Consider the following 111449-nt stretch of genomic DNA (forward strand, 5'->3'; position numbering starts at 1 on the left):
TAAGTTAACAAAATGGCCGTCCGCTTCAAATCCACAACCGGAACGATAACTGCGGAAAAATACCAAAGGCGCGCAAGCTAATCACGGAGTGTTACAATTTTGTGTCGCTCGCGGCGCAATCCACAAAAGCGACCTCCCCAGATATGGTGAGGGCGCGCATGTTCGGACGCAGCTGCCACTATATCTAGTGGCCCTCTATTTTGCCACGCACAGGCATTTTTCGAGGACTCGGAGGGTGTGATTCCGAGTTTCGTGGTCTGGTCCGATCACGCTAGGCTTAAACGGCACCCGATAGCTGCAGGAGAAAACCGCGATGTCCGCCCCCGATCACGACCTTGTAACCGCGCTCCGCGGATGGGATGGGCGCTCAGCGGATGACATCACCGCCCTCTACACGCAATTTCATCAGAACCCCGGCTTTGTCGAAGGGCTTGTCCTGTCTTGCCGCGCGCCTGAGACGGAACGCGCCGCGACATGGCTGATCAAACATCATCTGGAGCAAGGCGCGGCGCAGTTCTCCAAAGAAACACGGCAACAGTATTATCAAGCGACCCGGCACCTCACCCATTGGGAGGCCAGGTTGCATGTCCTGCAGTGCATGGACCATATCGCCATTCCCCCGGACACCGTCGAGGCCGTATGGTCGTTTGCCCAGGCCGCGGCCAAATCCGACAGAAAGCTCGTGCAGGCCTGGGGGCTTTACGGGCTGGCACGGCTCGCACATCAATTTCCCGACTATCAGCCCGCCGCACGTGAGGTTTTGGCAAAAGCAGCAGAACAGAGCTCCAAGGGCGCGGTGGCCGTGCGTCTTCGCAAGGCGCGCGCCTTGTTGGCATAGGCCCAACAGCAGGCGGATTGGATCATGCTGAGAAAGTGGTCGGAGCGAGAGGATTCGAACCTCCGACCCCCTGTACCCAAAACAGGTGCGCTACCAGGCTGCGCCACGCTCCGACGAAGCACTCTTTAGACGGGGGCAAGCGGTTTGAAAACCCCTAACAGGGCCATTCGGTGTCAGGATTTGAAAATGTTGGGTGGCGCAGCACCGTTCCGGGGGCAATTCCCATGGCTTTTGCCAAGCCACCATTGATTTCGAGCACATGGGTCAGATCATCACCACCGAAAATCGGCGTTTCGTCCAAAGGCTGCGCGGAATGATGAATGTGACGCACGGTGCCCGTCGCGTCGATGAAGAGCATGTCCAGCTCGATCAGCGTATTGCGCATCCAGAACGACAGGGTTTGGGGACGTTCATAGACAAACAACATGCCCGCCGACGTTGGCATGCTTTCGCGGTGCATCAGCCCCTGGGCCCGTTCTTCCACATCATCGGCAATCTCAACGGCGAATCGCGCCTGCCCCCACTCCCCTTTCAGAAAGACGGTGTCATCGCGGCACTCCTGCGCCCCGGCGGCCTGCCCCAGAAACGCCAGACACAACGCCAGGCGGATCTTCATGTGTCGGAGGAATCCAGCGCCGCTTCCCAGGCGAAGACCTCGGCCGCCATATGGCCCCGCTTGCCTTCGATCACGCGCAGGGCCAGCGCCTCGCCGGGTGCCAGATCAGACAGGCCCGACCGGCGCAGCACTTCCATATGCAGAAAGATATCGTCACGACGCCCAAAGACATTGGCAAAGCCAAAGCCCTTGCCTTTATCGAACCATTTCACCCGTGCTGGCTCCAATGGCGCGGCGGCAACGATGGCCGGATCAAGGGCCGCGATATCAGAGAGGCCCACCGCCTCACCGGTTTGCGGCGGTTGCAGCGCAATCACCTGGGTTGCCTGCACCCCACGATCCGTACGCTGGACTTCGAGCTCGACCCGCGCGCCATCGGCGACGGAACTTTGTCCGAAATTCCGCAGCACATTCACATGCAAAAGAATATCAGGCCCACCGGCGTCAGAGACGACGAAGCCAAACCCCTTTACCGGATCAAACCATTTAACCAACCCAGAAACGGGGGACGATATGTCTTCGGTCTCGCTCACACGTAATCTTTCAATCGTCGCAGGGTCTTCTAGCATAGTATTTGCTGAAGTAACTTTCATGTTTGCAATTGAAACAAAATAAATTCCACCTAAAAACCCGCCTACAGAGCAATAATGCGATACACAAGTATCACGCGTCCGTGAAAATCTCAGGTTTTCCCGTCATGATTGAAAATCATGATGTAATCGTCTGATAAACCACTTCCCTTGCGATCTTTGCACATAATGCTGTGCGCTTACAAACACAGTTTTTAGGCGACTGAGAAGCGCGTCGCACCCCTAGGGGTTGAGACGGGTGATTGACCACTCCTCCTGCAGCGCCACACGGCGCCATTGAAACCGGTCATGCAGGCGAAATTCACCGTCTGCCCAGAACTCGATTTCCAGCGGTCTGATCCGAAAACCACCCCAAAAGGGGGGCCGTTTCGGGTTGGTGCCATGGGTCGCGGTGATCTTGGCAACCTCTGCCATCAAAGCTCCGCGGCTCGACAACGGGCGCGATTGTTTCGAGGCCCAGGCCCCCAGCCTGCTTTTCAGCGAGCGCGAGGCAAAATAATCATCTGCGGCAGGACCATCTTCGCGTTCCACCACACCCCGCACGCGGATCTGGCGGCGCAAGGTCTTCCAATGCATGACAAAGGCAGCCTTGCCTGATGCGTCCAACTCGCCCGCCTTGGCGCTCTCGTAGTTGGTGTAGAAGACAAAGGCGTCCGGCTCGATGTCTTTCAACAGCACCATACGCGCGTTAGGCAGGCCGTCGGCATCCACCGTGCTCAATGCGATGGCGTTTGGATCGTTGGGCTCTGCCTGTTCGGCCTCGGCCAGCCAGGCTTTTGCGATCTCGAACGGATCCTCGCCTGCGAATTTTCCACTTCTGCGTTCCATGGCACCCTCATTTGCTTACGCCACAGCAAGTGGCGGAAGTCGCGCAAAGGTCAAGGGGCAGCGGCGCAGGAACCGACCAGCCTTGATGGCCCCTGCGCAATCGCCTAAAGGTCTGACAGGATAAAAACACCACATATCAACCGAGGAACCTTCATGGGAAATGAGCTTCTGGCAGGCAAACGCGGCCTGATCATGGGTCTGGCCAACGACAAATCCATTGCCTGGGGGATCGCCAAAGCCTGCGCGGATGCTGGCGCGGAGCTTGCCTTCTCGTATCAGGGCGATGCGCTGAAAAAACGGGTGGACCCTTTGGCCGGACAGTTAGGCAGTGACATCGTATTGCCCTGCGACGTCGGCGATGAGGCGTCACTCGATGCGCTTTTCGACGCCCTCAAAGAGCGTTGGGGCACCTTGGATTTTGTGGTGCATGCCATCGGCTTTTCCGACAAAAATGAGCTGCGCGGCCGCTACGTCGACACCAGCCGCGGCAATTTTGCGATGTCGATGGATATTTCCGTCTATTCCTTCACGGCCGTGGTGCAGCGCGCCGAGAAGATGATGAACGCAGGCGGGTCCTGCCTGACGCTCACCTATTACGGCGCGGAAAAGGTGATGCCGCATTACAACGTGATGGGTGTGGCCAAGGCAGCACTGGAAGCCTCCGTGCAATATCTGGCCGAAGATCTGGGCAAGGATGGCATCCGCGTGAACGCCATTTCCGCCGGGCCGATCAAGACGCTGGCGGCCTCCGGCATTGGTGATTTCCGCTACATCATGAAGTGGAACGAATACAACTCGCCGCTGCGCCGCAATGTGACCACCGAAGACGTCGGCAAGGCGGCACTCTTCCTGCTCTCGGACCTGGGCTCCGGCACCACCGGCGAAAACCTGCATGTGGACGCGGGCTATCATGTGGTCGGGATGAAGGCGGTGGACGCACCGGACATGAGCAAGGACTAACCGGTGAGTGTCGAAAGCCTGATCGCGTTCAATCTGGTGCTGATGGCGGCCATCGCCAGCCCGGGTGCGGCGCTGCTTTATTTTATCAAGACCTGCGTGGCGTCAGGCCGTACCGCGGGGCTGGCCACAGGTGTTGGGCTGGGGGTTGCCGCCGCCTGTTGGACCCTGGGCGCACTGCTGGGTCTGGAGAGCCTGTTTCGCTTCTTTCCCTGGACCTACACAACGCTGAAAATCGGCGGCGCGCTGTATCTGATCTGGATCGCCGTGCAGACGTGGCGCCACGCGCACAAGCCCTTGAACGACACCAACCGCCCCAAGGGGCGCGCCTTCCTCTTCGGCCTGCTCGTGAACATCGGCAATCCCAAATCCATGCTCTTTGCCGCGGCGGTAATTTTGGTGGTGTTCCCGCAGGGGCTGACCGGGGCGGAAATCGGATTGATCGTCGCAAATCATCTGGTGCTGGAAATCAGCTTCTACAGCCTCTTTGCGTTTTTACTGTCGAGCCCGCCGGCGCGGCGCGGATATCTGAGCGCAAAACCCATTCTTGATCGCATCGCCGCAACCCTTCTGGGGGCGTTGGGGCTGCGTCTGCTTGTCGAAAGGACCTGACATGAGCAAAGATCCAAGCCGCCTGCCCCATGAGAAGGGTTTTCACATCAGTTGGGACCAGATGCATCGCGACAGCCGCGCTCTGGCGTGGCGGTTGGACGGGCAAGGTCCTGACGAAGGGGCCTGGCGCGCGGTTGTGGCCATCACCCGGGGCGGCATGGCCCCCGCAATGATCGTTGCGCGCGAGCTTGATATTCGCAAGGTCGATACAATCTCGGTTATGTCGTATCATTCCGGCGGCGGCAAAGCCGATCAGCGCCGCGATGCCCAAGTGCTCAAAGCGCCCAATGCAGAGGTGATGGGAGATGGCACGGGCATCCTGATCATCGATGATCTGGTGGACAGCGGCAAAACCCTCGAACTGGTGCGCACGCAATATCCCAAGGCGCATTTCGCCACCGTTTATGCAAAGCCGCAGGGCGAGCCACAGGTCGACACCTTCATCACCGGCGTCAGTCAGGATACCTGGATCTTCTTTCCCTGGGATATGGCGCTGCAATATGTCGAGCCCTATCGCGGCACCGACTGAGCCAAAGAGTTTAATGCCTCCGGCGGGGATATTTCCGGCCAGAAGAAACCGGTGTTGTTTCTGCAAAGGGACAGGCAGACGAAAGGGACGCAGATGATTTTGTCGCGAACGGCCACGACTTTTGCCCCGCCGGTGATGGAGGCGCGGCGCTGGCTGGAGGGCGTATGTTTTCCGGGTGATCGCCCGCTGATTAATGTCAGCCAGGCCGCACCGGTTGATCCGCCCCCCGACGCGCTGCGTCAGGTCATGGCCGATGTGGCCTTGGGGCGCGATGACGCGCATCTATATGGTCCGGTTTTGGGGTTGCCGGAGTTGCGCGAGGAACTCGCCGCACAGACCTCGCGGATATATCGTGGGGTGATCACCAGTGGCCATGTGGGGATTACCTCGGGATGTAATCAGGCCTTTGCCGCAGCCATCGCCTCGCTCTGCGCGGAAGAAGATGAAGTTATCCTGCCAACACCATGGTATTTCAACCATAAAATGTGGCTGGACATGTCCGGCGTCAAAGCAGTGCCGCTGAAAACCAACGCAGCGCTTTTGCCCGAACCTGAGGCCGCAGAGCGGTTGATCACGCCCCGCACGCGGGCCATCGCCCTGGTGTCGCCGAACAATCCGGCTGGCGTCGAATACCCTGCCGCGTTGATCCGCGCCTTCTTTGATCTGGCGCGGCGTCACGGCATTGCCCTGATCCTGGATGAGACCTACCGCGATTTTCATGGGCGGAGCGGCGCGCCTCACGGGCTGTTTGAAGATCCCGATTGGGACGACACGCTGATCCATCTCTACTCCTTCTCCAAAGCCTACCGGCTGACCGGTCACCGCGTCGGCGCGCTGGTCACGTCGCCATCGCGCCTGGCCGAGGTTGAGAAGTTTCTCGACACCGTTGCCATCTGCCCCGGGCAGATTGGCCAGCACGCGGCACTCTGGGGCATGCAGAACCTGGGCCAGTGGCTGGCCGGTGAGCGTGATGAAATCCTGGCCCGGCGCGCGGCGATTGAAACCGGGTTTCCAAAGCTCGCGGCACGTGGCTGGACGCTCTTGGGATCAGGCGCCTATTTCGCTTATATGGCGCATCCGTTGCCCATCAGTTCCGCAGAGCTGGCGCCGCGTCTGGTGCGTGATCAGAGCATTCTCAGCCTGCCGGGCACGATGTTTTGCCCCGATACGGACAGCGATGGCGCGCGACAGCTGCGCATTGCCTTTGCCAATCTGGATACGGCCGGCATTGGCGTGCTTTTTGACCGTCTGGCGGCGGTGGACACGGGCGTGTGACACCCCTTGCCCCTTAGGCCCGCTACGCATAGACAGAACGTCAAATCGTGACAAGCGCACAGGGTGATCATGGCCAAGGGCTCATCAAGCATTTCGAAAACCGCCGTCTGGATTCTGTTGGGTCTGCTGATCCTCGGATTGGGTGGCTTTGGCGCAACCAGCCTGTCGGGAAACATCCGCACCATCGGCAATGTCGGGGACATGCCGGTTTCGGTTGACAGCTATGCCCGCCAGCTGCAGCAGGAAATCCAGGCTGTTCAGCAACAGACCGGTCAGGTTCTGCCCTTTGCGCAGGCTCAGCAGATCGGGCTGGATCGCGCGGTGCTGCAACGCCTGATTGCCACCCGCGCGCTGGACCACGAAGCCGCACAAATCGGTCTGTCGATTGGCGATTCCAACCTGCGGGACCGTATTCTGGAAATCCCGGCCTTCCGCGGCGTTGATGGTGAATTTGACCGTGAGGGATACCGTTTTGCGCTGGAACAGAATGGCGTCACCGAGGCACAGTTTGAAACGCAACTGCGCGAAGAGGTTTCACGCACGCTGATCCAGGGCGCGATCCTCAGCGGTGTAATCATGCCGGATGCCTATGTGGATACACTGGTGAACTATGTCGGCGAGCAGCGCAGTTTTACCTGGACCCGTTTGGATGAGGTCAATCTGGACACGCCCATTTCCGCGCCGGATGACGCCACATTGCAAGCGCATTATGACGCCAATATCGATGCTTTCACGCTGCCCGAGACCAAGCAGATTACCTATGCGGTGCTCACCCCGGATGCCCTGATTGATGAGGTCGAGATTGCGGAGGCCGATCTGCGCGAAGCTTACGACCTGCGCGACAGCGAGTTCAATCAGCCGGAGCGGCGGTTGGTCGAACGCCTTGTCTATCTTGATGAAGACGCCGCCAATCAGGCAAAAGCGGCCCTGGAGGCTGGCAGCAGTTTCGAAGAACTGGTGGAGGACCGCGGTCTGGCGCTGGCGGATATCGACCTTGGCGATGTGACCGAAGCGGAGCTTGGCGCGGCGGGTGCAGAGGTTTTCAGCGCAAATGTCGGCGATGTTGTGGGCCCGTTGCCCAGCAGCCTCGGACCAGCGCTCTTTCGCATGAACGCCGTGTTGCCCGCGCAATTCGTCCCCTTTGAGGAAGCCCAGGCGATCCTGCGCCCGGAACTGGCTGCAGACCGTGCGCGGCGTCTGGTTGAGGCACAAGCCGAGAGCCTTGATGACATGCTGGCGGGCGGTGCCACGCTGGAAGAGCTCGACACCGACAGCGACATGGAGCTGGGTCAGATCGACTGGACCGCGCAAAGCACTGACGATATCGCGGCCTATGAGGCCTTCCGCAGTGCCGCGTCGGCGGTGACCATCGATGATTTCCCCGAGATCGAACAGCTTGACGATGGGGGCCTTGTTGCGCTGCGTCTCGATGCGGTGCTGCCGCCACGCCCGGCCCCGTTTGAGGAGGCGCGCGAAGATGTCCTGGCGCATTGGCAGGCCGCTGAGGTGGAGGCGCGCCTGACCGCACAGGTGGAAGCGCAATTGCCGCAGCTGCGCGAAGGCAGTGATTTTGCGGCCCTCGGCCTTGATGCGGTGCGCGAGGAAAACCTGCTGCGCAGCGATTTTGTGGGCGGTACCCCTCCGGGCTTCATGTCCGACGTGTTTGATATGGCGGAGGGCGATGTGGCGGTGCACCCGGATGAGGGTGCGATTGTGATCGTGCGTCTGGACGCCGTCGCCGCGCCCGAGGAGAACGAAGATACCGCCGCCCTGCGCACGCAACTATCGCAACAGGCGGGTCAGGCGCTGGCGCAGGATGTCTATGATATCTTCAACTCCGACGTCACGCTGCGCGCCAATCCACAGATCAACCCGCAGGCGCTGCAGGCCGTGCACGTCAATTTCCCCTGACCCATGGCCCTGACCCCCGACTTCAACGCCTTTGAGGCCGCCTATGCCGCCGGTCGCAATCAGATCGTCTATACCCGGTTGGCGGCGGATCTCGACACGCCGGTTTCGCTGATGCTCAAACTCACCGGGGCGCAGAAAGACGCATTTGTGCTGGAATCCGTGACCGGTGGCGAGGTGCGCGGGCGCTATTCGATCATCGGCATGAAGCCCGATCTGATCTGGCGCTGCCGGGGTGAGACCAGCGAGATTAACCGCGCGGCACGCTATGACGCCGATGCCTTCACGGCGCAACCGGGCAACCCACTCGACAGTTTCCGCGCGCTGCTGGACGAAAGCAAGATCGACCTGCCCGATGATCTGCCGCAGGCCGCGGCGGGCCTTTTTGGCTATCTGGGCTATGATATGGTGCGGCTGGTCGAGCATCTGCCGGACATCAACCCCGATCCGCTGGGCCTGCCGGATGCGGTGATGCTGCGCCCCTCGGTGGTCGCGGTGCTGGACGGGGTCAAGGGCGAGGTCACCGTGGTCTCCCCCGCCTGGGTGTCGGACGGGCAATCGGCGCGCGCCGCCTATGCGCAGGCCGCCGAACGGGTGATGGACGCGGTGCGCGATCTGGAACGGGCCATGCCCATGGCCACCCGCGATCTGGGCGAGGCCGAGGCCCCCGGCGCGCCGGTCAGCAATTTCACCCATGAGGGCTACAAGGCCGCCGTTGAGAAGGCCCGCGACTACATCCGCGCCGGCGACATCTTTCAGGTGGTGCCCGCGCAGCGCTGGTCCCAGGATTTCAAACAGGATCCGTTTGCGCTCTACCGCTCCTTGCGCCGCACCAATCCGTCCCCCTTCATGTTCTATTTCAACTTTGGTGGCTTTCAGGTCATTGGCGCCAGCCCGGAAATCCTGGTGCGAGTCTTTGGCGACGAGGTCACCATCCGCCCCATAGCAGGGACACGCCCACGCGGCGCCACGCCTGAGGAAGACAAAGCGCTGGAAGCAGACCTGCTCGCCGATCAGAAGGAACTGGCCGAACACCTGATGCTGCTCGATCTGGGCCGCAACGACGTGGGTCGTGTGGCCAAGATCGGCACCGTGCGCCCCACCGAGGAATTCATCGTCGAGCGCTACAGCCACGTGATGCATATCGTCTCCAACGTCGTGGGCGAGTTGCACGCGGGCAAGGACGCGCTGGACGCGTTTTTCGCGGGCATGCCCGCAGGCACGGTCTCCGGCGCGCCCAAGGTCCGCGCGATGGAAATCATTGACGAGCTGGAGCCGGAAAAACGCGGTGTTTACGGCGGCGGTGTCGGCTATTTCAGCGCAGGGGGTGACATGGATATGTGCATCGCCCTGCGCACCGCCGTGGTGCAGGATCAAAAGCTCTATATCCAGGCCGGTGGCGGCGTTGTCTACGACAGCGATCCAGAGGCTGAATACCAGGAAACCGTGCATAAATCCAACGCCATCCGGCGCGCGGCGGCGGATGCGGCACGCTTCTCGGGGCAAGGGAACAGCTGAGCCCATGCCGCGCCAGCCCTTTGATATTGCTGGGAAACGCATTGCGCCGGGCAGCAGCGAAACGGTGCATCTGCCGGTCTCCACCCTGCCCGATCACACGCCCGTCAATCTGTCGGTGCAGGTGCACCATGGCAAACGCGCGGGGCCCACGCTTTTTGTCTCCGCCGCCGTGCATGGGGATGAGGTGATCGGGGTTGAGATCGTTCGCCGCCTGTTGCGCGCGCCGCAGTTAAAAACCTTGCGGGGGACCTTGCTGGTGGTGCCGGTGGTCAATGCCTTCGGCTTTCTCAACCGCTCGCGATATCTGCCGGACCGGCGTGACCTCAACCGCTGCTTTCCCGGGCATCCTTCGGGATCGCTCGGATCACGTCTGGCGCATATATTTCTGAACGACGTGGTGCTGCGCTGCGATGTCGGGATCGACCTGCACTCAGCGGCGATTCACCGCACGAACCTGCCACAGATCAGGGTTTCACCGCGGGATGAGACAACCCGCAGCATGGCCGCGGCCTTTGGCGCGCCAGTGGTATTGACCTCCGCGCTGCGGGACGGCTCGCTGCGCGCCGAAGCCGCCGAACGCGGCACGCCGGTGCTGCTTTATGAAGCAGGTGAAGGGCTGCGCTTTGACGAAATGGCCGTGCGCGCGGGCGTCGCCGGCATTCTGCGGGTGATGCGCAGCCTGGATATGGTGGCCGCCAAAGGCATCGCCAAAGCCAAGGCGGCCCCCTATTTCTGCAAATCCTCCACCTGGCTGCGGGCGCCTGCGGGCGGGCTGTTGCGGACTTTCCGCGCCGAAGGCGAAACCGTCGAGGCAGGCGACGTCCTGGCGACGGTCTCGGACCCGTTCGGCGGCGTTGAGACGGATATGCTGGCCCCCTCTGACGGCATCCTGATCGGGCGCGCCATCCTGCCGGTGGTCAATGAGGGCGATGCGGTTTTCCACCTCGCGGCCCTGAGCCCGCGCGTGTCAGAAGCCACGGTCGAAGACCTGGCGACCCAGTTGGAAACCGATCCGCTCTTTGACGAAGACGAAATCATTTAGAGCGGCTGGCCGGGATCACAGCGCGCCGGACTATTGGGCCTTCAGGGCCGCCGAGACCGGCACCAGCGCCACACGCTCCGCCCGGTCCTGCAGCCCCCAGATCAGCAAGGCCGAGATCGTGTCTTCGCGCAACCGGCCCAACATGATCACACCGCCCTCATTGCCCGCCCGGAACGCGGCTTGGTCCAGAAATCGGCGGATCACGGTGGGGGATTGCTGTGAGCTGTCGAAATCGCGGAATACCACAGCCGAGGGCACACCCGCCTTAGCCGCGAGTTTCTGCACGGTGTTGAGGCCCTTGTTCTGGGTCACAAACCCATGGCCGGTTTCTGCAAGGATCTCAGTGACCTGCTGGGCCGCGTCCCGGCTGGACTGCACGCCCTCACCGATCCCTTCCAGCACGCCCACGGCTTCGGGCACCGCTTCCAGCGCCACGGCCAGTGAAACCTCAGCGTCCCGCGCCTTTGCCCCTTGTGGCAGATCGATGGTGGCCAGAACTTCAAACCCTTCGGCGCGGTAGGCCGCCATCCGCGCCTGTGCGTCCGGAAGGCTTGTGTCCACGGCAAAGCTGATCGGATAGGGAAAGCTGCGCAGCGCCGGTAACCCAATGGTATCGCGTGATAAATCAACGCCCTCATCCATCAACACGATCGCCATCACCGGCTTGTTGTCGACATTTTCAAAGGGCTGCGCATAGCGTTCCACTGGGCGCAGGTCTCCGGGTTCGGGGAGCGCGAGGTCCTCTTCGGCCTCCGGCAATTGCGTGATCGTTTCAGCATCAGGCTCGGTCTGACCTCCCAGCGTGGGCAGGCGATTGATTTGAACCTCCGGGGCCAAATTGCCCACCGTTCCGGCTGGGGTGCCAGGATTGGACAAAACTTCGTCAGCATCCGGCGTCTGTGCTGTCTGAACATCCGGCTCAGGTGTCGGTGTGGCCTCGGCGGGTGTTTCTTCGGGCGCGGGCACCGGATCCGGGGTCGCAACAGCATCAGGCGTGGCATCACCCTCTGGCACGGCATCCGCCTGCGCAATCTCATCATCCTGAGGGGTCGCTTCCGGCGCTTGCGAGGGCTGAACAGGCAGCGCTTCCGACGGGGCTTCAGGCACCTCCGGTGTCTCAAAGGCCTGCGTCTCTGTCGGAACATCCGGCAGCGGCGGCTGATCCGGATCGACAGAAATGGATGTCGACACCTCGGGCGCGGAGGCAGGTTCTTCGACACCTGTGGAAAGTCCTGACGAAGGCTGCGCGCTGCCAGGGGCCGTGGGTTGCACCGGATCTTCTGTCAACGCGAGCTCTTCTGTGACCTTTGGCGCGACGGGTTCTGCCGGGTCGGTCGAGACCGAAAGGGACGGCTCGGCTGAAGGCGCCTCAAGACCCGCAGAGGACGCGCCGGGCACCACCGGTGTCGTATTCTGGCGTGTCCCGATGCCCGGCTGGGATGCATCTACCGCCGGATCGCTCAGCGCGGAGGCCTCACCGGTTTCCGGTTGTGCCGCAGAGGCGGTTGCCTCTTTGGGAACCGCGGCCAGCGTATCGGGTTTCGGCGCGGGGGCTTTTGGGGCCTGCTGGCCGGTCACCGGCACCCGGTCGCCCTGCGATTGATTGGTATCTGACGCCACCGGGCGCGGCGCCTGGTTCGTCGCAGGCGCATTCGCCTTTACAGCTGGGGCCACCGGCCCCTCGGCAAAGGTCGACAACAGACCCAACGCGCAAATGCTTGCAGCGCTGCCCCAAAGAGCTCCGTTCAGAAAACCTCGTGCCACTCTCTGCTCACCTCGTTTCGCCCCCGACACGCGACCCGCGCGCGCATCAATGAACCGTCTACCCTGGTCATATTCCGACCTTTTGCTCTTATTTGCGCCCCTTGACGCGGCCTTGCAAGCCTGAACATGTATCCGTGATGTATATCGCGCTTGGGGCTTGCGCCTCCAGCCCCGAATTCGAAGTTTTGGACATGTTGCTGCTGATCGACAACTACGACAGTTTTACCTACAACCTTTTGCATTATCTGGGCAGCCTGGGGGCGGATGTTGTGGTGCACCGCAATGACGCGCTGGATGTGCAGCAGGCGATGGCGATGAACCCGGCGGGTATTTTGCTGTCCCCGGGCCCCTGCGACCCCGATCAGGCAGGAATTTGCCTTAGCCTGACGCTCGCAGCAGCGGAAACCCGCACACCGCTGATGGGTGTCTGCCTCGGACACCAGACCATCGGTCAGGCCTTTGGCGGCAAAGTCGTTCAGGCCAAGGACATCGTACACGGCAAAATGGGGCATATCCGCCATCATGGCAGCGGTCTTTTTGCGGGTCTGCCCTCGCCTTTTGCCGCCACGCGCTATCACTCGCTGACAGTGGACCGCGATACGGTGCCGGATGTGCTGGAGATCACCGCCGACCTGGAGGATGGCACGATCATGGGGCTGCAGCACCGCGAATTGCCGATCCAAGGGGTGCAGTTCCATCCGGAATCGATCCGGTCAGAGCACGGGCACGCATTGCTGCAGAATTTCCTGAACGAGATGAAAGTCCCGGCATGAGCGAGGCGCTGAAACCGCTGATCGGGGCCGCCGCAACGGGCCCGTTGACCAAAGATGAGGCGGAAACCGCCTTTGGCATTCTCTTTGACGGGGAAGCCACGCCCAGCCAGATCGGCGGCTTCCTGATGGCCCTGCGCACCCGCGGCGAAACCGTGGATGAATACGCCGCCGCCGCTGCCGTGATGCGGGCGAAATGCAATGCCGTGCAGGCGCCTGAGGGGGCGATGGACATCGTTGGTACGGGCGGCGACGGTAAGGGTACGCTGAACATCTCCACCGCCACCGCCTTTGTGGTGGCAGGCGCGGGCGTGGTCGTCGCCAAACACGGCAATCGCAACCTCAGCTCAAAATCCGGCGCGGCGGATGCGCTGACGCAGATGGGGCTGAACGTGATGGTCGGGCCTGCGGTCGTTGAAAAGGCGCTCAGCGAGGCTGGAATCGGCTTCATGATGGCGCCGATGCACCACCCCGCGATTGCTCATGTGATGCCCACGCGCGCCGAGCTTGGCACCCGCACCATCTTCAACATTCTCGGGCCGCTGACCAATCCGGCGGGGGTGAAACGGCAACTCACGGGCGCGTTTTCCCGCGACCTGATCCGCCCGATGGCGGAGACGCTGGGCGCGCTGGGGTCGGAAAAAGCCTGGCTGGTGCATGGCTCGGACGGGACTGACGAACTGACCATTACCGGCGTCTCCTGGGTCAGTGCCCTGGAAGTGGATGGCACGGTTTCCGAGGTCGAACTGCACCCGGAGGAGGCGGGGCTGCCGGTCCATCCCTTTGAGGCCATCATCGGCGGCACGCCTGAAGAAAATGCACGTGATTTCAAGGCGCTGCTGGACGGCGCGCCCTCCGCCTACCGCGACGCGGTGCTGCTGAATTCCGCCGCGGCCCTGCTGGTCGCCGATGCCGTGTCGGATCTGAAAGAAGGCGTGGAAAAAGCCGCCGCCGCCATCGACAGCGGGGCTGCGCGCGACAAGATCACCGCCGTGGCCAGGATCACCCAGGCCGCGTGAGCACTCATCGCCTGAACCACTTGGGCGCCTGGCCCGACCTGCCGTTTTTTACCACCGATTGGCCACGGATTGAGGCCGCCCTGCACGCCGAGCAGCGCCAGATCCTGCCCCCCGCCCCGCTGATTTTTCGCGCGTTGGAGCAGGTGCAGCCCGATGCGGTGCGCGTTGTCATTCTGGGCCAGGACCCCTACCCAACCCCCGGTCACGCGCATGGGCTCGCCTTTTCTGCTGAGGCCGATGTGTGCCCCCTGCCCAGATCGTTAGGCAATATTTTCAAGGAAATGCAGGGGGATATCGGGGGCTGCCCGCCCAACGCAGATCTGAGCTTCTGGGCAGATCAGGGGGTCTTGCTGCTCAACACCGTGCTGACTGTGCCCGCGGGTGAGGCCAAAGGCCATGACAAGCTGGGCTGGCAGATCCTGACGCGGCAAATCCTGGACCGGCTGGCGGACCAGCCCCGCGCCTATCTGCTCTGGGGGGCGGGCGCGCATAAGACCGCGCAAGGCGTCGATGCCAGCGCAAACCTGAAAATCGAAACGGCGCACCCCTCGCCGCTGTCCGCCCGGCGCGGGTTTTTCGGCTCCCGACCGTTCAGCCGCGTCAATGGGTGGTTGCAGGCGCGCGGCGCGCGGGCCATAAACTGGGCCAACCCGCCGGAGACATCATGACCGAAACGATCCTCGACAAGATCAAGGCCTACAAGCTCGAAGAAGTGGCCGCTGACATGGCGGAAAAACCACTCGCCGACGTGGAAGCCGAAGCCCGCGATGCCCCCCCTGTCCGCCCTTTTGCCGACGCGTTGCACCGGGCGACGCTTGATGGCTACGGGCTGATTGCCGAAATCAAGAAAGCGAGCCCTTCCAAAGGGTTGATCCGCGAAGATTTTGACCCCGCGACTCTGGCTGAGGCCTATGCCGATGGCGGCGCCACCTGCCTGTCGGTGCTGACCGATACGCCAAGCTTTCAGGGGGCCAAGGAATTTCTGGTGCAGGCGCGGGCCGCCTGCGACCTTCCGGTGCTGCGCAAGGATTTCATGTACGATCCCTATCAGGTGGCAGAGGCGCGCGCGCTGGGGGCCGATTGTATTCTGATCATCATGGCCTCGGTCAGTGACGATCAGGCCGAGGAGCTCGAAGAGGCCGCCGCCGCATGGGGGATGGATGCGCTCATCGAAGTGCATGATGCCGAAGAGCTGCAGCGCGCGAGCTATTTGAAAAGCCGCCTGATCGGCATCAACAACCGCAACCTGAAGACTTTTGAGACCTCGCTCGACACGACGCGCACCTTCTCGGGCGATGTACCCGCAGACCGGCTGATCGTTTCCGAATCCGGTCTGAGCACGCCTGCGGACCTCGCGGATATGGCCCGCTACGGCGCTCGGATTTTCCTGATCGGGGAAAGCCTGATGCGTCAGCAGGACGTCGAAAAGGCCACGCGCGATCTTCTGGTCAACCCGATGATTGCGACGGGAATGTAGCATGGCGGGAAAGCTGACCCATTTTGACAGCAAGGGCGACGCCCATATGGTCGACGTTGGCGACAAGCCGGTTACAGACCGCATCGCCGTGGCGCACTGCAACATTAAGATGCAGCCAGAAACCTTTGATATCATTTCAGAAGGCCGCGCGAAAAAGGGTGATGTTCTGGGCGTGGCCCGGCTGGCGGGGATCATGGCGGCCAAACGCACCTCCGATCTGATCCCCTTGTGCCATCCCCTGCCGATCACCAAGGTCGCGGTGGAATTCACACCCGATCAGACCCTGCCTGGGTTTCAGATCGAGGCGACGGTGAAGACAACCGGCCAGACCGGGGTCGAGATGGAAGCGCTGACCGCAGCCTCTGTGGCAGCGCTCACGGTCTATGACATGTCAAAAGCCGTTGATAAGGCGATGCAGATCAATGACCTGCGCGTGGTTTTGAAAGACGGCGGCAAATCCGGACGGTTCGAAGCGCAATGATCTCTGTCGCCGAAGCGCTGGATCAGCTGTTTGCGCTCGTGGCGCCGATGGACATCGAAACCATCCCGCTGCGGCAGGCGGCGGGCCGGGTGCTGGCCCGTGACGTCACCGCGGCCCGCACGCAACCGCCATTTGACGCCTCCTCCATGGATGGCTACGCGCTGCGCCGCGCGGAGGTCGAACCGGACGCGATGTTCAAGGTGGTGGGCGAAGCCGCCGCCGGGCACAGCTATCAGGGCCGTATCGGCGCCGGGCAATGCGTGCGCATTTTCACCGGCGCGCCGATGCCCCAAGAGGCTGATTTTGTTGTGATTCAGGAGGATGTCACGCGCCGTGGCGATGTCATCACCGTGAACCGGGACATGGACAGCAAGGACAATGTGCGCCCCGCAGGCGGCGATTTCAAAGCCGGGGACCGGATCGAAGCGCCGCGACGTCTGGGACCGCCCGATGTGGCCCTACTGGCGGCGATGAACATCGCCGAAGCGCCCGTCACGCGCCGCCCGGTGGTGGCGATCCTCGCCACGGGCGATGAATTGGTCATGCCGGGCGAGACCCCCGGGCCGGATCAGATCATCGCCTCCAACAGCTTTGGCCTGGCAGCGCAATTGCAGGCCGAAGGCGCCGAGGCGCGGATGCTGCCCATCGCGCGGGATACGGCGGCCTCGCTAAAAACCGCGTTCGAACTGGCGGCCTCCGCCGATCTGATCGTCACCATCGGCGGCGCGTCGGTTGGTGACTACGATCTGGTGGCCCCCGTCGCCGCAGAGCTCGGCATGGAACAATCCTTTTACAAAGTGGCCATGCGCCCGGGCAAACCGCTGATGGCGGGACGGCTGGACGGGGTGCCGATGATCGGGCTGCCCGGCAACCCAGTCTCGGCATTGGTTTGCGGCACCGTCTTCGTGGCCCCCATCGTGCGCGCTATGCTGGGATTGGGGATCGCCCCCGCGGCGCGTCTGCAAACAACGCTTGCCGCCGCGCTGCCGCCCAACGGGCCGCGCGAGCACTATATGCGCGCCACGGTGACGCCCGAAGGGTTGCGCGCCTTTGACCGGCAGGACAGCTCTCTGCTGACCGTTCTGGCGCAGGCCAACGCGCTTTTGGTGCGCCCGCCCCATGATCCTGCGCGCGCTATCGGGGAGCCCGTCGCCTACCTGCCGTTGTGACACCCCGCACCGAAAGCATTGACACAAAACGGGAACATCACTAGAACAAACGCAAATTCAGGCGTCGGAGGACCAAAAGATGCTCACCAAGAAGCAGTTGGATTTGTTGGAGTTCATTCACACCCGCGTGCAGCGCGACGGTGTGCCCCCCAGTTTTGACGAGATGAAAGAAGCGCTGGACTTGCGCTCCAAGTCCGGGATCCACCGATTGATCACCGCGCTGGAAGAACGCGGCTTTATCCGCCGCCTTGCCCATCGCGCCCGCGCCATCGAAATCGTGAAACTGCCCGAAAGCCTTGGCGGCGCCTCCACCTCCGGCTTCACCCCCCGGGTGATCGATGGCGACAAGCCCGATGCGCCCAAGCCCGCGAGCGCCCAGCCTGTGAGCACCAGCGCTGCAACCGAATTGCCCCTGATGGGACGCATTGCCGCCGGTGTGCCCATTGAGGCCATCAACCAGCAATCCCACAATGTCGCCGTGCCCAGCCAGATGCTGTCAGGCTCGGGCGAGCACTATGCGCTTGAAGTGCGCGGGGATTCGATGATCGAGGCCGGGATCAATGATGGCGACGTGGTGGTGATCAAGGAAACCAGCGTGGCCGACAATGGCGACATCGTCGTGGCGCTGGTCGAAGATCATGAGGCGACCCTGAAACGCTTTATGCGCAAAGGTCATGCCATTGCGCTGGAAGCCGCGAACCCCGCCTATGAAACCCGGATTTTCAACGAAGATCAGGTGAAGGTTCAGGGCAAGCTGGTGGGCCTCATCCGCACCTACTGACGCCATCTTTCGCTCTGGCTGCTGGCCCGATACCAGGGCGTCCAGAGCCGGTCACCAGTGACATCGCGCACCGATCTGAGGTGCACCCCGCTCTTTGTTTCGGTGATGGCCACAGCCCCCATATCCTCAAGCCGCTTTGGGTCCAGCAGCACGCAGCCGGACGCGTTTTTGGGCAGGTTCAGGTTGGCGACAATGATCTGGCCCTCGGCGCAGCCTGCGAACGTGGCCACCGCTTTCTTGCCCGCCAGATGGGTGACCTCGATACCGCCAGGCAGGGCCGCGACACGCGTTTCGGGCCAGCGTTCCGCCGCTGTCAGCTGATCCGTGGCCTCGCCATCGTTTTCCAGCCAGTTCTGCGCGACAAACCCGGCCCCTTTGGCTTTGCTCAGCGCGCGGCCTTCTGCCGTCATCACGCCGACCAGCGCGCCGTTCTCCGCAATCAATCCGATGGGTCGATCTGCATTGGCCCACAGCCAAAACGCCGCGAGCACCGGGAGGACGCCTACCAACCGGCTGCGCCCCTGCCATAAACATAGCCACAAAAACCCCAGGGCAATCATCGGCAACACCGCCATCCCTGGCCCGTGCACAAAAGATCGCGCGCCATCGAGACCAGCCACGAAACTGCCAACCTCCAAGATCCAGCGCAGCCCCCAGCCCATGATCCACAGGCCAATCCAGTCGAGACCGAAGGGCGCGAGCACCAGCGCCAGGACGGCCGCGGGAATGACAACCGTGCCCATCATCGGCACCGAGGTCAGGTTGGCGAAAAGACCGTAGTGTGAAATCGCGTTGAAATGCGCCGCCCCGATGGGGGCCGTGGCCAGACCGGCCACACCCGATGAAATCAATACCGCGACCACCGGCTTTGCCCAATTCGGGCCCATGGAAATCTGGTGATCCCGCATGTAGCCAAAAACCGCGACCAGCGCGGTTGTCGCGGCGAAAGACATCTGGAACCCGGGGCCCAACAGGGCTTCTGGCCGCAAGAAGAGGACAATCGTCGCCGCAATCGCCACGGCGCGCAGACTGATCGCCCGTCGGTTTAGCATCAGCGCGGTCAAGGCGACGGCCACCATGATGAAAGCACGCTCAGTCGCCACATTCCCGCCGGAGAGCGCGAGATACCCCGACGCCACAATCAGCGCTCCGCCCGCCGCCAGTTTGCGCGCGGGCACCCGCAGGGCCAGCGGCGGGATCAGCGCAAAAACGATCCGCAGAAGCGCAAAGACAAACCCGGTCAGCAGCCCCATGTGCAGCCCGGAAATGGCCAGCAAATGCGCGAGATTACTGGCGCGCAGGTCATCCAGCGCCTCCTGACTGATGGCGCTGCGCGCGCCCGTGGTAACCGCAACGGCAAAACCACCCACATCGCCGGGCAGGATGTCGAGCATTCGCGCGGCGACGGCCATGCGCACCTGAAAAATCACCAGCTCCCACTGGCCTTTTTCCGGCGGGGCGATCGCCAGCAAGGGCACGCGGGAATAGCCGACGCCGCCAAGCTGGCCGAACCAGGCATGACGCTGGAAATCAAAGCCCCCGGGCTCCACCGGACCACCGGGCGGCGAGATATGCGCCGTGGTGATCACCCGCAGGCCGGGCGTCGGCGCCACGCTGAGGCTTTGATCGCCGTGCAGGGAAATCCGCACTCTTTCGGGGGTGCGCTGCGGGCTGGTGCGCTCCAACACCACCTGATCGAGGGTCAGACGCAGCGCGTCCGAACTGCTGCGATCCATGTTGATGATGCGCCCCTCAACCGGGCCGTAATAACGCCACCCCATCTTGGGGCTGGCCACGTCATGCGCCCGGTGCGCGGCCAGAATGAACCCGGTGGCCACCAGAACAACCGCGATCAGGAGCGGGCTGAGGGCTTCGCCCATCCACCGCGTCGCTGCCAAGAGCAGCACAGCACCCGCGGCAACCGCGATCAGGAAAGACGTCGACGGTTCAAAGCGCAGCAAAAAGTAGCAGCCGATGCCGATGGCAAGGCACACAGGGATCCACTCAAAAAGCGACCCGCGCTGGTTGAGCAGGATGGCTCGGATCTGTGTCACGCAGCACCTCCTTGCCCCCGTTCACTGCACTGGATAGACAGACTTTCTAGGTTTACGCCCATCATGGTTACTGAAAGGTAAACGCCAGCATGTCAGCGCCCGTTGTTACCCGTTTTGCCCCCTCCCCAACGGGGTTTCTGCACATTGGAGGCGCGCGCACGGCGCTCTTCAACTGGCTCTACGCGCGAGGGCGCGGCGGCAAGTTCCTGTTACGGATCGAAGATACGGACCGTGCACGGTCCACACCGGAGGCGACGGCAGCCATCTTGCAGGGTATGGCCTGGCTGGGGCTGGATCACGATGGCGAGATCGTCAGCCAGTTTGAGAACGCAGACCGCCATGCAGCGGTTGCCCATGAATTGCTGTCGGCGGGCAAGGCCTACAAGTGTTTCGCGACGCAGGAAGAGATCACCGCGTTTCGCGAACAGGCACGGGCGCAGGGCACCAACACGCTTTACCGCTCGCCCTGGCGCGACGCGGACCCGGCGACACACCCCGATGCGCCCTTCGTGATCCGCATCAAAGCGCCGCAATCGGGCGAAACCGTGATCCGCGACCGGGTGCAGGGCGATGTCACCATCCGCAATGAGCAGTTAGATGACATGGTTCTGTTACGTTCCGATGGCACGCCCGTCTATATGTTGGCCGTTGTTGTAGATGACCATGACATGGGCGTGACCCATGTGATCCGCGGGGACGATCACCTGAACAATGCCGCGCGTCAGATGATGATTTATGAGGCGATGGGCTGGGATGTACCGGTCTGGGCGCATATCCCGCTGATCCACGGGCCGGATGGCAAGAAGCTCAGCAAACGCCACGGGGCCCTGGGCGCGCAGGAATATCAGATCATGGGCTTTCCGGCCGCAGGCATGCGCAACTATCTGGCGCGGCTGGGCTGGAGCCACGGCGATGACGAATTTTTTACCGACGCGCAGGCGCGCGACTGGTTCGATCTGGATGGGATCGGCAAAAGCCCCGCCCGGTTTGACCTCAAAAAGCTCGAAAACCTCTCGGGGCAGCACATTGCACAGGCCGATGATGCCGCATTGCAGCAAGAAATCACCGAATTTCTCGCCGCCGCGGGTCAACCTGCATTGACGCAGGGGCAGTCGGAGATGCTGAAACGCGCCATGTACTGTGTCAAAGAGCGCGCGAAGTCCCTGCCGGAACTTCTTGAAAAAGCACGGTTTGCTTTGGTTTCGCGCCCGGTCGACATCGATGAGAAGGCCGCGAAAAACCTCGATACGGTATCCCGTGGTATGCTGAGCGAATTGACGCCGCAGCTGCAAACTGATAGCTGGGACAGAGAAAATCTGGAGGGGCTCCTGAATGGCTTTGCCGCGCGCAAAGAAACCAAGTTCGGGAAACTGGCCGGGCCGTTGCGCGCGGCGCTGGCAGGCCGGGCCGCTACACCTTCGGTCTTCGATATGATGCTGGTTCTGGGCAAAGATGAAACCCTCGCCCGCTTGACCGACGCAGCTGAGGACGCGAGGCCATGACCTTGCACAGATAATTGGCCGGACGCGCTGAGCGTTCGAAGCCGGACGGCGGGCGCGCCCGCAAGTAAGACAGGAAGGACCACCAATGGCTGAAAGCACGAAATCCGCAACGTTGAGCATCGACGGCAAGGAATATGACCTGCCCATTTTTGCCCCAACCGCCGGGCCTGACGTGGTCGACATCCGCAAGCTCTATGCGCGGGCGGGTGTTTTCACCTACGATCCGGGCTTCACCTCGACCGCAAGCTGCGACAGCACCATCACCTTTATCGATGGTGACAAGGGCGAGCTCTTGCACCGCGGCTATCCGATCGACCAACTGGCCAGCAAATCGCATTATCTGGAGGTGTGCTACCTGCTGCTTTATGGCGAATTGCCCACACCGGCAGAGCTTGAGGATTTCGAAAGCCGTGTGACCATTCACACCATGCTGCACGAGCAGATGATGAATTTCTTCCGCGGCTTCCGCCGGGACGCGCACCCGATGGCCGTCATGACCGGGGTCGTGGGCGCGATGTCTGCCTTCTACCACGACAGCACCGATATTTCCGACCCGTGGCAGCGTGAAGTGGCCTCGATCCGGCTGATCGCGAAAATGCCGACCATCGCCGCGATGGCCTATAAATATACCATTGGCCAGCCCTTCGTCTATCCGCGGAACGATCTGGATTATGCCTCCAATTTCCTGCGGATGTGCTTTGCGGTGCCTGCCGAGAACTACGAGGTCAATCCGATCCTCAGCCGCGCGATGGACCGGATCTTTACGCTGCACGCGGATCACGAGCAGAACGCATCGACCTCGACCGTGCGCCTTGCCTCCTCCTCGGGCGCGAACCCCTTTGCCTGTATCGCCGCCGGCATTGCCTGTCTCTGGGGCCCCGCACATGGCGGCGCCAACCAGGCCTGCCTGGAGATGCTGAACGAGATCGGCACGCCGGACCGCATTCCCGAATTCATCGCCCGCGCCAAGGACAAGAATGACCCTTTCCGCCTGATGGGCTTTGGTCACCGCGTCTATAAGAACTTCGATCCCCGCGCCAAGGTGATGAAGCAATCTGCGGATGAGGTGCTGGATCTGCTGGGTGTCGAGAATAACCCGATCCTGCAGGTCGCCAAGGAGCTTGAAGCCGCAGCGCTTGCGGACCCCTATTTCGCGGACAAAAAACTGTTCCCGAATGTGGATTTCTATTCCGGCATCATCCTGGAGGCGATGGGCTTCCCGACGTCGATGTTCACGCCGATCTTTGCGCTCAGCCGCACGGTTGGGTGGATTTCGCAATGGAAAGAAATGATCGCGGATCCACAGAACAAGATTGGTCGCCCGCGCCAACTTTATCTCGGCGAAACAGCGCGCGATTACGTGGACATCGAAAACCGCTGAACGCGTCCCTCGCGTGCGGCGCCCGGTGGCGGGGCACGCGAGATTTAGGGCCCTGTGGTTGACGGTTGCACGTTCGCGAATCACACAGTGCGACACCAGGAAATTCGGCTTTTTCGCTGATATTTCCGGTGTTTGCCGCGCGCACTGTCTCCGATCCCGATCGGGAAATGTGTTCGAAATATGTCATTGTTTCGCGCCGGTGCATAATACTGCAGATTTCTTGACCTGCTTCCACGCCAGCCCCTAGGTTATCGCAATCGCCATGTGGGCGCGCAGATCCCTCGACCGATCCGGGCCGGGGAACGCGCAGTGTTTCGATCCATCTGGCCGAATTGGGTAGTCTTGGGGCCGGGCGCGCAAGTGCCGCTGAGGTGCACGTCGCATCCCCCTTTTGATAGTGTGCGAGGCGCAAATGGCACGTGACGGAAGCGAAATGCGATTCTCCGGGCAGGGTCTGGCGAGATACATGCCATTGGCCAGCGCCTGGGACAGCGGACCAGAGGGCGCCATCATCTCAGATGACGAGGCCAGCGCAGACAAGATCGCGGTGGTCTACAATAAGGGTGAGGTGCCGCCCGAAATCACGATTTCCGACGTCTCAGGCAGTGTGCAGACGGTGCTGGCCAATGGCGTGGCGGTGGCCGTTGTTGCCTGCGCCGATGGCCCCCGCCTGACCGTGGATGACATCCTGCTGGTGGAGCGGTTTGTGACCACCGTGGACGGGACCTAACGCCCTTCGAACCGTGCGGGGCGCTTTTCGGTAAAGGCCAGCACGCCCTCTTTGAAATCACGCGATTTGCCACAGTTGCCCTGCTGCTTGGCCTCGAAGGTCAGCTGGTCTTCCATGGAGTTGTCCCAGCTGCCGCGGATCACCTTCTTGATCGCGGCATAGGCGGCGGTTGGCCCCTGCGCCAGATGGGCGGCGCGGGCTTTCCAATGGGCGTCGAATTCTGCATCCGGCACCGCCTCCCAGATCATGCCCCAGTCATCGGCCTGTTGCGCGGTGATCTTATCGGCGAAAAGGGCGGCTCCCATCGCCTTGGCTGTGCCCATGGTGCGCGGCAACACATAGGTGCCGCCCGCATCCGGGATGAGACCAATGCGGGCGAAAGCCTGCAGGAAATAGGCGCTCTGTGCCGCAATCACCACATCCGCCGCCAGCGCCAGATTGGCCCCCGCCCCCGCCGCGGCCCCATTGACCGCTGCAATTGTCGGCACCGGGCACTCCACAATCGCGCGCAGCATCGGCGCGTATTCATCGCGCAGGGTTCGTTCCAGATCGAGGTTTGCCGCACTGACCCGGTCCCCCAGATCCTGGCCGGAGCAAAAGGCCCGGCCCGCGCCGGTCAACACCACAACACGCGCCGTCTTGCCCGCCTCGGAAACCGCATAGGCAATCTCGGCACGCATCTGCGTGCTCAGCGCATTCATCTTGTCGGGCCGGTTCAGCGTGATCGTCGCAACGCCATTGTCCAGCGTGCAGCTCAGCGTTTGATAGTCCATCTGGCATCCTTTTCCTCAGGCTCGCCCCGTCATATCAAACTGAGCGGTTCAGAAAAGGGCAACGAGACGTCACTCCTTGAGGATTTCGCGCAGGCGCGCGGCCTCGGCGTCGGAAAGGGCTTCCTCTTGTGGCGCGGCTGTTTTGGAGCGCCCGCGCAGATAACCATAGCCGACGCCCGTGGCGAGCAGCAGCATCAACGGGCCTGCCGCCCAAAGCAACCAGTTTGACCCGTTGACCCGCGGTGACATCAGGACAAATTCGCCGTAGCGCGCCACAAAGAAATCCAGCACGTCATCATCCGTTGCGCCCCCCGCCACCAATTCGCGCACGGTGCGCCGCGCGTCCTCCGCCCAATTGGCGTTGGAGGAGGCCACCGATTCCGACTGGCAGACCACGCAGCGCAATGCGTGATCCAGCGCCCGCGAGCGGGCCTCCAACCCCGGATCGTCCAGCATCTCATCCGGGCTGAGCGCCCAGAGCGGGCCCGCCAACATCACCAATATGAGGAGGAGGCGGATCATTCGGCGGGCACCGGAACAGCTTTGCGCGCGCCAGCCGCAACGCGGAAGCGCCGGTCCGATAGGCTCAAGAGGCCCCCCAGCGCCATCAGGCCGGACCCGATCCAGATCCAATTGGTGAGGGGCTTGATGTAGGTCCGCACCGCCCAGCCGCCACCAACCTGCTCGTCCCCGATCACCACGTAGACATCGCGCGCCAGATCATAGTCAATCGCGGCCTCGGTCGTCGGCATCTGGGCCACCGGGTAGATGCGCTTTTCAGGCCGCAGTTCGGCAATCTGGCGCCCGTCTTCGGCCAATGTGATGTAGCCGGTTGTCGATATGAAATTCGGCCCCTGGCTGGTGACGACATCGTTCAGCGTCAGCGTATAGCCAGCGACCTCGAAGGGTTCGCCAAACTGCGCGACGCGAATGTCTTCCTGTTGCCATGCCATCAGACCAGACACCCCCATCATGGTGATCCCGAGACCCGAATGCGCAACCATCTTGCCCCAATCCGCACGCGGCAAGCGGGTCAGCCGGGCCAACCGCCCGGACCCCCGGCCCGTGCGCTGCGCCAGATCGACGATGGTCCCCATCACGATCCACGCGGCAAGGAACATGCCAATGGGCCCAAGCAGGCTGCGCCCGGTCTGCATCGCAAAGGCCAACCCGCCGATGGCAAGCGCCAGCAGAAAGACATAGCGCAGCGGTTGCATGGCCCGCAGGATGCGCGCGCGCTTCCAAGGCATCGCCGATCCGATGGGCAGGATCAGCCCCAGAACAAGCATGAAGGGCGAGAATGCCATGTTGAAGAAGGGCGGTCCGACGCTGAGTTTGCGGTCAAAGAACATCTCTGCCACCAGCGGCCACATGGTGCCGACAAAGACGACAAAGCAGGACACGGCAAGCAGCAGGTTATTGGCCACCAGCGCGCTTTCACGGCTAACCACGCTGAACACACCTTTTGCTTCCATCGTACCGGCCCGGAAGGCAAAGAGCATCAACGCCCCGCCCATGAAAAACGCCATGATCATCAGGATGAACACGCCGCGTTCGGGGTCATTCGCAAAGGCGTGCACCGAGGTGAGCAGGCCGGAGCGGACGATGAAGGTGCCGATCAGCGAGAAACCAAAGGCGAGGATGGCCAGCAGGATGGTCCAGCTTTTCAGCGCTTCGCGTTTTTCCACCACAATGGCCGAATGCAGCAGCGCCGCAGCCAGCAGCCAGGGCATGAAGGAGGCGTTTTCCACAGGGTCCCAGAACCAGAAACCGCCCCAACCGAGTTCATAGTAGGCCCACCAGGAACCCAGCGCGATGCCGATGGTCAGAAACACCCAGGCCGCCAGCGTCCAGGGCCGCACCCACCTGCCCCAGGCCGCATCGACACGGCCCTCGATCAGGGCACCCACGGCAAAGCTGAAGGCCATGCTCAGACCCACGTATCCGAGGTAGAGGAATGGCGGGTGAAACGCCAAGCCGGGGTCCTGCAACAGCGGGTTAAGATCCTGCCCGTCGAACGGCGGCACGGCAAGGCGCAGAAACGGGTTGGATGTGAAGAGAATGAAGGCGAAAAATGCCACACCGATGGCGGATTGCACCGCCAGCACCCGCGCCCGCAACGTGGGTGGCAGATTGCCGCCAAACCACGCGGCCATGGCGCCAAATAGCGTTACGATGAGCACCCAGAGCAGCATGGAACCTTCGTGGTTGCCCCATGTCCCACTGATTTTATAGAGCATCGGTTTGGCGGAATGGCTGTTCAACGTCACCAGCCGCAGGCTGAAATCGGACACGATAAAGGCGTACATCAGCGCGCCAAAGGAAAAGGCCGTCAGGAAGAACTGCGCTGAGGCCGCCGGTTCCGCGACGGCCATCCAGGCAGGCCAGCGTTTGTGCGCCCCGATCAGGGGCACAATCATCTGAACGATGGCGACAATGAAGGCCAGGATCAGCGCGAAATGTCCAAACTCTGTAATCATGCCCGCAGTATACGGCGCGGGCGAATGACGTCCAATGACAATCGCGCAGATCAGGTGATCACTTTGTCGCGGTCTGCTTGCGCCGGGACTGCCAATCCGCCAGTGCCGGGTTGCCATCAGGCCGGACCGACAAGGCGGACAGGCGCGCGTCGTGGCCGGTGTCGGCCAGTCCGGGCGTGGTCGGTTTCAGGCTGTTGAGCGCGGTGATGTTCTCCACCACACGCGGCGCCAGGGACATCGTCTGCGCGATGGACCGCTGGAATTGCTGGTTTTTGATCTGGTGACGCGCGCCAAAGTAAAAGGACACGACCACCCCCAGCAGCCACCAGAGCGGCTCCGGCACCAGGGCGATCCCCTGCATGCGCGCCGCAAACCAGATCGGGTCCACCATCGCTGCCACGAAAAGCCCAAGCGTACCCAGGGCCAGCGCCGGGCGTGGCAGACGATTGACGCCATCCATCAGCCTGTCAAACCATCCCTGTTTCGACGCGTCGAATTCACCGGCAAACTGTTGCATCGCCTCCAGACGCAGCTCCTGCGACCGGGCGGCGCCCTCTTCGGTGTTCTCGCGAAACACTTCGGCGGTGTCCGTTATCATGTTGCGCCCGTTGCCGAAAAGAACGTTGAGTATCCCTGTGATCAGACCCATGCCGCGACCCTCTGTTGAAATTGTTGCTCTGTCAGATGGTAGCGGGAGGAAATGAACTCCTCGGCCCTCTTGATCCATCCACCTTTACCGCCTTTGCGGGTTCGCGCGTATTTCCGGCTCGCCGCACGGCGATCCGCAATGCGAAAGTAATAGTTGCGCCGCGCGATACCGTAGGCATCCGCCAGATGCTCCGGCGCTTCGACATAGGCCGCCTGCGTTGCGGCAATGCTTTGCGGCCCCAACGCCCCGTCGACCACGATGTCATGCCCCATGTCGCGCAAAAGCCTCTGCAGGATCTTGATCGCGTTGCTGCCGGCGTTCACGTACATGTCGAAAACGGTCGCATGCAGCGCTGGCGGCAACAGCGCGATCAGCGGCTTTTCGAAATAATGCTTTTCAAAGACTTCGATGGCCTGCTCTTTGCTGAGCGCGCGGACATCGGCGACTGTAATCACCCCGTCGCGATCCAGATCAATGCCCAATGTGCGCATCGTGTGAATGGTCACCCCGAAGTTTGTGGCCCCGCCCGGATCATCCGGGTCGTTCACAAAACCGCCTTCTCGCGCCACGATCTCTGACGCGATCTCTCTGACCGTCTGCATGCATATCCCCTTTGCTCGCCTATCGCGGCGGCAAAGATGGGATCAAAATGGTTAATTCATCTTAAGAGCAGCGTACGGTGTCAGCCTTCGGGCTCCTTGTAGACACCCTGCTCTTTCAGTGCGTCCACAACCTCTTTGGGCATGTAGGTTTCATCGTGTTTCGCAAGAATTTCAGAAGCTTCAAAGACACCGTTAATGTAACGGCCAGTCCCGACCATGCCCTGGTTTTCTTCAAAGAGATCGGGCAGTACGCCAGTGTATGTCACGGGCACAACCGCGCCGCCATCTGTCACACTGAACTGGATGGTCTTGCCCTGCCCGCGCACGATAGAGCCTTCCTCCACCAGTCCGCCAATGCGAAACACCTCAGACGGACCGGGGGGTTCTGCGATGATCTGACTGGGTGCGCGAAAGAAATTGATCCCGTCGCGCATCGCATAGCCAATCAGCGCCGTCGACAACACCAGTGCCACTGCCGCAACGGCAATGACCTGGATACGGCGCTGTTTCTTTAGGCTTTTCATCAGCTCCTCACGGGAAAAGCGGAGCCATCATCAGGCCCTCTGTCTCCTCAATATCTAACATCAGATTGGCGTTTTGCAACGCCTGCCCGCTCGAACCTTTTGTGAGATTATCCAACGCGCCGACGATGATTGTCCGCCCCGGTATGCGGTCACTGGCAACGCCGATGTGACAGAAATTCGACCCCCGCACATGGCGCGTACTTGGCGTTTCGCCAAAGGGCAGCACCTCGATGAAGGGCTCTGCGGCGTATGTCGCGGACAAAACCTCATGCACCCGCGCCGGGTCGCCTTTCACATATCCGGTCGCCAGAATGCCACGATTGGCCGGGATCAGATGCGGTGTGAATTGTACCTGAATGGGCCGCTCCGCCAACAGGCTGAATTCCTGATCAAATTCACCAAGGTGCCGGTGTTTCCCGCCCACTGCGTAAGCGTGATACCCTTCGGAAAGCTCCGCGTGCAGCAGGTTTTCCTTCAGGCTGCGCCCCGCCCCGGATACAGCGCATTTCAGATCCAGGATGATGTCATCAAGATCGATCACAGCCGGGTTGATCAGGGGCCGCAGCATGAATTGCCCGGTGGCCGCATTGCACCCGGTGCCCGCAACAAGACGCGCGCCCTTGATCTCGTCCCGATAGAATTCGGTGAGGCCATAGACCGCCTCTTTCTGCTGGGCCAAGGCCGTGTGATCATTCCCGTACCAGGTTTTATAGGCGTCCGGGTCACGCAACCGGAAATCCGCGCTGAGATCTATGATCCTGAGATCCGCAGGCAGATTGGCGATCACCTGCTGGCTGGTCTTATGCGGCAGCGCGCAAAAACACAGATCGATGTTTGCAAAGTCGATCTCTTCAATTTGCAAAAGCCTGGGCAAGGACAAATGCCGCAGATGCGGAAACACCTGCGCGATGGTCTGCCCGGCCTTTGAAAAAGCGCCCAGGGCTGTGATTTTCATCTGCGGATGATCGGCAATCAGCCGGATCAGTTCGGCCCCGGTATAGCCAGAGGCGCCGAGAATAGCGATGGAATAGGTCATGTGAAGTCCGTCTCGAAAGTGTTGATATGCGTCAGGCAGATTGGAATGTAATCTGTCGTCGCAAGAACTGTGTCGCACGGTCGCTCACACGCCGGGGGTCGCCCGTGGTCAGAAAGTCGGACGCGCCGGTGCCAAGCATATTGGGGTGGCGCAGGAGATAATCCGCAAGGCTTTCCGCAACCAGCGAGGCCTGGCTGAACACCCGGACATCACGCCCAAGCGCATCCTGAAATTCCTGCTGCATCAACGGGTAATGCGTGCACCCAAGAATGGCGGCGTCGGGATCAGGCATCTTGCGTTTCAAGGCATCCACATGGCTGCGCACCAGGGCTTCGGCCAGGATCATGTCGCCGTCTTCGATGGCATCCACCACGCCGCCGCAGGCCTGGGCCTCGACATCCACACCGATGGCGCGAAAGGCCAGCTCCCGTTGAAACGCACGGCTCGCCACGGTGGCCGGGGTCGCAAAAAGCGCCACATGCTTGACGTCCACTTCGCGCGGCGGTGAATTGTCGCCCCACTGCCGCTCCGTCATAGCTTCGATCAGCGGCACGAATACGCCCAACACCCGCTTGTCCTGCGGCACCCAGGATTCCTGCATGCGCCGCAAGGCCGCCGCCGAGGCGGTGTTGCAGGCCAGAATGACCAGATTGCATCCCGCATCAAACAACCGGGTCACAGCAGCACAGGTCAAGGCGTAGATGTCATCAGAGGTGCGCACCCCATAGGGCGCGTTGGCACTGTCCGCGAGGTAGACAAAGGGCACATCCGGCAGGCGCTTTTCCACCGCATCAAGGACGGTCAACCCGCCCAAACCACTATCAAAAATCCCAACTGCCATTGTCTCTGGTGCCCTTGTGGCACCTGGTCAGACCCGATGCCGCTCTTCGAATTCATACCCCAGATCAAACCGCTTCTCGGGGTCCGTGGATAGCTCATACGTTGCTTTTCGCAGGAAATCCATCATCGCTTTGCCATCCTTTGCAAGCGGCTCCAGAACGTCGCGACCGATGGGCTGGCCAATCGCGACTTTCACAGGCGTATCCACCCGTTTTCGAAACTCCTTGATCAGCAACCCCATGCGCAAGGTCGAATGCATGTGGCTGGCGATCTGGAACAGCCTGCTGGTGTGGCCGTCGAAATAGAGCGGCACCACCGTGGCACCCGATTTGGCGATCATCCGCGCGGTGAAACTACGCCAGCCCGGATCCATTGGCCGCGAAAAGGGCCGGGCCGCTGTGCTCACTGTGCCCCCCGGGAAAATACCAATGGCGCCGCTATTGCTCAGATAATCCAGCGCCGTCTTGCGCGTGGCAATGTTCAGCGCCATCGCCTCCTTGGTGGTGTCAAAACTGATGGGCAGGATGATCCGGTTGAGGTCTTCGGCCTTGCGAAACACCGAATTGGCCAGAATGCGAAAATCACCCCGCGTTCGCGCCAGAATATGGCCCATCATCAGACCATCCAGAATGCCGTATGGGTGATTTGCGATCATGATCAGCGGGCCGTCCCGCGGGATCAGATCCAGCGACCCCGACACCGTCTCCAGCGTCAGACCGTAGCGCTCGACCATGACATCGAAGAAATCTCGCCCCGCGGCCACTTCGTCTTCATACCCGCGCGCGCGCTTGATCAGCCGCAACCGGCCCGTGCTGTTTTCCATCACACGGATCAGCGCCCGCCCGCCCTTGGTTTCGGCGGAAAAGGAATAGCTGATATCTCGCGCAGAACGGGGGCGCGTCATTCCCATCGGTGTCTCCATCACTCGCTGCGCAACCATACGTGTGGCGATGAAGTATGCCTAGCCAATATTACAAAGTTGTGACGTGTCACTCCGCCGCTTGTGCCGCCTCAGTGCCGCCGGCACGGATCACTCCAAGCAGTTCTTCACGTCTTTTTGCCGCTTGTGCTTCGTTTTGCTGTTTCACCGGGCCGAACCCTTTGATCTGCATGGGCAGCGCCGCAAGTGCCGCAATCGCCGGGCGCGTGGCATCGTTCAGCAGCGGCAGCACTTCCCCCATATCCCGCTCATATTGCTTGATCAGCGCACGTTCCATCCGGCGTTCCTGCGTATATCCGAACGGATCAAGCGGTGTGCCGCGCAGCCGTTTGAATTTCGCGAGCAGCCGCAAAGGTTTTTCGAGCCAGGGACCAAAGGTGCGCTTCATTGGGCGACCGTCGGGGCCAATCTTCGACAGCATGGGCGGTGCGAGGTTGAAGCTCATCTTGAAGTCGCCCTCGAACTCGGCTGACGCCTTGTCGCGTGTTGAGAGCAGCAATCTCGCAACCTCATATTCATCTTTATAAGACAATAGCTTATGATACCCTGTTAAAGCCGTCTCCTTGACCTCCCGATCCTCGATCTTGTCGATGAAGCGTTGGTATCGTTTCGCCAGCCTGCTGCTTTGGTATTGCTTCAGATGGTCCGCGCGAAAGACGATTTTTTCTCTTAGCGTCTTCGGCAGATTGATGACTTTGGGCTGCAACAGCGCCTGCGCCTCCTGAGGGAAAAGGACCGCCCAACGGCCAATTTCAAAAGCCCGCTGGTTTTGCGGGACGGCGGCGCCATTCAACGCGATCGCCTCCAAAATCGCCTCTTGGGACAGGGGCACCAAGCCCCGCTGCCAGGCCGCGCCAAAGATCATCATGTTGGAAAAGATGGAATCGCCCAACGTCGCCTTGGCCAGATCGGACGCGTCAAAGAGGTCGACGCGATCCTTGAGCCGTGCCTCCAAGGCCAGCGACAACCGCTCGCTTGGCAGCTGGAATTCAGTGTCTCTGGTAAAGTCACCTGTGATGATCTCATGACTATTGACCACGGCGCCCGTGCGTCCGGCGCGTGTCAGCCCAAGCGTTTTTGCCCCGGCAGAGACAACCAGATCACCGCCGATCAGCGCGTCAGCCTCGCCAGTCGCCACCCGTATAGCACTGATATCGCTTGGCTTTTCAGCAAGGCGACAATGGATATGCACCGCACCGCCCTTTTGCGCCAACCCCGCCATTTCCATCATGCCCGCACCCTTGCCGTCGATATGGGCGGCCTGCGCCATCACCGCGCCGATGGTCACAACGCCGGTGCCGCCGACGCCCGTGATGACCACGTTGAATGTGCCGTCGATGGCCGGCAACTCGGGCGCTGGCAAATCAGGGATCTCCAGCTTGGTTGTGGGGTCTTTGCGGACCTGGGCCCCTTCGAGCGTTACAAAAGAGGGGCAGAACCCTTTGACGCAGCTAAAATCCTTGTTGCACGAGGATTGATCAATCGCGCGCTTGCGGCCCAGTTCGGTTTCCTTTGGCACGATGGACACGCAGTTGGATTGCACCCCGCAATCCCCACAGCCCTCACAGACATCAGTATTGATGAAAACCCGCTTGTCAGGGTCCGGGAACAGCCCCCGCTTGCGACGGCGGCGTTTTTCGGCAGCACATGTCTGAATATAGACAATCGCAGAGACGCCGGGGGTCTTTGCAAACTTCTCCTGCACAGTTTGCAAAGACCCCCGCTCGTGGGTTTCCACGCCTGTAAACGCCGCCAGATCGACATCTTCCTTTTCGTCATAGACCACAGCGATATGCGCAACGCCCATCGCCTGCAGCTCTTTGACGATGCGCGGGGCGTCGAGGTCGCCCTCATTGTGCTGTCCGCCGGTCATTGCGACCGCGTCATTGTAGAGGATCTTGTAGGTGATATTGGTCTTGGCATTCAGCGCCGCGCGGATGGCCTGCACGCCGGAATGGTTATACGTACCATCGCCAAGGTTCTGAAACACGTGGTCACGCGTCGAAAACGGGGCTTCGCCAATCCAATTCGCACCCTCGCCGCCCATATGGGTGAACCCGGTGGTTTCCCGGTCCATCCACTGCACCATGTAGTGACAGCCAATGCCCGCATAGGCGCGTGACCCCTCTGGCAGTTTCGTCGACGAGTTATGCGGACAGCCCGAACAGAAATAGGGCAGCCGTGCCGCGATATCCTCGGCATTGTCATTGCGGCGTGCATCCGCCAGCACATTAAGGCCTGCGCGTAACCTCTCGGTATCACGCCCTTCTTCGATCAGAATAGCGCCAAGCTTTTCGGCGATCATGATCGGGTCCAGCGCACCGCGGGTGGGAAAGAGTTCCTCCCCATGCATCGATCCCGCGCCGCCGCCTTTGTGCCAGCCAAAGACGCGCCGCCCGCGCCGGTCGTCAAAAATCGCTTCCTTGATCTGCACTTCGATCAGCTTGCGTTTTTCCTCCACGACGACAATCAGATCGAGCCCTTCGGCCCAGTCGTGGAAGCCCTTCATATCAAGCGGGAAGGTCTGGCCGACTTTATAGGTGGTGATGCCCAGCCGCTCAGCCTCATCTGCATCGATATTCAGCAAGGTCAGCGCGTGCTCCAGATCAAGCCAGTTCTTACCCGCCGCGACAAAACCGATCTTGGCCCCCGGTTTGCCCCAGACGCGCTTATCCATCTTGTTGGCGTGGCTGAAAGCTTCGGCGGCAAAGCGTTTGTAATCGATCATCCGCGCTTCCTGCTCGTGCGGTGTGTCGATCAGCCGGATGTTCAACCCGCCCTCGGGCAGATCAAAGTCGGGGATCACAAAAGGAGCGCGCGCGGGATGGGCATCAACGACTGAGGTCACCTCGATGGTGTCTTTCATCGTCTTCAACCCGACCCACAGCCCGGAAAACCGGCTGAGTGCAAAGCCGTAGAGCCCGTAATCCAGGATTTCCTGCACACCCGCAGGGCTGACAACCGGCATATAGGCATCGACCATCGCCCATTCGGACTGGTGCAAAACGGTCGAGCTTTCACCGGTGTGATCATCGCCCATGGCCATCAGGACACCGCCGTTTTTGGCGCTGCCCGCCATGTTGGCGTGGCGCATCACATCGCCGGACCGATCCACCCCAGGCCCCTTGCCGTACCACAGGCCAAAAACACCATCGTATTTGCCCTCACCGCGCAATTCCGCCTGCTGGCTGCCCCAGAGCGCGGTTGCGGCGAGATCCTCGTTGAGGCCGGCCTGAAAGGTCACATCATGCTCAGTCAGCGGTTTCAAAGCCCGCTGCATCTGCATATCGACCGCCCCGAGCGGCGATCCGCGGTATCCGGTCACCAGACCCGCAGTATTCAGCCCATCGGCCTTGTCCTTGGCCTTTTGCATCATCATGAGGCGCACAAGCGCCTGGGTGCCATTCAACAAAACCGGGCTCTTGGTCAGATCATATCGGTCGTTGAGTGTAATTTTCTGAGTGCTCATCGGACGCCTCCCCAGCGCTAAACCAGTGTTGCACATATTTGCTACCATAATAGGTCACAAAAGCTGACCTGTATAGCCAATTTTTCGCGATTAACCGCTTTTGCGCTGCCCGCCACTGTATTTCGAAGGCGGATACCGCTAACAGGAAGCGTAACGATAAAACGGGTAGTGGTATGGACTGGGATAAGCTGAGAATTTTTCACGCCGTGGCGGACGCGGGGTCGCTGACCCATGCGGGCGATAAACTGAACCTGTCCCAATCTGCGGTCAGCAGGCAGGTGCGGGGCCTTGAGGAATCGCTCAATACAACCCTCTTTCACCGGCATGCGCGCGGGCTGATTCTGACCGAACAGGGTGAATTACTCTTTGATGCCACCAGTGCGATGACAAAACGGCTGGACACCGCGTCTGCCCGCATCCGCGACAGCGAAGAGGAAGTCTTTGGCGAATTGCGGGTCACGACCACCACCGGATTTGGCACGCTATGGCTGTCGCCGCGCCTGCCAAAGCTCTACGAGCAATACCCGGATCTGAAGATTGATCTGATGCTCGAAGAACGCGTGCTTGACCTGCCCATGCGGGAAGCGGACGTGGCCATCCGCATGAAAGAACCCAGCCAGGCCGACCTGATCCGCAAGAAACTGATGATGATCCGCATGTGCCTCTATGCCACGCCCGATTATCTGGCAGAGCATGGCACGCCGGTGGAGATTGAAGACATCATGGATCACCGTCTGATCTGTCAGAACACGGACAGCGACCAGGTTGGCGCCGGGCTGAACCTTGTGCAGCATCTCATGACCTATGAAATCCGCTCCACGCTGACGGTCAATAATTACTACGGTGTCCTGCAGGGGGTGCTCAACAATCTGGGAATCGGTGTGCTGCCCGATTACGTGACCGAAGACTTCCCGGACCTTGTGCAGGTCCTGCCGGATCTTGAGTCTGCAGATGTGCCGGTTTTTCTGGCATATCCGGAAGAATTGCGGCATTCGCAGCGGGTTTCTGCCTTCAAGGACTTTGTCCAGGAAGAGATCATAAGTTATCGCAAACAGTTGAGAGACAAGCAAAAGTTCTGATAACGCCGCCAGCTATGCAAATGATGCATATCTGGCATGACGTGCCTCATACTGAATCAGCCTTGATCGTGTGCACGCTGCCACCTATTTCATCTCTTGAAGGAGCGGATGCCCTGCATCTGCCTTCATACCTCCCTGTTGGACTTGGCCGAGCTTCGTGCTCGGCCTTTTTTTTTCAACCGGTACGGCGCCCAAAGCTGCCGGTTCGGATGAGATCGGGCGCCTGCGCCATGCAAAGCGGGCTTTGCTCTTTTCCCCACCTGCCCCTTCCTCTAAAGAACCCCCAGGATTTGCCACGGGGGGCCTACGCGCAATGACCGAACCTGCCATCACACTGGACCTGATCGCAAGCCACGGGCTGAGCCCGGAGGAATACGAGCGTATTCTGGAAATCGTGGGCCGCACGCCGAGCTTCACCGAGCTTGGGATATTCTCCGCGATGTGGAACGAGCACTGTTCTTATAAGTCCTCCAAGAAGTGGCTGCGCACCCTGCCCACCACCGGCCCGCAGGTGATCTGCGGTCCCGGCGAAAACGCCGGCGTGGTTGACATCGGCGACGGGCAGGCCGTGGTCTTCAAGATGGAGAGCCACAACCACCCCTCCTACATCGAACCCTATCAGGGGGCGGCCACCGGCGTGGGGGGCATCCTGCGCGATGTTTTCACCATGGGCGCGCGGCCGATTGCGGCGATGAATTCGCTGAGTTTCGGGGAAGCGTCCCACCCCAAAACCCGGCAATTGGTGAATGGGGTGGTTGAGGGCATCGGTGGCTACGGCAATTGCTTTGGCGTGCCCACCGTGGGCGGCGAGGTGCGGTTCGATCCCGCCTATAACGGCAACTGCCTGGTGAATGCTTTTGCCGCTGGTCTGGCCGATGCGGATAAGATTTTCTATTCGGCAGCGTCCGGCGTTGGCATGCCGGTGGTCTATCTGGGCGCCAAAACAGGACGCGACGGCGTTGGTGGCGCGACCATGGCCTCCGCCGAATTTGACGATACCATTGAGGAAAAACGGCCCACCGTGCAAGTGGGCGACCCCTTCACCGAAAAACGCCTGATGGAGGCGACGCTGGAGCTGATGCAGACCGGCGCGGTGATTTCCATTCAGGATATGGGGGCGGCAGGCCTGACCTGTTCCGCCGTGGAGATGGGTGACAAGGGCAATCTGGGCGTCCGGCTCGATCTGGAAAACGTGCCGGTGCGCGAAGAGAGGATGACCGCTTATGAGATGATGCTGTCAGAGAGTCAGGAACGCATGCTGATGGTGCTGCGCCCGGAGCTTGAGGCCGAAGCAAAAGCGGTCTTTGACAAATGGGACCTCGATTTCGCCATCGTCGGTGAAACCATCGCCGAGGATCGTTTCCTGATTGTGCACAATGGCGAGGTCAAAGCCGATCTGCCGTTGAAAACACTGGCTGGCACCGCGCCGGAATATGACCGCCCGTGGGAAGAAACCCCTGCCCCTGCCGCCTTTGACGAGGCCCTCACGGTCGATCCGATCGAAGGGCTCACAGCGCTGATCTCTAGCCCGAACTACGCGTCCAAGGAATGGGTTTACACGCAATATGACACGATGGTCATGGCTGACACGGTCCGCATTCCCGGGCTGGGTGCTGGCATCGTGCGGGTACATGGCACCGATAAGGCGCTGGCCTTCACCTCCGATGTGACCCCGCGTTACGTCAAGGCCAACCCGGTTGAAGGCGGCAAACAGGCCGTGGCCGAAGCCTACCGCAATCTAAGTGCCGTGGGGGCGACCCCACTGGCGACCACCGACAACATGAATTTCGGCAATCCGGAAAAGCCGCAGATCATGGGGCAATTCGTAGGTGCGATCAAAGGCATCGGCGCCGCCGTCGAGGCTTTGGACATGCCCATCGTGTCGGGGAATGTATCGCTCTATAATGAAACCGATGGCGCCGCGATCCTGCCGACACCGACCATCGGTGCCGTTGGATTGCTCCCTCACACCGACGACATCATCGGATGTGATGTGCACGAACATGATGTGGCGCTGGTGCTGGGCGAGACGGCGGGTCATCTGGGGCAATCCGCACTGCTGGCCGAAGTGTTTGGCCGGACGGAGGGCGATGCGCCCCCTGTCGATCTGGCACAGGAGGTCGCGCATGGCAACTTCATCCGGGCACACCGCGCGATGATCGGTGCCTGCACGGACCTTTCTGACGGCGGGCTGGCGCTGGCGGCCTTCGAGATGGCGGAAAATGCGGGCATGGGCGTGACGCTGGAAACAGATGACACCGGCACCCTCTTTGGTGAGGATCAGGGCCGCTACCTCATCGCCTGCAGTGCGGCGCAGGCAGAGACGCTGATGGAGGCCGCAGGCACCGCCGGGCTGAGCCTGACGCAGGTGGGCCGTTTTGGCGGGTATGACGTCTGCATGGGGGCCAGCCGGGTCTCAGTGACGGCGCTCTCCGTGACCTACCGCACCGCCTTTGCGCAATCGGTTGCCTGACCTTCAGACGCCGATCAGCCGCATCAGCCGGTCTTTCTCGCCCATATCCTCCGGGCGGGAAAGCGACAGCGCGAGATCTTCGAGCGAGGCAATGGAGTGACCCGCGCGGAAGCTGTCCACATGCGGCAACATCGCTCTGATCCCTTGGGCTTTCGGCGCAAACCCCTCCCAGCGCAGCAATGGATTGAGCCAGATCAGACGGCGTGAGGACAGGTGCAGACGTTCCATGTGACGCGCCAGCGCATCGGGGTCGTCCCGGTCCAGCCCATCGGTGATCAGCAAGACCACCGCTCCCTGCCCCATCACCCGGCGTGACCAGTCGCGATTGAAGCTTTCCAGACACTGACCGATGCGCGTGCCGCCTTCCCAATCCTGCGCCTCGGCCCCGGCGGCAGCAAGCGCCGCATCCACATCACGGTGTTTCAGATGACGCGTGATGTTGGTGAGACGGGTGCCAAAGGTGAAGGCGTGGACCTTGGCCCAGCCCGCGCCCTTTGCATTGGCGACGGCGTGCAGAAAGTGCAGCACCACGCGGCTGTATTGGCTCATGGAGCCGGAAATATCGCAAAGCACCACCAGGTTGGGCCAGCGCGGGCGCGGTTCCTGCAGCGCGATCTTGTGCATCTCTCCGCCCTGTCGCATCGCCGCACGCAAGGAACGTGCCGCATCGACACGTCGCCCCGTCAGGCTGGATTTTGCGCGCCGCGACCGGATCGGCGGCACCGGCAGGTTCAGCTTGGCCAGCATGCGCTTGGCGGCCGCCATTTCCGCGGTGCTCATCTGTTCGAAATCGAGAGAGCGCAGCCGCTCCTGCGAGGACATGGTGAGGCTGGCGTCGATCTCGACCTCGGTGGCGTCCTCGCTCTCTGGTTTGTCCTCATTGAAATCGGGGGCTTCTGCCCCGTCGAGCAAAGCCTCGGCCGCGCGTTTCTCGGCGGATTGTGCTTTTCGGTCTTCCTGCACGCCGCGCACCGCGGGGATCATGTAGGACATCATATGTTCGAGGTAGCGCGGGTCGCGCCAGTAGAGCCGGAAAATCTGAGCAAAGACCACGCGATGCTCCGGACGGTTCACGAAACAGGCATGCAGGGTCCAGTAAAAGTCGCGTTTTTCGGTGAAACCCGCGGCCTCGACCGCGCGAATGGCATCAATCACCCGGCCCGGACCAATGGGAAGGCCCGCGCGGCGCAGGGCGCGCGCGAAATGCGTGATGTTACCCGCCAGCTTTGGATCCTCCGGCAGATCGAGCGGCGCGTATTCAGGCATGGTGTCTTTTGGGGCGCTGCCCCGACGCTGCGCGCCTCCCCGGGATATTTTGGGCCAGAAGAAACATCAGACAGGTTCCAGTGACGCTTTGACTTGATCCAGAATGCGCTTGGCCTCCGAGCCCTGTAGTTTCTGGATGTCGTCCTGATACTTGAGGATCGCGCCCAGCGTATCGGCGATGACCTCCGGGCTGAGGGTGATCGCATCCAGCGCGAGCAGGCATTTCGCCCAATCGATGGTTTCCGCGACGCCGGGTTTCTTGAAGAGGTCTTCGGTGCGCAGTTGCTGGACGAATGCGACCACTTCCCGGCTGAGCGCCTCGGCGGCTTCGGGTGCACGCGCCTGCAGGATGTCCATCTCGCGGTCAAAATCGGGGTAGTCGACCCAGTGGTAAAGGCAGCGTCGCTTCAAGGCGTCGTGCACTTCGCGGGTACGGTTGGAGGTGAGGATGACAATGGGCGGCTCAGGTGCCTTGATGGTGCCAAGTTCGGGGATCGTCACCTGAAAATCGCTGAGCGCTTCCAACAGAAATGCCTCGAAAGGTTCATCCGTCCGGTCGAGCTCATCGATCAGCAAGACCGGCGCACCGTTTTCATCCGGGCGCATGGCTTCGAGCAGTGGCCGCTCGATCAGGTAGTCATCGCTGAAGAGCTCCGTCTGAAGCGCTGTGCGTGAGGTATCGCCTGCCGCCTCAGCGGTGCGGATGGCGACCATCTGCGCCGGGAAATTCCACTCGTAAACGGCGCTCGACGCATCCAGCCCTTCGTAGCATTGCAATCGGATCAGCCTGCGGCCCAGACCGGTGGAAAGCGCCTTGGCAATTTCCGTCTTGCCCACGCCCGCCTCGCCTTCGAGGAACAGGGGCCGCCCGAGGCGCAATGCCAGAAACACCACCGTGCCCAGGGATCGGTCACATACGTATCCTTGATCCGACAGCATCTGCTGCACGGCATCGATGGTTTCCACTTCGGACATGATCGCTCCTTTTACTGGATCGTAACCTGCATTGCAGCACCCGGTCGTCAAGCAAAAGATCGCGTCGGGGATAAGCAATTGGTCCTATAGCCTGCACCGATAACGCTGTTTCGAATCGATCTTCGCTTGCGAAAATCGACAAGCCCGGCTCTTGCCTATTCCGGTCTGGTCGATCACCAAGGGGGTGAGCTTCGACCACAAGTGGTGACCTGTTGAACATCCTCGCTGTCATGACCGTTCGCAACGAAGGCGCTTTCCTGCTGGAATGGCTCGCGCATCACCGGGCCATTGGCATCACCGATTTCATCGTCTGTTCGAATGACTGTGCCGATGGCACCGACGTGATGCTCGACCGATTGGCGGATATGGGATGGCTGACGCATCTGCGCAATCCCGGTCCTTATGGCAATCGCGGTGTCCAGTTCAACGCCCTTCGTCTTGCCGACAAGCACCCGAAAACAGCCGCAGCAGACTGGCTGTTGCCGCTGGACATCGACGAGTTTGTGAATGTGCATGTGGGGGACAGGACGCTGCCGGCCTTGATTGCAGCCCTGCCCGACGCGACAGCGATTACCCTGACCTGGCGGTTGTTCGGGAATGCGGGCCAGGTGCGTTTTGAGGATGCCCCGGTGACGCAGATTTTCACCCGCTGTGCCCCGCAGATCATCTATTGGCCCTGGCGCGCGGCAATGTTCAAGACCCTTTACCGAAACGATGGTACCTACAGGAAACTGGGGGTGCACCGGCCCAAATCACCTGACCCGGACAAACTGGATAACGCACGCTGGTTCGACGGCGAAGGACGCCCCTTAGGAGAAGCCTTTCGCAAGAACCGGATTTTTTCCGATTACGGCCAATCCAATCATCGGCTGGCGCAGTTGAACCACTATCCGCTGGGCGCGATGGAGAGCTACGTGCTTAAAGCCGACCGCGGGCGTGCCGTGCATTCGGATACAGCGCTGGATCTGGACTATTGGGTTGAGCGGAATTTCAACTCGGATGAAGATACCTCGATCCACGCCATCGCGCCGAAGAGCCAGCCGATACTGGAGGGTCTCCTGGCAGATCAGCAGCTTTCCAGGCTGCATGCAGCAGCGGTCGCCTGGCGTCACAGCAGATTCGAAGCCCTGATGCTGCAAGAACCCTTCAGAGCGCTTTTCGGACGGTTACTGATGGCGGCCCCCTCGCGGAACATCGACGCTGATACGGCGCAAAAGTTAGTGCAATATGCGCTTCGCGATATCCGGAACCGCAACAGTTAACTATGAAACCAGAAGCTGTTTCCGTAATTTTGCCTCAAATCGTACTTAGTTTACTCTGAATTCGGCGCCACCTATGACCGGCGCACAGATTTGAGGATGCCTGACATGCCGGACGCGGCGTTCGATTTTGAATATTCGCTCAGAAACCTGAGCAAGCGGGAATGGCTCGCCGAAGTCGCCAACATCGTTGACGAACACGGCTATCTGACGCCGCTTGGCAAACGTCATACCGCCGCTTTTATCGAAGACGGGCCAACGCTGCTGGTGTCTTTCGAAACCCATCAAGGTATACAGACACTCTCTCCGGAGGCGCAGCCCCTGGGCTGGGACATGGTGAAATCACACGGCTGGTCGCATCTCGCGATCATCAGCGACGGCGATACCTGGTTCCGCGACAAGGCCATTTACGCCTTCTTCGACCGGCTGGTCGACGATGGGTTCTTCGACGAATTCGAAACGGTTCTCTTCTACGGCGCAGGGCCCTGTGGCTACGCGGCGGCGGCCTATTCAGTGGCGGCACCCGGTGCGCGGGTTCTCGTCGTCCAACCACAAGCCACGCTCGATCCGCGAGTGACAGCCTGGGACAAACGCTTTTTTGAAATGCGCCGCACCAATTTCACCGACCGCTACGGATATGCGCCCGACATGCTCGATGCAGCGGAGGAAACGCATGTCATCTACGATCCCTACCAGACCGAAGACGCCATGCACGCAGCACTTTTCACCAGGCCGGGCGTGACGAAACTGCGCTTGGCCCACATGGGCGGCGCGATACAGACCGACCTGCTGACGATGGAGCTGCTCCACCCGCTCATGGCCGCGGCGGCGGCAGGCAACCTGACACCGGAATATTTTGCAAATCTGGCACGGGCGCGTCGCGATCACATGCCCTATCTGCGCAGGCTTCTGGCACGGCTCGATCAATTGGAACGGCGGTCGCTGGTCATTGCCCTTTGCCGCAACGTGGTGAACCGCAAGCGCGCGCCGCGCTTTGCCAAACGACTGCAACAACTGACCTCCGAGAGCACCGACTGACGCTGGTGCTGCGCGCAGAGCTGTGCTAGCGCATCGCCATGACCCAGAGCCTCACGATCCGCCGCCCCGATGACTGGCACCTGCACCTGCGCGACGGCGCCATGTTGCAAGCTGTCCTGCCTGCCACCACCGCCCATTTCGCCCGTGCCATCATCATGCCCAATCTGGTGCCGCCGGTGGTAACCTCTGCCCAGGCGATGGAATACCGCGACCGCATTCTTGCAGCGGTGCCCGAGGGCGCAGATTTCACGCCGCTGATGACGCTTTATCTGACCGAGGACACAGACCCCACGGATGTCGCTGCGGCGCAGGCCTCCGGCCTCGTTCACGCGGTGAAGCTGTACCCCGCCGGGGCCACGACAAACTCCGCCAGCGGTGTGTCAAATTTCGACAAGGTTCGGCCCGTGCTGGAAAAGATGGCTGAGATCGGCCTGCCGCTCTGCGTGCATGGCGAGGTGACCGACCCGGACATCGATATCTTCGACCGCGAAGCCGTCTTTATCGACCGCGTGCTGGATCCCATCCGTCTCTCAACGCCCGGCCTGCGCGTGGTGATGGAGCATATCACCACCAAAGACGCGGTCGATTATGCCCGAACCCAGGACGACACGCTGGGCGCCACAATCACAACCCATCATCTCGTGATCAACCGAAACCACATTCTTGCGGGGGGCATCAAACCACATTACTATTGCCTGCCCGTGGCCAAGCGCGAGGAGCACCGCCTGGCCCTACGCGCCGCCGCAACCTCCGGAGACGCGCGTTTCTTTCTGGGCACGGATTCAGCCCCGCACACGGATGCCAACAAACTGCTGCCCTGCGGCTGTGCCGGATGCTTTACCGCCCCCAACACGCTGTCGATACTGGCACAGGTTTTTGAAGAAGATGGCGCGCTCGACCAGTTAGAGGGTTTCACCTCCCTGAATGGGCCCGCCTTTTACCGCTTGCCCGCAAATACCGACACCATCACCCTGGAAAAATCCGGCGCAACCTACCCCTCTCATATTGATACCGCTGACGGGCCAGTGACCGTTTTTGATCCCGGCTTCCCGCTGGATTGGGCGGTGCGCTAGGCTTCTTCTGGCCGAAAATATCCCCGCCGGAGGCAAGATCTCTTCCGGCGTGACAGCAAAGGACCGCATGATGATCCCCACAAGTTATCCCGACCCAGCCGAAATCGCCCGCCTCACGGCCCGGATGCTACTGGAAATCAAGGCCGTCCACTTCAACGCGACCGACCCCTTTATCCTTGCCTCGGGTCTGCCCAGCCCCACCTACATCGATTGCCGCAAACTGATCAGCCACCCGCGCATCCGCAGCACCCTGATGGATTTTCTGACCGTCACCGTCATGCGCAACGCGGGTTTCGAGGCCTTCGACAACATCGCAGGCGGCGAAACCGCGGGCATCCCCTTTGCCGCCCTTGTTGCCGAACGCATGGGCCTACCGATGACCTATGTGCGCAAGAAGCCCAAAGGCTACGGCCGCAATGCCCGCATCGAAGGCGACATGAGCGAGGGCCAGCGGGTGCTGCTGGTGGAAGACCTTACAACCGATGGTGGTTCCAAGCTTTCCTTCGTGGATGCGATTCGCGACACGGGTGCCACCTGCGGCCATACGGCGGTGATTTTCTACTACGGGATTTTCCCTGAAACTGAAAAGACCCTTGGCGATCATGGGGTTGCGCTTCACCACCTGTGCACCTGGTGGGATGTGCTCGCCGAAGCCAAGGCACAAGGCGCGTTCGACAGCGAGACCCTGACCGAGGTCGAAGTCTTTCTAAAGGCCCCGCGCGCCTGGCAGGACGCGCGCAAAACGACTTAACCAGCGTCAACATATGGGTATTCGCGTGCATCGTGCCGCAGCATGATGTATGATTGGCCTTATCCACAGGTTGTCCAGAGAAACATACAATTTGCCTCGGACAAACGACACGAGCTAAGACACCCCCGGGAAGAGTGGGACAGGCATGAACGAAATTACAGCATTCAATCCAACGGGCGTGGACGTGCAGTCGCCCGAGACGATGCCGCATTCCATCGAGGCTGAGCAACAGCTTCTGGGCGCCATCCTCACCAACAATGATATCTATGATCGGGTCGCTTCTATCATCGGTCCGAAACATTTTTATGACCCCGTGCATGCGCGTATTTTTGAGATCGCGGCGGCACGGATCGCCAAGAACAATCTGGCTTCTCCCGTCACGCTCAAAACCTTCATGGAAGACGACGAAGGGTTGAAGGAACTGGGCGGCCCCGCCTATCTCGCGCGCCTCGCCGGGGCTGCGATTTCCGCCTTTGCCGTGCGCGACTACGCGCAGATGATCTATGATCTTGCGGTGCGCCGCGACCTCATCCAACTGGGCCGTGAGATTTCCGACAAGGCTGCCACGGTTGATGTGGCTTCCGAGCCCAAGGAGCAGATCGTCGAGGCCGAGCAAGCACTCTACAAGCTCGCCGAACAAGGCCAAACCGAAGGCGGTTTTCAAAGCTTTCTCAAAGCAGTAACGGATGCTGTTAATGTTGCAAATGCAGCTTACCAGCGCGAAGGCGGGCTTGCAGGTGTCTCCACCGGCCTGATCGATATGGACAAAAAGCTCGGCGGCCTGCACCGCTCGGATTTGCTGATCCTTGCCGGGCGCCCCTCCATGGGCAAGACCTCCCTGGCCACCAATATCGCCTTCAACATCGCCAAGGCCTACAAGAAGGGTAAACGCCACGACGGCAGCGAAGGCGCCATCGAAGGCGGTGTCGTGGGCTTCTTTTCGCTGGAGATGAGTGCCGAGCAGCTCGCCGCGCGGATTCTGTCAGAGGCAGCAGAAGTGCCCAGCGAACAGATCCGTCGCGGCGATATGACCGAAGCCGAGTTCCGCCGCTTCGTGGATGCGGCCAAGGCGCTCGAAGCCTGCCCGCTCTTTATTGACGATACACCCTCGATCCCGATTGCACAGCTGGCCACCCGGGCGCGCAGGCTGAAACGGACCCACGGGCTGGATCTGCTGATCGTCGACTATATCCAGCTCGCACGCGGCACCTCGGACAACCGGGTGCAGGAAATCGGCGAGATCTCCATGGGGCTCAAGGCCATCGCCAAGGAACTCGACATCCCGGTCATTGGTCTCTCGCAGCTGTCCCGTCAGGTGGAGAGCCGTGAGGACAAACGCCCGCAACTGAGCGACCTGCGCGAATCCGGCTCCATCGAGCAGGATGCCGATGTGGTGATGTTCGTGTTCCGCGAAGAATACTACAAGGAACGCGAGAAACCCGGCGATCACGATCTCGAAGCCATGGCCAAGTGGCAGGAAGAGATGGAACGCTTGCATGGCCGCGCCGAAGTGGTGATCGGCAAGCAACGGCACGGGCCCATCGGCACTGTGGAGCTTAGCTTCGAGGGTCGTTTCACCCGCTTTGGCAACCTCGTGCAACCCTGGCAGCAGGGCAGCGACCAGAACTTCTGATCAGAATTGTGATTGGACAGCTGGGCCGTTTTCTGGCGCAGTGGCTCCATGCGCTGGCTCCTGACATTCTGCATCATCTGGGCTTCTTTTGCAGCCCGCGCCGAGGATATGGAAGTTGATGTGGAACTCTTCCTCGCGGTTGATGTCTCCCGCTCCATGTCCCCGGCGGAGCTGGAGATCCAGCGGCGCGGATACGCCGAAGCCCTGACCAGCCGCCAGGTGATGGACGCAATCGACAGCGGCCTGCTGGGGCGCATCGCCATCACCTATGTCGAATGGGCGGGCGAATATTCGCAGCGCGTCATCGTCCCCTGGACGCTGTTGCAATCCGCCGAAGACGCACGCGACATCGCCCATCAGATCACCGCGCGCTTCGACGAAGGGCTCAGGCGCACCTCGATCTCGGGCGCGCTGATGTATGCCGCGGATGACTTTGAGGGCAACGGCTTTGCCGGATTGCGCCGGGTCATTGATGTCTCAGGGGATGGTCCCAACAATCAGGGCCGCCCCGTGTTGCGCGCGCGCGATGCAGCGCTTGAACGGGGTTTCATCATAAATGGCCTGCCCTTGATGACCCAGGATCAGCTCAGCGAGATCTGGGGCATTCCCGATCTCGATGTCTATTATAAAAACTGCGTGATCGGCGGCCCGGGCGCTTTTGTGATCCCGGTTCTGGCCTGGGATCAATTTGCCCAGGCGGTCAAACGCAAGCTGGTTTTGGAGATCGCTGGTCTGCCCGCGCGGGTCCACCCGGCGCAATATCAGTCCCCCGCCCCCTATGATTGTCTGGTCGGTGAAAAGATGTGGGAGCAAAACCGGGCGTATTTTGATATTCCCTAAGATCGGTCCGATCATCGGCATGGTTCCGACCCTCGCCCCATTTTCTACTTGACGCGCTCGGCATCCCTGTCAAAACCCGGCCATGGCGATAGCGACCCTGACAATTGATCTTTCGGCGGTGACCGAGAACTGGCGGAACCTCAACGCGATGGCGGGTGGCAAGGCGGCCGCGGTTGTCAAAGCCGACGCCTATGGGCTGGGCATGCCACAGGTCGTCAAGGCGCTGACCCGCGCCGGCGCCCGGACGTTTTTTGTCGCCGTAGCCGAAGAAGGCGCCGCCCTGCGCAAGTTTCTGGGCAAAGGCCCGCAGATCAATGTCTTTTCAGGACATATGGAGCGGGACACCCCGTTGATCCGCGACGCCGAATTGACCCCGATGTTGAATTCCATCGACCAGATGCTGCGCCATGTGGAGGCCCTGCCCGGGCATCCTTTCGGCATCCAGCTTGACACCGGCATGAACCGGTTGGGCATGGAAGATCCGGAATGGACCGCCCTGCGCGAGGTCGCACTGGAACAGCGCCCGACCCTGATCATGTCACATCTGGCCTGTGCCGACGCACCCGATCACGCGATGAACGCGCGCCAGTTGCAGGTGTTCAATGAGATGACGCAGGATGTCGGTGTGCCGCGCTCGCTGGCGGCGACCGGCGGCACGCTTTTGGGGCCTGACTACCACTTTGACATGGTACGCCCGGGCATCGGCCTTTACGGGGGCCTGCCCTATATCGATGCGCGCCCGGTTGTGTCGCTTTATGCGCCGGTGATCCAGATCCGCGATGTCGCCGTGGGAGAGACCGTCGGCTATTCCAACACATGGGTGGCGCGCGGCCCTTCCCGGATCGCCACGATTGCGGCGGGTTACGCCGATGGCATCATCCGCGCCATGGGCCCCAACGCGCGCCTGCACACCGGCAGCTCATCCGTGCCGGTGGTGGGGCGCATTTCCATGGATCTGATCGGCGTGGATGTAACCGGCATCGCCGAAGAGCCCGAACATCTTGAGCTGATTGGCCCCCATCAATCGGTGGACACTGTCGCAGGCTTCGCCGATACCATTGGTTACGAAATCCTGACCTCACTGGGAGCGCGCTACAAGCGCGTCTATCTTTGACAAATCCGCTCGCTCTCATAGGCCGCACTGTCCTGACCGTGCTCGCCACCATTGGACGCATCGCGATCTTTGGTTTCGAAACCATCAGCCATATGCTGCGCCCGCCGTTTTACGGCCGCGAATTTCTGTCTGCGCTGCTGAACATCGGTTGGCTATCGCTGCCCGTGGTCGGTCTGACGGCTGTTTTCACCGGCGGGGCACTGGCCCTGCAGATCTACGCAGGTGGGTCGCGCTTCAACGCCGAAGCCGTGGTGCCGCAGATCGTCGCCATCGGCATCGTGCGTGAACTTGGGCCGGTGATGGTTGGGCTGATGATCGCCGCGCGCGTCACCTCGTCAATTGCCGCCGAAATCGGAACCATGAAGGTCACCGAACAGATCGACGCGCTGATCACCCTCTCGACGCATCCGATGAAATATCTCGCCGTGCCGCGGGTGCTCGCCGGGGTGCTGGTCGTGCCGGTGCTGGTCGCAGTGGGCGATATCGTCGGCGTCTTTGGCGGCTATGCGGTCGCCACCGGGACGCTTGGCTTCAATCCGGCAGGCTACATCCGCAATACGGTGGATTTCCTCGAACCGCTGGATTTGATCTCGTCGCTGACCAAGGGCGCGTTCTTCGGCTTCGCCGCCACCTTGATGGGATGCTACTACGGCATGCACTCGGGCCGCGGCGCGATGGGTGTGGGACGCGCGACCAAATCCTCCGTCGAAGGGGCTGCGGTGTTGATCCTTGCCGCGAACTTCCTGCTCACCGGGGTGTTTTTCTCACTATGATCAAGATGAAAGACGTCCATAAATCCTTCGGCAGCAACCATGTCTTGCGCGGGCTGGACCTGAACATCGAAACCGGCACCTCGATGGTGATCATCGGCGGATCAGGCACCGGGAAATCCATCGCGCTGAAATGCATTCTGGGCCTGGTCAAACAAGACAAAGGCACCATCAGCGTGGACGGTAAGGACGCCGCCTCCGGAGACCGCGATGCCTTTCTGGCGCGTTTCGGGATGCTGTTTCAGGGTGGTGCGCTTTTCGACAGCCTGCCCGTCTGGCAAAACGTCGCGTTTCGCCTGCTGCGCGGCTCGCTGAAACGTCCGCGCGACGAAGCACGCGAGATTGCCATTGAAAAGCTTCGGCGCGTGGGCCTGAAACCGGATGTGGCGGATCGTTTTCCCGCGGAGCTGTCAGGCGGCATGGCCAAACGCGTTGGCCTCGCCCGCGCCATTGCGGCAGAGCCAGAGATCATCTTCTTTGACGAGCCCACCACTGGTCTTGATCCGATCATGTCAGGCGTGATCAACGAGCTTATTCGCGAGATCGTGGTGGAAATGGGCGCGACTGCCATGACCATCACACATGATATGACGTCAGTGCGGGCCATCGCGGATAACATCGCCATGCTGCACGACGGGGTGATCCAATGGACCGGTCCGGTGGCCCAGATGGACGCGAGCGGCAACCCCTATCTGGACCAGTTCATCCAAGGCAAGGCCGAGGGACCGATCGAGGCGGTACGCTAGGGGTTTTCCAAAACCCGGTCGCCGGTAGCACTCGGGCTGGACACCACCAGAAAATCAACCGACCCGTCGCTATCATTACGGGCTTAATGGAATAGGCCGGGAGCGACCTCGATCCCTTGATTGGCGCCGATGGCGTAGCGCGTTCCATCCAGCTCCATGGTCAGCTCCCCTGCCAGCACATAGAAAAATTGCCGTGACAATGCGTGATGGTGACGGTCTTCCGCTGTTCCGGGTGGCATGCGTTCCTGTTTGACCGACAAACCGGGATGATCCACCAGCGGCCAACCGTCACAGACCTGCTGCCAGAGGTAATGCGATGCTGTCTCTGTGCTGATAACTGCCATGCCGCCCCTTTTCGACGCCTTTCCGCGATGTGGCGGCAAAACCCGGCCCGCGTCAATGTGGCCCTGCCTGGTTTTGCAACAGGCGACGTCACTTTTGACTTTGACCCGCCCGTCGCGCTGGGGCATGAAAGCAAAATGGCCAAATCCCCCTCCTTTTCCTGTTCTGCTTGCGGCAATGTCACCACCAAATGGGCCGGGCGCTGCGAAGCCTGTGGCGAGTGGAATACCATCTCCGAAGACGCAGGGATCTCCAAAGGCCCCGCCAAATCACTCGGCGCGAAACGCGGCTCCTCAATTGTCCTGACCGACCTCGCGACAGAGGAAGCCCCGCCCCCCCGCACCCAGTCGGGGATCGAAGAGCTGGACCGGGTCCTGGGCGGCGGGCTGGTTCCGGCCTCCGCCATTCTGGTGGGCGGCGATCCCGGCATCGGCAAATCGACCCTGTTGCTGCAGGCCGCGGCGCAGTTTGCGCGCTCCGGGCTGAAAACCATCTATGTCTCGGGCGAGGAGGCCTCGGCCCAGGTCCGCATGCGGGCACAGCGCCTTGGCCTGGCCGACGCGCCCGTGAAACTCGCCGCCGAAACCAATCTGCGCGACATCCTCACCACGCTGGAGGCGGAAAAACCGCAACTGGCGATCATCGATTCCATTCAGACCATGTGGGCCGACAACGTCGAAAGCGCCCCCGGTTCCGTCAGCCAGGTGCGCGCCGCCGCCCATGAGTTGACCAGCTTTGCCAAGCGCAAGGGCATCAGCGTCATTCTGGTGGGTCACGTCACCAAGGAAGGCCAGATCGCCGGCCCGCGGGTGGTCGAACATATGGTCGACACGGTGCTTTATTTCGAAGGCGAGCGCGGGCATCAATTCCGCATCCTGCGCGCGGTCAAGAACCGCTTTGGTCCCGCCGATGAGATCGGCGTTTTCGAGATGACCGGCAAGGGGCTGGCCGAAGTGGCGAACCCCTCGGCACTTTTCCTCAGCGAGCGGGGCGAGCCCTCACCCGGATCGGTGGTTTTTGCCGGTGTCGAAGGCACGCGGCCGGTGCTGGTGGAATTTCAGGCCCTGGTGGCCCCCTCGCCCCATGCGCAAGCGAGACGCACGGTTGTTGGCTGGGACGGTGGGCGCCTTGCCATGATCCTTGCGGTGTTGGAGGCGCGCTGCGGCATCCCCTTTGCCGGGCTTGATGTGTACCTCAATGTCGCGGGTGGCATGAAGGTCTCCGAACCAGCCGCCGATCTGGCCGTTGCGGCGGCCTTGCTGAGCGCGCGAGAAGACGCCGCCCTGCCCGCCGACACCGTGGTTTTTGGCGAAATCAGCCTGTCCGGCGCGTTACGTCCCGCGACACAGACCGAAAACAGGTTGAAAGAGGCGCAAAAACTTGGTTTCACCGCTGCAATTGCCCCCGGAGGCGGCAAACCGGTTGGTGTGAGTGGGATCTCCCTGAACACGATGGGGGATCTGACCGGGTTTGTGGGTGAAATATTTGGTGCCGGATAGGCACGGCGACGAAAGGCTTCGGAGACTATGGAAGGTTTTACCATCATTGACGGCGTTGTGGCGCTGATCATCGTTGTCTCGGCGTTGCTGGCCTATGGGCGCGGCCTCGTGCGCGAGGTCATGGCAATTGTCGGATGGATTGCCGCGGCAATCCTGGGCTTTCTCTTTGCGCCACAGGTCGAGCCACTGGTGCGTGAGATCCCGGTGGTGGGCGAGTTCCTTGCCGACAGTTGCGAGTTATCGATCATCGGTGCCTTCGCCCTGGTGTTTGCGGTCGCGCTGATCGTTGTCTCGCTCTTTACCCCGCTGTTTGCCTCGGTGGTGCAGCGCTCGGCGCTTGGCGGCATCGATCAGGGCTTTGGCTTCCTTTTCGGCGTCGCACGCGGCGTGCTGCTGATTGCCATCGCGTTTTTTGTCTACGAAACCGTCGTGACGGGCGAGACCTATACGGTCGTCGATGAAAGCCGGTCGGCCGTGGTGTTCGCGCAGATTTCAGACCGGATTCAGAATTCCGAGCCCGAACAGGCGCTTGGCTGGATCACCCAGCAATATGAAACACTGGTTGGAAACTGCGGAGCCTGATGCCAAACCCGGATAGTTGCACAAAATTGCTGCGATTTTAACGCGGTTTAAAGAGTAAAACCCTAGCTTCCGCGCAAGGAAGAAGCTGAGGGGCACCGTGTGACCGATCCATTCTTTGACTGCTTCGAACATGTCGCGGCATCTGTGTTTGTAACTGAACCGGATGCGCAGGGCGTGCTGCGCTACACCGGCTGGAACAGCGCCGCTGAGACCGCCTTTGACCTGCCCCGCGCGCGGGTCATCGGACGCACCGCGCGCGACGTTTTTCCCAGCGCCTGCGGCGACGCGATGTACGAAAGCCAGGCGCTGGCCTTTGCCATGGGGGATACCGCCGTCAGCGAGGTGATCCTGCCGGTAGAAGGGCGATCCAAACGCATGCGCACCACCTGGATCCCCAAACGCGGATCGGATGGGACCGTATTGCGCCTCATCGGGACGGCGACCGAAGCCTCGCCAATGCTTCACTCCTATGCGCCTGAGGCGCCGATCATGAAACCCATGACGGAACGGGAACAATTTATATCCCTAGCTGCACATGATCTGCGCACGCCCATGCGCAACATCTCCATTCTGATCGATATGCTGCGCGAAGACTTTGAGGATCGGGGCGACGGCAAGTTGGAACTGATCGACATGCTCGAAGATGTCGCCGTCAAGTCAGGCGAATTGATCCGGGATGTCCTGTCACACACTCAGGAGACAACGGCCCATCCCTGCGAAGGCCCGTTCGATTTGGGCCTGTTGTGTCAGACGCTATGTGATGTCCTGGACCCTTGGGCCGCGCATGACATCCGCTGGCCCGACATGGTGGTGGATGGCGACAAAACCGCTTTTCAGATCGTGTTGCGCAACCTGCTCGACAATGCGCTGAAGCACGGCAAGAAATCAAAACTGCATATTGATATTTCGGTCCACGCCGCGGCACCGGGCATGGTCAGCGTTGTGGTGCAGGACGATGGCTTAGGCTTTGACAATCCTGGTCAGGCGTTTCTGGAAACCGGCTCCTTCCGCAGCGACAGCGGATACGGCTTGCTCAGCGTGCGGCGTCTGCTGCTGGCGCGCGGCGGCAAGATTTCCATTGATGAGATGTCGGGCAATGGCGGCAGCGCGATTACCTTTTCGCTTCCCGGAAGCATTGTCGGTGGCAAGCCTGAAAACCGTGTGCGCCAGGCGGGCGCCTGAAAAACAGGATAACTTCGCGTCATAGGTGTCGTGACCGTTGCCAAGGGGCGACATTCATCGATTGAACCATGATAGTTTCGTGACAGTCTTCTCCCAACGCCCTACATAGAGCGTGTCGCTTACATCGGATTCGGAGCTGCCCCGTTGTCCAAAATCATGCCTGCCGCACACCCTTTTGATGCATCCTATCTGCGCGATGGCGATGACGACGATAAACTCAAGGAAGAATGCGGCATCTTTGGCGTCATTGGCGTTGTGGACGCGGCAAATTTCGTGGCGCTTGGGCTGCACGCGCTGCAGCACCGGGGGCAGGAAGCCGGCGGCATCGTTTCCCATCACCCGGATCAGGGCTTCCAATCCGCCAGACGTTTCGGATACGTGCGCGACAACTTCACCTCACAGAAGATCATGGAAACCCTGCCCGGCCCGCTGGCCATCGGTCACGTGCGGTATTCCACAGCGGGGTCCAAAGGCCAGACGGCCATCCGCGATGTGCAACCGTTTTTTGGCGAGTTTGCCATGGGTGGCGCCGCCATCGCGCACAACGGCAATATCACCAACGCAAATGCGCTGCGCCGCGAGTTGATCGAACGCGGCTCGATCTTCCAATCCTCCTCCGACAGCGAATGCATCATTCATCTGATGGCCCGCAGCCTGCAACGCACAATACCGGAGCGGATGGAAGACGCCCTGCGCCGGGTCGAGGGCGCGTTTTCGGTGGTGGCCATGACCCGCACCAAGCTGATCGGCGTGCGCGATCCGCTGGGCGTGCGGCCTCTGGTGCTGGGCCGTGTCGGGGAAGGCTGGGCACTGAGTTCCGAAACCTGCGCATTGGACATCATTGGCGCAGATTTCATCCGAGAAATCGAACCTGGCGAAATGGTGGTGATCACGGATAAGGGCGTTGAATCGCACTTCCCGTTCCGGCCGCAAAAACCACGTTTCTGCATCTTCGAACATGTCTACTTCAGCCGCCCCGATAGTATTCTCGGCGGTCGGTCCGTCTACGAAACCCGCGAGGCCATCGGCCGCGAATTGGCCAAGGAGGCGCCGGTCGAGGCTGATCTGGTCTGCCCGGTGCCCGATTCCGGCACGCCCGCGGCCATCGGATATTCGCTGCAATCGGGCATTCCCTACGCGATGGGCATCATCCGCAACCAATATATGGGGCGGACCTTCATCGAGCCGACCGAGCAGATCCGCAACATGGGCGTGCGCTTGAAATTGAACGTGAACCGCGCCCTGATCGCGGGCAAACGTGTCATCCTGGTCGACGATTCCGTGGTGCGCGGTACCACATCGCGCAAGATCAAGGAGATGATCCTCGATGCGGGCGCTGCCGAGGTGCATTTCCGCATCGCGTCCCCCCCCACGGCATGGCCCTGTTTTTATGGCGTCGACACCCCGCAACGCGAAAAACTGCTCGCCGCGACCATGTCCGAGGAAGAGATGCGCGACCATCTGCAGGTCGACAGCCTGCGCTTCATCTCGCTTGATGGTCTTTACCGGGCTGTGGGCGAGACGAAGGGGCGCAACAGCGCTCAACCACAGTACTGCGACGCCTGTTTTTCCGGAGAGTACCCCGTTGAGCCCGCCGATCAGATCGAAAGCGGGTTTGAAATGAAAGCGGCGGAGTAACCCGCTGCTGACTGAAATTGTCAGGGCGAAAGGGCATCTTCGATTCTATGTCTCCCATATCACGTGATATCGCCGAGAAAACCGCCAGTTGGTCAATACCGGCACGCGATCTGTTCTGCAGAATCCGTGAAACGGTACATGATGCGGCATCCCGCGCAGAAATTGGGCCACTCACTGAGACGCTGAAGTGGGGGCAGCCTTCGTGGTTGCCGACGAAACCGCGCATCGGCAGCACCTTGCGGTGTGGATGGGACCCGGACACGCCCGAGCAGTTCAGCCTCTATGTCCATTGCCAAACGACGCTGATCGAGACGATGAAAACGCTGTACCCAAATGCCTTCGAGTATGATGGCAATCGCGCGATGCGCATGCCGCTGGACGGGCAGCGCTCCCTGCATGCCATTGACCACTGCGCCTTTCTGACGCTCACATATCATCGCAAGATCGCTTGACGCGCCCGCCATTCGAGCCCATCACCGCGCCATGACAAAAACAGCTCTCATCACCGGCGCCTCACGTGGCCTGGGCGCAGCACTCGCCGAAGCCCTCGCGCCGACGCATCACATCATCGCTGTCGCCAAAACCACAGGCGCACTCGAAGAACTCGACGACCGGATCACCGCCAAAGGCGGATCCGCAACCCTTGCGCCCATGGATATCACCAAAGCCGACGCCATGGCGACCTTGTGTCGTGGCATCTTTGATCGGTGGAACGGGCTGAATCTGTGGTGCCACACGGCCATACACGCAGCCCCCCTCGCCCCGGCAGATCACATCGACAGCAAGGATTTTTCCAAATCCGTTGCGGGCAATATTACCGCCACATCGACATTGATCACCTATATCTCGCCACTGCTCGGCCAAAGCGGACATGCGGTTTTCTTTGAGGATGCACAGGCGGGCACAAAATTCTTCGGCAGCTACGGCGCCACCAAGGCCGCCCAAATCGCGCTGGCCAAAAGCTGGCAAGCAGAGACGGCAAACACGGGGCCAAAGGTCAGTATTCTGTCACCACCGCCCATGCCCACCGCGACGCGGGCCCGCTTCTACCCGGGCGAGGACCGTACGGGGCTGACCACACCTGCAAAAGCGGCCGCTGATATTCTCGCGCAGCTCTAACGCTTCTTCTGGCCCTAAATATCCCCGCCGGAGGCTCCCGCCCTTGCCGCCTGCGCGACCCTCGCCTATCAAGGCCCAAAGGGATCTTTCCATGCGCATTCTCATCACAAATGACGACGGCATCAACGCGCCAGGACTGAAGGTCCTGCATGCGATCGCCACCGACCTTGCAGGGGACACCGGCGAGGTCTGGACCGTGGCTCCGGCATTCGAACAATCGGGCGTCGGGCATTGCATCAGCTACACCCACCCGATGATGATCAGTGAATTTGAACCGCGCCGCTTTGCTGCCGAAGGCTCGCCCGCCGACTGTGTGCTCGCCGGGCTGCACGACGTGATGAAGGAGACGCCGCCCGACCTGGTCCTGTCAGGGGTCAACCGGGGCAACAACTCTGCGGAAAATACGCTCTATTCGGGGACCATCGGCGGCGCGATGGAGGCCGCATTGCAGGGCCTGCCAGCCATCGCACTCTCGCAATACTACGGCCCTAAAAATGCGCAGACCGAAAACCCGTTTGAGGCATCCGCTCAACATGGCGCCGAGGTTGTGCGACGCATCCTGGCCCACACACCCGAAGAGAACGGTGGCTACCGCCTGTTTTACAACGTGAATTTTCCACCCGTCCCCGGCGCGGGCGTCAAAGGCATCCGCCTGTCCACCCAAGGCATGCGTCCCGGCACCGGCTTTTCGACGGAACCCCACAGCTCGCCCTCCGGGCGCAGGTTCCTGTGGATCAAGGGCGGGAACCAGCAGATCGCGACAGCACCGGGCAGCGACGCGGCGGACAATCTGGACGGATACGTCTCTGTCACACCGATGCGCGCGGATCTCACAGCACATGAGATGATGGGACAATTGTCGGGCATCGCTACATGAGTGACGACGCGACGCGCAAGATGCAGTTCCTCTATGCGCTCCGCTCCAAGGGCGTCACGGACAAGCGCGTGCTCTCGGCCATGGAAACCATTGACCGCGGCCCCTTCATTCGTGGGATCTTCTCAGAACGCGCCTATGAGGATATGCCGCTGCCCATCGCTTGTGGTCAAACGATCAGCCAACCCTCTGTCGTGGGACTCATGACACAGGCGCTGCACATCAGCCCGCGCGACAAGGTGCTCGAAGTGGGCACCGGGTCTGGGTACCAGGCCGCGATCCTGAGCAAGCTGGCGCGCCGTGTCTATACGATTGACCGGCACAGCCGCCTTGTCCGTGAGGCCCGCGATATCTTTGATGACATGGATTTGACGAACATCACCGCCATCACCGGAGATGGCAGCTTTGGATTGTCAGATCAGGCACCTTTCGATCGCATCATCGTCACGGCCGCCGCCGAAGACCCCCCCGGCACGCTGATGGAGCAGCTAAAGGTCGGCGGGATCATGGTTGTGCCTGTGGGCCAGTCCGACGCCGTGCAGCACCTGATTGTTGTGCGCAAGACGCCGGAGGGCTTTGAATATGACGAATTGCGGCAAGTTCGCTTTGTTCCCTTGCTCGAAGGCTTGGGAAAGGATGGATAAGCTGCTATAAAGGGCGGATAAAGTGTTGGAACAACCAACGCGTGCCGATGGCTTATTGAGGACAAGCAGATGATCCAAGTATTTCCGCGCAGCCGCGCGCGCCTCTCGCTGATGACTGCAACCGGGCTGGTTGTGCTCTCGGCCTGCGGCCAACCGCTTGATTTTGACCTGCGCGGCGGGCTCGGCGGGTTCAGCACCGCTGATGCCGCAACCCAGGTGGTGACCGCACAGCGACCCAGCCCGGACAATCGCGGCGTCATCTCCTATCCGAATTACCAGGTGGCGGTGGCCGAACGCGGCGATACGATTGAAACGGTGGCCAATCGTCTGGGCGTCAGCGCGCCGGAATTGGCCAGTTTCAATGGCATCGAACCTGGTGCGACCCTGCGTAGCGGTGAAGTCATTGCCCTGCCCAATCGTGTGGCCGAACCCTCGCCCGCTACCGGTGCCATTGGCACAGGTCCCATTCAGCCCGGCGGTGTCGATATCGGCACCCTCGCGGGCGATGCCATCAACCGCTCACCGGAAACACAAGGCGTGCAGACCGCCGCCCTGCCCCCGGCCCAGACCGCACCGCAACCCCAGACCGGCGATGAGCCGACGCGCCACAAGGTCGAACGTGGCGAAACCGCCTATACCATCGCCCGCCTCTATGGTGTTCCGGTCAAATCACTGGCTGAATGGAACGGGTTGGGACCGGATTTTGCGATCCGCGAAGGTCAATATCTGCTGATCCCCGTGGCCAAGCAGGCCGCCCCCGCGACGACAACGGCGGAGGCCGCCGTCACCCAGCCCGGTGCAGGATCACCGACCCCAACACCGCCCAGTGCAACAAAGCCCCTGCCTGAGCCTGAAAAAACCGTAACGCCCGAAGCACCGCCGCCGGTAGATGTCGGCGAACAGACCCAAACCGCATCGGGTGCGGCCATGGTCTTCCCGGTGAGCGGATCCATTATCCGTGAATATGCGAAGGGCAAGAACGAAGGCATCAACATCAAGGCAAATGCCGGTGACCCGGTGAATGCAGCAGATGCCGGGACGGTCGCGGCCATTACCAAAAGCGCAGATGGTGTGCCGATCATCGTGATCCGGCATGACCCCGAATTGCTGACCGTCTATGCGAATGTCACCGACGTCTCGGTCGAAAAAGGCACAAAGGTCAACCGGGGCCAGACCATTGCGAAGCTGCGCGAAGGCAATGACGCCTATGTGCATTTCGAGGTGCGCAAGGGCTTCGACAGCGTCGATCCAATGCCCTACCTGCGGTGATCGACGCCGGGGCACGTTCGCGTAAAAAGTGTTAAAGCACTGAAAACACCCTGAAATCGCCATGGCTTTGCCCCAATCCAAGGGGAGCAGGCCATGGTCGTGCCCGGTTTCCCCGGCAGAAACAATTCCAACGGTTCCAAACTATTGGATTGAACGCATGGCTGTTTTTTACGGCTACACCTCTGCCATTCTGGGCAGCCAGAGCTCAACCTCTGGCGGCGCGGCAATTGACTATCGCTTCGCGCCAAGCGGCACGTGGCGCTATACGGGCCCAGATACCTATTTCGTTGTCGAAGAAAACGATGGCGCCACACAATTCAACGGTGACCCGACCAACGAGACCGTCTCGGCCCAGGAACAGATCGGAGGGGTCTGGCAGCAGACCACCAACATCGGCGGCACGCAGACGCAGCTGATCTGGGATTACACCTTTGAGGTCACAGACGGCACCACCACCTGGCGCGTCGCGGTCATCGACGTGGATCTGAACAACAATGACACCATCGAAGCGGGCGCGGAAAACGGATATTATCTTGTCTTTCCCGATGACATGCCCCCCGCGGATACCGATCTGACCGTTGGCGCTATTGTCGAGAATGACAACAGCACACCACATTTGGGCCTGGGCGCAACGGTTGTCTGTTTCGCAGCCGATACGCTGATCGAGACAGCCGAAGGTCCGCGCCCGGTTCAGGAATTGCGCGTTGGCGACAACGTATTGACCCGCGATGACGGTCTGCAACCGCTCCGCTGGGCGGGGACAACAACAGTGCCTGCCATGGGGGATCTGGCGCCGATTGTGGTCTCCGCCGGTGTGTTCGGCAATGAGACTGATCTTGTCGTCTCGCCACAACATGCTCTTTTGGTCGAGGATTGGCGCGCGGAGCTGCTCTATGGGGCACCCGATGTGCTTGTGCGCGCGGTGGATCTTTTGGCGCATGATGGCGTTTATCGCCGCCCGGGGGGCACGATCACCTATTGTCATATCCTGTTTGACGCGCACCAGCTCGTTCTTGCATCGGGGCTGTGGTCAGAAAGCCTCTACCCAGGGGACATGACACTTCAGACTGTCAATCCCGCGGCGCGCGCGGAAATCGAGCGCCTCTTTCCCGATCTCGCCGCCTATGGTCCGAAGGCCTCGCGGTGTCTGCGCCATTTTGAAGCCGCCTGTCTCACCCCATGATCCGGCGCCCGATCAAACCCCTGCATGACGTCACCACGTCCCTTTCGTTCGGGATCCGTGGCTTGGGCGCCGGTAAATCTTTGCAAATCACATTGGGATGCGGGCGGGATGCTAAGGCACCTGCACGGCGATCCAACAAGGTCGTGCGACTGCTGCAAGCGGTCAACCTGACAGCGTTACACCCCTACGCCCCGCCAGGTCGGTGAAATACTGCCACGCGACGCGACCGGATCGGGATCCGCGTGTCGCTTGCCATTCAATTGCCTCTGCGCGCAGGTCTTCATCGTCAATGTCAACGTGATGAGCTGTGCAATACCGGCGGATCATTTCCAGATACTGATCCTGGTCGCAGGGGTGAAAACCGAGCCACAAGCCAAACCGATCCGAGAGCGAGACTTTTTCCTCCACCGCCTCAGACGGGTTGATGGCGCTGCCGCGTTCATTTTCGATCATGTCACGCGGCATCAGGTGGCGCCGGTTGGAGGTCGCATAGAGAACCACATTATCGGGGCGCCCCTCGATGCCGCCATCCAGAACCGCTTTCAGGCTTTTGTAATGCGCGTCATCATGGCCAAAACTCAGGTCGTCGCAAAACAGGATAAAGCGGTAAGGCGCACCGCGCAGCAGGTTCAGCAACCGACCGACAGAGGGCAGATCTTCGCGCTGCAGCTCGACGATCCGCAAAGCCTCATGTTTTGAATGAATTTCGCCGTGTATCGATTTAACAAGGCTTGATTTTCCCATTCCCCGCGCGCCCCAGAGCAGCGCGTTATTTGCGGGTAATCCGCGGGCAAACTGCTCTGTATTGGCCAAAAGCGTATCGCGCGACCGGTCGATCCCCACAAGCAGCGACAGATCAACCCGCGCCACCTGTGGCACCGGTTCCAAACGGTCCGGATCAATGTGCCAGACAAAAGCGGAAGCCGCAGCAAAATCAGGGGCCGCCTGCGGCGCCGGAGCCATCCGCTCCAGCGCGGCCGCGATGCGGTCCATCGGGTCGTCGATCACGTCAGGTCGTCCTCATCGTCGTAATAGCCTTCGGCGCGCAGCCGGGCTTCGCGTTTGCCCTCCACGCGTTTCACCAGAAAGATCGACACCTCGTAGAGCCCGTAGACCACTACGAAGAGGATCACCTGTGTGATCACGTCAGGCGGGGTCACCAGAGCCGCCAGCACCAGAATAGCCACCACGGCGTATTTGCGCACATTGCCCAGGCCTTCCGCGCTCACCAGCCCGGCCTTGCCCATCAGGGTCAACAGCACCGGCAGTTGGAAACACATGCCGAAGGCCACGATGAACTTGATCGTCAGGTTCAGGTATTCCTGCGCGGACCCCTGGAAAACCACGCTCAGACCAGGCGACGTGGCCGGGTCGCCGACGACCGCCTCGCCACCATCGCCGAACTGCTGGAAGCCAAGGAAGAAATCATAGGCCAGTGGTGTGACCACATAGAAGGCGAAAGACGCGCCCAGCAGGAACATCACCGGCGACGCGATCAGGAAAGGCAGGAAAGCGCCCTTTTCATTCTTGTAGAGCCCAGGCGCCACGAACCGCCACATCTGATGCGCAATCACTGGAAAAGACAGGATAAATCCACCCAGAAGCGACACTTTGATCGCGACAAAGAACCCCTCCTGCGGGCTGATGAAGATCAGATCGCAATCCTGCCCGCGATCGGACAGCACGGTGCATAGCGGGTCCGTGAGAAAGTTGAAGATCGGCGTGGCCACGGTGAAACAGATGATCATGCCCACCAGAAAGGCCAGCACGGAGCGGATCAGCCGCGTGCGCAGCTCCGCCAGATGCTCGATCAGCGGGGCGGCGCTTTCGTCAATGTCTTCGGATGCGCTCATGTGTCACTCTTTGCGGGCGGCGTCGGATCTGCATCACGCGCCGCTTCCAGCTTTGCCGCAGCGGCCTGCGCCTCCTGCGCCTCTTTCATCTTGCGGTCTGCTGCCGCGCGGGCCGTGGCCGCCTGGATTTTCTTGGTCTGCTCCGCGCGGTCCGCGGCCATTTTGCCGGTCTCACTCTCCGGATCGAACTTGCCCAGGTCAGCGGCGGCGCTTTTCACCCCGTCCATGGCTGAATTGATCGGATTGGTGGCCGTCTTCAGACCCTTGGCAACGTCCTTCATGCCGGTCTCATCCGCGGCGTCGTTCATCGCGCGGCTGAATTCACGTGCCATGCCTTTGGCCTTGCCGACAAACTGTCCCAATGTCCGGAACAGCACGGGCAAATCCTTTGGCCCCACAACGATCAGCGCGACGATGCCGATCACCAGCATCTCCGTCCAGCCAATATCGAACATGGATCAGACCTTGTCTTTCTCAGACTCGGGCGTCACATCCTTGGCTTCTTCGGATTTGGCGATTTCGTCCTGGCCTTCGCTGATCCCCTTTTTGAACGACGTGATGCCCTTGCCCACTTCGCCCATCAGGCTGGAGATTTTGCCGCGCCCAAAAAGCACAAGCACCACCACCGCGATCAGCAAAAGACCAGGCAGGCCAATATTGTTCAACATCTCAAGTCTCCCATAACATTGGCGCTCCAATGCAGGAACGCGCATTTCCGGCTCAGGATTACGGAAATCGGGGCCGCGCGGAAAGCGCCGAAGCCCGATTTGACCCCTTCAAACTGCGATCACCCCTGAAAAAGTGATGGCGCGCGGTCTCAACTGACAGGTTTATGTCAGTTGCTCTCTGCCATGTCCATTCACATCGCAGAATATTGAAAGGACCCCTTCATGCGTAGACTTCCCCTTTTCACCACCCTCATCGCCTTTGCCGCTGCGGATGCCATGCGCAGCCCGGCTAAGGCGGAACCGGTTGCCGAGGTTGTCACCTTCAAGCTGGTGGTAGGCACCGATCCCAAAGCATTCGTCGCGGCAGCGCGCGGGATCGAACCCTATCTGCGGGGCACCGGCGCGGTTATTTCGCGTACCTTAAGCGTGGATGCGGACGGTATCTGGACAGATCACATCGTCTGGACCTCCTTGCAGGCCGCGAAAGACGCCGCGGATGCCCTGATGGCGCAACCCGAGGCGGCGCCCATGATGACCGTGATCGCCGCTGACAGCGTGACCCTGCGGCATGCGCCCATCCTGCTGACAATGGACTAACCCATCTGCGGCTGGCACAACTGCGCCATGCGCCGTACTGACCGCCTCTTTGACATCATCCAGATCCTGCGCGACGGAAAACTGCACCGCGCGCAGGACATCGCTGAACGGCTGGAGGTCTCAACCCGCACGATCTACCGCGACATGGACACGCTTATGGCATCCGGCGTGCCGGTCGAAGGTGAACGCGGCGTGGGTTATATGATCACCGAAGCCATCACCTTGCCACCGCTCACGCTCACGGTCGAGGAGCTTGAAGCGCTCAATCTCGGCGTAGCGATCGTTGCGGAAGCCGCTGATACCGATCTGAAATCCGCAGCCCTCAGCCTCGCGGACAAGGTCGATGCGGTGCTGCCCACCCAGACCATCGCCGAGGCGGACGCGTGGAAGTTCGCGGTCTACCCCTTTGCGGATGCAGCGCGCGGCTTTTCTCACATGCCAACGCTGCGCGCGGCCATCAGCGCCAAACAAAAGCTGCGCCTGACCTATACCTCCAAGGAGGCGCAGGTCACGACCCGCACCATTCGTCCGTTGCACATGGAATATTGGGGGCGCATCTGGACCCTGACCGCGTGGTGCGAAATGCGCGATGCCTTTCGCGTGTTTCGCGTCGATCTCATTCAGACGGCGGAGGCCTTGCCCGAACTCTTTGTCGACGAACCGGGCAAGACGATTGCCGATTATGTGCCGTGACGAAATATGCAGCACGCGTCGCGTGGGGAAGCAAATTGCTTTTGAAAAACTTGGGGCAAAAGGGCGCTATTTCGTTTCGGGCCGAAACAGCACCATTTCAGTTTATCTGACCGCTCCTCTCGGAGCGGCGTGATCAGCAGCCCGCTGCGTTATTTGCGGCAACACCGCCCGCAACAGCACCACCAGCCGTCAGGATATCATTACCGGATCCGCCACCAAGCTGATTGCCAACAGCGGCACCCGCCAATGCACCGGCAACACCGGCGCCGACGCACCCAACCTGTCTTTGTTGTTGGGGTGTCGTTGCACAGGCCTGCAACAGGCCCATCATGGCGAGAGTTACTACGATACCAGTTTTTGTCATTGGTTATTTCCTTGTCAAAATTTGCCAGATCAACTCCGGCGCTTTGCTTTTTAAGTGCACCGCGATAACGCAGCAAGACGCAGATTGTTCCAAAAAGCGGATTGGCGCCGCGCGCTCAGGCGGAAAAGCGCCGATCTAGGGTTTGAGGCGCCACCCCTCCTGCGGCGGCAGAAACGCCTCGACACTGGCCTGCGCGATCACGATTGGATCGTCGGTATCGGTCGCGACATTCAGCCCGCCCTTGACGACGCGTACTTCGGCGCGTCCCCGGGGCAGGGTCGCCACCAGCGCCGCAGTATCGACCGCATCAGGCTCCTGAACGCCGACCGTGACCTGCACCCGCATCTGGTCATGCGTCATGCCCACCGCCCCGAAAAGCGGCAGCGAGGAATGGCGAAACGCGTCTTCGATCGCCCGTTTGGCGGCCTTGGTATAATCCTGCCCGTGCAGGTCGTTGCCCATGCCCATCTCAATGATCAAACGTTGCTCAGCCATCTGCCCGCTCCATGTCAAAGCCCACCGTCAGTGCCACATTGGCCATGATCGTCGAGTTGCCCTCACCTTCCGGGCGCGCCACATCCAGGCCGCCGTGATGCACCCGCACCTCTGTCTGCCCGTAGGGAAAGACCTTGCGCACCTCTTCGACATCCACCGCATCAGGGTCCTGCACGCCGATGTCGACGGTGATCCGCATGTCGCTTTTCTCAAAGCCGAAAAGCTCCGCAAGGTTGATCGAATTGTGCCACAGCGCGTCTTTCACGCCGCGCACCGCCGCCTGCGTGTAATCCCCGCGCCGCAGGGACGTTCCCATGCCGAATTCCACCAAAAGCCGCTTCATCGCCGTCTCCCCCTTTTGCCCGTCAGGCATCAAATACAAAACACCGGTCGCGCCGGATCGTTAGCCACATCACCGTGCCCGGCTGTGGCAGGAACACATTGGGCACCGTCGCGCGCAGCACGGAGCCATCGTAATCCATGACGAACTCCACAAGGCTCTCATTGCCCATGAACCGCGCGCGCTGCACCACGCCGCGCGCCGCCGTACCATCTGTTGCCGTGGGCTTCGGCCCCGTGCCGTTGCGGTCAAAGTCTATGCGCACATGCTGCGGGCGAAAGACGATGTTGACCGATGTCCCATCCGGCACGCCGGGGGCGAGAAACTGACCAAAAGGCGTTTCTGCCAGGGCGCCGCTGACATCCGCATGCAGCACATTGGCATCGGAGAAAAAAGCCACCGCGGCGCGATCCACCGGGCGGGTGTAGACGTTGTAGGGCGCGCCCTGTTGCACGATCCGCCCGTCGCGCATCAGGGCGATTTCATCGGCCATGCGCATGGCCTCATCCGGCTCATGGGTGACCAGCAGGACAGCGGTGTCTTCCTCCTTGAGGATGTTCAGCGTCTCGTCCCGGATGCCATCGCGCAGGCGGTTGTCGAGGCCGGAAAAGGGCTCGTCCATCAACATGATCTTGGGCTTGGGTGCCAGCGCCCGGGCCAGGGCCACGCGTTGCTGTTCACCCCCCGAAAGCTGATGTGGGTAGCCGTCGATGAACCGCATCAGGTCGACCCGGCCTAGCAGTTCTTCGACCCGTTTGCGTTTGTCGGCTTTCGCACCGGATTTCAGCCCAAAGGCCACATTGTCCGCCACACTCAGATGCGGAAAAAGGGCAAAGTCCTGAAACATCAGCCCAATCTCGCGCCGCTCCGGCGGCAGACGAAAAATAGTGTCGCAGACCAGCTGCCCGTCCACGTAAATCTCGCCGCTGTCCTGCATCTCGACGCCTGCGATCATTCGCAAGGTGGTGGACTTGCCGCACCCCGAGGGGCCCAGCAGGCAGGTAACCTGCCCGGGTTGGATGGCAAAACTGATATCGTCCACCACGGCCCGACCGTCAAAGGCGCGGCGCAGGTTCCTGATCTCTAGCCGTGGCGGGGGAGCTGTCACGCGGGTCTTCCAAATCCGATAGAATTCATCGGATAAGGGGCTATCAGCCCTGCTCTGCGCCCGCAAGCGCTGCTGTCATGACATACTCCGCGGTCAAACCAGTTCAAAGGCGCCTGTCGCCCGATCAACGCCATTCACCTGCACCGTCAACGCATGCGCTCCGGGGTAAAGCTTGAAGGTCGTGGCATCCCCCTTCAGCTTATGCGCCTTTTTGAGGGTCAGCGGCTTGCCGGGCCGCACCTGCCCCTGTTTCAGTTTGAACACCTTCTCTCCCGGCTTGCCATCCGGGCGCGCAAAACCAATACGGTAGTCGACCAGCACCGGCAGGTCCGCAGGGGCGCCAATGACACAGGTGAAGGTCAGGGTATCGCCGATCTTGATCTTCGGCGTCGCGATCTCAAGGTCGACGGTGACCGGTGCATCGGCGTCAAACCCCAAGGCGGTCATGGCCCCGGCATGTCCCTGTTTGATCAGCGTGCGCAGGGCGTGACGGGTCATCCAATCCAATTCCTTGGCCTGCTGCGCAGCCTGCCCCTGCCACCCGTCGAGGGTGTCCAGAACCAGGTCCGGGTGATGCTTTGTCAGGTCGTTGAGATGGTTGGCAACGGACCGCGTCACATAACGCGTCGGATCGCCATGCAGCCTGTCGAGCAGGGGCAGCGTGTGCTCCGGGGTCAATGTGACGGCCTTGGCCCAGGGCAGCCTGGGGCGGGTCCCTTCGCTGACCAAGCGCCGCACATGGTAGTTGTCATCCTCCGCCCAGACGCTCAGATCGGCGAGCGTTTCCGTCGTCCACCGATTCAGAAACGGGCGGATGTAGAATTCCATCGAGAACCGCTGCGTCGCGCGATAAAGAAGTGCCATCGCCCGCTCGCGATGTTCCTCAAGACCGTGGCGCACCGCAAGAATACCCGGCACCGCGTGGATAAACTGGCCAAAGTCATCGTCTTTCAGACCCGGGTCCAACGGCGCGGGCATGGCGGCTTCCAGTTGGTCGGCCATGTCAGGGAATACGCTTGAAAGCTGCGCTTCCGCACAATCTGCCAGCCAATCCAGCCGCGCCATCAGCTCCCGTTCCGGAAACCCCGCCAGCGCCTCTTTCTGAAACCGCGCAGGATCGAAGCCGGGCACACCGGATGCATATTCATGCGCCAATTGTGCGACTGTCGTGGCGTTAAACAAATGGTCCTTGAGCGAGAATTTTTCAGCCATGGATCAGATCGTCGCGTTGGTGGCGCCGCCATCACACAGGATGTTCTGCCCGACAATGAAACCCGCGTGTTGCGAGCACAAAAACGCGCAGGCCGCTCCAAATTCCTCAGCCGTGCCATAGCGCCCCGCCGGAATAGTCGCGGCGCGCCGCGCGCGGGCCTCGTCGATGGAAATGCCTTCGCGTTTGGCCACGGGACCGTCCAGCGCTTCGGCACGGTCCGTCGCATGGATGCCGGGCAGCAGATTGTTGATGGTGACCCCCTTGCCCGCCACTTGACGGCTGGTGCCGGCCACATAGCCGGTCAACCCGGTGCGCGCCGCATTGCTGAGACCCAGTTGCGGGATCGGCGCTTTGACCGATTGCGAGGTAATGTTGACCACGCGGCCCCAGCCGCGCGCCATCATGCCGGGTACCAGCGCCTTGATCATCGCGATTGGCGTCAACATGTTGGAATCGAGCGCTTTGATGAAATCCTCGCGGTCCCAGTCGTGCCACATGCCGGGGGGCGGACCGCCTGCGTTATTAACCAGAATGTCCGCATCTCCCGCAGCGGCCAGAAGCTCCGCCCGACCAGCGTCGGAGGTGACATCCGCCGCCACCGTCTGCACGGTGACACCATGCGCCGCGCGGATCGCCTCCGCCGCGGCCTCAAGCGCCTCTGACCCGCGCGCATTCATGACAAGATCGCACCCTGCCGCAGCCAATGCCTGCGCGCAGCCCAGTCCCAGGCCCTTGGAAGACGCACAAACAACCGCGCGTTTACCATTAATTCCCAAATCCATGTCATGCTCCCTATTGCGTTTGGGCTCATGCCTAACACCACATATGCTGGAGAGACCAGTAAAACACCGGAAAGTTGACCGCAGAGCGCCACAATTCTAGAATAACTCATTGTAAATTCGAGACGAAAAGTATGTATCCTTGATGTCCACACAGATCGGCAGTCAATCGGTTTCAGTTCTGCGCGGCGCGGATGTTGTGGTCGTCTCCGGCGTGAACGAAGCCGAAGGGCTGAGCTTTGCCAGTGATTTGGTGATGGATGACGTCTACCGTTTGCAAAGCGACGCGCAGTCCTGCAGGCTCACCCTGATACGGGATGAGACCGATGCTTTCCGGATCGCGGATACCTCCGAAGTGGGCACCCCCGGCGCAAAGATCCACCTTGATTGCGCTTTGACGCTGATGTCGCCGGATGCGCCCGTGACAGAAGTGATTGTGCTGGTCCAGATCGATGACACCGGTGAGGCCGAAGACATATTTGCGCTGCCCCTGGCCCCCCTTCTGCCGCTGAAAGACTATCACATCGTTGGTCTTGATACCTTGAAGGTCAGCGAAAGGCTCGCGCAGGTGGCCTGCGTCTCCTTTGCGCGCGGCACCAATATCACAATGGCATCCGGTCGGCAGCGCCCGATTGAAACCCTGCGTCCCGGCGACGCGGTGCTGACCCGCGATGAGGGCATGCAAAAAATCCGGTGGGTCGGGCAAAGCACCCAGCGTGCTGTGGGGGATTTTGCACCGATTTGCATTGCCGCAGGGGCTTTGAACAACACACGCGACCTGCTTGTCAGCCCGGATCATCGGTTGTTCATCTATCAGCGCACCGACCGTCTGGGCGCGGGGCGGCCGGAAGTTCTGGTCAAGGCGCGCCATCTGGTGAATGGCAAAACGGTCACGGTGCAGCACGGTGGTTTTGTCGAGTATTTCCAACTGCTTTTCGACAATCATCAGATTATTTATGCCGAGGGGATTGCGGCGGAATCCATGCTGGTGGACGACCGCACCGCACCGCTCCTGTCCCGGATGGTGACCGAAGAACCGGGGGTGATGCTGCCCGCCCGTCATCGCAGCGACCTCAAACGTCTGGACGTGCAGGAACAATTGCTGAACCACCCCGATGCGGCGGAGGTCTTGCGCCGCGCGTCCTTGCGCTGATCGCCCGTGGTCTGACCCCCACCCTGCGCCTGCCAACCTCACGCTTTTTGAAAACACCCTCTGCGCTTGCCGGGCCGACTGCGCATCGCTATATGCTCGCTCATGTTGGACACGCCCCAAAACCGCCCCGAGTTACCCCCTGAAATTGCGCGCCGCCGCACTTTTGCGATCATCAGCCACCCGGATGCGGGCAAGACCACCCTCACGGAAAAATTCCTGCTCTTCGGCGGGGCGATCCAGATGGCCGGTCAGGTGCGCGCCAAGGGCGAAGCACGCCGCACCCGCTCGGATTTCATGGCGATGGAAAAGGACCGGGGCATCTCTGTCTCTGCCTCTGCCATGTCGTTTGATTTCAAGGAGTTCCGCTTCAATCTGGTCGACACACCCGGCCACTCTGATTTCTCCGAAGACACGTATCGCACCCTCACGGCTGTGGACGCGGCCGTGATGGTCATCGATGGCGCCAAGGGCGTGGAAAGCCAGACGCAAAAGCTTTTCGAGGTCTGCCGGATGCGCGATCTGCCCATTCTGACCTTCTGTAACAAGATGGACCGCGAAAGCCGCGATGTCTTCGAAATCATCGACGAAATCCAGGAAAATCTCGCCATCGACGTCACACCTGCAAGCTGGCCCATCGGTGTTGGGCGAGACTTTCTGGGCTGCTATGACATGCTGCGCGACCGTCTGGAACTGATGGACCGCGCCGACCGCAACCGCGTTGCCGAATCTATCGAGATCAACGGTCTGGACGATCCGAAACTTGCCGAACATGTGCCCGCGGATCTTTTGGAAAAGCTGCGCGAAGATCTGGAAATGGCGCGGGAACTCCTGCCCCCGCTGGACATGGCCGCGATGCATGAAGGGTCGCTGACGCCCATCTGGTTTGGCTCAGCGATCAATTCCTTTGGCGTCAAAGAACTAATGGAGGGTATCGCCACCTATGGTCCGCAGCCGCAAATCCAGTCAGCCGAGCCGCGCCAGATCCTGCCCGAAGAGAAAAAAGTTGCCGGGTTCGTCTTCAAGGTGCAGGCCAATATGGATCCGAAACACCGCGACCGCGTGGCTTTCGTGCGTCTGGCTTCGGGGCATTTCGAACGCGGTATGAAACTGACCCATGTGCGGTCGAAAAAACCGATGGCGATCACCAACCCGGTGATGTTTCTGGCCTCTGACCGCGAATTGGCGGAAGAGGCCTGGGCGGGCGACATCATCGGCATTCCCAACCACGGACAGCTGCGCATCGGCGACACGCTGACCGAAGGCGAAGCCATTCGCGTCACCGGCATCCCGTCTTTTGCGCCCGAACTCTTGCAGGGCGTGCGCGCAGGTGATCCGATGAAGGCCAAGCATCTGGAAAAAGCCCTGATGCAATTTGCCGAAGAAGGGGCCGCGAAGGTCTTCAAACCCTCGATTGGCTCCGGCTTTGTTGTCGGTGTGGTCGGGCAGTTGCAATTTGAAGTGCTCGCCAGCCGGATCGAGCTGGAATACGGGCTGCCGGTGCGGTTTGAGGCCTCGCAATTCACCTCCGCCCGCTGGGTGAACGGCGACAAGCAAGCCGTTGATAAATTCACCGAAAGCAACAAACAGCATATTTCGCATGACCACGATGGCGACATCGTCTATCTGACCCGCTTGCAGTGGGACATCGACCGCGTGGCGCGTGACTATCCGGACATCACCCTGACGGCGACAAAGGAAATGATGGTCTGACCAGGCTGATTTCGGGGCAGACTCGCATCAGCAATCGGAGCAGGGGCTGAATTTTCTACCTTGACGGGTATCTGATCCCGCATTTTCCTGATTTCACAAATGGATAGCGCATCTGTTTGACGCAGGCAGCACTTGTTGCTAGTTACGCGCAGCATGTCGCGACAGAAGTCGCCCCTTGGGCCATGCGGGCCGACATGAACGCTGCTGCGGGCCAAGAGAGTGTCCGCCAAAACCGGACACATATGACCAAATTTTCTGACCTGAGCCTGAATCCAAAAGTCCTGAAAGCCATCGCCGAAGCGGGCTATGAAAGCCCCACACCCATTCAAGCGGGTGCGATTCCCCCTGCCCTTGACGGTAAGGACGTTCTGGGCATCGCCCAGACCGGCACCGGCAAGACCGCCAGCTTCGTGCTGCCGATGATCACACTGCTGGCTCGGGGCCGCGCCCGTGCGCGCATGCCGCGCAGCCTTGTGCTCTGTCCCACGCGCGAATTGGCCGCCCAGGTGGCGGAGAATTTCGACACCTATTCCAAACACCTGAAACTGACCAAGGCGCTACTGATCGGTGGCGTATCGTTCAAGGAGCAGGACACGCTGATTGACAAGGGCGTGGATGTTCTGATCGCAACGCCCGGCCGCTTGCTGGACCATTTCGAACGCGGCAAACTGATCCTGTCGGACGTGAAAGTCATGGTGGTGGATGAGGCGGACCGGATGCTCGACATGGGCTTCATCCCGGACATCGAACGCATCTTTGGCCTCACGCCCTTCACACGCCAGACCCTGTTTTTCTCGGCGACGATGGCGCCCGAGATCGAACGCATCACCAACACTTTCCTGTCCGCTCCTGAGCGGGTCGAAGTGGCCCGCCAGGCCACGACGGGCGAAAACATCCAGCAGGGCGTGGTGATGTTCAAAGACAGCCGCCGCGACCGCGAGGCAACGGAAAAGCGCAAGGTGTTGCGCGGCCTGATCGATGCGGAAGGCGACAAATGCACCAATGCGATTGTCTTCTGCAACCGCAAGGTCGATGTGGATATCGTCGCCAAATCCTTGAAAAAATACGGCTATGACGCGGCGCCGATCCACGGTGATCTGGATCAAAGCCAGCGGACCAAGACCCTCGATGGATTTCGCGAAGGCACGCTGCGTTTCCTTGTCGCCTCCGATGTGGCGGCGCGCGGATTGGACGTGCCCTCCGTCAGCCACGTGTTTAACTTTGATGTGCCGAGCCATGCCGAGGACTATGTGCACCGGATTGGCCGCACCGGTCGCGCGGGCCGCGATGGCAAGGCGATCATGATTTGCGTGCCGCGCGATGAAAAGAACCTGAGCGATATCGAGCGGCTGGTGCAGCGGGAAATCCCGCGCATCGAAAACCCGGTTGCCGCGAAATCTACCAAAGCAGACGACCCGAAGCCCGAGACGGCGGAAAAGGGCGACGAAAAACCAAAACGCAGCCGGTCGCGCAGCCGTAAATCGGATGACGTGGCCAAAGAACAACCGGCGGATGTGCAAGAAGCCCCGGCGGTGTCGCAGGAAAGCAAAAGCGAAGATACCAAGCGCGGCAATCGCGGACGGTCCTCCAGCCGGGGGCGGTCGTCAGGCGGAGATCGGGGCGGCAACAAAGTTGTGGGTCTGGGCGACCATACCCCCGAGTTCATCGGCCTGAGTTTCAAGGAACGCAGCGCCGCTGGCTAAGAGCGGGCGCTACCCACTCAAACAGCCCCAAAGCACGAGATATAAAAACGGGTTGGGCGCGGCAAAAAAGCCGCGCCCATATTCGCTTTCAAGAAGCTTAGCTGAGCCGGCTGACCACAATCGTCACTTCCGGCTTGCGCCCGATCTCTTCCAGCGCCGTCTGACGCACGACCTTCTTCAGCCCGTCATGCAGCTTGTCATCGTCGCGCAGGGTCTTGGCCCCAGCGCGGGCCAGCCATTGCCCGAGGTCAGCTTCCATCACATCGACCAGCGCCGCACGGCTGGTGCCGGTTTCAGGCAGACCCTTGAGTTCACACCAGGGCTCTCCCAGCGGTTCATCCTCATCGTCCAGAATGACCGTCACCACCACATGACCGTTCAACGCCATGCGAATCCGGTCGCGCACCACACCATCCATGGCGCCGATCTGCACCGTACCGTCAATGTAGGTGCGCCCGGTTTCAATGTAGTCGGCAATCGTCGGCTGGTTGCCCGACAGATCGACCATCATGCCATTCACCGCCAGCACCCCGGTCACGCCGTTGCCCTTGGCGATCTTGACATGTTCACGCAAATGCCGGTGTTCGCCGTGCATCGGGATCAACACCTGCGGTTTCACGATGGCGGTCAACCGTTCCAGATCGGGCCGGTTTGCGTGCCCGGATACGTGATAAAGCCCGGTGCTGTCATCGACCACATCCACGCCCTGCTCCGAGAAGGCATTGATGATACGGATCACGCCTTTTTCATTGCCAGGGATCGTCTTGGAGGAAAAGAGGAAGAGATCGCCCTCTTTCATCTCCATCCCCTGATACTTGCCGCGCGCCAATTGCGCGGAAGCTGCCCGGCGTTCACCCTGGCTGCCTGTGACCAGCAACATCAGATTTTCGCGCGGGATGGATTTTGCATCCTCAGGCGGCACTGTGGAGGGGAAGTCGGTCAGCACACCGGTTTCAACGGCAGCCTCGATCATCCGCTTCATCGCGCGCCCCATCAGAACAATCGAGCGCCCGGCCCGCACCCCGGCCTCGGCCAGCGTTTTGACCCGCGCGACATTGGAGGCAAAGGTGGTGGCAACAACCATGCCCTTCGCCCCCTGCACCAGATTGGTGATGTCCGGGCCCAGCGTGGCCTCGGACCGTCCGGGATTGGGCGAAAACACATTGGTACTGTCGCAGATCAGTGCCTTGACCCCATCCTTGCTCACCTCCGCCCAAAGATCGGGATCAAAGGGCTCACCAACCAGGGGCGTTTCGTCCAACTTGAAATCACCCGAGTGGATCACCCGGCCTTCGGGGCTGTCGATCACCATCGACGAGCTTTCCGGGATCGAATGCGACATCGGCAGGAAGCCAACCGTGAAGGGCCCCGCCGTCACCTTTTCCGGCCAGGCCGAAACAACGGTAACCGCGTCATCGGGATGGCCATGCTCTTCCATCTTGCGCCGGGCGATGTTGGCGGTGAAGGCGCGGGCAAAAACGGGGGCCTTCAACTGCGCATAGGTATGGGCCACCGCACCGATATGATCCTCATGGGCATGGGTGATAAAGACCGCTTCGATCTGGTCGCGACGTTCCACCAGCCAGCTTATGTCCGCCAGGATCAGATCGACACCGGGGCTGGTGTCCATATCGGGAAAAGCCACACCGATATCCACCACGATCAGGCGTTCCTTGCCCGGGCGGCCATAGCCATACACATAGGCGTTCATGCCTATTTCCCCCGCCCCTCCAAGAGGCAGGTAGATCAGTCTTTCATTGCTCATAAGAGTTAAGCGTTGTCCTTGTTATACTTGTGAATCACGGTCAGGCCGTGTGTCGTCAGATCGTCCTCAAAAGCGTCAAATAGCGCTTCGGACTGCTGGAAAAGCGGGGCCAGCCCCCCCGTTGATATCACGCGCATCTCTCGATCACGCTCTGCTTTAATGCGGGCACATATCTCACGGACGAGCCCGACATAACCCCAAAAAACACCAGATTGCATACAGGTCACCGTATTGGTGCCAATCACCGCCTGTGGTTTGGAGATGTCCACATGTGGCAGAGCAGCAGCAGCCTGGTGCAACGCTTCAAGGCTCAGGTTCACGCCGGGAGCAATCACGCCGCCGATATAGGCCCCATCGGTATCGACCACATCAAAGGTCGTGGCCGTGCCGAAATCCACCATGATCAAATCGCCGCCATAAAGGTCATGGCCCGCAACGGTATTGACCAAGCGGTCCGGGCCCACCTGCGTGCCCTGATCGACGCGGACGTCCACGGGCAAGAGGCAATCGGATTTACCCACGACCAAAGGCCGGGTGTTGAAATAGCGATCCGCCAGAACACGCAGGTTGAAGACCACACGCGGCACGGTTGATGAGACAATCATATCGGTGATCTGCGCCTCAATGCCCTGCAGCCGCATCAGGGTCGAGAGCCAGACGTAGTATTGATCCGCCGTACGCTGCCATTCCGTCGAGGTGCGCCAGGAGGCCAGAAACTGCTCGCCATCCCAGATGGCAAAGACCGTGTTCGTGTTCCCGCAATCAATCGCCAGGAGCATGGGCGCCCTCCTTCATGGGTTAAAAAACACATCCGCAGCGGCAATGGCGCGCAGGCCACGCGATGTGCGCAGCATCAGGTTACCATCGGCGTCCACGTCCTCAAAGGTGCCCGCAATTTCCTCGCGGCCCGTGCGCGCAACAATCGGCTGACCCAAACGCGCGGCATGGGCGAGCCATGCGGTTCTGATCGGCGCAAAACCGAAATTCGTAAACTGCGCCTCAAGCACGGCGTAGTGACCCGCCAGAACCGCCAAAAACCCCTCAGGTCCCACCTCAGCCCCGGTCTCGCCCTTCAGCGAAACCGGCGCAATGGCGCGAGCCTCAACCTCGGAGGCCTCTGGTGCTGCGATCAAATTGACCCCCACGCCAATGGCCAATGGCCCCATCTGCCCACCCTGACCCGCACTTTCCAAAAGGATGCCCGCAACCTTACCGCCATTGAGCAAGACGTCATTGGGCCATTTCAGGGTGAAGGCATCAGGCTCCCCGGTGACATCAACGAATGCCCGGTAAAGCGCCAGCGACATCACAAAAGAGCGCAAGGCGGCCACGCCGGGCTGTTCAGTCGGATGCAACAGAAGGGTCGCGGCAAAGTTGCCAACCGGCATGACCCAGGCACGACCCCGCCTGCCCCGCGCAACTGTCTGATGATGGGCCAGGACCCAGAACGCACCGGGTGTTTCAGGGGCACGCCGCGCCGCCTCGTCCAGCGTCGAGCCGACACGCTCCAGAACCACACGGCCATATCCCTCAGGCCAGTCTTTCATGATTTCTTCTGGCCCAAAATATCCTCCCCGAAGGGTCGGTCAGCCAAAACCTGCAACGCCCGGGTCAGTTGACCAACGTCGCAGCCGCTGCTGCTGCTGCCGATTCCACACCGAACATATTCACGATGCCCAGAACCATGATCGCAGCAGACGCCATGAGGAACCCCCAAAGGACCGTCGTCGACCCACCGGAATCGAGCCCTTCCTGACTTTCGTCGCCAAAATACATGAAGAAGACGATCCGCAGGTAATAATAGGCTCCGATCACCGAGGCGATCACGCCGGCAATGGCAAGCCAGGCGAGATCCGCCTCATAGGCTGCGCGCAAAACGTAGAACTTGCCGAAGAACCCCAGCATCGGCGGCACGCCTGCGAGGCTGAAAAGCAGCACCAGCATGGCCAGCGCCTTGCCCGGCTCGCGTTTGGCATACATGTTGAGGGAGGCGATGTCCGTGACCGGTTGTCCGTCCTTTTCCATCATCAGGATGAAAGCAAAGGTGCCGACATTCATCGTCACATAGATCGCCATATAAATCAGCATCGCCTGCACCCCCAGCACGGTGCCCGCGGCTAGTCCCATCAGCGCATAGCCCATATGGGCAATCGAGGAAAACGCCATCAGGCGTTTGATGTTACTCTGTCCAATGGCCGCCACAGCGCCCAGGAACATCGAGAGCACAGAGAGCAGCGCCACAATCTGGCTCCAGTCGCTGACCGCATTGCCAAACGCATCATGCAGCACGCGCGCAAAGAGACCCATCGCCGCCACTTTTGGAGCGGTGGCAAAGAAGGCGGTGACCGGTGTGGGCGAGCCTTCATACACATCCGGCGTCCACATGTGGAAGGGCACGGCGGAGACCTTGAAGGCCATGCCGGAGATCAGGAACACCAGACCAAAGAGCAGGCCCAGAGACACCTCGCCATGCTGCGCGGTTTCGATGATGCCGGAAAAGAGCGTGGTGCCCGCGTAGCCGTACACCAACGATGCGCCATAAAGCAGCAAGCCGGAAGACAGCGCGCCGAGCACGAAATACTTCAGCCCCGCTTCGGTCGATTTCACGCTATCACGGCGCAGCGAGGCGACCACATAGAGCGCCAGGGATTGCAGCTCCAGCCCCATGTAAAGCGCCATCAGATCGCCCGCTGAGACCATGACCATCATGCCCACGGCACTCAGTGCCACCAGCAGCGGGTATTCGAACCGCAGCAGGTCGCGGGCCTTCATATAGCCCTCCGACATGATCAGAACGGCAGCGGCGGACAGCAGAATGGTGACCTTTGCAAACCGCGAGAACCCGTCCAGGATCAGCATCCCGTTGAAGGCTGTGGCCGATCCTTCGCCGGTGGTTGCGATCCAGAGGCCCAGAGCGGCCATCACCGCCGCGGTCATCCACAGCAGCGTCGAGGCCAGCCCGTCCTTGGTCGTGTAGACGGCCACCAGCAGCATGACCATGGCATAAACCGCCAGCAGTATTTCCGGCAGCACAAGTGTCAAATCAGCGGATACCATGATGTCCGTCCTTTAGTTCGACGCCAACTGGGACGCAGCTTCGGCTGCGGCCAGTGCCGTATCGTAGTTGCCGACCAGTGCCGCAACGGCAGGTCCGGTGATGTCCAGCACCAGCGCCGGGTAGACGCCCAGCAGGATCGTCATCACCACCAGTGGTGCAAAGATCCAGCGTTCCCGCGGGGTCATATCGGTGATCGAGCGCAGACTCTCCTTGATCAGGTCCCCCATCACCACCCGGCGGTAGAGCCAGAGCGCATAAGCGGCGGAGAAGATCACACCCGTGGTCGCCACAGCCGCCACCCAGGTGTTGACCTGGAACACCGCCATCAGCGTCAGGAATTCACCGACAAAGCCGGAGGTGCCCGGCAGCCCGACGTTGGCCATGGTGAAAAGCATGAAGATCAGCGCATAGGCTGGCATCCGGTTCACCAGCCCGCCATAGGCGTCGATGTCGCGGGTGTGCATCCGGTCGTAGATCACGCCGACGCAGAGGAAGAGCGCGCCAGAGATAAACCCGTGGCTGATCATCTGGAAAATCGCGCCATCCACGCCCTGCTGGTTGGCCGCAAAAATCCCCATGGTCACAAAACCCATGTGCGCCACCGAGGAATAGGCAATCAGCTTCTTCATGTCTTCCTGAACAAGGGCGACAAGCGAGGTGTAGACAATCGCAATCGCCGACATCCACAGGACCAGCGGGGTCATGACTTCGGAGCCCACCGGAAACATCGGCAGCGAAAACCGCAGGAAACCATAGCCGCCCATCTTCAGCAGGATCGCCGCCAGCACCACGGACCCGGCCGTGGGGGCCTGCACGTGGGCATCCGGCAGCCAGGTGTGCACCGGCCACATCGGCATCTTGACCGCGAAGCTGGCGAAGAAAGCGATGAAGAGCAATGTCTGCAGCCCGCCAACGATGGTCACCCCGGCGATGGAAAAGGTCTCAAAGGCGAACTGGTGATTCAACAGCACTTCGATATCCGTCGTGCCCGCATCCGCAAACATGCCCACCATCGCCACCAGCATCAGCACCGAGCCGAGGAAGGTATAGAGGAAGAACTTGAAGCTCGCATAGATGCGGTTCGCCCCACCCCAGATGCCGATGATCAGAAACATCGGAATGAGCCCCGCCTCAAAGAACAGGTAGAACAGCACCAGATCCAGCGCCATGAACACGCCCAGCATCAGCGTTTCCAGCAGCAGGAAGGCGATCATGTATTCCTTGACGCGCGTCTCGACGTTCCACGAGGCCGCGATCACCAGCGGCATCATGAAGGTGGTCAGCATCACGAAGAGCACGGAAATGCCATCCACGCCCATCTTGTACTGCAGGCCCAGAAGCCAGGGCGCCTGTTCGACAAACTGGAAACCCGTATCGTTCGGATCAAATTCCGCGAGAATGAAGAGCGACACCAGGAAGGTCATCGAGGTCGCTGCCATGGCCAGCCATTTGGCATTGCGGTTCGCCGCCTCATCATCGCCGCGCAGGAACACCGCGAGGATCAACGCCGCCATTGCAGGGATGAAGGTCACAATCGACAGAAGATTGTCCATCAGTTTGCTCCTCCGCTCATCGTCATCCAGGTGACAAGCACCGCGATGCCAATGACCATCGCGAAGGCATAGGTGAAGATGTAGCCCGACTGCGCCCGGCCCGCGAGGCGGGTGAAGAACGGAATGATCCCCATGGCCACGCCATTCAGGCCGCCGTCGATCACATCGCCATCACCGCGTTTCCACAGGAAGCTGCCGATCCACTTCGCCGGCCCCACAAAGATCACATCGTAGAGCTCGTCGAAATACCACTTGTTCTTGAGGAACAGGTATAGGGGCCGCTGGTTTTCGGCCAGACGACCAGGCAGCGACGGGTTCTTGATGTAGAACCAATAGGCGGTCAGGAAACCCAGCAACATCGCCGCGAAGGGCGAGGTTTTCACCCAATAGGGTACCTTATGCGCATCATCCAATAGCGTGTTCTCAGGGGCAATGTAGAGCGCGCCCTCCCCCGGCTGGCCGGTGAAGGCATAGTGATGCTCGCCGTCTTTGCCTTTGGCTTCGCCATGGCCGTCGTCCGCATGCGCGCCCTCAGCCGCATCGCCATGGTGTTCATCGGCGGTGCCATCCGCCACATGTTCTGCATGGGTCTCGTCACTGTGACCCGGGCCATGTGCGCCCGCTTCGGCGTAGGGAATACCGTAGAATTTCGCGACCTTGTCGGTGTGGCCAAAGAAGGACCCGTACCAGACCATGCCCGCAAAAATCGCCCCCAGCGCCAGCACGCCCAGCGGGACAATCATCGTCATCGGGCTTTCATGCGCATGGTCATGCGTGTGTTTGTCGCCGCGTGGCTCGCCGTAGAACGTGAGAAACATCAGCCGCCAGCTGTAGAAGCTGGTGAAGAGCGCCGCGACCACCAAGGCCCAGAAGCCATACATTGAGCCCGCGGCATAGGCGCTTTCCACAATCGCATCCTTGGACTGGAAGCCCGCAAAACCAATCGGGATCTCGCCCAGCGTGAGGATCCAGACCGGAATACCCAGGCCGGTGATGGCCAGCGTGCCGATCATCATCGCCCAGAAGGTATAGGGGATTTTTTTGCGCAGCCCGCCGTAATTCATCATGTCCTGCTCATGGTGCATCGCGTGGATGACCGAGCCCGCGCCGAGAAACAGCATCGCCTTGAAGAAGGCGTGGGTGAAGAGATGGAACATCGCCGCGGAATACATGCCGACGCCCGCGGCCACGAACATATAGCCAAGCTGCGAACAGGTTGAGTAGGCAATCACCCGTTTGATGTCGGTCTGCACGAGGCCAACCGTCGCGGCGAAGAAGGCCGTGGTGGCCCCGATGACGGTGATGAAGGCCGCGGTCTCCGGCGCGAATTCCATGATCGGCGACATGCGGCAAACGAGGAAAACGCCCGCGGTCACCATGGTCGCCGCATGAATGAGTGCGGAAACCGGCGTTGGCCCTTCCATCGCGTCCGGCAGCCAGGTGTGCAGCAGCAGCTGTGCCGATTTCCCCATCGCCCCGATGAAGAGCAGCAGGGCCACTAAATTGGCCGCGTTCCATTCCCCCCAGAGGAAGGTCAGCTGCGTCTCCGCCAGATCCGGCGCGGCGGCGAAGACATCGTCGAAATTGATGCTATCGGTCAGGAAGAAGAGCGCGAAGATCCCCAACGCAAAGCCAAAGTCACCAACGCGGTTGACCACAAAGGCCTTGATCGCCGCCGCATTGGCGGAGGGCTTGCGGTAGTAAAATCCGATCAACAGATAGGAGGCGACACCGACACCCTCCCAGCCAAAGAACATCTGCACCAGGTTGTCCGCTGTCACCAGCATCAACATCGCAAAGGTGAAGAACGAGAGATACGCAAAGAAGCGTGGCTTGTAGGTCTCGCCCTCTTTCCACTGCGGGTCGTGATCCATGTAACCGAAGGAATAGAGGTGTACGAGGCTGGAGACCGTGGTGATCACGATCAGCATGATCGCGGTCAGGCGGTCGAGGCGGATGGCCCAATCGGTGCTGAGCGTGCCGCTTTCGATCCAGCGCAGGATCTGGATCTGTTCGGTCGTGCCGTCAAAGGTGAGGAACACAACCCAGGACAGGATCGCCGAAACAAAGAGCAGCGAGGTGGCAATCCACATCGCAGCCGTCTCGCCAAAGACGCGCCAGCCGAACCCGCACAAAAGCGCGCCCACCAGCGGGGCAAAGAGGATGATGGTTTCCATTGTGCCTTAGCCCTTCATCAAGTTGACGTCTTCCACGGCGATGGTGCCGCGGTTGCGGAAGAAACAGACCAGAATGGCCAGACCGATTGCCGCCTCCGCAGCAGCAACCGTCAGAACAAAGAGCGTAAAGACTTGGCCCACCAGATCCCCGAGGAAACTGGAGAAGGCGACGAGATTGATGTTCACCGCCAGCAGCATCAATTCGATGCTCATCAGCAGGATGATGATGTTCTTGCGGTTGAGAAACAGTCCGAAGATGCCAATGACAAAGAGCGTCGCCGCCACTGTCAGGTAATGTTCTAGTCCAATCATTTCGTCCCTCCCGGCATCTAGGTCCGGTTGAAGTATCCAAGTGCCGCAAGGACTGCGACAGCTACAGCGACCAGTATGGCTATCTGGTCTCCGCTCATTACAAGCCCTGCCCCGGCTTGACGTCTTTCAGTTCCATTGCGACGTTGGGGTCACGCATCATCTGGGCAACCACATCCTGACGTTTCACGTCCGAGCGGTGGCGCAACGTCAGCACAATCGCCCCGATCATCGCCACCAGCAGGATCAGACCCGCCAGCTGGAACAGCAGGAAATATTGATCGTAAAGGATCATCCCCAGCGCTTCGGTGTTATGCCGGTCGACCGGCATCACCTGCGCGCGCAGCCCTTCGGCGGCGGCGTTGCTTTCCCAGGCTCCAAAGGCCATCACGAATTGCATCAGGATCACCAGCCCGATCAGCAGCGCCAGCGGCATGTATTTCGCCATCTCCGCCTTCAGTTCGGCGAAATCCACATCCAGCATCATCACCACAAAGAGGAACAACACCGCGACCGCGCCCACATAGACGATGATCAGCAGCATCGCCACGAACTCCGCGCCCAGCAGCACGAAGAGCCCCGCTGAGGAGAGAAACGCCAGGATCAGCCAGAGCACCGAATGCACCGGATTACGGCTGATGACTGTGAAGAGCCCCCCGGCAATTACGCTGATCGCAAACAGGTAAAAGGCAAAAACCGTCATTCCTTGTCCTTCTCTTCGTCCAATACCTGCTGCGCCAGTTCCAGCGCGCGGGTCATGGCGGGCAGGCCTGCAAACATCGACATCTGCCCGATCGTCTCGACAATATGCTGCTCGGTGGCACCCGCCTCCAGCGCGTGACGTACCGCTTGCCGGAAGGCCACGTCATTCTGCGCGCCCTGCATGGTCAGCCCCGCCAGCGTCAGCAGCATCCGCGTGCGGGCGTCCAGCGAACCTTCGTTCAGCGCGTTGCCGAACATCACTTCCATCATGTCCTTGGGCATGGTGCCCATCATCTTCTCGAACCCCTTGGGCGAAAACGCCTCCATCGCCGGGAAGCTCTTCGCCATCTCCTGCGCCTGCGCCATCATCGCCGCAAAAGGGTTTGTGCCTTCAAAGGGGTTCTTGGGATCACTCATGCGGCCGCCTCGTCTTCAAACACTTCCAACGCCGCGTTGAGCGCGTTGATCATCGCCGGGAACCCACCGTAGAGCGCCATTTGGTTGATCACCTCGGCGACCTCGCGCTGCGTCGCACCGGAGCGTAGCGCGTTGCGGATATGTACCTTGAGCTGTGGCCCCGTCTGCCCGCCAAGCGCCGTCAGCGCGGCAACCGTGGTCAGATAGCGGGTTTTGTCGTCGAGGCCCTCGCGCGTGTAGTAATGGCCGAAAGCCACTTCCATCATCGTGGTCGAAAACCCTGGCAGGATCGCATCATAGCGCGCCGCCAGGGCATCTTCGATGCCTGGGTTTGTGGCCTCCGCCATCGCCTTGCCGCGGGTATATGCGTCCGTGCTGCTCATCGGTAAGGGGCATCCAGTTCGAGGTTGCGCGCGATCTCGGCTTCCCAGCGCTCGCCGTTGGCCAGCAGTTTTTCCTTGTCATAGTAAAGCTCTTCGCGCGTCTCAGTGGAGAACTCGAAATTCGGCCCTTCGACAATCGCATCCACCGGGCAGGCCTCCTGGCAAAAGCCGCAATAGATGCATTTGGTCATGTCGATGTCGTACCGCGTGGTGCGACGGCTACCGTCCTCGCGCGGCTCCGCATCAATCGTGATCGCCTGCGCCGGGCATATCGCCTCGCAGAGCTTGCAGGCGATGCAGCGTTCCTCGCCGTTGGGATAGCGGCGCAGCGCATGCTCACCGCGAAATCGCGGGCTGAGCGGCCCCTTTTCATGCGGGTAGTTCAGCGTGGCCTTTGGAGCAAAGAAGTACTTCAGCCCCAGTTTCATGCCGACCCAGAAATCCTGAAGCAGGAAATACTTGGCGGCGCGTGTATAGTCGATCTGTGTCATCGTTCACCTCCGACACCCCAGCATCGCGCCCGGCACCGAGGGGGGGCGCAATCGCGCCCGCCCTGGGGGGCGGGGTCGGGCGCGATGCAATGCGCTTTGCGCATTGCAAGGACATTATCCAATCGGTCCATCGCTAGCCTCCCATGCCCCAGCGCGCATAAGCGCCCCAGAACCAGTCGAATTTGGCGGCGAAGGCCACAAAGACCACCCAGACGAGGCTGAACGGCAGGAAGACTTTCCAGCCCAGACGCATCAGTTGGTCATAGCGGTAACGCGGGGTGATGGCCTTGACCATCGCGAAGAGGAAGAAGAAGAAGCCCATCTTGGCGACCATCCACAGCGCGCCATCGGGCAGGCCCGGAATGGGTGACAGCCAGCCGCCAAAGAAGAGCAGCGTGGTCAGTGCGCACATCAGGAAGATGGCGATATATTCACCGGCCATGAAGAGCAGGAAGGGCGTCGAGGAATATTCCACCTGATAGCCCGCCACCAGTTCGGATTCCGCTTCCGGCAGGTCGAAGGGCGGGCGGTTGGTTTCCGCCAGGCAGCTGATGAAAAACAGAAACACCATCGGGAAGTGCGGCAGCCAGTACCAGCTAAAGAACCCGTAGGCGCCATCCTGAGCCGCGACAATACCGCCAAAGTTCATAGACCCGGTGGATATGATCACCCCGATGATGATCAGGCCCAGCGACACTTCGTAGGAAATCATCTGGGCTGCGGACCGCAGGGACCCGAGAAAGGGGTACTTCGAGTTCGAGGCCCAGCCGCCCATGATCACGCCGTAAACCTCCAGCGAGGAGACCGCGAAGACAAAGAGGATGGCGACGTTGATGTCGCTGAGCACCCATGTCTCGTTGAACGGGATCACCGCCCAGGCGATCAGCGCCAGCACAAAGGATGTCATCGGGGCGAGCATAAAGACGGTCTTATCCGCGCCCGCAGGCACCACCACCTCTTTGACCACGTATTTCAGCGCATCCGCCACCGTTTGCAGCAACCCGAAGGTGCCCACCACGTTGGGCCCGCGCCGCATCTGCACCGCGGCCCAGATCTTGCGGTCGCCGTAGACCAGGAACAACAGGGAGACCATGACAAAGGCCACGACCGCCAGCACCTGCGCCAGGATCAGGACGGCGATGCCGCCAGGGGTGGTAAAGAAGTCAGCCATAGGTCCTCACACCGTCGGTATTCCAGTTTCCTCACAGGCGGCCACGGTGACTTCGGCGTCGATTGTAGCTAGCCCGTCAGGCAGGGTTGGCGAGATGGTGTAAACAGCATCTGCCGCCCACACGCCACCCTCTTCCGTCACATTTGTGCGCAAATGTCGTGCAAATCCGTATCCGCGGATCAGGGCGTATTGCGCAGCGGCACATTCGGCGTAGCGCTGAACGTCTTTTTCAGACTGCGCCTTGGTCATGGCCACGTTGAATTGCACCAGATCCCCGTCCAACAGCGCGGTTTCAACACCCAGGTAGTCGGGGATGAAATCCTCTGCCACCGGCACGGGCGGCGCGCAGGCCGCCAGCGCCAGAGGGGATATGAGCGCCAGTTGCCTCATTCCGCCGCAATGGCCTCTTCGCGCCGCGCTTTGGCATTGGCACTGAGTTCCGCCATCAGCTGGCTGGCCCGCGCAATCGGATTGGTCAGGTAGAAATCCGTGATTGCGGGTTTAAAGGTAGCATCGCCCAGCGGTCCGGCCGCCAGTGGCTGCCAGTCGTTTTTGATGACCTCATCGATTTTTGCCAGATGCGGCACCGCTTTCACCAGCGCCCGCCGGAGCTGTGCGATGCTATCATAGGGCAGTTGCGCGCCTGTCTCGGCGGAGAGCGCCCGCAGGATCGCCCAGTTTTCCTTGGCCTCCCCCGGCGCAAATCCGGCGCGCAGGGTCAATTGCGGGCGTCCTTCGGTATTGACGAAAAGCCCCGGTTCCTCGGTATAAGCGGCGCCCGGCAGGATGATATCCGCCCGATGCGCGCCGCGATCCCCGTGGCTGCCCTGATAGATCACAAATGGACCATCTGCGATGTCGATCTCATCCGCGCCGAGGTTGTAAATCACATCCGCGCCCGCAACCGCCTCCATCCCGCCGTCATTACAGGCGCCAATGTCCATCGCACCAACGCGCGCGGCGGCGGTGTGCAGGACCAGCAGCTTGGATTTGGCGGCATCGGCCAGTTGCATTGCCATCGCCAGCACGGCCGCGCCATCCGCTTCGCGCAGCGCGCCCTGCCCCACGATGATGACACCGGGGATGTCATGCTGATCGGAGTGATCCATTTCGCTGATCTTCTTCAGCGCCGCACGATCCGTGCCCAGATGCAGATGCTCATAGGTCAGGTCCGCCGCTTCGCCCACCAGGCCGACGGTTGCGCCCATGGTCCAGGCCTTGCGAATGCGCGCGTTCAGCACAGGCGCCTCGATGGCCGGATTGGTGCCGATCAGCAGAATGCGTTTGGCGTCATCGATATCTTCGATGCTGGCCGTGCCGACATAGGCCGAGCGGTTGCCCACAGGCAGCTTTGCCCCATCCGTCCGGCATTCAACGACCCCGCCGCGACCCTCGATCATCTGTTTCAGCGCAAAGGCGGCTTCCACCGGCACCAGATCACCGATCAGGCCAGCGACAGATTTACCGTCCATCGCTGCCGCAGTGGCCGAAAGGGCTTCGGGCCAGCTTGCCGGGCGCAGCTTGCCATTCTCGCGGATGTAGGGTTTGTCGAGCCGCTGACGGCGCAACCCGTCCCAGACAAAACGTGTCTTGTCGGAAATCCACTCCTCATTCACGCCATCATGGTTGCGCGGCAGAAACCGCATGACTTCGCGGCCTTTGGTGTCCACCCGGATGTTGGATCCCAGCGCGTCCATGACGTCGATGCTCTCGGTTTTGGTCAGCTCCCACGGGCGCGCGGTAAAAGCGTAAGGCTTTGAAACCAAAGCCCCAACCGGGCACAGGTCGATGATGTTGCCTTGTAGATTGCTGTCCAGGGTCTGACCGAGATAGGAGGTGATTTCCGCATCCTCGCCCCGCCCGGTCTGGCCCATCTGGTGAATGCCCGCCACCTCGGTGGTGAAGCGCACGCAGCGGGTACAGGAAATGCAGCGGGTCATATGAGTCTCGACCAGCGGACCCAAATCGAGGTCTTCGGTCGCGCGTTTGGGCTCGCGATAGCGGCTGAAATCCACCCCGTAGGCCATCGCCTGATCCTGCAGGTCGCATTCGCCGCCCTGATCGCAGATCGGGCAATCCAGCGGGTGGTTGATCAGCAAGAATTCCATCACCCCCTCGCGGGCCTTCTTGACCATCGGCGAGTTGGTTTTGACCACCGGCGGCTGCCCTTCCGGCCCCGGGCGCAGGTCCTTGACCTGCATCGCACAGGATGCCGCCGGTTTGGGCGGGCCGCCCACGACCTCGACCAGACACATCCGGCAGTTGCCCGCGATGGTCAGGCGTTCGTGGTAGCAGAACCGGGGGATCTCGATGCCCGCTTCTTCGCAGGCCTGGATCAGCGTCATCGCGCCATCCACCTCGATTTCCTGCTCATCAATAATGACCTTGCGTAAGTCGCTCATATCATTTGCCTTTTATCGCGTCGCACACGCTGCACTGCGCGCTCATTTCTGTTCATTTCCAAGGGGTGATCACCCGTTGGAGTTCATCTTTGATGATCCCGCCGACAACGCTTGTTGTCATGACGGCCCGTCCGCTGGGAAAAATCCGGAAACCCACCGTACGGGTTTGCGGCCGCAGCCTTTTGTTCACGTCAACGCCAATGCGTTTGCCGCCCGGTAGGTCGCAATAGACCTGCCCCACCGAGACAAAGCCGACCATCAGCAGCCGCGGCTTGCCCTTGCGGTCAAAGACCCGCACCGGGTTGTAGGAATCCTCGACCCCGCATTGGGTGCCCTTGGGGAACTTCTCGAATTGTATCGCCAGCCGGACATTGGGCTGCGCCCATGCCGGTGCCGCCAGCGCTGACAGCACGCACAATGATATCACGAAGCGCCATATCATTGCGACGACCTCAACAGCGCACCCACCTTCGAATTCCGCTCGATCTCCTTCTGGCCGAGCGCGCAATACCCTGCCTCATCCGGTTTCAGGTCCTGCGCCGCCATGTAGTCCCGCGCCCGGGCGCGCAACCGGTCTTTTTCCGCGTCCGATTCCACATGCGCGTCGATCTCCGCCTTGGTGTAGCCCATGGCCATCGCCTGATTGTTCAGGTCCTGCAGGGCGCCCAAGGCTTTGAAAACACGCGCGGAAATCGTGGGGCAATTCTTGCGGATCTGATCCGCCAGCCCGATCACAAAGAGCCCATCGTCAATGGATTTCACGTCTCTGAGCGGGGCAATATCGGCCATACCACTTGTGACCGACATCACGCCTGCGACAAACAAAGGCAACATTTTACGACGCATCATCATTCTCCCAACCGGGGCGACATGCCCCCTTGCTGAGCGATCACATGTGAGGCCACCGGTCTGATATGCAATATCAGCGGTGCCCGATCCGGCGCGGCCTGATGTTGCATGACGCGGATCACAGCGGGCAAGCTCCCTGCAGCGTCAGCGTGTCGTTGGCAATGGGCAGCGTTTCGTCGGCGTCATCCGGGCCAATCACCCAATCAATCGCGGAGCTGCCGTATTCATTCACGCAGAACACCGTCGCCTCGTACCGCGCGGCTTCCTTTGCACCCAGCAGGGACGCAGAGACGGGCGAGGCCGTCACCTGAAACTTATGCCGTTCGTCCAGATCATCAAGGTCGGTGCGGTAGAACTGCCCGTCAAAGGTGATCTTTTCGGCTTCGCTGGTGCAGGCCATCAAGGCACCGCTCAGCATCAAAATAATTACAACCGTTCTCATCACGCCTACTCCGCCGCCACCGGGGCGCATCCGTTGTCGCGCCACTGGGTTGCTTCCTTCAAATGCGCCCAGCCAAAAGCGTGGTCGCTGTCTCCATTGATTTTCAGATGCTGCAGCCGGTCCAGCGCTTCTTCAAGCGTCGGCTGATGCCCTTCAGGCACCCACCACATGACGAAATGCATCTCTCCCAGCACCTCGAACCATTCCGCGCGGCGCGCGTAGAATTGTTTGTGGATCGTGCCCCAGACAAAGGTTTCGAGCTGCTCCGCACTCTCCCAAACGCTCAGGTTCGGCACAAAGAGCGGGTCGCCCCCAATGGCGTTGTCGGTATTGCCAGTGCCCGGCGCACCAGACCCTTCCATCATCCACACAAATCCCGGCATGCGCTTGCCCAAGCCATTGATCCGGTCAAGGTTCGCCATGAAATCCGCGACACGCGGATCGTCCACCGGGGCCACAAGGCGGCCAACGTTGAGTTCGGCGAGGTGATAGTCAGTCATACGCTACTCCCGCACCAGGAAAAGACCAATGGTGTCGTTCTTTCCGGCAATCTTTCTTGCGAATGGACACAGCCTGCTGGGTGCAAACGCCGGGACTTGCCGATCTGCCAAAACCCGTTCCATCTGGTATACGATCCATTCATTTCTGCTATAAAACAGGTACTTACGGATCTTTTGCGTGCGCAGCCCTTGGGCCTTCATCGCATTCGACGCACCGATCACAAGACCCTGATAGCCGGTGTAACCTTCCCCAGTGATCGTTCCGAACCCCTCGCAACGTCTGCTTATGTGATATGCGGCATAGACTTGCCCGACCGCATCTTGATAGGCGGCGCTCTGTGAAACGGCGACGCGCGGCAAAGCGACCATGACCATCACGAGTGCGGCGAAAGCCAGCGCGTTTCGGCTTGCCATCACTCCGCCGCCACCGCGCTGACGCGGCCCGTGCGCTTGTGCTTGATGCGGTCCTCGATCTCGTCGCGGAAATGCCGGATCAGCCCTTGAATGGGCCAGGCCGCCGCGTCGCCCAGGGCGCAGATCGTGTGGCCTTCGACCTGTTTGGTCACATCCAGCAGCATGTCGATCTCTTCGGGCTCGGCCTCGCCGGTGACCAGCCGGTCCATCACCCGCATCATCCATCCGGTGCCTTCGCGACACGGCGTGCATTGCCCGCAGCTCTCGTGTTTGTAGAACTTCGACAGCCGCCAGATCGCCTTGATCACATCCGTGGAGTTATCCATCACGATCACCGCTGCCGTGCCCAGACCTGACCGCTGCTCACGCAGGTAGTCGAAATCCATGATGGCGTCTTTCATGTCCTTGCCCGGGATCATCGGCACCGAGGACCCGCCGGGGATGACCGCCTTGAGGTTGGCCCAGCCGCCGCGAATGCCGCCGCAATGGGTCTCGATCAGCTCCTCAAAGGTGATCGACATCGCCTCTTCGACCACGCAAGGGTTGTTCACATGGCCCGAAATCGCAAAGAGCTTGGTGCCCGCATTGTTCGCCCGGCCAAAGCCCGCGAACCACTCCGGTCCGCGCCGCAGGATCGTGGGCACCACGGCAATCGATTCCACGTTGTTCACCGTGGTCGGGCACCCATAAAGGCCAGCCCCCGCTGGGAACGGCGGCTTCATCCGCGGCATGCCCTTCTTGCCTTCAAGGCTCTCCAGAAGCGCGGTTTCCTCACCGCAGATATAGGCGCCCGCCCCGTGGTGCAGATAGAGGTCGAAATCCCAACCAGACCCAGCAGCATTCTTGCCGATCAGCCCGGCCTCATAGGCCTCGTCAATCGCGGCCTGCAGCGCCTCTTTCTCGCGGATGTACTCGCCACGGATGTAGATATAGCAGGCATGCGCATTCATCGCGAAGCTGGCGATCAGGCAGCCTTCAACCAGCGTATGCGGGTCGTGCCGCATGATCTCGCGGTCCTTGCAGGTGCCGGGCTCGGACTCGTCCGCGTTCACGACCAGATAGGCCGGGCGCCCATCGCTCTCCTTCGGCATGAAAGACCACTTCAGACCTGTGGGGAAGCCTGCCCCACCGCGCCCGCGCAGACCAGAGGCTTTCATCTGATCCACGATCCAATCGCGGCCCTTTTTGATGATGCCCGCCGTGCCATCCCAATGGCCGCGGGCTTGCGCGCCCTTCAGCGTGCGGTCATGCATGCCGTAGATATTGGTAAAGATGCGGTCCTTGTCCTGAAGCATTGCGCTTCCCCTTTTACTCGTTGCCACGCGCGGCTTTGCGCGCGCGCCGTATCTGTAAAGACACCATCAGCGCCCAGAAGAGCCCCGCCAGTGCCGCAAAATCGAAAAGAAACGCGTAGCGCCCGGGCAGCCCCAGTTTTGGACCAAGCCACAAAGACAAAAGCCACAAAACCATCGTGCCCACGATCACAATGCTAACCAGCCGCCCCTTGGCAGCCAAAGACGCCTCCTGCGTCTCATCCGGTTGATTTTGCGCACTCATTGCGGTTTCCCGCCCTTCTCTCAGCTTTTACGTTTCTTCTTGGAGGCTTCCGTCTCGCCACCTTTGGCAAGGGTCTTTGCCTGACCGACCCAGTCATCCCGCTCGATACGCCCCTTGAAGCGCAGGCGCTCGTCGACCCAGGCGATGTCTTTCTTCTTCAATCCAGCCACCTGATCAAAGTGCCAGATGCCAAGGCTGTTCAATGTCTCTTCCAGCTTCGGGCCAACACCGCTGATCAGCTTGAGATCATCAGCACCGCCCTCACGCGCGGTATCAGAGAAGCCCGCGGGCCGGTCGCCGGAGGCAGCGGCTGGTGCCGCTTTCTTGGCTGGTGCCTTCTTCTGGGGCGCAGGCTTGGCCTCTGCCGCGCCTTCGTATTTCCAGCTGCCTTTGCGGGCGGCCAGATCTTCCTGACCCGGCAGGCGCGTTGTCGGTTTCACCTTGGGCTTGGTTGATGCCGCGGCTGCGGCAGGTGCGGGTTTATCGACCGCCGCAGGCGTCCTGCCCTGCGGGGCTGGCAGCGGCCGGGTCATGATCCAGCTAACGACAGCGCCCAAAACGGCGAATACGACAAATCCCATGAACGCGCCCTGCATGAAGCTCCAGCTTCCCAGAACCCACAGCGAAATCGCCACCAGCGCGCCTGCGGCGGCGGCCACAAGCCAACTGCCAAGCGCCATTCCGATCAAACCTTGATTGTTGTCCATTGCTGTCTCACTCTCCGGTTATTCGCATCTCAAACTGTATGATTAACGATTTTCCCCGCCATTGGAAAACTTATGTGGCTTTGTCCTCGGCCAGCGCACGCGCCTGCGATACCCATTGATCCCGGCTGACCCGGCCCTTGAAGCCTTCGAGGTTCTCGTCCACCCAGGCAACCTCATCCGCGCTCCAGGCTGCGATCTGGTCGAAATGGAAGAAACCCATGCCGTTCAGCATCTTTTCCAGCTTCGGCCCGACGCCCTTGATCTTTTTCAGATCATCCGCACCCGCGTCTCGCGCGGCCGTCATGACCTGCGGTTTCGTACCTGTTTCCGACGGTGCCGCCTCTGCTTTTTTGGCAGGCTTTGCAGGTTTGGCCGCCTTATTCGCGGCCTTGCCCTGCCACGGCATCACCAGCGGCACTTCCGTGCCATCGATGCGCTTGACGGTGTCGCCAATGTCCACGGCCAGTTGCGCAGAGGCGTTGTACTGCGTTTTGCCACTGTCGTATTCGGTCAGCGAGGTTAGACCCTTCAGCGGTTCTGCCGCGTAACGTCCGTTCTGCGGGCCGGGCACCGGCACCTTGCCCGCCGCCAACTCATCAATGATCTCCCCCATGCGCGCGGTGGTCAGATCCTCGTAGTAATCCTTGCCGATCTGCGCCATCGGCGCGTTGGAACAGGACCCCAGGCATTCCACCTCTTCCCAGCTGAAGTTGCCATCGGCAGAGAGTTCATGCGGGTTCGGCGCGATCTTTTCTTTGCACACCGCCACAAGGTCCTCTGCGCCGCAGATCATGCAGGACGTGGTGCCGCAGACCTGAATATGGGCAATGGCGCCAACCGGTTGCAGCTGGAACATGAAGTAGAAAGTCGCCACCTCCAACGCCCGGATGTAGCTCAGCCCCAGCATCGCCGCCACATGCTCGATGGCGGGTCGGCTGAGCCACCCCTCCTGCTCCTGCGCGCGCCACAAGAGCGGAATGATCGCAGAAGCCTGACGGCCCTCGGGGTATTTCGTGATCTGCCCTTCCGCCCAGGCCTGATTGGCCGCGGTAAAGGCGAAGCTTTCGGGTTGGTCGGGATGAAGTCTGCGAAGCATTTCAGTGTCCTTTGAACGCGCCAAGGCACGTCGATGTCGTTAGAGCCTGTCCACAGATGGGCGCGGGTTTGCGTTTGTCCAAAGCTGCGGGGCCGTGTCACAGATTGTGTGATCCGTCGGGCAGACAATCTGTGACTGATAGCAGGGGCTACCCGCCTGCGGGTTTGTCCAGATTTTCGGTTGCTCACAGGGCGCCTGCGGGTGCATCTCGACGGTCTGCTCATGATGCTCCCCGGGGCCGTGCACCTTCAGAACCAAGGCAAGAACAATGCAGAAAGAGAGGGCGATCAATCTGACGGTCATCGGTCGATCTCTCCGAACACAACGTCCATCGTCCCGATGATCGCCGCCACATCCGCCAGCTGGTGACCGCGCGACATATGATCCATCGCCTGCAGGTGCAAAAAGCCCGGCGCGCGGATTTTGCTGCGGTAGGGTTTGTTGGTGCCATCCGCCACCAGATAGACGCCAAACTCGCCCTTGGGGGCCTCGACGGCGCAATAGACCTCGCCCGCAGGTACGTGGAAGCCTTCGGTGTAGAGTTTGAAATGGTGGATCAGGCTTTCCATCGAGGTTTTCATATCCGCGCGTGATGGCGGGGTGATCTTGCCACGGGCGAGGATATCACCCTGCCCGTCGGGCGCGCGCAGCTTCTCGATGGCCTGATGGATGATCGAGACCGACTGGCGCATTTCTTCCATGCGCACCAGATAGCGGTCATAGCAGTCGCCGTTCTTGCCCACGGGGATTTGGAACTCGAACTCGTCGTAACATTCATAGGGCTGCGCGCGGCGCAGATCCCAGGCCAGCCCCGACCCGCGCACCATCACGCCGGAAAATCCGTATTCGAGAATATCCTCTTCGGTCACCACGCCAATGTCGGCGTTGCGCTGCTTGAAGATGCGGTTTTCCGTGAGCAGCCCGTCGATGTCTTCCATCACACGGGGGAATTCCTTGGCCCATGTCTCGATATCATCGATCAGCTCGGGCGGCAGGTCCTGATGTACACCGCCGGGGCGGAAATAGGCCGCGTGCAGGCGCGCACCGCAGGCCCGCTCGTAGAACACCATTAGCTTTTCGCGTTCCTCAAAGCCCCAGAGCGGCGGGGTCAGCGCGCCCACGTCCATCGCCTGGGTGGTGATGTTGAGGATGTGGTTCAGCACCCGCCCGATCTCGCAAAAGAGCACACGGATGAGCGAGGCGCGCCGTGGGACTTCGACGCCCGTGAGCTTCTCGATGGCGAGACACCAAGCGTGCTCCTGGTTCATCGGGGCCACATAGTCGAGCCGGTCGAAATAGGGCAGGTTTTGCAGATACGTCCGGCTCTCCATCAGCTTTTCGGTGCCGCGGTGCAGCAACCCGATGTGCGGATCACAGCGCTCGACAATCTCGCCGTCCAGCTCCAGCACCAGCCGCAGCACGCCGTGGGCCGCAGGGTGCTGTGGCCCGAAGTTGATGTTGAAGTTGCGGATTTTCTGTTCGCCCGTCAGGGCGTCTTCGAAACCTTTGGTGCCGTCCATCATGACGTTACCTTTCTTTTTCGCAGAGTCAGTGTGCTTGAAATTATGAGAATTATTCCAAAAGCGCACATAGGATGCCAAGCCATCAACGCGGGCCAGCGCGGCATTTTCAGATCCGTCAGAATGGAGTAGAAAAGCACAACAGAACCAATCATATAAACCCAAGACACAAACCCGAGTTTTTCCGGCATCTGCGGAAACTGTTCGATCAGAGAACTGGCGTACTCGCCCATCACCGCTTCTCCAGCTCTTGCAGCTTCAGACCCATCCACCACAGCAGGGCAATGGTACCCAGCGGGATCAGGCAAGCCGCCGCCCAGTATTTGTTGATGCCGAAAAACGGCAGCAGCTTGATCATCGGGATCGCCGTGAGGGCCGAGAGGATCAGCCACCAGATGCCGCCCATTACTTCGCCTCCTGCTTTTCATCTCCCGGCAGGATGTATTCCGCGCCTTCCCAGGGGGACATGAAGTCGAACTGGCGGTATTCCTGCACCAAGGACACCGGCTCATAGACCACGCGTTTCTGCGCCTCGTCATAGCGCACTTCGGTGTAGCCCGTGGTGGGGAAATCCTTGCGCAGCGGGTGACCCCGGAAGCCATAATCGGTCAGGATGCGGCGCAGGTCGGGGTGGCCGGAAAACAGGATGCCGAACATGTCGAAAACTTCGCGCTCGAACCAATTCGCCGAAGGATGGACCGTGTTGATCGACGGCACCATCTGGTTTTCGCGGATGCTGACCCGCAGGCGGATTCGCTGGTTCTGATACATCGACAGGAAATGGTAGACGACATCGAAGCGTTTTGCGCGGCCCGCATAATCGACCGCCGTAATGTCCACCAATGTGGAAAACCTGCAGGTCGGGTCGGTTTTCAGGAATTCCACCAGACCGGTGATGTTTGAGGGCGTGACATCGAGATTCAGCTCGCCATGGGTCACATCCCAGGCCAGCACGCAATCGGTGCGCTTGGCTTCGATGTAGCCGCCCAGTTCGGTCAATGCATCAGACATGAGGCCCCCTTAGCGAACGATCGTGCCGGTACGGCGGATTTTGCGTTGCAGCTGCATGATGCCATAGAGCAAGGCTTCCGCCGTGGGCGGGCAGCCGGGCACATAGACATCCACCGGCACGATGCGGTCACAGCCGCGCACCACGGAATAGCTGTAGTGATAATAGCCACCGCCATTGGCGCAGGACCCCATGGAGATCACGTAGCGCGGCTCCGGCATCTGGTCGTAGACTTTGCGCAGGGCCGGCGCCATCTTGTTGGTCAGCGTGCCCGCCACGATCATCAGGTCCGACTGGCGCGGGCTGGCGCGCGGGGCGGTCCCGAAACGTTCCATGTCGTAACGCGGCATGGCGGTGTGCATCATCTCCACCGCGCAGCACGCCAGTCCAAAGGTCATCCAGTGCAGCGAGCCGGTGCGCGCCCAATTGATGATGTCCTCGGTCGAGGTCAGCAGGAAACCCTTGTCCTGCAATTCGCGGTTCAGCTCCTGCGTGGCGACATCGCGGTCAGCACCCGCGACGTTGGCTCCGGCGGCGGCTACTGCCATTCCAGCGCTCCTTTTTTCCATTCATAGGCAAACCCGATGGTCAACACTCCCAGAAACACCATCATCGACCAGAAACCGACCATCGAGATGTCCTTGAAGGCCACCGCCCAGGGGAAGAGGAACGCAATCTCCAGATCGAAGATGATGAAGAGGATTGAGACAAGGTAGAAGCGGACATCGAATTTCATCCGCGCATCGTCAAATGCGTTGAACCCACACTCGTAAGCAGAGACCTTTTCAGGGTCCGGATTGCGCACCGCGAGCACGACGGCAGCAAGGATCAAAACAAGCCCTAAGCCTATGGCCACAGCCAGAAACATCAGGATGGGAAGGTATTCCCGCAGCATCTCGTCCAAGGGTTGGCTCCTCTCAGTCTGCTCACGCGTGAAAGACGTCACGCTGCCCCGCGGCGAAAGGGGCTGCAAAGGGTTTACGCTTGTGGCCCCGCAGGGTCAACAGATGCCGCTTGGGAAAACCCCTTGTTCTGCCCCGAATTTTTCCGCCCACGGCATCAGGCATCTGTGCAAGAGTTCGCCGAAACTGATCCCTGCCATATTCATATATGATCCATCGCCCAAAAATCTGCGTATCTTCCGTTCTATCGTCGGGACCAATCGTCGCGCATATGCCTGCGGTGGCCCGATAAACCCAGGGAAAAAGGACTGACCATGAACAGACGTTTTGCACTCAAAGCGACCCTTGCTGGCGCCGCCCTCGCGGCCCTCACCGCCTGCGCCCCCGCAGAGCAGGGCAGTGATATCGTCGACATTGCCGCCTCTGACGGCAATTTCACCACGCTGGTGGCTGCCGTACAGGCCGCCGGTCTTGAGGACACCCTGCGCAGCCCCGGCCCGTTCACGGTCTTTGCCCCCACGGATGCAGCCTTTGCCGCCCTGCCCGCTGGCACCGTCGAAAGCCTGCTGCTGCCGGAGAACAAGGATCAGTTGGTCAGCATCCTGACCTACCACGTGCTGCCCAGCTCCGTGCAATCGGGCGACGTGCTGGGATCGGTGACCAATGTGGCCACCGTGCAGGGCCAGACCGTGCGCGTCGATGGCACAGGCAGCAAGCTCGGACCAGCGGTCAAGGTCAACGATGCCAATGTGATCGCCGCGGATATTCTGGCAACCAACGGCGTGATCCACGCAATCGACAAAGTGCTGCTGCCGCAATAATCCTGCTGGCCGCATCAAAGCACCCGCCGCTTCGCCGCAGCGGGTGCCACTTCTGCTTTCTCCAAGCATTGGAAAATTAGCTACTCCGCTATGAGCCCGAATTGAAGTAACAGGATATTGCTTTGCGCGATGTCTGGTTAACTACCAATTGCCACCGATCCATACAGAGCCAGCATAGCGTGGCCATTCCTACGGATCGCAAAAACCTAGCGAATTTTTTGCAGTATGGACGGAGCTCGCGGCGGCATCCTGAGCTTTCTTCATGTTCAACGCCTAGCTGTGCAACATTTTTTATACTGAGGTTTTTTCGCTGTCTGGAAGAAGCCTTCTGGCACCGTATCGAGGTGGCATTCTTGGTCTTGAAGCACCGAAAAACACGATATCCGCCTACCAACTTGATCGAATAATGCACCAATGGCATACTACTTTGGCACGAATGCTGTGATTTTAGAGTATTTATTTAACAAAAACACTATTTGAAAGTGACACTATGACGGTGACCGCAAAAGTCGCCAGTGATCTGGCTGAACCCGAGAAAGACCCTGTCGACACAAGTTCAGGCAATGGTCCTGACAGCACAACAGAGCCCGCCGCAACAGCTCCGAATACTGCCGCCGAAACAGCAAACACACCCGCTGACATCGACGCGGATCGTCACGAGAATGCTGCTGTTGAAAGCAAGGTAGACGGCGTGCCTTCTGCTGAGAACTTAAGCAGCATTCGCAAGCAAAATATCGTGAGGGCATTGCGGAAGGCACAGAGCATGCTCACTTTTGCGATCGACAAGGGAATTGAGCTCAACGCAGAGGTCGTCACGCCAATAAATACGGCGGTGCGGGCTTATGGGACCGACGAATGGACCGGTAACCTCGAAGACGAGTTTTTTGCTGCCTACAGCCGCATGTCGCGCGAACTTGGTGACGTCAGCAGCGAATCCATAGAATGGTCGCGCACATACGGTAGTTATGTCACCTTAGCGGTCGCAGTTCTTGGATTCTCGGCGCTCGTCGCACTGATCCTGTTGCAATACCGGGTCATTTATCTGCACGATTCTTCTTCGAGTTATGTCGAAACAGAAGAGGCATTGACCCTCAAAGAAGCGAGGCTCATTGAAGTTGGCGCGACACTGCCAGCGCTTCAGGAGGGACTGAGCGCATCGGCGCCAGGGTTGCAGAGCACCTCGGCACAGGATCAGGCCACAGAGTCACAGGAACGGATCGAACGCACCGACGCGATGGAAACGCAGATTTCTGAACTCACCCGCGAGCAAGCGACCCTGAACCTTGAGATTGATCGGTTGGAAACACAGTTGCGCGCGCAATATGCGATCCTCTCCGAATGGGTGACCGGACTAGATGATGGTCCCGCGCCCGAAGAGCCGGGATGGCTTTCGTCAGCCGAAGACAAAGCCGCCTATGACGTGGCCTACGCGGAATGGCGGCTAAGTCAGGAAAGGCTCGATCCGCATGAATTTCAGTACGGTGTGCAGCAGGCGCTCTCCCAGCTCCGCTTGCTGAACGACTTCATCTTACCGTCGATCTATGGGTTGCTCGGCACGGTCGCTTTCGTGCTTCGGCAAATCTCGGTCGGCCTGCAATCCCAGTCACTTAGCCTCGGGAGCATGCTGAACTATCTGATACGCTTACCGCTGGGCGGGCTGGCGGGCATCGCCGTGGGATTGTTGCTTCGCCCGGATGAAGCGACGAGTGGGTTGGAAGCGCTGCAACCATTGGCGCTGGCTTTTGTGGCCGGATATTCTGTGGAACTTGTTTTCGCGGCAATGGACAGACTGGTTGGCGCCTTTTCAGGCGATCAACGCCAGTAGTCGAAAGCGTCCCATTCCAATCACGCATCGCGCGAATGGTGCCTTTCAGTCCGGCACCTAGGCGGAAAACACCAGCGTAAGGCCCCCACACCGCGCCGTATAAGATGATCGCAACGCGCCCAATGCCAGAATGGATTTCAAGGCGTGCCAGCGGCTTGTTACGTATCCATGCGCGCGTTTCAGCGCTCTTAGGACTTTGGTGAGATGTCTGCTCTATCAAAGCCACGGGAGTGGTGACGACAGATGAGTGTACGAGTAATGAACGCGCCGGCGGAAACAGTTCTCCGCCACGGAATGCCACTCGCGTTGGTGGCTATCTGTCTGTATTCGACCCCCCAATTTTTGACTACCGTTTCTCTGCCCGATGTGGTTGCACTCATCGGAGATCTTCCGGCCTGGGTCTGGCTTACGGCGATCCTCTTCGCCGCACTCAGCTTTTTCGCGGTTGGGCAATATGATGTCCTTGCCCGACGCCACCTTGGCCTGTCAGGGTCAGAGGCGCACGCACGTCAAAATGGAATGATGACAGTAGCTCTTTCTCAGGTGCTCGGGTTTGGTCTGATCACGGGCGGTCTCGTGCGGTACCGGCTTCGCCCGGATGAAGGCGCGCTGCGCGCAGGTCAGGTCACTGGATTGGTGACGATATTTTTCCTGACCGGCATGACTTTCGCAACTGTATTTGCGATTGCGATTTCCGGCACACTGATTGACCGCACCTTTGGCATTGTTGCTTTGATTGGGCTGGTTGCATGCATGATGGCGTTGACGCTGCTGCGCCCCCGGGTGCGCCTCTGGCACAAAGAGATAGCCATGCCAGGCCTGTTTGCGGTCGCCGCATCCATCTTGTGGGCAGTTGCGGATGTCGTGGCCGCCGCCGCGTCGTTTTACATACTTTTACCCGCGAGTGTGGAGATTACATTCCTGTCCTTCCTGCCAGTTTTCTGTATCGCACTGGCTGCTGGTATCCTGTCTGGTGCTCCGGGCGGCGTTGGGCCGTTTGAGCTTGCGTTGTTAGGTCTAACCGCACCGGAATTCCCCGCACATATTGACCAAACGTCTCTTTTGACAGCGATCTTCGGCTTCCGCGTCGTCTACTATCTGCTGCCTGCGCTTATCGCCGCTTTCTTCGTTTTGCGCGCACCCACTGCTGCTCCGAAATTGGGGGTAACACCGCGCTATGTCTCAACACACCGCGCACCCCGCGCTGAAACCAATGTCATTGCCCAGAATGGCGGTCAGATGATTGCGCTTGCATCGGGAACAGCGGCCTTATGGCCCGCAGGAAACAGCCTCGTTTCACTGTTTGACCCGACCAAGCCAATGGGTTCAGCGTGGTTGCGGGATTTCAAACACTATGCCCGATCACGCAACTTGCTACCTGTCATCTACAAGTGCTCCGCCCGCAACGCAGCGATGGCTCGCAAGCGCGGTTGGCGCGTCGTCAGTGTGGCCAAGGACGCGATCCTTACCCCCACGACCTTCCATGTTGAGGAGTCAAAGTTCTCCGGGCTGCGCCGTAAATTGCGCAAGGCGACAAACGCCGGTGTCACTATTGAGCCATTGCGACCTGATCACATGACCGCGCTGACAGCGATCGACGCTGCGTGGCAAGCGCGCTGCGGTGGTGCGCGTGGCGGAACGATGGGCCGGTTCTGTCGCTGTTATCTGGCAAATCAGCTGATCCTGGTCGCAGAGCATCATGGCACTCCCGTCGCCTTCATAAGTCTTCATCGAGGATTAGAAGAATGGGCACTCGATTTGATGCGGGACGATCCATTGGCGCCAGATGGCACAATGTATCTTCTCGTCCACCATGCGATCAAAATGGCCACAGCAGCACAGGTCGATGAGCTTTCTCTGGCAGCTGTGCCCGCCGATTGCAGTGATGAACGTGGGATTTGGACAAAGCCGCTCGCCTGCGTCAGAGAAAAATGGGCAGCAAAGGGATTGTACCAATTCAAATCAGCCTTCGCGCCACGATGGAAGCCGCTTTACATGGCCGCGCCAGGCAGATTTGGACTCTGCCTTGGAGCGGTGGATCTGCTGCGAGAAGTTCTGCGCCCAGCCCAATTGCACTCTGGAGTTGCGTGTGACCCTGAGCCCGCGCTCTCAGACAAAAGAGAAGCCTGGGCGCTCCAACTTCCAGAGGTTTCGATCCCGCAACAAGCAGTGCAATAATGAATGCAGGAGCGCCCTTGGCGTACTGAAAGCATCGGCAAACATACGCCATATGGGCCGGCACCACGCTTGAAAGGCGCTTGCGTTCTTGCGATGTTTCAAGCGCAAGGAGATATATCCGATGTCCGACTATCAACGCCGCTTTGAAGCGGCAGAAACCGAACTAGAGCAAGCGGGGATTTGGCCGTCCAATGCCGTACCGCCCTACACACGGTTCCTGCGCAGGTTGGGGTTGAGACCCGTGCCACCCCACTACAAACCGCTTTGGCGCAGTTTCCTGGGTCAGAGCGTTTTCTTCACCCTTTTGATGGGGTTTGTCTCGTTTTCGACCGCAGCCGGACCTGACGGCAGATCAGTTGCCGAGTTCGGGATCAGGACGGTTTTGATCGGGCTGGCTTTGGGCTCGACCATGGTGATCTACTTCGCCTACAGCCAGCGGAAATACGCATTGAGCCGGTGGGAAGACCTCTAGGAAGCGCATCCACGGAATTTTGGACAGCCAGCGCGGCTAAGATGTCAGATCAAGACACTTGCAGATCGTGCCGTCAGATGTCCTGTAGCTGCGAAAGCCCATCGCTTCATAGTATGCAAGCCCCTCAGGGTTGGTCGCCGCTATGCTTGCGTCAATCTTTGTCAGCCCCGATCTCTGGGCCGCTTCACGCGTGGCTGCAAAAAGCGCTCTCCCCACACCGCGGCGGGCTGCGTCGGGACGGATGTGTGTTCCGATGATCCCCCACCCCGGCTCCACACCATAGATATTCGCTTCCATTGCGACCTTCAGGGACTGAAAGCCAAGTATTGTTCCGTCAGCATCCTCTGCCACGGCGCATTGCACCTTGTTCGGATCGTGAATGTAATTCGATAGAACAAACGCGGGATCGCTGCGGCTCGTTCGCTTCCCCAAGGCAGCGAGCTGTTGCAGAAAGGCGCTCATCTCCGCCACATCTTCTTTCGTTGCGTCTCTGATCTTCATTTTTTGCTCTCCTTGAGACAAGCTTTCCATCTGGCATGCCCGATGTCCATCAAGGACCACTTGAGCGCGCGTTATCGACCTTCAGTCGCTCGGAACCGCGCGCTTGCGGCAAATGCTCGGCATTGCGGGCTGCGGCGCAAGCTCCCGAACGTCAGGAACCGGCCATTTCTTGACCGGAAGCAACTTGGCTGCCGCTTCATTCTGCACTGCGGCAAATTGCCGTGCTAATTCCCGATCTATTCGCGACTAGGTTGGCGCCATGCTGCCGCTCCTCACCCTCCTTTTGCCCTTGGGATTGCTGATCTGGTCGGTCTACCGCGGCTGGCCGGTGCTCCTGGCGGCACCGGTCATGGCGTTGCTGGCTGCCTTACTCGCCACCGATCCGCTGCTCGCGACGCTGACGCAGCGCTTCATGCCAGCAACCGGTAGTTTTGTGGTTGCTTTCCTTCCGTTGTTCCTGCTTGGCGCGGTCTTTGGCAAACTGATGGAGGCTTCCGGCGCAGCGATGGCTCTGGCCCGCGCGATCGTTGCGAAACTTGGGCCAGCTCAGGCTCTGCCCGCTGTGGTGCTCTCCTGCGCGGCTCTGACATATGGTGGCATCTCGCTCTTCGTCGTGGCCTTTGCGATTTACCCTCTGGCCGTCGCGTTGTTCCGCGCATCCGGGCTGCCACATCGGCTGATCCCGGCAGCCATCGCCTTGGGTGCCTTTACTTTCACAATGAGCGCACTGCCCGGATCGCCTGCCATTCAGAATGCGATCCCGATGCCGTATTTCGGAACAACAGCCTTCGCAGCGCCGGGCCTGGGCGTGACCGCAGGCCTCATCATGGGGATGGGTGGGCTGCTCTACCTATCTTATGCCGCCGGTAAAGTAACGCCAAACACCGCACAGTCCGTACTGGACGCGGGAGCATTCGACGATGCTGAACTGCCCTCTCTATGGCTGGCACTGCTGCCCATCTTGACGGTTTTCGCCATGAACTGGCTGCTCGCCGAACTGGCGTTCCCGCGCCTTGATCTGGGCTATCTGGCGGACCCGTCCTGGGGCGGGGTAGCACCGTCTCGGGTCATCGGGGTTTGGGCGTTGATCGGTGCTTTGATGCTTGCGATCCTACTGCTGCTGGCTCTGTCGTGGCGGCGACTGGCCAATCCGCGGCAGACGCTATCGGATGGGTCGCAAGACGCGCTACTGCCGCTCTTCAATACAGCCATGCTTGTAGGGTTTGGCGCGGTTGTAGCCGCCCTCCCCGCTTTTGCCGCCGTGAATGCATTGACCGACCAGATACCGGGCAGCCCGCTGATCGGCCTTGCGGCATCAGCCAGCCTGCTTGCCGGGATCACGGGCTCGGCCTCGGGCGGTATGTCGATTGCCCTTGATGCCCTGGGCGCACGCTATCTGGAAATCGCTCTTGCCGAGGGGATTGATCCTGAGGCGTTGCACCGGGTTGTGGCTCTGGCAACCGGGGGGCTCGACGCGCTACCGCATAACGGGGCGGTTGTGACCCTACTTGGGATCGCCGGACTGACCCACAAGGAGGCCTATGGCCCGATCTTTGTTGTTTCCGTCGCGATCCCGGTCGTGGCTTTGGCGGTAACGCTCGCGCTCGCGAGCTGGTTGGGCGCATTCTAAACCACCCAGGACGACCGAAGCCCCGAAATCACGCCGCCACGAGTTTAGAGATAAAGGCGTTGGTCATGTATTTCTTGTCATCGGATCTTAAGAACCCATTTGGCGCACCTGTCGTTTCTTCAACAACCAGTAGAGTTTTTTCAAGGAGCCCATCACCCGACCCAACCGGGCTTGCGTTTGTCAAAGAACGCGGCAATGCCCTCAGCGGCTTCCTCGGTTTCCCACTGTGCGGCGAGTGCCGAAATCGTGTGATCGACGACACTGGCATCAATCCGAGGGCCCAGATCACGGGCCAGCTGCTTCGCCGCCGCCACAGCCCCCGGCGCGCAGGCAAGATAGGGTAGCACTTCCGCCTCGATGGCTTCGGCCAGGCCGTCCGGTGGAACGCTTCGCGCCAGTATCCCCAGATCAACCGCTTCCGCCGCGCCAAAAATCCGCGCGGACATGAACACGCGGCGGGCACGGCTCGCGCCCATACGCGCCAGCACATAAGGGCCGATGGTGGCGGGGATGATGCCCAACCGCGTCTCGGTGAAGCCAAACTTCGCGCCCTCCACCGCGATGGCCACATCGCAAACACAGGCCATGCCGACCCCGCCCCCAAAGGCGTTGCCTTGAACCGCACCAATCAGCGGTTTCGGCAGGCTGTTGAGCGCGCCCAGCATGGTCGCCAACTTGCGCGCCTCTGCAGACCGGGTTTCCGCGTCCATCTCACGCTGCGCCTGCATCCAGGCCAGATCGCCGCCTGCGCAAAAGCTCTTACCCGCCCCGGTCAGCACCACCACCCGCACGGCGTCATCCGCACCCAGATCAGCGGCCGCCTGTGTAAGGTCGGCCAGCATCTGCGCCGACATGGCGTTGTGCTTTTCCGGCCGGTTCAGCGTCAGCGTTGCCACACCCCGCGCGTCGGTTTCGATGGTGATTGTGTCAAACATCCCTGCTCTCCAATCCAGGCACAGAACGCCCCTCCCGCACCCAATCTTCATAAATCCAGACCATGCGGTCGACGAACCAGATCTTGGGCAGCGCCGTCAGGATGGTGCCAAAGACGGCCCCTTCCCACCACAGCGCGTAGAGCCCCCAGACCATCACGACAAAACCCGGCAGGCTGAGCAGGCTCAGGACGATGGCGGCACGGCGGTGATGATCTGCGACCTCCGCCCGGTGGTTGAGAAAAATGCGCTCGCCCATCACGCCCTTGCTCATCCAGCTGTCCAGACGTGCGGGGGGCGGAAAGGCGCGCGGATTGACCCAGATCCAGAAGATCGCCAGCGCCACCGGGATCAGGGCCCATATGCCGATCCAGACCCGGCTCCAGATCGCCAGCACCAGAAACGGCAGGCAGGTCAGCATGCGTGTCCAGCCCGACCACGGGTTGGCATGGCGCAGCCAGACGCCATCGTCCATGGTCATCATCCGCTCTGTGCCCTTGAAGAAATCCACCGCGCGGCTCCTGTCAGCCGGAGCGCATGGCGCGCGCCATTTCCGCGGCTTCCTCGATCACATCAAGATCAAGACCGGTCTCATAGCCAAGGGTCGCCAGATGGCGCGCCACGCTTTCCGTGGCGACATTCCCGGCTGAACCGGGCGCGAAGGGGCAGCCGCCCAAGCCCCCGACCGCTGCGTCAAACACCCGGACACCAAGGCTGAGCGACGCGTCGATGTTCTCCATCGCGCGGCCGTGGGTGTCGTGATAGTGCCCCGCGAGCCGACCCACCGGCACAACATCGCGCACCGCCAGCAACATGCGTGCGATGCTATCGGGTGTGCCCGCCCCCGTGGTGTCCCCAAGGCTGACCTCATAGCACCCCATGCCAAAAAGCCGGTCGGCGACATCGGCCACCGCAGCGGGCGCCACCGCACCGTCGTAGGGACATTCCACGACGCAAGAGACATAGCCCCGCACCGGCAGATCGATGTGGCGCGCTTCCTCCAGGATGGGCTTAAAACGTTCGATGCTTTCGGCGATGCTGACGTTGATGTTTGCTTTGGAAAACCCTTCCGAGGCGGAGGCAAAAATCGCGATTTCATCTGCACCTGCTGATTTAGCATCCTCAAACCCGCGCATGTTCGGGGTCAGGGCAGCATAGCGTATGGTGTCAGCGCGCTTTATCGCGGCGAGCACCTCGCCGGATCCGGCCATCTGCGGCACCCATTTCGGCGACACAAAGCTCGCAACCTCTATGCGGCGGAACCCGGCACGGCTCAGCTTGTTGATGAGGGCGACCTTTTCCGCCACAGGAATATCGCGCGCCTCGTTTTGCAGCCCGTCGCGCGGACCGACCTCGAATATTTCGCATGGCCCCAGACTCACCCGACACCCTCCCCTTTGATCACCGTTCTGATCACTCTAACGGCCATGGCGCGTAAAAGTCTCGGTCATAAATGCCGTCACCTTTTGGCAGAGCGGCCTGAAAGCCGTCGCGCGCGGTGATCCGCGCATACCAATCGGCGGTGGCTGGGAAATCATCCAGCGTCGCAAAGTGCCGCGCCATATAGACCGCCTGCCCCACCGAGATGTCGGCCGCCGTGAACCCCGAGGTCAGCAGGTAGTCGCGGTTTTCAACCGGCGTTGTCAGTCGCGCCTCGATGGCGCCGTAGCATTTTAGAACCCGCGCGGCCTCCAGTTTCATGACAATCGGGCTGCGCATCCGGTCTTCGTAAAGGGCCACATGCTGCTGGGTCAGGGCGGCGGTGTGCTGGCTGAGGGTTTCAGAAAAATGCAGCCAGACCAGCCAGGACATCCGATCCGGGCTGCCCGGCATCCGGCCCAAACCCTGAGGGCTAAAGCGCTCGCAGAGGTATTCGGTGATGGCACCGGTTTCAAACATCCGCTCCCCGTCGATTTCCAGCGCGGGCACCCGGCCGGCGGGCGACAGGCTCAGGAATTCCGGGCTGCGCAGCGTGCGGTCAAAAGGGTAGCTGCGCAGCTGAAACGGCACGTCCAATTCATTGAGCACCCAAAGCGTGCGCATAGACCGCGTCTGCGGGCAGTGGTGCAAGGTGATCATGACGCCTCCTCGGGTTCAAGCTGGATGAGGGCGGCACCCGCTTCGACCTGATCACCGGCCTGCGCCAGCACCTCGGCCACCACACCGTCGCGTGCCGCCAGCAAGGCGTGCTCCATTTTCATCGCTTCGAGGACGGCCAGACGATCTCCCTTTGTCACCGATTGTCCAACCGTGGCGTCAATGGTTTTGACGAGCCCCGGCATCGGCGCTTCGATGAGGTTGCCATCGCCCGCCGCCCCACTGGCCCGGTCGAGTGAATCGACGTGGCGAAAGGCGAGACCATAGCCGTCAAACACCGTGATGACGGCCCCGGCGACGCTTACGTTTGGCGCAGGTTGCCCGGCGATCTGCCATCGTCCGTCCCGGCGATGCGCCGCGACGATCTCTCCCCCGACATCCCAGCGTTGGTGGTCCGCATCGATGACCTCGACGGAGAGATCCAGGATCTCTTCCTGCCAGACCAGTTGCACCGCGTGGCGCAAGGGGTGCCAGAGGCTGAACCCGGCGTTCTCCGCTGGGTCGGTGAGGTTCAGGGCGGCCATGCCCGCCGCCGCGATGTGGCGCGGCGCGGCTTTTGGCGGGCGTGTCAGCGCATCAATCTCGCGGCCGATCAGCCCGGTATCCACCTCACCACGCCCGAAACCGTCATGACCCGCCAAGGCGCCCAGAAAAGCGAGGTTCGTGACCGTTCCGCCGACTTCGGTGCCGGCCAGGCCCTGGCGCAAACGGGCCAAGGCGATATCGCGATTGGGGCCGTGCATGATCAGCTTGGCGATCATCGGGTCGTAAAACGGGCTGATGACGTCGCCGGCCCGCACGCCGCTGTCGGCGCGGACATCCTCTGGAAAGCGCAGATGGCTGAGCGTACCGGTTGCAGGCAGGAACCCGGCAGGCACGTCTTCGGCATAAAGCCGCGCTTCGAATGAATGGCCTTCGATCTTCAGATCCTCCTGCGCGGTCGGGAGACCTTCACCTGCGGCGACCCGCAGCTGCCACTCCACGAGATCGACGCCCGTGATCGCCTCGGTCACCGGGTGTTCGACCTGCAGGCGGGTGTTCATCTCCATGAAGAAAAACCCGTCCGTCTTAAGTCCACCCGCCCCATCAACGATGAATTCGACGGTGCCCGCGCCGCTGTAGCCGATCGCTTCTGCAGCGCGCACCGCAGCTGCGCCCATCGCGCTGCGCATCTCTTCGGTCATGCCGGGCGCGGGGGCCTCTTCGATCACCTTCTGATGGCGGCGCTGCAGCGAACAGTCCCGTTCAAACAGATGCACAGCCCGGCTGCCGTCGCCAAAGACCTGCACTTCGATGTGACGCGGCTGGGTCACGAATTTCTCCACCAGCACATCCGAATTGCCGAATGCCGTCTGCGCTTCGCTACGCGCCGAGGCCAGGGCTGCGGCGAATTGATCTGCCGTTTCGACCAGACGCATGCCCTTGCCGCCGCCGCCTGCCACCGCCTTGATCAGCACCGGGTAGCCGATCTTTTCGGCTTCTGCGGCCAGCAGCCCATCATCCTGATCCGATCCATGATAGCCGGGTACAACCGGCACGCCAGCCTCCACCATCAGAGCCTTTGCAGCATCCTTCAAACCCATCGCGCGGATGGCCGATGCAGAAGGCCCGATGAAAGTCAGACCGGCGGCTTCCACGGCCTCGACAAAATCGGGGTTTTCGCTCAGAAAACCATAGCCGGGATGGATGGCCTGAGCACCGGCCTTGCGTGCGGCCTGAATGATCACATCGCCGCGCAGATAGCTGTCCGCCGGGGCGGACCCGCCAATATGCACGGCCACATCGGCCATCGCGACATGCTTTGCGCCAGCATCCGCATCGGAATAGACCGCCACACATCGGACCCCAAGGGCGCGGGCGGTTTCCATGACCCGGCAAGCGATCTCGCCCCGGTTCGCAATCAGAATTGTATCAAACATGAGTTACCACCATGAGCCGGATGTCCCATCCATCAAGTGTTGTTGTACGTATTGCGGCAGCGGCCAGGCGTCATAGTCGACCCCCGTCATCCGACCGGGCGGCTGGCCCCGCCATGCATGGCGATAAAGGTCCATATGCAGTGTGATCTCGATCTGTCCGAGGGCGGCATCGACCTTATCCCTGGTCTCCTGAATGCCGTCTTCCAGCTTTTGCGCATCGGTTTTCTGCCGCATCCAGCCCGCTGGCAAAATCTGTGTCAGCACCTTGCTCCCGGCGGAGAGCGCAACCAGCAAGACGAGATTGGACAGCACCCCCGGCAAGGTGGGGGCGGCGATATCGCGGAAAAAACCCGGCAGACCGCCAAACCACCCGCGCTTGACATCCTTTTGCGCGGCCAGATCTGCGCGGGCCATTTCGAATTCCTGCGCAAAGCTTTGCCGGAACTGACGGGCAAAGGCGCGGCGATTGAAATCCGACCGCCCCGCCCAGAGCCGCAATTTGGGCCGCACAAACCAGCCCTGACGCGACTGTTCCACGAAGTCCTCAAAATCGAAGATGAAGAAATAGTCTTCGGCGTCCGGGGAATTGTGAATCACATAGACCGGCAGTTCCACTTCTCGGCCGAGCGTGGGCAGTTTCAACCCGCTGACGGTTTCCGCAATACGGTCGCCCAGGCCCTTGATGCCCTTCATCCATCTGCTCCGAAATCTTCAACCACCTCGAAGCGCTCCCAGATGAGCTTCATGTCCGGGTCGAAGATGCCCTGACGCGTGTAGTAGCGCTTGTGGCCTTCGCGCCAGCCCGCCAACGTCTCATTCTCGCCTTCTGCCAGCGCCATCTCCTCGGTCATCATCTCCCAGGTCGTCTCGCGCAGTTCCAGGGTTTCGATCACCAGTGCGGGCGTACCATCCGGCGCCAGCGCAATGTCGCGCCGCCCGACGCGGGGCGGCGCCTGTCGTCCGGCCTCGATATCGGCCATGGCCGAACAGGTCGCCCGTTTGGCACCTGACCGGACCAGCGCGTTGAGTTCGGCGATCAGTTCCGGCGTGTCGCCAAAGCTGAAGACTTCGGCTTCCGGGTAACGCTGTTTGGCTTCATCACGTGTCACCATCTTCCTGAACCTCCGCAGCTGGCGCAGCGATCCGATCGGGTTGCACATCCGACGGGAGGCAGAGCGCTCATCCTCTTCACATCCGGAAGACGCCGAACCGCGTCTCCTCAATCGGGGCATTCAAGGCCGCAGAGAGCGACAGGAACAACACGTCCCGGCTCTTGCGTGGATCGATCACCCCGTCATCCCAAAGGCGCGCGGAGGCATAGAGCGGATGGCTCTGCCGTTCGAACATGTCGATGGTGGGCTGCTTGAATTTGGCTTCCTCCTCCGCTGACCAACTCTCGCCCGCCTTCTCCAGCGCTTCCCGTTTGACGGTCGCCAGCACGCCCGCCGCCTGCGGCCCGCCCATGACCGAAATCCGTGAATTGGGCCAGGTCCACATGAAGCGCGGGGAATAGGCGCGCCCCGCCATGCCGTAATTGCCCGCGCCAAACGAGCCGCCCACGAGCATGGTGATCTTGGGCACCTCGGTAGAGGCCACGGCGGTCACCATCTTGGCTCCGTGCCGCGCGATGCCTTCGTTTTCGTATTTGCGCCCGACCATGAAGCCGGTGATATTCTGCAGGAAAACCAGCGGGATAGAGCGCTGCGAGCAAAGCTCGACAAAATGCGCGCCCTTCTGAGCGGATTCGGAAAAAAGCACACCATTGTTGGCGACGATCCCGATGGGACAGCCCTTGAGATGCGCGAAACCGGTCACCAGCGTCTCGCCAAACCGCGGTTTGAACTCGTCGAACCGCGATCCATCTACAAGGCGGGCAATCACCTCGCGGATGTCGTAGGGCGTGCGCAGATCGGCAGGCACCACGCCGAGGATTTCCTCCGGGTCATAGGCCGGGTCTTCGGGTGTTTCCCACTGCACGGTTGTTGGCTTGGCGCGGTTCAGCGACCCCACCGCCCGCCGCGCGAGGCTCAGCGCATGGGCGTCATCCTCTGCCAGATAATCCGCCACCCCGCTCAGCCGGGTATGGACATCGCCGCCGCCAAGGTCTTCGGCGCTGACCACTTCGCCGGTCGCGGCCTTGACCAACGGTGGACCGGCCAGAAAGATCGTGCCTTGATCGCGCACGATGATTGTCACGTCGGACATCGCCGGAACATAAGCGCCTCCCGCTGTACACGACCCCATGACAACCGCGATCTGCGGGATGCCCAGCGCCGACATCCGCGCCTGGTTGTAGAAGATGCGGCCAAAATGATCGCGGTCCGGGAACACCTCATCCTGATTGGGCAGGTTCGCCCCGCCACTGTCGACCAGATAGATGCAAGGCAGATGGTTTTCCTGTGCGATCTCCTGCGCCCGCAGGTGTTTTTTCACCGTCATCGGGTAATAGGTGCCGCCCTTCACCGTGGCAT

The 111449-nt window shown here is 60.7% G+C and carries 116 protein-coding genes and 1 tRNA gene (1 of these 117 only partly in view); 49 read left to right on the forward strand and 68 right to left on the reverse strand.

Annotated features, from left to right (window positions below; translation table 11 throughout):
* Positions 1-313 precede the first annotated feature (313 nt).
* A complete protein-coding gene (locus tag Q1A20_RS01660; protein ID WP_299915640.1) occupies positions 314-838 on the forward strand; it encodes a hypothetical protein in 525 nt (174 codons plus the stop codon).
* A gap of 36 nt (positions 839-874) precedes the next feature.
* Here Q1A20_RS01660 and Q1A20_RS01665 read toward each other — a convergent pair.
* The 4 genes from Q1A20_RS01665 to pdxH form a co-directional block, all read right to left on the reverse strand.
* Positions 875-951, reverse strand: a tRNA-Pro gene (locus Q1A20_RS01665).
* Between the two features lie 41 nt (positions 952-992).
* Positions 993-1454, reverse strand: coding sequence for a DUF192 domain-containing protein (locus tag Q1A20_RS01670; RefSeq protein WP_299404285.1), 462 nt, complete (start codon positions 1452-1454; stop codon positions 993-995).
* Positions 1451-2023 carry a cold-shock protein gene (locus tag Q1A20_RS01675; RefSeq protein WP_299631113.1) on the reverse strand — a complete coding sequence of 191 codons (573 nt, stop codon included), beginning with the start codon at positions 2021-2023 and terminating at the stop codon, positions 1451-1453. The genes Q1A20_RS01670 and Q1A20_RS01675 overlap by 4 nt, the downstream gene beginning before the upstream one ends.
* Positions 2024-2266: 243 nt before the next feature.
* Positions 2267-2872, reverse strand: a complete 606-nt coding sequence (gene pdxH / locus Q1A20_RS01680; protein ID WP_299404283.1) for a pyridoxamine 5'-phosphate oxidase — start codon at positions 2870-2872, stop codon at positions 2267-2269.
* A gap of 153 nt (positions 2873-3025) precedes the next feature.
* Between pdxH and fabI the strand changes: the two genes are divergently transcribed.
* The 7 genes from fabI to Q1A20_RS01715 all read left to right on the forward strand — a co-directional run bounded on the left by fabI (position 3026) and on the right by Q1A20_RS01715 (position 10713).
* A complete protein-coding gene (gene fabI / locus Q1A20_RS01685; RefSeq protein ID WP_298969820.1) occupies positions 3026-3832 on the forward strand; it encodes an enoyl-ACP reductase FabI in 807 nt (268 codons plus the stop codon).
* Between the two features lie 3 nt (positions 3833-3835).
* A complete protein-coding gene (locus Q1A20_RS01690; protein ID WP_299915643.1) occupies positions 3836-4441 on the forward strand; it encodes a LysE family transporter in 606 nt (201 codons plus the stop codon).
* Between the two features lies 1 nt (position 4442).
* Complete coding sequence (gpt, locus tag Q1A20_RS01695) at positions 4443-4970, forward strand: xanthine phosphoribosyltransferase (protein WP_299404277.1); 528 nt, start codon at positions 4443-4445, stop codon at positions 4968-4970.
* Between the two features lie 93 nt (positions 4971-5063).
* A complete protein-coding gene (locus Q1A20_RS01700) occupies positions 5064-6245 on the forward strand; it encodes an aminotransferase (protein ID WP_299915645.1) in 1182 nt (393 codons plus the stop codon).
* Between the two features lie 69 nt (positions 6246-6314).
* Positions 6315-8156, forward strand: a complete 1842-nt coding sequence (locus Q1A20_RS01705; RefSeq protein WP_299915647.1) for a peptidyl-prolyl cis-trans isomerase — start codon at positions 6315-6317, stop codon at positions 8154-8156.
* 3 nt (positions 8157-8159) lie between these two features.
* Positions 8160-9671: an anthranilate synthase component I gene (gene trpE, locus Q1A20_RS01710; RefSeq protein WP_299915649.1), complete on the forward strand. Its 1512-nt coding sequence runs from the start codon at positions 8160-8162 to the stop codon at positions 9669-9671.
* A gap of 4 nt (positions 9672-9675) precedes the next feature.
* Positions 9676-10713: a succinylglutamate desuccinylase/aspartoacylase family protein gene (locus tag Q1A20_RS01715; RefSeq protein ID WP_299404267.1), complete on the forward strand. Its 1038-nt coding sequence runs from the start codon at positions 9676-9678 to the stop codon at positions 10711-10713.
* 30 nt (positions 10714-10743) lie between these two features.
* Here the strand turns inward: Q1A20_RS01715 and Q1A20_RS01720 are convergent, their stop codons facing one another.
* The gene (locus tag Q1A20_RS01720; protein WP_299915651.1) at positions 10744-12477 is read right to left on the reverse strand and encodes a divergent polysaccharide deacetylase family protein; all 1734 of its coding nucleotides are present in this window, start codon (positions 12475-12477) and stop codon (positions 10744-10746) included.
* Positions 12478-12668: 191 nt separating this feature from the next.
* Between Q1A20_RS01720 and Q1A20_RS01725 the strand changes: the two genes are divergently transcribed.
* The 7 genes from Q1A20_RS01725 to lexA all read left to right on the forward strand — a co-directional run bounded on the left by Q1A20_RS01725 (position 12669) and on the right by lexA (position 18174).
* Positions 12669-13250, forward strand: coding sequence for an aminodeoxychorismate/anthranilate synthase component II (locus Q1A20_RS01725; RefSeq protein ID WP_299915994.1), 582 nt, complete (start codon positions 12669-12671; stop codon positions 13248-13250).
* Positions 13247-14266: an anthranilate phosphoribosyltransferase gene (gene trpD, locus Q1A20_RS01730; protein ID WP_299915653.1), complete on the forward strand. Its 1020-nt coding sequence runs from the start codon at positions 13247-13249 to the stop codon at positions 14264-14266. The genes Q1A20_RS01725 and trpD overlap by 4 nt, the downstream gene beginning before the upstream one ends.
* Positions 14263-14934, forward strand: coding sequence for a uracil-DNA glycosylase (locus Q1A20_RS01735; RefSeq protein ID WP_299915655.1), 672 nt, complete (start codon positions 14263-14265; stop codon positions 14932-14934). Before trpD ends, Q1A20_RS01735 begins: the two co-directional genes overlap by 4 nt.
* A complete protein-coding gene (gene trpC, locus Q1A20_RS01740; protein ID WP_299915657.1) occupies positions 14931-15743 on the forward strand; it encodes an indole-3-glycerol phosphate synthase TrpC in 813 nt (270 codons plus the stop codon). Before Q1A20_RS01735 ends, trpC begins: the two co-directional genes overlap by 4 nt.
* A 1-nt stretch (position 15744) precedes the next feature.
* Complete coding sequence (gene moaC / locus Q1A20_RS01745) at positions 15745-16224, forward strand: cyclic pyranopterin monophosphate synthase MoaC (protein ID WP_298969831.1); 480 nt, start codon at positions 15745-15747, stop codon at positions 16222-16224.
* Positions 16221-17393, forward strand: coding sequence for a gephyrin-like molybdotransferase Glp (gene glp, locus Q1A20_RS01750; RefSeq protein WP_298969832.1), 1173 nt, complete (start codon positions 16221-16223; stop codon positions 17391-17393). Before moaC ends, glp begins: the two co-directional genes overlap by 4 nt.
* 79 nt (positions 17394-17472) lie before the next feature.
* Positions 17473-18174: a transcriptional repressor LexA gene (lexA, locus tag Q1A20_RS01755; RefSeq protein WP_298969833.1), complete on the forward strand. Its 702-nt coding sequence runs from the start codon at positions 17473-17475 to the stop codon at positions 18172-18174.
* Here lexA and Q1A20_RS01760 read toward each other — a convergent pair.
* Positions 18168-20228, reverse strand: a complete 2061-nt coding sequence (locus Q1A20_RS01760; RefSeq protein ID WP_299915658.1) for a ComEC/Rec2 family competence protein — start codon at positions 20226-20228, stop codon at positions 18168-18170. The genes lexA and Q1A20_RS01760 overlap by 7 nt on opposite strands.
* A gap of 89 nt (positions 20229-20317) precedes the next feature.
* Between Q1A20_RS01760 and gltX the strand changes: the two genes are divergently transcribed.
* From gltX to Q1A20_RS01775, 3 genes are all read left to right on the forward strand, one after another.
* A complete protein-coding gene (gene gltX / locus Q1A20_RS01765; protein ID WP_299915660.1) occupies positions 20318-21730 on the forward strand; it encodes a glutamate--tRNA ligase in 1413 nt (470 codons plus the stop codon).
* An 85-nt stretch (positions 21731-21815) separates the two neighbouring features.
* Positions 21816-23111: a citrate synthase gene (gene gltA / locus Q1A20_RS01770; RefSeq protein ID WP_299915662.1), complete on the forward strand. Its 1296-nt coding sequence runs from the start codon at positions 21816-21818 to the stop codon at positions 23109-23111.
* 412 nt (positions 23112-23523) lie between these two features.
* Positions 23524-23841 carry a hypothetical protein gene (locus tag Q1A20_RS01775; RefSeq protein ID WP_299404240.1) on the forward strand — a complete coding sequence of 106 codons (318 nt, stop codon included), beginning with the start codon at positions 23524-23526 and terminating at the stop codon, positions 23839-23841.
* Here the strand turns inward: Q1A20_RS01775 and Q1A20_RS01780 are convergent.
* The 10 genes from Q1A20_RS01780 to Q1A20_RS01825 form a co-directional block, all read right to left on the reverse strand.
* The gene (locus tag Q1A20_RS01780) at positions 23838-24614 is read right to left on the reverse strand and encodes an enoyl-CoA hydratase-related protein (RefSeq protein WP_298969838.1); all 777 of its coding nucleotides are present in this window, start codon (positions 24612-24614) and stop codon (positions 23838-23840) included. The two genes, Q1A20_RS01775 and Q1A20_RS01780, sit on opposite strands and share 4 nt — an antisense overlap.
* 69 nt (positions 24615-24683) lie before the next feature.
* Complete coding sequence (locus Q1A20_RS01785) at positions 24684-25136, reverse strand: cytochrome c-type biogenesis protein (RefSeq protein ID WP_299404238.1); 453 nt, start codon at positions 25134-25136, stop codon at positions 24684-24686.
* Positions 25133-27094 carry a heme lyase CcmF/NrfE family subunit gene (locus Q1A20_RS01790; protein WP_299915664.1) on the reverse strand — a complete coding sequence of 654 codons (1962 nt, stop codon included), beginning with the start codon at positions 27092-27094 and terminating at the stop codon, positions 25133-25135. Before Q1A20_RS01790 ends, Q1A20_RS01785 begins: the two co-directional genes overlap by 4 nt.
* Positions 27095-27152: 58 nt before the next feature.
* Entirely contained in the window at positions 27153-27743 is a 591-nt protein-coding gene (locus tag Q1A20_RS01795; RefSeq protein WP_299404233.1) for a holin family protein, read from the reverse strand.
* Complete coding sequence (locus Q1A20_RS01800) at positions 27734-28345, reverse strand: holin-associated N-acetylmuramidase (RefSeq protein ID WP_298969842.1); 612 nt, start codon at positions 28343-28345, stop codon at positions 27734-27736. Before Q1A20_RS01800 ends, Q1A20_RS01795 begins: the two co-directional genes overlap by 10 nt.
* 80 nt (positions 28346-28425) lie before the next feature.
* Positions 28426-28869: a cytochrome c maturation protein CcmE gene (ccmE, locus tag Q1A20_RS01805; protein ID WP_298969843.1), complete on the reverse strand. Its 444-nt coding sequence runs from the start codon at positions 28867-28869 to the stop codon at positions 28426-28428.
* 7 nt (positions 28870-28876) lie between these two features.
* Complete coding sequence (gene argC / locus Q1A20_RS01810) at positions 28877-29905, reverse strand: N-acetyl-gamma-glutamyl-phosphate reductase (RefSeq protein WP_299915666.1); 1029 nt, start codon at positions 29903-29905, stop codon at positions 28877-28879.
* 31 nt (positions 29906-29936) lie between these two features.
* Positions 29937-30746 carry a glutamate racemase gene (murI, locus tag Q1A20_RS01815; protein WP_299915668.1) on the reverse strand — a complete coding sequence of 270 codons (810 nt, stop codon included), beginning with the start codon at positions 30744-30746 and terminating at the stop codon, positions 29937-29939.
* 27 nt (positions 30747-30773) lie between these two features.
* Positions 30774-31649, reverse strand: coding sequence for a lysophospholipid acyltransferase family protein (locus Q1A20_RS01820; RefSeq protein WP_299915670.1), 876 nt, complete (start codon positions 31647-31649; stop codon positions 30774-30776).
* Positions 31650-31734: 85 nt separating this feature from the next.
* Positions 31735-35154, reverse strand: coding sequence for an indolepyruvate ferredoxin oxidoreductase family protein (locus Q1A20_RS01825; RefSeq protein WP_299915672.1), 3420 nt, complete (start codon positions 35152-35154; stop codon positions 31735-31737).
* A 173-nt stretch (positions 35155-35327) separates the two neighbouring features.
* On the opposite strand from Q1A20_RS01825, the gene Q1A20_RS01830 reads away from it, so the two are divergent.
* Positions 35328-36233, forward strand: a complete 906-nt coding sequence (locus Q1A20_RS01830) for a LysR family transcriptional regulator (protein WP_298969848.1) — start codon at positions 35328-35330, stop codon at positions 36231-36233.
* A 313-nt stretch (positions 36234-36546) separates the two neighbouring features.
* Positions 36547-38706, forward strand: a complete 2160-nt coding sequence (gene purL, locus Q1A20_RS01835) for a phosphoribosylformylglycinamidine synthase subunit PurL (RefSeq protein ID WP_299404219.1) — start codon at positions 36547-36549, stop codon at positions 38704-38706.
* Positions 38707-38709: 3 nt separating this feature from the next.
* Here the strand turns inward: purL and Q1A20_RS01840 are convergent, their stop codons facing one another.
* On the reverse strand, positions 38710-39972 hold the full coding sequence (locus Q1A20_RS01840) for a VWA domain-containing protein (protein ID WP_299404217.1): 1263 nt from the start codon (positions 39970-39972) through the stop codon (positions 38710-38712).
* 66 nt (positions 39973-40038) lie between these two features.
* A complete protein-coding gene (locus Q1A20_RS01845; protein WP_298969851.1) occupies positions 40039-40947 on the reverse strand; it encodes a MoxR family ATPase in 909 nt (302 codons plus the stop codon).
* Positions 40948-41159: 212 nt separating this feature from the next.
* On the opposite strand from Q1A20_RS01845, the gene Q1A20_RS01850 reads away from it, so the two are divergent.
* The 9 genes from Q1A20_RS01850 (at position 41160) to Q1A20_RS01890 (ending at position 50171) form a co-directional block, all read left to right on the forward strand.
* Positions 41160-42209 carry a glycosyltransferase family 2 protein gene (locus tag Q1A20_RS01850; protein WP_299915675.1) on the forward strand — a complete coding sequence of 350 codons (1050 nt, stop codon included), beginning with the start codon at positions 41160-41162 and terminating at the stop codon, positions 42207-42209.
* Between the two features lie 105 nt (positions 42210-42314).
* Positions 42315-43244 carry a phosphoadenosine phosphosulfate reductase gene (locus tag Q1A20_RS01855; RefSeq protein WP_299915677.1) on the forward strand — a complete coding sequence of 310 codons (930 nt, stop codon included), beginning with the start codon at positions 42315-42317 and terminating at the stop codon, positions 43242-43244.
* Positions 43245-43282: 38 nt separating this feature from the next.
* On the forward strand, positions 43283-44317 hold the full coding sequence (gene pyrC, locus Q1A20_RS01860) for a dihydroorotase (protein WP_299404207.1): 1035 nt from the start codon (positions 43283-43285) through the stop codon (positions 44315-44317).
* A 70-nt stretch (positions 44318-44387) separates the two neighbouring features.
* On the forward strand, positions 44388-45068 hold the full coding sequence (locus Q1A20_RS01865) for an orotate phosphoribosyltransferase (RefSeq protein WP_299915996.1): 681 nt from the start codon (positions 44388-44390) through the stop codon (positions 45066-45068).
* Positions 45069-45213: 145 nt separating this feature from the next.
* Positions 45214-46701 (forward strand): replicative DNA helicase, encoded by a 1488-nt coding sequence (locus Q1A20_RS01870; RefSeq protein ID WP_298969856.1) that lies wholly within the window; start codon positions 45214-45216, stop codon positions 46699-46701.
* Positions 46702-46749: 48 nt separating this feature from the next.
* Entirely contained in the window at positions 46750-47541 is a 792-nt protein-coding gene (locus Q1A20_RS01875) for a DUF1194 domain-containing protein (protein ID WP_299404204.1), read from the forward strand.
* A gap of 82 nt (positions 47542-47623) precedes the next feature.
* Positions 47624-48655, forward strand: a complete 1032-nt coding sequence (alr, locus tag Q1A20_RS01880; RefSeq protein ID WP_299915680.1) for an alanine racemase — start codon at positions 47624-47626, stop codon at positions 48653-48655.
* The gene (locus tag Q1A20_RS01885) at positions 48652-49428 is read left to right on the forward strand and encodes an ABC transporter permease (RefSeq protein WP_299631092.1); all 777 of its coding nucleotides are present in this window, start codon (positions 48652-48654) and stop codon (positions 49426-49428) included. The genes alr and Q1A20_RS01885 overlap by 4 nt, the downstream gene beginning before the upstream one ends.
* On the forward strand, positions 49425-50171 hold the full coding sequence (locus Q1A20_RS01890; protein ID WP_298969860.1) for an ABC transporter ATP-binding protein: 747 nt from the start codon (positions 49425-49427) through the stop codon (positions 50169-50171). The genes Q1A20_RS01885 and Q1A20_RS01890 overlap by 4 nt, the downstream gene beginning before the upstream one ends.
* An 83-nt stretch (positions 50172-50254) precedes the next feature.
* Here Q1A20_RS01890 and Q1A20_RS01895 read toward each other — a convergent pair whose 3' ends face one another.
* Positions 50255-50515 carry a cupin domain-containing protein gene (locus Q1A20_RS01895; RefSeq protein ID WP_299915682.1) on the reverse strand — a complete coding sequence of 87 codons (261 nt, stop codon included), beginning with the start codon at positions 50513-50515 and terminating at the stop codon, positions 50255-50257.
* Between the two features lie 135 nt (positions 50516-50650).
* Here Q1A20_RS01895 and radA point away from each other — a divergent pair, with 135 nt between their 5' ends.
* The 10 genes from radA (at position 50651) to Q1A20_RS01945 (ending at position 60503) form a co-directional block, all read left to right on the forward strand.
* The gene (radA, locus tag Q1A20_RS01900; protein WP_298970482.1) at positions 50651-52012 is read left to right on the forward strand and encodes a DNA repair protein RadA; all 1362 of its coding nucleotides are present in this window, start codon (positions 50651-50653) and stop codon (positions 52010-52012) included.
* A 27-nt stretch (positions 52013-52039) separates the two neighbouring features.
* Positions 52040-52594: a CvpA family protein gene (locus tag Q1A20_RS01905; protein ID WP_298969862.1), complete on the forward strand. Its 555-nt coding sequence runs from the start codon at positions 52040-52042 to the stop codon at positions 52592-52594.
* Between the two features lie 99 nt (positions 52595-52693).
* The gene (locus tag Q1A20_RS01910; RefSeq protein ID WP_299404192.1) at positions 52694-53776 is read left to right on the forward strand and encodes a PAS domain-containing sensor histidine kinase; all 1083 of its coding nucleotides are present in this window, start codon (positions 52694-52696) and stop codon (positions 53774-53776) included.
* A 156-nt stretch (positions 53777-53932) separates the two neighbouring features.
* Positions 53933-55414, forward strand: a complete 1482-nt coding sequence (gene purF / locus Q1A20_RS01915) for an amidophosphoribosyltransferase (RefSeq protein WP_298969864.1) — start codon at positions 53933-53935, stop codon at positions 55412-55414.
* 206 nt (positions 55415-55620) lie between these two features.
* Positions 55621-55866 (forward strand): hypothetical protein, encoded by a 246-nt coding sequence (locus tag Q1A20_RS01920; RefSeq protein ID WP_299915686.1) that lies wholly within the window; start codon positions 55621-55623, stop codon positions 55864-55866.
* 31 nt (positions 55867-55897) lie between these two features.
* On the forward strand, positions 55898-56533 hold the full coding sequence (locus Q1A20_RS01925) for an SDR family oxidoreductase (RefSeq protein WP_299404186.1): 636 nt from the start codon (positions 55898-55900) through the stop codon (positions 56531-56533).
* Between the two features lie 91 nt (positions 56534-56624).
* Positions 56625-57410, forward strand: coding sequence for a 5'/3'-nucleotidase SurE (surE, locus tag Q1A20_RS01930; RefSeq protein ID WP_299736247.1), 786 nt, complete (start codon positions 56625-56627; stop codon positions 57408-57410).
* Positions 57407-58051, forward strand: coding sequence for a protein-L-isoaspartate(D-aspartate) O-methyltransferase (locus Q1A20_RS01935; RefSeq protein WP_298969868.1), 645 nt, complete (start codon positions 57407-57409; stop codon positions 58049-58051). The genes surE and Q1A20_RS01935 overlap by 4 nt, the downstream gene beginning before the upstream one ends.
* A 69-nt stretch (positions 58052-58120) precedes the next feature.
* Complete coding sequence (locus Q1A20_RS01940) at positions 58121-59320, forward strand: LysM peptidoglycan-binding domain-containing protein (RefSeq protein WP_298969869.1); 1200 nt, start codon at positions 58121-58123, stop codon at positions 59318-59320.
* A gap of 157 nt (positions 59321-59477) precedes the next feature.
* Positions 59478-60503 (forward strand): Hint domain-containing protein, encoded by a 1026-nt coding sequence (locus Q1A20_RS01945; RefSeq protein ID WP_299404176.1) that lies wholly within the window; start codon positions 59478-59480, stop codon positions 60501-60503.
* 162 nt (positions 60504-60665) lie between these two features.
* Here the strand turns inward: Q1A20_RS01945 and Q1A20_RS01950 are convergent, their stop codons facing one another.
* The 4 genes from Q1A20_RS01950 to tatA are packed head-to-tail and all read right to left on the reverse strand — an operon-like array spanning position 60666 to position 63024.
* Positions 60666-61511: an ATP-binding protein gene (locus tag Q1A20_RS01950; protein ID WP_299404173.1), complete on the reverse strand. Its 846-nt coding sequence runs from the start codon at positions 61509-61511 to the stop codon at positions 60666-60668.
* Positions 61508-62356 carry a twin-arginine translocase subunit TatC gene (tatC, locus tag Q1A20_RS01955; RefSeq protein WP_298969872.1) on the reverse strand — a complete coding sequence of 283 codons (849 nt, stop codon included), beginning with the start codon at positions 62354-62356 and terminating at the stop codon, positions 61508-61510. The genes Q1A20_RS01950 and tatC overlap by 4 nt, the downstream gene beginning before the upstream one ends.
* Positions 62353-62811, reverse strand: a complete 459-nt coding sequence (gene tatB / locus Q1A20_RS01960; RefSeq protein ID WP_298969873.1) for a Sec-independent protein translocase protein TatB — start codon at positions 62809-62811, stop codon at positions 62353-62355. Before tatB ends, tatC begins: the two co-directional genes overlap by 4 nt.
* Positions 62812-62814: 3 nt before the next feature.
* Positions 62815-63024, reverse strand: a complete 210-nt coding sequence (tatA, locus tag Q1A20_RS01965; protein WP_298969874.1) for a twin-arginine translocase TatA/TatE family subunit — start codon at positions 63022-63024, stop codon at positions 62815-62817.
* A gap of 222 nt (positions 63025-63246) precedes the next feature.
* Here tatA and Q1A20_RS01970 point away from each other — a divergent pair, with 222 nt between their 5' ends.
* Positions 63247-63621 carry a hypothetical protein gene (locus Q1A20_RS01970; protein WP_299404169.1) on the forward strand — a complete coding sequence of 125 codons (375 nt, stop codon included), beginning with the start codon at positions 63247-63249 and terminating at the stop codon, positions 63619-63621.
* Between the two features lie 27 nt (positions 63622-63648).
* Positions 63649-64314 (forward strand): YafY family protein, encoded by a 666-nt coding sequence (locus Q1A20_RS01975; RefSeq protein WP_299404167.1) that lies wholly within the window; start codon positions 63649-63651, stop codon positions 64312-64314.
* 133 nt (positions 64315-64447) lie between these two features.
* On the opposite strand, the gene Q1A20_RS01980 is transcribed toward Q1A20_RS01975, so the two are convergent.
* The 6 genes from Q1A20_RS01980 to Q1A20_RS02005 all read right to left on the reverse strand — a co-directional run bounded on the left by Q1A20_RS01980 (position 64448) and on the right by Q1A20_RS02005 (position 68616).
* On the reverse strand, positions 64448-64678 hold the full coding sequence (locus Q1A20_RS01980; protein ID WP_298969877.1) for a hypothetical protein: 231 nt from the start codon (positions 64676-64678) through the stop codon (positions 64448-64450).
* A 135-nt stretch (positions 64679-64813) separates the two neighbouring features.
* Positions 64814-65173, reverse strand: a complete 360-nt coding sequence (locus Q1A20_RS01985; RefSeq protein ID WP_299404164.1) for a Lin0512 family protein — start codon at positions 65171-65173, stop codon at positions 64814-64816.
* Complete coding sequence (locus Q1A20_RS01990) at positions 65166-65516, reverse strand: Lin0512 family protein (protein ID WP_299404161.1); 351 nt, start codon at positions 65514-65516, stop codon at positions 65166-65168. Before Q1A20_RS01990 ends, Q1A20_RS01985 begins: the two co-directional genes overlap by 8 nt.
* A 22-nt stretch (positions 65517-65538) precedes the next feature.
* Positions 65539-66621 carry an ABC transporter ATP-binding protein gene (locus Q1A20_RS01995; protein WP_299404158.1) on the reverse strand — a complete coding sequence of 361 codons (1083 nt, stop codon included), beginning with the start codon at positions 66619-66621 and terminating at the stop codon, positions 65539-65541.
* A 93-nt stretch (positions 66622-66714) separates the two neighbouring features.
* A complete protein-coding gene (locus tag Q1A20_RS02000) occupies positions 66715-67833 on the reverse strand; it encodes a DNA alkylation repair protein (protein ID WP_299404156.1) in 1119 nt (372 codons plus the stop codon).
* 3 nt (positions 67834-67836) lie between these two features.
* Positions 67837-68616: an SDR family oxidoreductase gene (locus Q1A20_RS02005; protein ID WP_299404153.1), complete on the reverse strand. Its 780-nt coding sequence runs from the start codon at positions 68614-68616 to the stop codon at positions 67837-67839.
* A 142-nt stretch (positions 68617-68758) separates the two neighbouring features.
* Here Q1A20_RS02005 and Q1A20_RS02010 point away from each other — a divergent pair, with 142 nt between their 5' ends.
* From Q1A20_RS02010 to Q1A20_RS02020, 3 genes are all read left to right on the forward strand, one after another.
* Positions 68759-69766 (forward strand): Hint domain-containing protein, encoded by a 1008-nt coding sequence (locus tag Q1A20_RS02010; RefSeq protein ID WP_299404151.1) that lies wholly within the window; start codon positions 68759-68761, stop codon positions 69764-69766.
* A gap of 102 nt (positions 69767-69868) precedes the next feature.
* A complete protein-coding gene (locus tag Q1A20_RS02015) occupies positions 69869-71476 on the forward strand; it encodes a peptide chain release factor 3 (protein ID WP_299404148.1) in 1608 nt (535 codons plus the stop codon).
* 242 nt (positions 71477-71718) lie between these two features.
* A complete protein-coding gene (locus Q1A20_RS02020) occupies positions 71719-73179 on the forward strand; it encodes a DEAD/DEAH box helicase (RefSeq protein WP_299915691.1) in 1461 nt (486 codons plus the stop codon).
* 97 nt (positions 73180-73276) lie between these two features.
* On the opposite strand, the gene Q1A20_RS02025 is transcribed toward Q1A20_RS02020, so the two are convergent.
* The 30 genes from Q1A20_RS02025 to Q1A20_RS02170 all read right to left on the reverse strand — a co-directional run bounded on the left by Q1A20_RS02025 (position 73277) and on the right by Q1A20_RS02170 (position 96605).
* Positions 73277-74944, reverse strand: a complete 1668-nt coding sequence (locus tag Q1A20_RS02025) for a ribonuclease J (protein WP_299404143.1) — start codon at positions 74942-74944, stop codon at positions 73277-73279.
* Between the two features lie 5 nt (positions 74945-74949).
* On the reverse strand, positions 74950-75723 hold the full coding sequence (locus Q1A20_RS02030; protein WP_298969887.1) for a type III pantothenate kinase: 774 nt from the start codon (positions 75721-75723) through the stop codon (positions 74950-74952).
* Between the two features lie 12 nt (positions 75724-75735).
* Positions 75736-76491, reverse strand: coding sequence for a biotin--[acetyl-CoA-carboxylase] ligase (locus Q1A20_RS02035; protein ID WP_299404140.1), 756 nt, complete (start codon positions 76489-76491; stop codon positions 75736-75738).
* 64 nt (positions 76492-76555) lie between these two features.
* Entirely contained in the window at positions 76556-78001 is a 1446-nt protein-coding gene (gene nuoN, locus Q1A20_RS02040) for an NADH-quinone oxidoreductase subunit NuoN (RefSeq protein ID WP_299404137.1), read from the reverse strand.
* A 12-nt stretch (positions 78002-78013) separates the two neighbouring features.
* Positions 78014-79555, reverse strand: coding sequence for an NADH-quinone oxidoreductase subunit M (locus Q1A20_RS02045; protein WP_299404135.1), 1542 nt, complete (start codon positions 79553-79555; stop codon positions 78014-78016).
* The gene (gene nuoL, locus Q1A20_RS02050) at positions 79555-81732 is read right to left on the reverse strand and encodes an NADH-quinone oxidoreductase subunit L (protein WP_299915694.1); all 2178 of its coding nucleotides are present in this window, start codon (positions 81730-81732) and stop codon (positions 79555-79557) included. The genes Q1A20_RS02045 and nuoL overlap by 1 nt, the downstream gene beginning before the upstream one ends.
* Positions 81733-81738: 6 nt before the next feature.
* Complete coding sequence (nuoK, locus tag Q1A20_RS02055; protein WP_299915696.1) at positions 81739-82044, reverse strand: NADH-quinone oxidoreductase subunit NuoK; 306 nt, start codon at positions 82042-82044, stop codon at positions 81739-81741.
* Positions 82045-82141: 97 nt separating this feature from the next.
* Positions 82142-82744 (reverse strand): NADH-quinone oxidoreductase subunit J, encoded by a 603-nt coding sequence (locus Q1A20_RS02060; RefSeq protein ID WP_299915698.1) that lies wholly within the window; start codon positions 82742-82744, stop codon positions 82142-82144.
* The gene (locus Q1A20_RS02065) at positions 82741-83160 is read right to left on the reverse strand and encodes a carboxymuconolactone decarboxylase family protein (RefSeq protein WP_299404128.1); all 420 of its coding nucleotides are present in this window, start codon (positions 83158-83160) and stop codon (positions 82741-82743) included. The genes Q1A20_RS02060 and Q1A20_RS02065 overlap by 4 nt, the downstream gene beginning before the upstream one ends.
* Positions 83157-83543 carry a carboxymuconolactone decarboxylase family protein gene (locus tag Q1A20_RS02070; RefSeq protein ID WP_299404127.1) on the reverse strand — a complete coding sequence of 129 codons (387 nt, stop codon included), beginning with the start codon at positions 83541-83543 and terminating at the stop codon, positions 83157-83159. Before Q1A20_RS02070 ends, Q1A20_RS02065 begins: the two co-directional genes overlap by 4 nt.
* Positions 83540-84034, reverse strand: a complete 495-nt coding sequence (nuoI, locus tag Q1A20_RS02075) for an NADH-quinone oxidoreductase subunit NuoI (protein ID WP_298969895.1) — start codon at positions 84032-84034, stop codon at positions 83540-83542. The genes Q1A20_RS02070 and nuoI overlap by 4 nt, the downstream gene beginning before the upstream one ends.
* Before the next feature lie 133 nt (positions 84035-84167).
* Complete coding sequence (gene nuoH / locus Q1A20_RS02080) at positions 84168-85205, reverse strand: NADH-quinone oxidoreductase subunit NuoH (protein ID WP_298969896.1); 1038 nt, start codon at positions 85203-85205, stop codon at positions 84168-84170.
* Between the two features lie 6 nt (positions 85206-85211).
* Positions 85212-85595, reverse strand: a complete 384-nt coding sequence (locus Q1A20_RS02085) for a hypothetical protein (protein ID WP_298969897.1) — start codon at positions 85593-85595, stop codon at positions 85212-85214.
* Positions 85592-87607, reverse strand: a complete 2016-nt coding sequence (gene nuoG, locus Q1A20_RS02090) for an NADH-quinone oxidoreductase subunit NuoG (RefSeq protein ID WP_299404124.1) — start codon at positions 87605-87607, stop codon at positions 85592-85594. Before nuoG ends, Q1A20_RS02085 begins: the two co-directional genes overlap by 4 nt.
* 52 nt (positions 87608-87659) lie before the next feature.
* Complete coding sequence (locus Q1A20_RS02095; protein WP_299915701.1) at positions 87660-88049, reverse strand: hypothetical protein; 390 nt, start codon at positions 88047-88049, stop codon at positions 87660-87662.
* Positions 88046-88453 (reverse strand): DUF5333 domain-containing protein, encoded by a 408-nt coding sequence (locus Q1A20_RS02100; protein ID WP_299404119.1) that lies wholly within the window; start codon positions 88451-88453, stop codon positions 88046-88048. Before Q1A20_RS02100 ends, Q1A20_RS02095 begins: the two co-directional genes overlap by 4 nt.
* Positions 88454-88574: 121 nt before the next feature.
* Complete coding sequence (locus tag Q1A20_RS02105) at positions 88575-88898, reverse strand: hypothetical protein (protein ID WP_299404116.1); 324 nt, start codon at positions 88896-88898, stop codon at positions 88575-88577.
* A 5-nt stretch (positions 88899-88903) separates the two neighbouring features.
* Entirely contained in the window at positions 88904-89398 is a 495-nt protein-coding gene (locus Q1A20_RS02110; RefSeq protein WP_299404114.1) for a DUF3291 domain-containing protein, read from the reverse strand.
* Between the two features lie 3 nt (positions 89399-89401).
* Positions 89402-89815 carry a hypothetical protein gene (locus Q1A20_RS02115; RefSeq protein ID WP_299915704.1) on the reverse strand — a complete coding sequence of 138 codons (414 nt, stop codon included), beginning with the start codon at positions 89813-89815 and terminating at the stop codon, positions 89402-89404.
* The gene (gene nuoF / locus Q1A20_RS02120) at positions 89812-91107 is read right to left on the reverse strand and encodes an NADH-quinone oxidoreductase subunit NuoF (protein ID WP_299404109.1); all 1296 of its coding nucleotides are present in this window, start codon (positions 91105-91107) and stop codon (positions 89812-89814) included. The genes Q1A20_RS02115 and nuoF overlap by 4 nt, the downstream gene beginning before the upstream one ends.
* Before the next feature lie 13 nt (positions 91108-91120).
* Entirely contained in the window at positions 91121-91369 is a 249-nt protein-coding gene (locus Q1A20_RS02125; protein WP_299404107.1) for a DUF5337 domain-containing protein, read from the reverse strand.
* 20 nt (positions 91370-91389) lie between these two features.
* Complete coding sequence (locus Q1A20_RS02130) at positions 91390-92076, reverse strand: hypothetical protein (RefSeq protein WP_299915706.1); 687 nt, start codon at positions 92074-92076, stop codon at positions 91390-91392.
* A 70-nt stretch (positions 92077-92146) separates the two neighbouring features.
* The gene (nuoE, locus tag Q1A20_RS02135; protein ID WP_299404102.1) at positions 92147-93172 is read right to left on the reverse strand and encodes an NADH-quinone oxidoreductase subunit NuoE; all 1026 of its coding nucleotides are present in this window, start codon (positions 93170-93172) and stop codon (positions 92147-92149) included.
* A gap of 39 nt (positions 93173-93211) precedes the next feature.
* A complete protein-coding gene (locus tag Q1A20_RS02140; RefSeq protein ID WP_299915708.1) occupies positions 93212-93475 on the reverse strand; it encodes a hypothetical protein in 264 nt (87 codons plus the stop codon).
* Positions 93472-94695 carry an NADH-quinone oxidoreductase subunit D gene (locus Q1A20_RS02145; RefSeq protein WP_299404096.1) on the reverse strand — a complete coding sequence of 408 codons (1224 nt, stop codon included), beginning with the start codon at positions 94693-94695 and terminating at the stop codon, positions 93472-93474. The genes Q1A20_RS02140 and Q1A20_RS02145 overlap by 4 nt, the downstream gene beginning before the upstream one ends.
* Complete coding sequence (locus tag Q1A20_RS02150) at positions 94692-94925, reverse strand: hypothetical protein (RefSeq protein WP_299404094.1); 234 nt, start codon at positions 94923-94925, stop codon at positions 94692-94694. Before Q1A20_RS02150 ends, Q1A20_RS02145 begins: the two co-directional genes overlap by 4 nt.
* Complete coding sequence (locus tag Q1A20_RS02155) at positions 94925-95098, reverse strand: hypothetical protein (RefSeq protein WP_299404091.1); 174 nt, start codon at positions 95096-95098, stop codon at positions 94925-94927. The genes Q1A20_RS02150 and Q1A20_RS02155 overlap by 1 nt, the downstream gene beginning before the upstream one ends.
* Positions 95098-95703 (reverse strand): NADH-quinone oxidoreductase subunit C, encoded by a 606-nt coding sequence (locus tag Q1A20_RS02160; RefSeq protein WP_299404089.1) that lies wholly within the window; start codon positions 95701-95703, stop codon positions 95098-95100. The genes Q1A20_RS02155 and Q1A20_RS02160 overlap by 1 nt, the downstream gene beginning before the upstream one ends.
* 9 nt (positions 95704-95712) lie before the next feature.
* Complete coding sequence (locus Q1A20_RS02165; RefSeq protein ID WP_299404088.1) at positions 95713-96249, reverse strand: NADH-quinone oxidoreductase subunit B family protein; 537 nt, start codon at positions 96247-96249, stop codon at positions 95713-95715.
* The gene (locus Q1A20_RS02170) at positions 96240-96605 is read right to left on the reverse strand and encodes an NADH-quinone oxidoreductase subunit A (protein WP_159974460.1); all 366 of its coding nucleotides are present in this window, start codon (positions 96603-96605) and stop codon (positions 96240-96242) included. The genes Q1A20_RS02165 and Q1A20_RS02170 overlap by 10 nt, the downstream gene beginning before the upstream one ends.
* Positions 96606-96917: 312 nt before the next feature.
* Between Q1A20_RS02170 and Q1A20_RS02175 the strand changes: the two genes are divergently transcribed.
* The 4 genes from Q1A20_RS02175 (at position 96918) to Q1A20_RS02190 (ending at position 101899) form a co-directional block, all read left to right on the forward strand.
* Positions 96918-97424, forward strand: a complete 507-nt coding sequence (locus Q1A20_RS02175; RefSeq protein ID WP_299404085.1) for a fasciclin domain-containing protein — start codon at positions 96918-96920, stop codon at positions 97422-97424.
* A 490-nt stretch (positions 97425-97914) separates the two neighbouring features.
* Positions 97915-99249 (forward strand): hypothetical protein, encoded by a 1335-nt coding sequence (locus Q1A20_RS02180; RefSeq protein WP_299404082.1) that lies wholly within the window; start codon positions 97915-97917, stop codon positions 99247-99249.
* Positions 99250-99507: 258 nt separating this feature from the next.
* Positions 99508-101427, forward strand: coding sequence for a phosphatidylglycerol lysyltransferase domain-containing protein (locus Q1A20_RS02185; RefSeq protein WP_299915712.1), 1920 nt, complete (start codon positions 99508-99510; stop codon positions 101425-101427).
* 121 nt (positions 101428-101548) lie between these two features.
* Positions 101549-101899, forward strand: coding sequence for a DUF6404 family protein (locus tag Q1A20_RS02190; protein WP_299404077.1), 351 nt, complete (start codon positions 101549-101551; stop codon positions 101897-101899).
* A gap of 36 nt (positions 101900-101935) precedes the next feature.
* Here Q1A20_RS02190 and Q1A20_RS02195 read toward each other — a convergent pair whose 3' ends face one another.
* Positions 101936-102400: a GNAT family N-acetyltransferase gene (locus tag Q1A20_RS02195; RefSeq protein WP_299404074.1), complete on the reverse strand. Its 465-nt coding sequence runs from the start codon at positions 102398-102400 to the stop codon at positions 101936-101938.
* 259 nt (positions 102401-102659) lie between these two features.
* Here Q1A20_RS02195 and Q1A20_RS02200 point away from each other — a divergent pair, with 259 nt between their 5' ends.
* Entirely contained in the window at positions 102660-104030 is a 1371-nt protein-coding gene (locus Q1A20_RS02200; RefSeq protein WP_299915715.1) for a GntP family permease, read from the forward strand.
* 152 nt (positions 104031-104182) lie between these two features.
* Here Q1A20_RS02200 and Q1A20_RS02205 read toward each other — a convergent pair whose 3' ends face one another.
* The 8 genes from Q1A20_RS02205 to Q1A20_RS02240 all read right to left on the reverse strand — a co-directional run.
* A complete protein-coding gene (locus tag Q1A20_RS02205; RefSeq protein ID WP_299915717.1) occupies positions 104183-104965 on the reverse strand; it encodes a crotonase/enoyl-CoA hydratase family protein in 783 nt (260 codons plus the stop codon).
* A complete protein-coding gene (locus Q1A20_RS02210) occupies positions 104958-105473 on the reverse strand; it encodes a DUF6653 family protein (RefSeq protein WP_299915719.1) in 516 nt (171 codons plus the stop codon). Before Q1A20_RS02210 ends, Q1A20_RS02205 begins: the two co-directional genes overlap by 8 nt.
* A 13-nt stretch (positions 105474-105486) precedes the next feature.
* Positions 105487-106344 (reverse strand): hydroxymethylglutaryl-CoA lyase, encoded by an 858-nt coding sequence (locus Q1A20_RS02215; RefSeq protein ID WP_299915721.1) that lies wholly within the window; start codon positions 106342-106344, stop codon positions 105487-105489.
* A 31-nt stretch (positions 106345-106375) separates the two neighbouring features.
* Positions 106376-107041, reverse strand: coding sequence for a glutathione S-transferase family protein (locus Q1A20_RS02220; protein ID WP_299915723.1), 666 nt, complete (start codon positions 107039-107041; stop codon positions 106376-106378).
* The gene (locus Q1A20_RS02225; protein WP_299915725.1) at positions 107038-108978 is read right to left on the reverse strand and encodes an acetyl/propionyl/methylcrotonyl-CoA carboxylase subunit alpha; all 1941 of its coding nucleotides are present in this window, start codon (positions 108976-108978) and stop codon (positions 107038-107040) included. Before Q1A20_RS02225 ends, Q1A20_RS02220 begins: the two co-directional genes overlap by 4 nt.
* A 3-nt stretch (positions 108979-108981) precedes the next feature.
* Entirely contained in the window at positions 108982-109671 is a 690-nt protein-coding gene (locus tag Q1A20_RS02230) for a hypothetical protein (RefSeq protein WP_298969924.1), read from the reverse strand.
* Complete coding sequence (locus Q1A20_RS02235; RefSeq protein WP_299404056.1) at positions 109668-110090, reverse strand: ASCH domain-containing protein; 423 nt, start codon at positions 110088-110090, stop codon at positions 109668-109670. The genes Q1A20_RS02230 and Q1A20_RS02235 overlap by 4 nt, the downstream gene beginning before the upstream one ends.
* 76 nt (positions 110091-110166) lie before the next feature.
* Positions 110167-111449: the 3' portion of a carboxyl transferase domain-containing protein gene (locus Q1A20_RS02240; RefSeq protein ID WP_299404054.1), read on the reverse strand. It continues 322 nt past the right edge of the window; 1283 of the gene's 1605 nt are visible here — the last part of the coding sequence; its start codon lies off the right edge, out of view — the gene reads right to left on this strand; the stop codon is at positions 110167-110169.

The organism is uncultured Roseobacter sp., from assembly GCF_947501835.1.
Classification (GTDB): Bacteria; Pseudomonadota; Alphaproteobacteria; order Rhodobacterales; family Rhodobacteraceae; genus Roseobacter.

What these genes read in the sequence shown, in the direction of transcription:
- nuoG (WP_299404124.1), bottom strand. Translation starts at nt 87,607, where the DNA reads ATGAGCGACTTACGCAAGGTCATTATTGATGAGCAGGAAATCGAGGTG.
- trpE (WP_299915649.1), top strand. Translation starts at nt 8,160, where the DNA reads ATGGCCCTGACCCCCGACTTCAACGCCTTTGAGGCCGCCTATGCCGCC.
- Q1A20_RS01830 (WP_298969848.1), top strand. Translation starts at nt 35,328, where the DNA reads ATGGACTGGGATAAGCTGAGAATTTTTCACGCCGTGGCGGACGCGGGG.
- Q1A20_RS01905 (WP_298969862.1), top strand. Translation starts at nt 52,040, where the DNA reads ATGGAAGGTTTTACCATCATTGACGGCGTTGTGGCGCTGATCATCGTT.
- surE (WP_299736247.1), top strand. Translation starts at nt 56,625, where the DNA reads ATGCGCATTCTCATCACAAATGACGACGGCATCAACGCGCCAGGACTG.
- Q1A20_RS02235 (WP_299404056.1), bottom strand. Translation starts at nt 110,090, where the DNA reads ATGGTGACACGTGATGAAGCCAAACAGCGTTACCCGGAAGCCGAAGTC.
- purF (WP_298969864.1), top strand. Translation starts at nt 53,933, where the DNA reads ATGCCTGCCGCACACCCTTTTGATGCATCCTATCTGCGCGATGGCGAT.
- gpt (WP_299404277.1), top strand. Translation starts at nt 4,443, where the DNA reads ATGAGCAAAGATCCAAGCCGCCTGCCCCATGAGAAGGGTTTTCACATC.
- Q1A20_RS02160 (WP_299404089.1), bottom strand. Translation starts at nt 95,703, where the DNA reads ATGTCTGATGCATTGACCGAACTGGGCGGCTACATCGAAGCCAAGCGC.
- Q1A20_RS01925 (WP_299404186.1), top strand. Translation starts at nt 55,898, where the DNA reads ATGACAAAAACAGCTCTCATCACCGGCGCCTCACGTGGCCTGGGCGCA.
- Q1A20_RS02190 (WP_299404077.1), top strand. Translation starts at nt 101,549, where the DNA reads ATGTCCGACTATCAACGCCGCTTTGAAGCGGCAGAAACCGAACTAGAG.
- pdxH (WP_299404283.1), bottom strand. Translation starts at nt 2,872, where the DNA reads ATGGAACGCAGAAGTGGAAAATTCGCAGGCGAGGATCCGTTCGAGATC.
- Q1A20_RS01845 (WP_298969851.1), bottom strand. Translation starts at nt 40,947, where the DNA reads ATGTCCGAAGTGGAAACCATCGATGCCGTGCAGCAGATGCTGTCGGAT.
- Q1A20_RS02185 (WP_299915712.1), top strand. Translation starts at nt 99,508, where the DNA reads ATGAACGCGCCGGCGGAAACAGTTCTCCGCCACGGAATGCCACTCGCG.
- Q1A20_RS02150 (WP_299404094.1), bottom strand. Translation starts at nt 94,925, where the DNA reads ATGGGCGAGTACGCCAGTTCTCTGATCGAACAGTTTCCGCAGATGCCG.
- Q1A20_RS02060 (WP_299915698.1), bottom strand. Translation starts at nt 82,744, where the DNA reads ATGACGGTTTTTGCCTTTTACCTGTTTGCGATCAGCGTAATTGCCGGG.
- Q1A20_RS01855 (WP_299915677.1), top strand. Translation starts at nt 42,315, where the DNA reads ATGCCGGACGCGGCGTTCGATTTTGAATATTCGCTCAGAAACCTGAGC.
- Q1A20_RS02030 (WP_298969887.1), bottom strand. Translation starts at nt 75,723, where the DNA reads ATGCTCCTGGCGATTGATTGCGGGAACACGAACACGGTCTTTGCCATC.
- Q1A20_RS01675 (WP_299631113.1), bottom strand. Translation starts at nt 2,023, where the DNA reads ATGCTAGAAGACCCTGCGACGATTGAAAGATTACGTGTGAGCGAGACC.
- trpC (WP_299915657.1), top strand. Translation starts at nt 14,931, where the DNA reads ATGACCGAAACGATCCTCGACAAGATCAAGGCCTACAAGCTCGAAGAA.
- nuoI (WP_298969895.1), bottom strand. Translation starts at nt 84,034, where the DNA reads ATGACACAGATCGACTATACACGCGCCGCCAAGTATTTCCTGCTTCAG.
- fabI (WP_298969820.1), top strand. Translation starts at nt 3,026, where the DNA reads ATGGGAAATGAGCTTCTGGCAGGCAAACGCGGCCTGATCATGGGTCTG.
- Q1A20_RS01940 (WP_298969869.1), top strand. Translation starts at nt 58,121, where the DNA reads ATGATCCAAGTATTTCCGCGCAGCCGCGCGCGCCTCTCGCTGATGACT.
- Q1A20_RS01865 (WP_299915996.1), top strand. Translation starts at nt 44,388, where the DNA reads ATGATCCCCACAAGTTATCCCGACCCAGCCGAAATCGCCCGCCTCACG.
- glp (WP_298969832.1), top strand. Translation starts at nt 16,221, where the DNA reads ATGATCTCTGTCGCCGAAGCGCTGGATCAGCTGTTTGCGCTCGTGGCG.
- Q1A20_RS01890 (WP_298969860.1), top strand. Translation starts at nt 49,425, where the DNA reads ATGATCAAGATGAAAGACGTCCATAAATCCTTCGGCAGCAACCATGTC.
- Q1A20_RS02145 (WP_299404096.1), bottom strand. Translation starts at nt 94,695, where the DNA reads ATGATGGACGGCACCAAAGGTTTCGAAGACGCCCTGACGGGCGAACAG.
- Q1A20_RS02125 (WP_299404107.1), bottom strand. Translation starts at nt 91,369, where the DNA reads ATGAGTGCGCAAAATCAACCGGATGAGACGCAGGAGGCGTCTTTGGCT.
- ccmE (WP_298969843.1), bottom strand. Translation starts at nt 28,869, where the DNA reads ATGAAAAGCCTAAAGAAACAGCGCCGTATCCAGGTCATTGCCGTTGCG.
- Q1A20_RS02000 (WP_299404156.1), bottom strand. Translation starts at nt 67,833, where the DNA reads ATGGCTGAAAAATTCTCGCTCAAGGACCATTTGTTTAACGCCACGACA.
- pyrC (WP_299404207.1), top strand. Translation starts at nt 43,283, where the DNA reads ATGACCCAGAGCCTCACGATCCGCCGCCCCGATGACTGGCACCTGCAC.
- Q1A20_RS01870 (WP_298969856.1), top strand. Translation starts at nt 45,214, where the DNA reads ATGAACGAAATTACAGCATTCAATCCAACGGGCGTGGACGTGCAGTCG.
- Q1A20_RS02065 (WP_299404128.1), bottom strand. Translation starts at nt 83,160, where the DNA reads ATGAGTGATCCCAAGAACCCCTTTGAAGGCACAAACCCTTTTGCGGCG.
- Q1A20_RS02095 (WP_299915701.1), bottom strand. Translation starts at nt 88,049, where the DNA reads ATGATATGGCGCTTCGTGATATCATTGTGCGTGCTGTCAGCGCTGGCG.
- Q1A20_RS02085 (WP_298969897.1), bottom strand. Translation starts at nt 85,595, where the DNA reads ATGAGGCAACTGGCGCTCATATCCCCTCTGGCGCTGGCGGCCTGCGCG.
- argC (WP_299915666.1), bottom strand. Translation starts at nt 29,905, where the DNA reads ATGACCTATTCCATCGCTATTCTCGGCGCCTCTGGCTATACCGGGGCC.
- Q1A20_RS01790 (WP_299915664.1), bottom strand. Translation starts at nt 27,094, where the DNA reads ATGATTACAGAGTTTGGACATTTCGCGCTGATCCTGGCCTTCATTGTC.
- Q1A20_RS02195 (WP_299404074.1), bottom strand. Translation starts at nt 102,400, where the DNA reads ATGAAGATCAGAGACGCAACGAAAGAAGATGTGGCGGAGATGAGCGCC.
- nuoF (WP_299404109.1), bottom strand. Translation starts at nt 91,107, where the DNA reads ATGCTTCAGGACAAGGACCGCATCTTTACCAATATCTACGGCATGCAT.
- Q1A20_RS02230 (WP_298969924.1), bottom strand. Translation starts at nt 109,671, where the DNA reads ATGAAGGGCATCAAGGGCCTGGGCGACCGTATTGCGGAAACCGTCAGC.
- Q1A20_RS01715 (WP_299404267.1), top strand. Translation starts at nt 9,676, where the DNA reads ATGCCGCGCCAGCCCTTTGATATTGCTGGGAAACGCATTGCGCCGGGC.
- Q1A20_RS02220 (WP_299915723.1), bottom strand. Translation starts at nt 107,041, where the DNA reads ATGATCACCTTGCACCACTGCCCGCAGACGCGGTCTATGCGCACGCTT.
- Q1A20_RS02045 (WP_299404135.1), bottom strand. Translation starts at nt 79,555, where the DNA reads ATGGACAATCTTCTGTCGATTGTGACCTTCATCCCTGCAATGGCGGCG.
- Q1A20_RS02155 (WP_299404091.1), bottom strand. Translation starts at nt 95,098, where the DNA reads ATGGGCGGCATCTGGTGGCTGATCCTCTCGGCCCTCACGGCGATCCCG.
- trpD (WP_299915653.1), top strand. Translation starts at nt 13,247, where the DNA reads ATGAGCGAGGCGCTGAAACCGCTGATCGGGGCCGCCGCAACGGGCCCG.
- Q1A20_RS02140 (WP_299915708.1), bottom strand. Translation starts at nt 93,475, where the DNA reads ATGACCGTCAGATTGATCGCCCTCTCTTTCTGCATTGTTCTTGCCTTG.
- Q1A20_RS02070 (WP_299404127.1), bottom strand. Translation starts at nt 83,543, where the DNA reads ATGAGCAGCACGGACGCATATACCCGCGGCAAGGCGATGGCGGAGGCC.
- Q1A20_RS01935 (WP_298969868.1), top strand. Translation starts at nt 57,407, where the DNA reads ATGAGTGACGACGCGACGCGCAAGATGCAGTTCCTCTATGCGCTCCGC.
- Q1A20_RS02035 (WP_299404140.1), bottom strand. Translation starts at nt 76,491, where the DNA reads ATGAAAGACTGGCCTGAGGGATATGGCCGTGTGGTTCTGGAGCGTGTC.
- Q1A20_RS01875 (WP_299404204.1), top strand. Translation starts at nt 46,750, where the DNA reads ATGCGCTGGCTCCTGACATTCTGCATCATCTGGGCTTCTTTTGCAGCC.
- Q1A20_RS02105 (WP_299404116.1), bottom strand. Translation starts at nt 88,898, where the DNA reads ATGAGAACGGTTGTAATTATTTTGATGCTGAGCGGTGCCTTGATGGCC.
- Q1A20_RS02100 (WP_299404119.1), bottom strand. Translation starts at nt 88,453, where the DNA reads ATGCGTCGTAAAATGTTGCCTTTGTTTGTCGCAGGCGTGATGTCGGTC.
- Q1A20_RS01945 (WP_299404176.1), top strand. Translation starts at nt 59,478, where the DNA reads ATGGCTGTTTTTTACGGCTACACCTCTGCCATTCTGGGCAGCCAGAGC.
- gltX (WP_299915660.1), top strand. Translation starts at nt 20,318, where the DNA reads ATGTCAGCGCCCGTTGTTACCCGTTTTGCCCCCTCCCCAACGGGGTTT.
- Q1A20_RS01670 (WP_299404285.1), bottom strand. Translation starts at nt 1,454, where the DNA reads ATGAAGATCCGCCTGGCGTTGTGTCTGGCGTTTCTGGGGCAGGCCGCC.
- Q1A20_RS01705 (WP_299915647.1), top strand. Translation starts at nt 6,315, where the DNA reads ATGGCCAAGGGCTCATCAAGCATTTCGAAAACCGCCGTCTGGATTCTG.
- Q1A20_RS02175 (WP_299404085.1), top strand. Translation starts at nt 96,918, where the DNA reads ATGAACAGACGTTTTGCACTCAAAGCGACCCTTGCTGGCGCCGCCCTC.
- Q1A20_RS02200 (WP_299915715.1), top strand. Translation starts at nt 102,660, where the DNA reads ATGCTGCCGCTCCTCACCCTCCTTTTGCCCTTGGGATTGCTGATCTGG.
- nuoH (WP_298969896.1), bottom strand. Translation starts at nt 85,205, where the DNA reads ATGGCTGACTTCTTTACCACCCCTGGCGGCATCGCCGTCCTGATCCTG.
- lexA (WP_298969833.1), top strand. Translation starts at nt 17,473, where the DNA reads ATGCTCACCAAGAAGCAGTTGGATTTGTTGGAGTTCATTCACACCCGC.
- Q1A20_RS02020 (WP_299915691.1), top strand. Translation starts at nt 71,719, where the DNA reads ATGACCAAATTTTCTGACCTGAGCCTGAATCCAAAAGTCCTGAAAGCC.
- Q1A20_RS01775 (WP_299404240.1), top strand. Translation starts at nt 23,524, where the DNA reads ATGGCACGTGACGGAAGCGAAATGCGATTCTCCGGGCAGGGTCTGGCG.
- Q1A20_RS01800 (WP_298969842.1), bottom strand. Translation starts at nt 28,345, where the DNA reads ATGCAGACGGTCAGAGAGATCGCGTCAGAGATCGTGGCGCGAGAAGGC.
- Q1A20_RS01785 (WP_299404238.1), bottom strand. Translation starts at nt 25,136, where the DNA reads ATGATCCGCCTCCTCCTCATATTGGTGATGTTGGCGGGCCCGCTCTGG.
- Q1A20_RS02015 (WP_299404148.1), top strand. Translation starts at nt 69,869, where the DNA reads ATGTTGGACACGCCCCAAAACCGCCCCGAGTTACCCCCTGAAATTGCG.
- Q1A20_RS01795 (WP_299404233.1), bottom strand. Translation starts at nt 27,743, where the DNA reads ATGGGTCTGATCACAGGGATACTCAACGTTCTTTTCGGCAACGGGCGC.
- Q1A20_RS02010 (WP_299404151.1), top strand. Translation starts at nt 68,759, where the DNA reads ATGTCCACACAGATCGGCAGTCAATCGGTTTCAGTTCTGCGCGGCGCG.
- Q1A20_RS02025 (WP_299404143.1), bottom strand. Translation starts at nt 74,944, where the DNA reads ATGAGCAATGAAAGACTGATCTACCTGCCTCTTGGAGGGGCGGGGGAA.
- Q1A20_RS01700 (WP_299915645.1), top strand. Translation starts at nt 5,064, where the DNA reads ATGATTTTGTCGCGAACGGCCACGACTTTTGCCCCGCCGGTGATGGAG.
- purL (WP_299404219.1), top strand. Translation starts at nt 36,547, where the DNA reads ATGACCGAACCTGCCATCACACTGGACCTGATCGCAAGCCACGGGCTG.
- nuoE (WP_299404102.1), bottom strand. Translation starts at nt 93,172, where the DNA reads ATGCTTCGCAGACTTCATCCCGACCAACCCGAAAGCTTCGCCTTTACC.
- Q1A20_RS01975 (WP_299404167.1), top strand. Translation starts at nt 63,649, where the DNA reads ATGCGCCGTACTGACCGCCTCTTTGACATCATCCAGATCCTGCGCGAC.
- Q1A20_RS02110 (WP_299404114.1), bottom strand. Translation starts at nt 89,398, where the DNA reads ATGACTGACTATCACCTCGCCGAACTCAACGTTGGCCGCCTTGTGGCC.
- Q1A20_RS01980 (WP_298969877.1), bottom strand. Translation starts at nt 64,678, where the DNA reads ATGACAAAAACTGGTATCGTAGTAACTCTCGCCATGATGGGCCTGTTG.
- alr (WP_299915680.1), top strand. Translation starts at nt 47,624, where the DNA reads ATGGCGATAGCGACCCTGACAATTGATCTTTCGGCGGTGACCGAGAAC.
- nuoN (WP_299404137.1), bottom strand. Translation starts at nt 78,001, where the DNA reads ATGGTATCCGCTGATTTGACACTTGTGCTGCCGGAAATACTGCTGGCG.
- nuoL (WP_299915694.1), bottom strand. Translation starts at nt 81,732, where the DNA reads ATGGAAACCATCATCCTCTTTGCCCCGCTGGTGGGCGCGCTTTTGTGC.
- nuoK (WP_299915696.1), bottom strand. Translation starts at nt 82,044, where the DNA reads ATGATTGGACTAGAACATTACCTGACAGTGGCGGCGACGCTCTTTGTC.
- Q1A20_RS01990 (WP_299404161.1), bottom strand. Translation starts at nt 65,516, where the DNA reads ATGAAGCGGCTTTTGGTGGAATTCGGCATGGGAACGTCCCTGCGGCGC.
- Q1A20_RS02205 (WP_299915717.1), bottom strand. Translation starts at nt 104,965, where the DNA reads ATGTTTGACACAATCACCATCGAAACCGACGCGCGGGGTGTGGCAACG.
- gltA (WP_299915662.1), top strand. Translation starts at nt 21,816, where the DNA reads ATGGCTGAAAGCACGAAATCCGCAACGTTGAGCATCGACGGCAAGGAA.
- Q1A20_RS01895 (WP_299915682.1), bottom strand. Translation starts at nt 50,515, where the DNA reads ATGGCAGTTATCAGCACAGAGACAGCATCGCATTACCTCTGGCAGCAG.
- Q1A20_RS01780 (WP_298969838.1), bottom strand. Translation starts at nt 24,614, where the DNA reads ATGGACTATCAAACGCTGAGCTGCACGCTGGACAATGGCGTTGCGACG.
- Q1A20_RS02130 (WP_299915706.1), bottom strand. Translation starts at nt 92,076, where the DNA reads ATGGACAACAATCAAGGTTTGATCGGAATGGCGCTTGGCAGTTGGCTT.
- Q1A20_RS02180 (WP_299404082.1), top strand. Translation starts at nt 97,915, where the DNA reads ATGACGGTGACCGCAAAAGTCGCCAGTGATCTGGCTGAACCCGAGAAA.
- Q1A20_RS02165 (WP_299404088.1), bottom strand. Translation starts at nt 96,249, where the DNA reads ATGGCAGTAGCCGCCGCCGGAGCCAACGTCGCGGGTGCTGACCGCGAT.
- Q1A20_RS01825 (WP_299915672.1), bottom strand. Translation starts at nt 35,154, where the DNA reads ATGAGCACTCAGAAAATTACACTCAACGACCGATATGATCTGACCAAG.
- Q1A20_RS01725 (WP_299915994.1), top strand. Translation starts at nt 12,669, where the DNA reads ATGTTGCTGCTGATCGACAACTACGACAGTTTTACCTACAACCTTTTG.
- moaC (WP_298969831.1), top strand. Translation starts at nt 15,745, where the DNA reads ATGGCGGGAAAGCTGACCCATTTTGACAGCAAGGGCGACGCCCATATG.
- Q1A20_RS02225 (WP_299915725.1), bottom strand. Translation starts at nt 108,978, where the DNA reads ATGTTTGATACAATTCTGATTGCGAACCGGGGCGAGATCGCTTGCCGG.
- tatA (WP_298969874.1), bottom strand. Translation starts at nt 63,024, where the DNA reads ATGTTGAACAATATTGGCCTGCCTGGTCTTTTGCTGATCGCGGTGGTG.
- tatB (WP_298969873.1), bottom strand. Translation starts at nt 62,811, where the DNA reads ATGTTCGATATTGGCTGGACGGAGATGCTGGTGATCGGCATCGTCGCG.
- Q1A20_RS01660 (WP_299915640.1), top strand. Translation starts at nt 314, where the DNA reads ATGTCCGCCCCCGATCACGACCTTGTAACCGCGCTCCGCGGATGGGAT.
- radA (WP_298970482.1), top strand. Translation starts at nt 50,651, where the DNA reads ATGGCCAAATCCCCCTCCTTTTCCTGTTCTGCTTGCGGCAATGTCACC.
- tatC (WP_298969872.1), bottom strand. Translation starts at nt 62,356, where the DNA reads ATGAGCGCATCCGAAGACATTGACGAAAGCGCCGCCCCGCTGATCGAG.
- Q1A20_RS01820 (WP_299915670.1), bottom strand. Translation starts at nt 31,649, where the DNA reads ATGACGCGCCCCCGTTCTGCGCGAGATATCAGCTATTCCTTTTCCGCC.
- murI (WP_299915668.1), bottom strand. Translation starts at nt 30,746, where the DNA reads ATGGCAGTTGGGATTTTTGATAGTGGTTTGGGCGGGTTGACCGTCCTT.
- Q1A20_RS01840 (WP_299404217.1), bottom strand. Translation starts at nt 39,972, where the DNA reads ATGCCTGAATACGCGCCGCTCGATCTGCCGGAGGATCCAAAGCTGGCG.
- Q1A20_RS01985 (WP_299404164.1), bottom strand. Translation starts at nt 65,173, where the DNA reads ATGGCTGAGCAACGTTTGATCATTGAGATGGGCATGGGCAACGACCTG.
- Q1A20_RS02005 (WP_299404153.1), bottom strand. Translation starts at nt 68,616, where the DNA reads ATGGATTTGGGAATTAATGGTAAACGCGCGGTTGTTTGTGCGTCTTCC.
- Q1A20_RS01970 (WP_299404169.1), top strand. Translation starts at nt 63,247, where the DNA reads ATGCGTAGACTTCCCCTTTTCACCACCCTCATCGCCTTTGCCGCTGCG.